This is a genomic window from Amycolatopsis sp. MEPSY49, assembly GCF_051337345.1.
Taxonomy (GTDB): Bacteria; Actinomycetota; Actinomycetes; order Mycobacteriales; family Pseudonocardiaceae; genus Amycolatopsis.
The window spans coordinates 1-110686 of the sequence record NZ_JBDLYJ010000001.1 but is presented as its reverse complement, the minus strand read 5'-3'; the positions used below and the strand labels follow the sequence as shown (position 1 = coordinate 110686).

Annotated in this window: 117 protein-coding genes, 3 tRNA genes and 2 pseudogenes; 68 read left to right on the top strand and 54 right to left on the bottom strand. The window is 70.5% G+C overall.

Features of this window, described 5'->3' with window-relative positions; translation table 11 throughout:
* The first annotated feature begins 330 nt into the window (after positions 1-330).
* Positions 331-681 (top strand): hypothetical protein, encoded by a 351-nt coding sequence (locus tag ABFJ78_RS00610; RefSeq protein WP_436383523.1) that lies wholly within the window; start codon positions 331-333, stop codon positions 679-681.
* 476 nt (positions 682-1157) lie between these two features.
* Positions 1158-1889, top strand: a complete 732-nt coding sequence (locus ABFJ78_RS00605; protein WP_436383522.1) for a type 1 glutamine amidotransferase — start codon at positions 1158-1160, stop codon at positions 1887-1889.
* Here ABFJ78_RS00605 and ABFJ78_RS00600 read toward each other — a convergent pair.
* The gene (locus ABFJ78_RS00600) at positions 1886-3097 is read right to left on the bottom strand and encodes a hypothetical protein (protein WP_436383521.1); all 1212 of its coding nucleotides are present in this window, start codon (positions 3095-3097) and stop codon (positions 1886-1888) included. The genes ABFJ78_RS00605 and ABFJ78_RS00600 overlap by 4 nt on opposite strands.
* A gap of 646 nt (positions 3098-3743) precedes the next feature.
* Here ABFJ78_RS00600 and ABFJ78_RS00595 point away from each other — a divergent pair.
* The 3 genes and pseudogenes from ABFJ78_RS00595 to ABFJ78_RS00585 all read left to right on the top strand — a co-directional run bounded on the left by ABFJ78_RS00595 (position 3744) and on the right by ABFJ78_RS00585 (position 5632).
* On the top strand, positions 3744-4322 hold the full coding sequence (locus ABFJ78_RS00595; RefSeq protein ID WP_436383520.1) for an STAS domain-containing protein: 579 nt from the start codon (positions 3744-3746) through the stop codon (positions 4320-4322).
* A pseudogene (locus tag ABFJ78_RS00590) lies at positions 4319-5295 on the top strand (acyl-CoA desaturase). Before ABFJ78_RS00595 ends, ABFJ78_RS00590 begins: the two are co-directional and overlap by 4 nt.
* A 25-nt stretch (positions 5296-5320) precedes the next feature.
* A complete protein-coding gene (locus tag ABFJ78_RS00585; RefSeq protein WP_436383519.1) occupies positions 5321-5632 on the top strand; it encodes an iron-sulfur cluster biosynthesis protein in 312 nt (103 codons plus the stop codon).
* A 177-nt stretch (positions 5633-5809) separates the two neighbouring features.
* On the opposite strand, the gene ABFJ78_RS00580 is transcribed toward ABFJ78_RS00585, so the two are convergent.
* The 4 genes from ABFJ78_RS00580 to ABFJ78_RS00565 form a co-directional block, all read right to left on the bottom strand.
* Positions 5810-6781, bottom strand: coding sequence for a magnesium transporter CorA family protein (locus ABFJ78_RS00580; RefSeq protein ID WP_436383517.1), 972 nt, complete (start codon positions 6779-6781; stop codon positions 5810-5812).
* A gap of 31 nt (positions 6782-6812) precedes the next feature.
* Complete coding sequence (locus ABFJ78_RS00575; protein ID WP_436383515.1) at positions 6813-7610, bottom strand: GAF and ANTAR domain-containing protein; 798 nt, start codon at positions 7608-7610, stop codon at positions 6813-6815.
* A 5-nt stretch (positions 7611-7615) separates the two neighbouring features.
* Positions 7616-8314, bottom strand: coding sequence for a GAF and ANTAR domain-containing protein (locus ABFJ78_RS00570; RefSeq protein ID WP_436383513.1), 699 nt, complete (start codon positions 8312-8314; stop codon positions 7616-7618).
* 568 nt (positions 8315-8882) lie between these two features.
* Positions 8883-9050, bottom strand: coding sequence for a hypothetical protein (locus tag ABFJ78_RS00565; RefSeq protein WP_436383512.1), 168 nt, complete (start codon positions 9048-9050; stop codon positions 8883-8885).
* A 511-nt stretch (positions 9051-9561) separates the two neighbouring features.
* Here ABFJ78_RS00565 and ABFJ78_RS00560 point away from each other — a divergent pair.
* The gene (locus ABFJ78_RS00560) at positions 9562-10611 is read left to right on the top strand and encodes a fatty acid desaturase family protein (protein ID WP_436383511.1); all 1050 of its coding nucleotides are present in this window, start codon (positions 9562-9564) and stop codon (positions 10609-10611) included.
* On the opposite strand, the gene ABFJ78_RS00555 is transcribed toward ABFJ78_RS00560, so the two are convergent.
* Complete coding sequence (locus tag ABFJ78_RS00555) at positions 10608-11120, bottom strand: STAS domain-containing protein (protein WP_436383508.1); 513 nt, start codon at positions 11118-11120, stop codon at positions 10608-10610. The genes ABFJ78_RS00560 and ABFJ78_RS00555 overlap by 4 nt on opposite strands.
* Positions 11121-12020: 900 nt before the next feature.
* A complete protein-coding gene (locus ABFJ78_RS00550) occupies positions 12021-12980 on the bottom strand; it encodes a tyrosine-type recombinase/integrase (RefSeq protein ID WP_436383507.1) in 960 nt (319 codons plus the stop codon).
* 1019 nt (positions 12981-13999) lie between these two features.
* Between ABFJ78_RS00550 and ABFJ78_RS00545 the strand changes: the two genes are divergently transcribed.
* The 3 genes from ABFJ78_RS00545 to ABFJ78_RS00535 all read left to right on the top strand — a co-directional run bounded on the left by ABFJ78_RS00545 (position 14000) and on the right by ABFJ78_RS00535 (position 16471).
* Positions 14000-14254 (top strand): hypothetical protein, encoded by a 255-nt coding sequence (locus ABFJ78_RS00545; RefSeq protein WP_436383505.1) that lies wholly within the window; start codon positions 14000-14002, stop codon positions 14252-14254.
* Between the two features lie 331 nt (positions 14255-14585).
* A complete protein-coding gene (locus ABFJ78_RS00540; RefSeq protein WP_436383504.1) occupies positions 14586-15086 on the top strand; it encodes a SixA phosphatase family protein in 501 nt (166 codons plus the stop codon).
* Between the two features lie 89 nt (positions 15087-15175).
* Positions 15176-16471, top strand: coding sequence for an alginate lyase family protein (locus ABFJ78_RS00535; RefSeq protein WP_436383501.1), 1296 nt, complete (start codon positions 15176-15178; stop codon positions 16469-16471).
* A 46-nt stretch (positions 16472-16517) separates the two neighbouring features.
* Here ABFJ78_RS00535 and ABFJ78_RS00530 read toward each other — a convergent pair whose 3' ends face one another.
* The 3 genes from ABFJ78_RS00530 to ABFJ78_RS00520 all read right to left on the bottom strand — a co-directional run bounded on the left by ABFJ78_RS00530 (position 16518) and on the right by ABFJ78_RS00520 (position 18463).
* Positions 16518-17234, bottom strand: a complete 717-nt coding sequence (locus tag ABFJ78_RS00530) for a S1 family peptidase (RefSeq protein ID WP_436383500.1) — start codon at positions 17232-17234, stop codon at positions 16518-16520.
* Positions 17235-17703: 469 nt separating this feature from the next.
* Positions 17704-18075 (bottom strand): hypothetical protein, encoded by a 372-nt coding sequence (locus ABFJ78_RS00525; RefSeq protein WP_436385348.1) that lies wholly within the window; start codon positions 18073-18075, stop codon positions 17704-17706.
* 22 nt (positions 18076-18097) lie between these two features.
* Complete coding sequence (locus ABFJ78_RS00520) at positions 18098-18463, bottom strand: hypothetical protein (RefSeq protein ID WP_372671513.1); 366 nt, start codon at positions 18461-18463, stop codon at positions 18098-18100.
* Positions 18464-18912: 449 nt separating this feature from the next.
* On the opposite strand from ABFJ78_RS00520, the gene lanKC reads away from it, so the two are divergent.
* The 4 genes from lanKC (at position 18913) to ABFJ78_RS00500 (ending at position 25509) form a co-directional block, all read left to right on the top strand.
* Positions 18913-21483 (top strand): class III lanthionine synthetase LanKC, encoded by a 2571-nt coding sequence (gene lanKC, locus ABFJ78_RS00515; RefSeq protein WP_436383498.1) that lies wholly within the window; start codon positions 18913-18915, stop codon positions 21481-21483.
* A gap of 37 nt (positions 21484-21520) precedes the next feature.
* Complete coding sequence (locus ABFJ78_RS00510) at positions 21521-21664, top strand: SapB/AmfS family lanthipeptide (protein WP_086673630.1); 144 nt, start codon at positions 21521-21523, stop codon at positions 21662-21664.
* A 129-nt stretch (positions 21665-21793) separates the two neighbouring features.
* Complete coding sequence (locus ABFJ78_RS00505) at positions 21794-23461, top strand: ABC transporter ATP-binding protein (RefSeq protein ID WP_436383497.1); 1668 nt, start codon at positions 21794-21796, stop codon at positions 23459-23461.
* Positions 23458-25509, top strand: coding sequence for an ATP-binding cassette domain-containing protein (locus ABFJ78_RS00500; RefSeq protein WP_436383494.1), 2052 nt, complete (start codon positions 23458-23460; stop codon positions 25507-25509). The genes ABFJ78_RS00505 and ABFJ78_RS00500 overlap by 4 nt, the downstream gene beginning before the upstream one ends.
* A 233-nt stretch (positions 25510-25742) precedes the next feature.
* On the opposite strand, the gene ABFJ78_RS00495 is transcribed toward ABFJ78_RS00500, so the two are convergent.
* Both ABFJ78_RS00495 and ABFJ78_RS00490 read right to left on the bottom strand, forming a co-directional pair.
* Entirely contained in the window at positions 25743-26156 is a 414-nt protein-coding gene (locus ABFJ78_RS00495) for an acyl-CoA thioesterase (RefSeq protein ID WP_436383493.1), read from the bottom strand.
* Positions 26150-27430, bottom strand: coding sequence for a hydroxyacid-oxoacid transhydrogenase (locus ABFJ78_RS00490; RefSeq protein ID WP_372671508.1), 1281 nt, complete (start codon positions 27428-27430; stop codon positions 26150-26152). Before ABFJ78_RS00490 ends, ABFJ78_RS00495 begins: the two co-directional genes overlap by 7 nt.
* Before the next feature lie 135 nt (positions 27431-27565).
* Here ABFJ78_RS00490 and ABFJ78_RS00485 point away from each other — a divergent pair, with 135 nt between their 5' ends.
* The 11 genes from ABFJ78_RS00485 (at position 27566) to ABFJ78_RS00435 (ending at position 39619) form a co-directional block, all read left to right on the top strand.
* Positions 27566-29224, top strand: a complete 1659-nt coding sequence (locus ABFJ78_RS00485; RefSeq protein ID WP_436385347.1) for a thiamine pyrophosphate-binding protein — start codon at positions 27566-27568, stop codon at positions 29222-29224.
* 214 nt (positions 29225-29438) lie between these two features.
* On the top strand, positions 29439-29612 hold the full coding sequence (locus tag ABFJ78_RS00480) for a hypothetical protein (RefSeq protein ID WP_436383492.1): 174 nt from the start codon (positions 29439-29441) through the stop codon (positions 29610-29612).
* 206 nt (positions 29613-29818) lie between these two features.
* Positions 29819-30022, top strand: a complete 204-nt coding sequence (locus tag ABFJ78_RS00475) for a cold-shock protein (protein WP_013222289.1) — start codon at positions 29819-29821, stop codon at positions 30020-30022.
* Between the two features lie 64 nt (positions 30023-30086).
* Complete coding sequence (locus ABFJ78_RS00470) at positions 30087-30311, top strand: heavy-metal-associated domain-containing protein (protein WP_436383490.1); 225 nt, start codon at positions 30087-30089, stop codon at positions 30309-30311.
* A 361-nt stretch (positions 30312-30672) separates the two neighbouring features.
* Positions 30673-31707 (top strand): ATP-NAD kinase family protein, encoded by a 1035-nt coding sequence (locus ABFJ78_RS00465; RefSeq protein WP_436383488.1) that lies wholly within the window; start codon positions 30673-30675, stop codon positions 31705-31707.
* Between the two features lie 81 nt (positions 31708-31788).
* Complete coding sequence (locus tag ABFJ78_RS00460; RefSeq protein WP_436383486.1) at positions 31789-31917, top strand: hypothetical protein; 129 nt, start codon at positions 31789-31791, stop codon at positions 31915-31917.
* An 83-nt stretch (positions 31918-32000) separates the two neighbouring features.
* Positions 32001-33263 carry a GAF domain-containing protein gene (locus ABFJ78_RS00455; RefSeq protein WP_436383483.1) on the top strand — a complete coding sequence of 421 codons (1263 nt, stop codon included), beginning with the start codon at positions 32001-32003 and terminating at the stop codon, positions 33261-33263.
* A 22-nt stretch (positions 33264-33285) separates the two neighbouring features.
* Positions 33286-34413 carry a sensor histidine kinase gene (locus ABFJ78_RS00450; RefSeq protein ID WP_436383481.1) on the top strand — a complete coding sequence of 376 codons (1128 nt, stop codon included), beginning with the start codon at positions 33286-33288 and terminating at the stop codon, positions 34411-34413.
* 96 nt (positions 34414-34509) lie between these two features.
* On the top strand, positions 34510-35928 hold the full coding sequence (locus tag ABFJ78_RS00445) for a hypothetical protein (RefSeq protein ID WP_436383479.1): 1419 nt from the start codon (positions 34510-34512) through the stop codon (positions 35926-35928).
* Positions 35925-36893 (top strand): glutamate ABC transporter substrate-binding protein, encoded by a 969-nt coding sequence (locus tag ABFJ78_RS00440; RefSeq protein WP_436383477.1) that lies wholly within the window; start codon positions 35925-35927, stop codon positions 36891-36893. The genes ABFJ78_RS00445 and ABFJ78_RS00440 overlap by 4 nt, the downstream gene beginning before the upstream one ends.
* A gap of 53 nt (positions 36894-36946) precedes the next feature.
* Entirely contained in the window at positions 36947-39619 is a 2673-nt protein-coding gene (locus ABFJ78_RS00435; RefSeq protein ID WP_436383475.1) for a tetratricopeptide repeat protein, read from the top strand.
* A gap of 26 nt (positions 39620-39645) precedes the next feature.
* On the opposite strand, the gene ABFJ78_RS00430 is transcribed toward ABFJ78_RS00435, so the two are convergent.
* On the bottom strand, positions 39646-40236 hold the full coding sequence (locus ABFJ78_RS00430; RefSeq protein ID WP_372671496.1) for a PaaI family thioesterase: 591 nt from the start codon (positions 40234-40236) through the stop codon (positions 39646-39648).
* A 237-nt stretch (positions 40237-40473) separates the two neighbouring features.
* Between ABFJ78_RS00430 and ABFJ78_RS00425 the strand changes: the two genes are divergently transcribed.
* Positions 40474-41808 (top strand): MFS transporter, encoded by a 1335-nt coding sequence (locus ABFJ78_RS00425; RefSeq protein WP_436383474.1) that lies wholly within the window; start codon positions 40474-40476, stop codon positions 41806-41808.
* 340 nt (positions 41809-42148) lie between these two features.
* On the opposite strand, the gene ABFJ78_RS00420 is transcribed toward ABFJ78_RS00425, so the two are convergent.
* From ABFJ78_RS00420 to ABFJ78_RS00405, 4 genes are all read right to left on the bottom strand, one after another.
* Positions 42149-42619: a hypothetical protein gene (locus ABFJ78_RS00420; protein ID WP_436383473.1), complete on the bottom strand. Its 471-nt coding sequence runs from the start codon at positions 42617-42619 to the stop codon at positions 42149-42151.
* A gap of 5 nt (positions 42620-42624) precedes the next feature.
* Positions 42625-43179, bottom strand: coding sequence for a SigE family RNA polymerase sigma factor (locus tag ABFJ78_RS00415; protein WP_436383471.1), 555 nt, complete (start codon positions 43177-43179; stop codon positions 42625-42627).
* Between the two features lie 4 nt (positions 43180-43183).
* Positions 43184-43480, bottom strand: a complete 297-nt coding sequence (locus ABFJ78_RS00410; protein ID WP_436383470.1) for a hypothetical protein — start codon at positions 43478-43480, stop codon at positions 43184-43186.
* A gap of 166 nt (positions 43481-43646) precedes the next feature.
* On the bottom strand, positions 43647-44858 hold the full coding sequence (locus ABFJ78_RS00405) for a L,D-transpeptidase (protein WP_436383468.1): 1212 nt from the start codon (positions 44856-44858) through the stop codon (positions 43647-43649).
* Positions 44859-45314: 456 nt separating this feature from the next.
* Here ABFJ78_RS00405 and ABFJ78_RS00400 point away from each other — a divergent pair, with 456 nt between their 5' ends.
* Positions 45315-45518, top strand: a complete 204-nt coding sequence (locus ABFJ78_RS00400) for a cold-shock protein (RefSeq protein WP_003097368.1) — start codon at positions 45315-45317, stop codon at positions 45516-45518.
* Positions 45519-45601: 83 nt separating this feature from the next.
* On the opposite strand, the gene ABFJ78_RS00395 is transcribed toward ABFJ78_RS00400, so the two are convergent.
* Positions 45602-46039 carry a hypothetical protein gene (locus ABFJ78_RS00395; protein WP_436383466.1) on the bottom strand — a complete coding sequence of 146 codons (438 nt, stop codon included), beginning with the start codon at positions 46037-46039 and terminating at the stop codon, positions 45602-45604.
* Between the two features lie 773 nt (positions 46040-46812).
* Between ABFJ78_RS00395 and ABFJ78_RS00390 the strand changes: the two genes are divergently transcribed.
* From ABFJ78_RS00390 to ABFJ78_RS00370, 5 genes are all read left to right on the top strand, one after another.
* On the top strand, positions 46813-47067 hold the full coding sequence (locus tag ABFJ78_RS00390) for a hypothetical protein (protein ID WP_364461157.1): 255 nt from the start codon (positions 46813-46815) through the stop codon (positions 47065-47067).
* Positions 47068-47218: 151 nt separating this feature from the next.
* Complete coding sequence (locus ABFJ78_RS00385) at positions 47219-48007, top strand: SCO6745 family protein (protein ID WP_436383465.1); 789 nt, start codon at positions 47219-47221, stop codon at positions 48005-48007.
* Positions 48008-48106: 99 nt separating this feature from the next.
* Positions 48107-48179 (top strand) — tRNA-Glu (locus ABFJ78_RS00380).
* A 37-nt stretch (positions 48180-48216) separates the two neighbouring features.
* Positions 48217-48290, top strand: a tRNA-Asp gene (locus ABFJ78_RS00375).
* Between the two features lie 31 nt (positions 48291-48321).
* Positions 48322-48395, top strand: a tRNA-Phe gene (locus ABFJ78_RS00370).
* A gap of 51 nt (positions 48396-48446) precedes the next feature.
* Here ABFJ78_RS00370 and ABFJ78_RS00365 read toward each other — a convergent pair.
* The gene (locus ABFJ78_RS00365; RefSeq protein WP_436383464.1) at positions 48447-48824 is read right to left on the bottom strand and encodes a hypothetical protein; all 378 of its coding nucleotides are present in this window, start codon (positions 48822-48824) and stop codon (positions 48447-48449) included.
* Positions 48825-49132: 308 nt separating this feature from the next.
* On the opposite strand from ABFJ78_RS00365, the gene ABFJ78_RS00360 reads away from it, so the two are divergent.
* The 3 genes from ABFJ78_RS00360 to ABFJ78_RS00350 all read left to right on the top strand — a co-directional run bounded on the left by ABFJ78_RS00360 (position 49133) and on the right by ABFJ78_RS00350 (position 50982).
* The gene (locus ABFJ78_RS00360) at positions 49133-49705 is read left to right on the top strand and encodes a class I SAM-dependent methyltransferase (RefSeq protein WP_436383463.1); all 573 of its coding nucleotides are present in this window, start codon (positions 49133-49135) and stop codon (positions 49703-49705) included.
* 107 nt (positions 49706-49812) lie between these two features.
* Positions 49813-50163 (top strand): YciI family protein, encoded by a 351-nt coding sequence (locus tag ABFJ78_RS00355; protein WP_436383461.1) that lies wholly within the window; start codon positions 49813-49815, stop codon positions 50161-50163.
* A 33-nt stretch (positions 50164-50196) separates the two neighbouring features.
* Positions 50197-50982 (top strand): arylamine N-acetyltransferase family protein, encoded by a 786-nt coding sequence (locus ABFJ78_RS00350; RefSeq protein ID WP_436383459.1) that lies wholly within the window; start codon positions 50197-50199, stop codon positions 50980-50982.
* On the opposite strand, the gene ABFJ78_RS00345 is transcribed toward ABFJ78_RS00350, so the two are convergent.
* Both ABFJ78_RS00345 and ABFJ78_RS00340 read right to left on the bottom strand, forming a co-directional pair.
* On the bottom strand, positions 50976-53288 hold the full coding sequence (locus tag ABFJ78_RS00345) for a sensor domain-containing protein (RefSeq protein ID WP_436383457.1): 2313 nt from the start codon (positions 53286-53288) through the stop codon (positions 50976-50978). The two genes, ABFJ78_RS00350 and ABFJ78_RS00345, sit on opposite strands and share 7 nt — an antisense overlap.
* A gap of 41 nt (positions 53289-53329) precedes the next feature.
* The gene (locus ABFJ78_RS00340) at positions 53330-54070 is read right to left on the bottom strand and encodes a rhomboid-like protein (RefSeq protein WP_436383456.1); all 741 of its coding nucleotides are present in this window, start codon (positions 54068-54070) and stop codon (positions 53330-53332) included.
* Positions 54071-54240: 170 nt separating this feature from the next.
* Here ABFJ78_RS00340 and ABFJ78_RS00335 point away from each other — a divergent pair, with 170 nt between their 5' ends.
* A complete protein-coding gene (locus ABFJ78_RS00335; RefSeq protein ID WP_436383453.1) occupies positions 54241-54753 on the top strand; it encodes a hypothetical protein in 513 nt (170 codons plus the stop codon).
* On the opposite strand, the gene ABFJ78_RS00330 is transcribed toward ABFJ78_RS00335, so the two are convergent.
* Entirely contained in the window at positions 54754-55200 is a 447-nt protein-coding gene (locus ABFJ78_RS00330) for a pyridoxamine 5'-phosphate oxidase family protein (protein ID WP_436383451.1), read from the bottom strand.
* Between the two features lie 87 nt (positions 55201-55287).
* Between ABFJ78_RS00330 and ABFJ78_RS00325 the strand changes: the two genes are divergently transcribed.
* A complete protein-coding gene (locus ABFJ78_RS00325) occupies positions 55288-55863 on the top strand; it encodes a TetR/AcrR family transcriptional regulator (RefSeq protein ID WP_436383450.1) in 576 nt (191 codons plus the stop codon).
* On the opposite strand, the gene ABFJ78_RS00320 is transcribed toward ABFJ78_RS00325, so the two are convergent.
* On the bottom strand, positions 55814-57136 hold the full coding sequence (locus ABFJ78_RS00320; protein WP_436383449.1) for a nucleobase:cation symporter-2 family protein: 1323 nt from the start codon (positions 57134-57136) through the stop codon (positions 55814-55816). The two genes, ABFJ78_RS00325 and ABFJ78_RS00320, sit on opposite strands and share 50 nt — an antisense overlap.
* A gap of 120 nt (positions 57137-57256) precedes the next feature.
* On the opposite strand from ABFJ78_RS00320, the gene ABFJ78_RS00315 reads away from it, so the two are divergent.
* From ABFJ78_RS00315 to ABFJ78_RS00290, 6 genes are read left to right on the top strand one after another with little or no spacing between them, the layout of a single operon-like run.
* Positions 57257-58396 carry a 5-methyltetrahydropteroyltriglutamate--homocysteine S-methyltransferase gene (locus tag ABFJ78_RS00315; protein ID WP_436383447.1) on the top strand — a complete coding sequence of 380 codons (1140 nt, stop codon included), beginning with the start codon at positions 57257-57259 and terminating at the stop codon, positions 58394-58396.
* Positions 58393-58710, top strand: a complete 318-nt coding sequence (locus ABFJ78_RS00310; RefSeq protein ID WP_436383446.1) for an NIPSNAP family protein — start codon at positions 58393-58395, stop codon at positions 58708-58710. The genes ABFJ78_RS00315 and ABFJ78_RS00310 overlap by 4 nt, the downstream gene beginning before the upstream one ends.
* Positions 58707-59498: an IclR family transcriptional regulator gene (locus tag ABFJ78_RS00305; RefSeq protein ID WP_436383445.1), complete on the top strand. Its 792-nt coding sequence runs from the start codon at positions 58707-58709 to the stop codon at positions 59496-59498. Before ABFJ78_RS00310 ends, ABFJ78_RS00305 begins: the two co-directional genes overlap by 4 nt.
* A gap of 24 nt (positions 59499-59522) precedes the next feature.
* Positions 59523-60746: an NAD(P)/FAD-dependent oxidoreductase gene (locus ABFJ78_RS00300; RefSeq protein WP_436383444.1), complete on the top strand. Its 1224-nt coding sequence runs from the start codon at positions 59523-59525 to the stop codon at positions 60744-60746.
* Entirely contained in the window at positions 60746-61915 is a 1170-nt protein-coding gene (locus tag ABFJ78_RS00295) for a 4-hydroxybenzoate 3-monooxygenase (RefSeq protein ID WP_436383442.1), read from the top strand. Before ABFJ78_RS00300 ends, ABFJ78_RS00295 begins: the two co-directional genes overlap by 1 nt.
* A 52-nt stretch (positions 61916-61967) precedes the next feature.
* Positions 61968-62705, top strand: coding sequence for a Clp protease N-terminal domain-containing protein (locus ABFJ78_RS00290; protein WP_436383440.1), 738 nt, complete (start codon positions 61968-61970; stop codon positions 62703-62705).
* 96 nt (positions 62706-62801) lie between these two features.
* Here the strand turns inward: ABFJ78_RS00290 and gndA are convergent, their stop codons facing one another.
* Both gndA and ABFJ78_RS00280 read right to left on the bottom strand, forming a co-directional pair.
* Positions 62802-64241 (bottom strand): NADP-dependent phosphogluconate dehydrogenase, encoded by a 1440-nt coding sequence (gndA, locus tag ABFJ78_RS00285; protein ID WP_436383439.1) that lies wholly within the window; start codon positions 64239-64241, stop codon positions 62802-62804.
* A gap of 85 nt (positions 64242-64326) precedes the next feature.
* The gene (locus ABFJ78_RS00280) at positions 64327-65247 is read right to left on the bottom strand and encodes an MBL fold metallo-hydrolase (RefSeq protein WP_436383437.1); all 921 of its coding nucleotides are present in this window, start codon (positions 65245-65247) and stop codon (positions 64327-64329) included.
* 235 nt (positions 65248-65482) lie between these two features.
* Here ABFJ78_RS00280 and ABFJ78_RS00275 point away from each other — a divergent pair, with 235 nt between their 5' ends.
* From ABFJ78_RS00275 to ABFJ78_RS00260, 4 genes are all read left to right on the top strand, one after another.
* Positions 65483-66346, top strand: coding sequence for a helix-turn-helix domain-containing protein (locus tag ABFJ78_RS00275; protein ID WP_013222333.1), 864 nt, complete (start codon positions 65483-65485; stop codon positions 66344-66346).
* Positions 66347-66446: 100 nt separating this feature from the next.
* Positions 66447-67274: an SAM-dependent methyltransferase gene (locus tag ABFJ78_RS00270; RefSeq protein WP_436383435.1), complete on the top strand. Its 828-nt coding sequence runs from the start codon at positions 66447-66449 to the stop codon at positions 67272-67274.
* The gene (locus ABFJ78_RS00265; RefSeq protein WP_436383433.1) at positions 67271-68119 is read left to right on the top strand and encodes an SAM-dependent methyltransferase; all 849 of its coding nucleotides are present in this window, start codon (positions 67271-67273) and stop codon (positions 68117-68119) included. The genes ABFJ78_RS00270 and ABFJ78_RS00265 overlap by 4 nt, the downstream gene beginning before the upstream one ends.
* The gene (locus ABFJ78_RS00260) at positions 68116-68715 is read left to right on the top strand and encodes a class I SAM-dependent methyltransferase (RefSeq protein WP_436383431.1); all 600 of its coding nucleotides are present in this window, start codon (positions 68116-68118) and stop codon (positions 68713-68715) included. The genes ABFJ78_RS00265 and ABFJ78_RS00260 overlap by 4 nt, the downstream gene beginning before the upstream one ends.
* 181 nt (positions 68716-68896) lie before the next feature.
* Here the strand turns inward: ABFJ78_RS00260 and ABFJ78_RS00255 are convergent, their stop codons facing one another.
* Positions 68897-69148 carry a hypothetical protein gene (locus ABFJ78_RS00255; RefSeq protein ID WP_436383429.1) on the bottom strand — a complete coding sequence of 84 codons (252 nt, stop codon included), beginning with the start codon at positions 69146-69148 and terminating at the stop codon, positions 68897-68899.
* A gap of 431 nt (positions 69149-69579) precedes the next feature.
* Here ABFJ78_RS00255 and ABFJ78_RS00250 point away from each other — a divergent pair, with 431 nt between their 5' ends.
* Complete coding sequence (locus ABFJ78_RS00250; protein WP_364461084.1) at positions 69580-69834, top strand: DUF397 domain-containing protein; 255 nt, start codon at positions 69580-69582, stop codon at positions 69832-69834.
* Between the two features lie 133 nt (positions 69835-69967).
* On the opposite strand, the gene ABFJ78_RS00245 is transcribed toward ABFJ78_RS00250, so the two are convergent.
* The 5 genes from ABFJ78_RS00245 to ABFJ78_RS00225 form a co-directional block, all read right to left on the bottom strand.
* Positions 69968-70513 carry a hypothetical protein gene (locus ABFJ78_RS00245; RefSeq protein ID WP_436385346.1) on the bottom strand — a complete coding sequence of 182 codons (546 nt, stop codon included), beginning with the start codon at positions 70511-70513 and terminating at the stop codon, positions 69968-69970.
* Positions 70514-70568: 55 nt separating this feature from the next.
* Positions 70569-71711, bottom strand: a complete 1143-nt coding sequence (locus tag ABFJ78_RS00240) for a hypothetical protein (RefSeq protein ID WP_436383428.1) — start codon at positions 71709-71711, stop codon at positions 70569-70571.
* Between the two features lie 14 nt (positions 71712-71725).
* Positions 71726-72118 (bottom strand): FixH family protein, encoded by a 393-nt coding sequence (locus ABFJ78_RS00235; protein WP_436383426.1) that lies wholly within the window; start codon positions 72116-72118, stop codon positions 71726-71728.
* Complete coding sequence (locus ABFJ78_RS00230) at positions 72115-73512, bottom strand: hypothetical protein (RefSeq protein ID WP_436383425.1); 1398 nt, start codon at positions 73510-73512, stop codon at positions 72115-72117. The genes ABFJ78_RS00235 and ABFJ78_RS00230 overlap by 4 nt, the downstream gene beginning before the upstream one ends.
* Positions 73513-73608: 96 nt before the next feature.
* Positions 73609-74463, bottom strand: a complete 855-nt coding sequence (locus ABFJ78_RS00225) for an alpha/beta fold hydrolase (RefSeq protein WP_436383423.1) — start codon at positions 74461-74463, stop codon at positions 73609-73611.
* Between the two features lie 53 nt (positions 74464-74516).
* On the opposite strand from ABFJ78_RS00225, the gene ABFJ78_RS00220 reads away from it, so the two are divergent.
* Positions 74517-75071: a CGNR zinc finger domain-containing protein gene (locus tag ABFJ78_RS00220; protein ID WP_436383422.1), complete on the top strand. Its 555-nt coding sequence runs from the start codon at positions 74517-74519 to the stop codon at positions 75069-75071.
* A gap of 199 nt (positions 75072-75270) precedes the next feature.
* Positions 75271-76287, top strand: coding sequence for a helix-turn-helix transcriptional regulator (locus ABFJ78_RS00215; RefSeq protein ID WP_436383421.1), 1017 nt, complete (start codon positions 75271-75273; stop codon positions 76285-76287).
* Here ABFJ78_RS00215 and ABFJ78_RS00210 read toward each other — a convergent pair.
* The 4 genes from ABFJ78_RS00210 to ABFJ78_RS00195 all read right to left on the bottom strand — a co-directional run bounded on the left by ABFJ78_RS00210 (position 76279) and on the right by ABFJ78_RS00195 (position 79609).
* A complete protein-coding gene (locus ABFJ78_RS00210) occupies positions 76279-76731 on the bottom strand; it encodes a VOC family protein (RefSeq protein ID WP_436383419.1) in 453 nt (150 codons plus the stop codon). The genes ABFJ78_RS00215 and ABFJ78_RS00210 overlap by 9 nt on opposite strands.
* A gap of 78 nt (positions 76732-76809) precedes the next feature.
* A complete protein-coding gene (locus tag ABFJ78_RS00205; RefSeq protein ID WP_436383417.1) occupies positions 76810-77691 on the bottom strand; it encodes an oxygenase MpaB family protein in 882 nt (293 codons plus the stop codon).
* The gene (locus ABFJ78_RS00200) at positions 77691-78266 is read right to left on the bottom strand and encodes a TetR/AcrR family transcriptional regulator (protein WP_436383416.1); all 576 of its coding nucleotides are present in this window, start codon (positions 78264-78266) and stop codon (positions 77691-77693) included. Before ABFJ78_RS00200 ends, ABFJ78_RS00205 begins: the two co-directional genes overlap by 1 nt.
* Complete coding sequence (locus tag ABFJ78_RS00195) at positions 78233-79609, bottom strand: amidase (RefSeq protein ID WP_436383415.1); 1377 nt, start codon at positions 79607-79609, stop codon at positions 78233-78235. The genes ABFJ78_RS00200 and ABFJ78_RS00195 overlap by 34 nt, the downstream gene beginning before the upstream one ends.
* An 86-nt stretch (positions 79610-79695) precedes the next feature.
* Between ABFJ78_RS00195 and ABFJ78_RS00190 the strand changes: the two genes are divergently transcribed.
* Positions 79696-80724: a D-cysteine desulfhydrase family protein gene (locus ABFJ78_RS00190; protein WP_436383414.1), complete on the top strand. Its 1029-nt coding sequence runs from the start codon at positions 79696-79698 to the stop codon at positions 80722-80724.
* 81 nt (positions 80725-80805) lie between these two features.
* Here the strand turns inward: ABFJ78_RS00190 and ABFJ78_RS00185 are convergent.
* Both ABFJ78_RS00185 and ABFJ78_RS00180 read right to left on the bottom strand, forming a co-directional pair.
* Positions 80806-81369, bottom strand: a pseudogene (locus tag ABFJ78_RS00185) (DUF998 domain-containing protein); the annotation flags it as partial.
* 35 nt (positions 81370-81404) lie between these two features.
* Positions 81405-82190, bottom strand: coding sequence for a protein phosphatase 2C domain-containing protein (locus ABFJ78_RS00180; protein WP_436383412.1), 786 nt, complete (start codon positions 82188-82190; stop codon positions 81405-81407).
* Positions 82191-82284: 94 nt separating this feature from the next.
* Between ABFJ78_RS00180 and ABFJ78_RS00175 the strand changes: the two genes are divergently transcribed.
* Positions 82285-82494: a sigma factor-like helix-turn-helix DNA-binding protein gene (locus ABFJ78_RS00175; protein ID WP_086675674.1), complete on the top strand. Its 210-nt coding sequence runs from the start codon at positions 82285-82287 to the stop codon at positions 82492-82494.
* On the top strand, positions 82494-83021 hold the full coding sequence (locus ABFJ78_RS00170; protein WP_436383410.1) for a Clp protease N-terminal domain-containing protein: 528 nt from the start codon (positions 82494-82496) through the stop codon (positions 83019-83021). Before ABFJ78_RS00175 ends, ABFJ78_RS00170 begins: the two co-directional genes overlap by 1 nt.
* A gap of 8 nt (positions 83022-83029) precedes the next feature.
* On the opposite strand, the gene ABFJ78_RS00165 is transcribed toward ABFJ78_RS00170, so the two are convergent.
* Positions 83030-83659: a YczE/YyaS/YitT family protein gene (locus ABFJ78_RS00165; protein WP_436383408.1), complete on the bottom strand. Its 630-nt coding sequence runs from the start codon at positions 83657-83659 to the stop codon at positions 83030-83032.
* 61 nt (positions 83660-83720) lie between these two features.
* On the opposite strand from ABFJ78_RS00165, the gene ABFJ78_RS00160 reads away from it, so the two are divergent.
* The gene (locus ABFJ78_RS00160) at positions 83721-85166 is read left to right on the top strand and encodes a PLP-dependent aminotransferase family protein (protein ID WP_436383407.1); all 1446 of its coding nucleotides are present in this window, start codon (positions 83721-83723) and stop codon (positions 85164-85166) included.
* Between the two features lie 501 nt (positions 85167-85667).
* Here the strand turns inward: ABFJ78_RS00160 and ABFJ78_RS00155 are convergent.
* Both ABFJ78_RS00155 and ABFJ78_RS00150 read right to left on the bottom strand, forming a co-directional pair.
* Positions 85668-87080: a hypothetical protein gene (locus ABFJ78_RS00155; protein WP_436383405.1), complete on the bottom strand. Its 1413-nt coding sequence runs from the start codon at positions 87078-87080 to the stop codon at positions 85668-85670.
* 537 nt (positions 87081-87617) lie between these two features.
* Complete coding sequence (locus ABFJ78_RS00150) at positions 87618-88784, bottom strand: pyridoxal phosphate-dependent aminotransferase (RefSeq protein ID WP_436383404.1); 1167 nt, start codon at positions 88782-88784, stop codon at positions 87618-87620.
* Between the two features lie 29 nt (positions 88785-88813).
* On the opposite strand from ABFJ78_RS00150, the gene ABFJ78_RS00145 reads away from it, so the two are divergent.
* Entirely contained in the window at positions 88814-90112 is a 1299-nt protein-coding gene (locus ABFJ78_RS00145) for a DUF445 domain-containing protein (RefSeq protein ID WP_436383403.1), read from the top strand.
* A 336-nt stretch (positions 90113-90448) separates the two neighbouring features.
* Here the strand turns inward: ABFJ78_RS00145 and ABFJ78_RS00140 are convergent, their stop codons facing one another.
* Positions 90449-90919 (bottom strand): CGNR zinc finger domain-containing protein, encoded by a 471-nt coding sequence (locus ABFJ78_RS00140; protein WP_364461034.1) that lies wholly within the window; start codon positions 90917-90919, stop codon positions 90449-90451.
* A 90-nt stretch (positions 90920-91009) separates the two neighbouring features.
* Here ABFJ78_RS00140 and ABFJ78_RS00135 point away from each other — a divergent pair, with 90 nt between their 5' ends.
* Genes ABFJ78_RS00135 through ABFJ78_RS00125 form a run of 3 tightly spaced genes read left to right on the top strand, consistent with a single transcriptional unit; the run spans position 91010 to position 92364 of the window.
* Positions 91010-91378, top strand: a complete 369-nt coding sequence (locus ABFJ78_RS00135) for a VOC family protein (RefSeq protein ID WP_436383401.1) — start codon at positions 91010-91012, stop codon at positions 91376-91378.
* A 28-nt stretch (positions 91379-91406) separates the two neighbouring features.
* Positions 91407-91751: a zf-TFIIB domain-containing protein gene (locus tag ABFJ78_RS00130; protein WP_436385345.1), complete on the top strand. Its 345-nt coding sequence runs from the start codon at positions 91407-91409 to the stop codon at positions 91749-91751.
* A 1-nt stretch (position 91752) separates the two neighbouring features.
* Complete coding sequence (locus ABFJ78_RS00125) at positions 91753-92364, top strand: AAA family ATPase (RefSeq protein WP_436383400.1); 612 nt, start codon at positions 91753-91755, stop codon at positions 92362-92364.
* A gap of 26 nt (positions 92365-92390) precedes the next feature.
* Here ABFJ78_RS00125 and ABFJ78_RS00120 read toward each other — a convergent pair whose 3' ends face one another.
* The gene (locus tag ABFJ78_RS00120) at positions 92391-93563 is read right to left on the bottom strand and encodes a methyltransferase domain-containing protein (protein ID WP_436383399.1); all 1173 of its coding nucleotides are present in this window, start codon (positions 93561-93563) and stop codon (positions 92391-92393) included.
* A 147-nt stretch (positions 93564-93710) separates the two neighbouring features.
* On the opposite strand from ABFJ78_RS00120, the gene ABFJ78_RS00115 reads away from it, so the two are divergent.
* The 7 genes from ABFJ78_RS00115 (at position 93711) to ABFJ78_RS00085 (ending at position 98848) form a co-directional block, all read left to right on the top strand.
* Positions 93711-94136, top strand: a complete 426-nt coding sequence (locus tag ABFJ78_RS00115) for a helix-turn-helix domain-containing protein (protein ID WP_436385344.1) — start codon at positions 93711-93713, stop codon at positions 94134-94136.
* Positions 94133-94813, top strand: coding sequence for a hypothetical protein (locus ABFJ78_RS00110; RefSeq protein WP_436383396.1), 681 nt, complete (start codon positions 94133-94135; stop codon positions 94811-94813). Before ABFJ78_RS00115 ends, ABFJ78_RS00110 begins: the two co-directional genes overlap by 4 nt.
* 84 nt (positions 94814-94897) lie before the next feature.
* Positions 94898-95191 carry a DUF2516 family protein gene (locus ABFJ78_RS00105; RefSeq protein WP_364461015.1) on the top strand — a complete coding sequence of 98 codons (294 nt, stop codon included), beginning with the start codon at positions 94898-94900 and terminating at the stop codon, positions 95189-95191.
* 45 nt (positions 95192-95236) lie between these two features.
* Complete coding sequence (locus ABFJ78_RS00100; protein WP_436383395.1) at positions 95237-95779, top strand: YbaK/EbsC family protein; 543 nt, start codon at positions 95237-95239, stop codon at positions 95777-95779.
* Positions 95776-96783 carry an ornithine cyclodeaminase family protein gene (locus tag ABFJ78_RS00095; protein ID WP_436383393.1) on the top strand — a complete coding sequence of 336 codons (1008 nt, stop codon included), beginning with the start codon at positions 95776-95778 and terminating at the stop codon, positions 96781-96783. Before ABFJ78_RS00100 ends, ABFJ78_RS00095 begins: the two co-directional genes overlap by 4 nt.
* A complete protein-coding gene (locus tag ABFJ78_RS00090) occupies positions 96780-98213 on the top strand; it encodes an aromatic amino acid lyase (RefSeq protein WP_436383389.1) in 1434 nt (477 codons plus the stop codon). The genes ABFJ78_RS00095 and ABFJ78_RS00090 overlap by 4 nt, the downstream gene beginning before the upstream one ends.
* Positions 98214-98296: 83 nt before the next feature.
* Positions 98297-98848 carry a cadmium resistance transporter gene (locus tag ABFJ78_RS00085; protein ID WP_436383388.1) on the top strand — a complete coding sequence of 184 codons (552 nt, stop codon included), beginning with the start codon at positions 98297-98299 and terminating at the stop codon, positions 98846-98848.
* Here ABFJ78_RS00085 and ABFJ78_RS00080 read toward each other — a convergent pair.
* From ABFJ78_RS00080 to ABFJ78_RS00065, 4 genes are read right to left on the bottom strand one after another with little or no spacing between them, the layout of a single operon-like run.
* Positions 98845-99024: a DUF397 domain-containing protein gene (locus ABFJ78_RS00080; protein WP_400901096.1), complete on the bottom strand. Its 180-nt coding sequence runs from the start codon at positions 99022-99024 to the stop codon at positions 98845-98847. The two genes, ABFJ78_RS00085 and ABFJ78_RS00080, sit on opposite strands and share 4 nt — an antisense overlap.
* Positions 99025-99040: 16 nt before the next feature.
* Complete coding sequence (locus tag ABFJ78_RS00075) at positions 99041-99877, bottom strand: helix-turn-helix domain-containing protein (protein ID WP_436383386.1); 837 nt, start codon at positions 99875-99877, stop codon at positions 99041-99043.
* A gap of 38 nt (positions 99878-99915) precedes the next feature.
* On the bottom strand, positions 99916-100629 hold the full coding sequence (locus ABFJ78_RS00070) for an ABC transporter permease (RefSeq protein WP_436383385.1): 714 nt from the start codon (positions 100627-100629) through the stop codon (positions 99916-99918).
* Positions 100626-101333 (bottom strand): ABC transporter permease, encoded by a 708-nt coding sequence (locus tag ABFJ78_RS00065; RefSeq protein ID WP_436383384.1) that lies wholly within the window; start codon positions 101331-101333, stop codon positions 100626-100628. The genes ABFJ78_RS00070 and ABFJ78_RS00065 overlap by 4 nt, the downstream gene beginning before the upstream one ends.
* A gap of 139 nt (positions 101334-101472) precedes the next feature.
* On the opposite strand from ABFJ78_RS00065, the gene ABFJ78_RS00060 reads away from it, so the two are divergent.
* Positions 101473-102396, top strand: coding sequence for an ABC transporter substrate-binding protein (locus ABFJ78_RS00060; protein WP_436383382.1), 924 nt, complete (start codon positions 101473-101475; stop codon positions 102394-102396).
* On the opposite strand, the gene ABFJ78_RS00055 is transcribed toward ABFJ78_RS00060, so the two are convergent.
* Both ABFJ78_RS00055 and ABFJ78_RS00050 read right to left on the bottom strand, forming a co-directional pair.
* Positions 102393-103169, bottom strand: a complete 777-nt coding sequence (locus tag ABFJ78_RS00055; RefSeq protein WP_436383380.1) for a class I SAM-dependent methyltransferase — start codon at positions 103167-103169, stop codon at positions 102393-102395. The two genes, ABFJ78_RS00060 and ABFJ78_RS00055, sit on opposite strands and share 4 nt — an antisense overlap.
* Before the next feature lie 30 nt (positions 103170-103199).
* Positions 103200-103682: a MarR family transcriptional regulator gene (locus tag ABFJ78_RS00050; RefSeq protein ID WP_436383378.1), complete on the bottom strand. Its 483-nt coding sequence runs from the start codon at positions 103680-103682 to the stop codon at positions 103200-103202.
* Positions 103683-103731: 49 nt separating this feature from the next.
* Here ABFJ78_RS00050 and ABFJ78_RS00045 point away from each other — a divergent pair, with 49 nt between their 5' ends.
* Together ABFJ78_RS00045 and ABFJ78_RS00040 are read left to right on the top strand one after the other, a co-directional pair.
* Entirely contained in the window at positions 103732-104166 is a 435-nt protein-coding gene (locus ABFJ78_RS00045; RefSeq protein ID WP_436383376.1) for an SRPBCC family protein, read from the top strand.
* Positions 104167-104262: 96 nt separating this feature from the next.
* On the top strand, positions 104263-105270 hold the full coding sequence (locus ABFJ78_RS00040; RefSeq protein WP_436383374.1) for an NADP-dependent oxidoreductase: 1008 nt from the start codon (positions 104263-104265) through the stop codon (positions 105268-105270).
* On the opposite strand, the gene ABFJ78_RS00035 is transcribed toward ABFJ78_RS00040, so the two are convergent.
* The 3 genes from ABFJ78_RS00035 to ABFJ78_RS00025 form a co-directional block, all read right to left on the bottom strand.
* Positions 105267-105890, bottom strand: coding sequence for a haloacid dehalogenase type II (locus ABFJ78_RS00035; RefSeq protein WP_436383372.1), 624 nt, complete (start codon positions 105888-105890; stop codon positions 105267-105269). The two genes, ABFJ78_RS00040 and ABFJ78_RS00035, sit on opposite strands and share 4 nt — an antisense overlap.
* Positions 105891-106214: 324 nt before the next feature.
* Entirely contained in the window at positions 106215-106829 is a 615-nt protein-coding gene (locus ABFJ78_RS00030) for a pyridoxamine 5'-phosphate oxidase family protein (RefSeq protein WP_436383370.1), read from the bottom strand.
* Positions 106830-106838: 9 nt separating this feature from the next.
* Positions 106839-107450 (bottom strand): TetR/AcrR family transcriptional regulator, encoded by a 612-nt coding sequence (locus ABFJ78_RS00025; protein ID WP_436383368.1) that lies wholly within the window; start codon positions 107448-107450, stop codon positions 106839-106841.
* A gap of 90 nt (positions 107451-107540) precedes the next feature.
* On the opposite strand from ABFJ78_RS00025, the gene ABFJ78_RS00020 reads away from it, so the two are divergent.
* Entirely contained in the window at positions 107541-108590 is a 1050-nt protein-coding gene (locus tag ABFJ78_RS00020; protein WP_436383366.1) for an NAD(P)-dependent alcohol dehydrogenase, read from the top strand.
* A 20-nt stretch (positions 108591-108610) separates the two neighbouring features.
* Here the strand turns inward: ABFJ78_RS00020 and purU are convergent, their stop codons facing one another.
* From purU to ABFJ78_RS00005, 3 genes are read right to left on the bottom strand one after another with little or no spacing between them, the layout of a single operon-like run.
* Positions 108611-109477 carry a formyltetrahydrofolate deformylase gene (purU, locus tag ABFJ78_RS00015; protein ID WP_436383364.1) on the bottom strand — a complete coding sequence of 289 codons (867 nt, stop codon included), beginning with the start codon at positions 109475-109477 and terminating at the stop codon, positions 108611-108613.
* 23 nt (positions 109478-109500) lie between these two features.
* Entirely contained in the window at positions 109501-109956 is a 456-nt protein-coding gene (locus ABFJ78_RS00010; RefSeq protein ID WP_436383362.1) for a maleylpyruvate isomerase N-terminal domain-containing protein, read from the bottom strand.
* Positions 109853-110554 (bottom strand): DedA family protein, encoded by a 702-nt coding sequence (locus ABFJ78_RS00005; RefSeq protein ID WP_436383361.1) that lies wholly within the window; start codon positions 110552-110554, stop codon positions 109853-109855. Before ABFJ78_RS00005 ends, ABFJ78_RS00010 begins: the two co-directional genes overlap by 104 nt.
* Positions 110555-110686: the final 132 nt, after the last annotated feature.

Sequence of the window (110686 nt, the reverse complement as noted above, 5' to 3'; positions counted from 1 at the left end):
TCCCGTGCCCTTCCCGGGCTGTATCGGGACACGACGCGCCCAATGGTCGGCCGGTCTGCCTGCTCCGACACCCGCACCGCTTGAACACACCCGCCGACGAATCCACTTCCACGTCCGTTCCAAAGATCAATAGAACCCGGCTCGGCCATCCTCGCGTCTATGGCGCAAGTCCAGCTGCGCGACCTCAAATCCGGTGCAGCGATTGGCTGGGGTGGATGAATGACCCGCGTGCCGCACGTCAGCGGACGGAGTTTCGCTACGACGAGGCCGACGCTTGAGCCATGCCTGGCTCCCTCGCCGTGCCGATACCGCGGCGGTGGCAAGGGAGCCATGCATGGTCCCGCGCAGGGCGCCTTCGCCGAACTGGGCACGTGGGGAGTCTGCGGATGCTGGCTGAGCAAGCCGGCCGACCAGGTCAGCGCGGCCATGGTTCGCACTGCGGCGGCGAGGCCGTCGATCCCGCGTCACCGCGTGTCGCCGTCCGAACTGATTTCCTCGCTTACGGGCTTCGATGGTTGCCTCCAGCGGGAGCCAGCACGTCAGCGTCTCACGGCGGCCGAAGCGCGATCCGACGTCGAACCCGATGCGCGGCGACGAGAGTTCCCGGTACTTCGGACTCGCGAGATCGAACTCGGCCACGGTGACCAGATCGATGTGCGCGCACCAGTGGTCCTGTGGTGAACCGCTGCGCTGTTTCCAGAAGCATGGCTGCCGGTGGGGGCGCGTGCGTCTGTGGACGATGCCCGCCTCGCGCAGCGCGTCGCACCAGAGGCAAGACTTGTAGCAAGGCTCGTTGTCGGTCAGTACCCGCGCGACGGGTGACCCCGGCGGCGGTGAAGAACGCGTGCGCCCGGCTGGGCCGGCTCCAGCCTGCCACTTCCGGCGTACGGCAACCGTCGACGTCGAGTGACACGGTCAGCACACGTCAAAGCGGCGGACAAGTGGTAGCGTGACTGGCATCCGGCAAGAGGGATTCCGGGGCCACGTTTCTGCTTCGCAACAGTCCGGCCCCCGGTGGAGATCCGCCTGATGTTCGCTGCAGTGCTGCCCCGGCTGGCGAGTATCGGGCTGGCCCGGTGACGTACCGAGGATGCGCGGCAACTTCATCAACGGCGTCAAACGACGCCCCTCCGTGTGACCACGTCTTAGGGAGGCGTATGCGCGCACTGTTTGTGCTGCACGACGCGGCATCGGAAACCGGGCTCATCGGCGCGGCGCTCCGCGAGCGTGGATGGCAGGTCGACGAACTGGTTGTCGTGCCCCAGGAACGTCACAACCAGCCTAATGTGACAAGGTCGTTTCCGGACAGCGCAGATTATGATCTACTCGTGCCGATGGGCGCGCCCTGGAACGCCAACGACGACCAGCACATCGGTAACTGGTTACGACCTGAGCTACGTTGGCTGGCCGACACTGTTGCCGATGGTGGCGCAGTGTTCGGAATCTGTTTCGGCGCTCAAATCATGGCCAGGGCGCTGAGTGGCTCCGTGCACAGGGCGCCGGCGCCGGAGATCGGCTGGTGCACCATCGACTCCGACGAACTGGCCGCCGGACCGTGGTTCCAGTGGCACTTCGACCGCCTCACCGCGCCGGATGGCGCGACGGTCCTGGCCAGCAACCAGGCTGGTACACAGGCATTCCGGATCGGCCGCAGTCTCGGCGTGCAGTTTCATCCCGAAGTGACGACGGCCTGCATCACACGATGGAGCGAAAACGCCGGTTCCCGGCACCTGCGGAACCTCGGCATGACAGTAGAAGCAATGATCGCCGACGCGGACCAGCACGCCGACGCGGCACCAGGACGTGCGAGTGCCTTGGTCTCGTACTATCTGAATCGAGTCTTTCCGCCCAAGGCTGGATCCACCGGCAGACTCGCTGACGTGTCCTAGGATTGGCCTGGCTGGAGGCGCAGACCGGTGAGCAGGGTCGCGTCGGCGTTTGACATTCCGTCGATGTGCTCGCCGTCCCAGTTCATGTCGCCGACGACGGCGACGATGTGGCCTATGTGCTCGCGGAAGCTCTGCCCGACGGAGTGACACATGGCCAGCGCCGAGTACAGCGTGGGAAGCGGGTCGTTCCAGCCGCTGCCCGCGTCGCGGACCTGCGCGAGGTCGTCGATGGACTGGGGCAGGCGTTCCAGCTGGTCGGCGAAGCCGTCGGCCAGCACGGCGAGCGAGAGCTGTACTTGGCTGCCGGGCTCGAGCACGAAGGTCTCCGGCCGCGGGGCGAGCAGCCCCGCCGCCAGCTCCTCTCGGGGCATCAGCAGCAGGCCGTCGGTGGCGCGGGGATTGCACTCCACGAAGGTGAGGCCGTCATCGGTGATCAGGAAGTCGAAAGAGATCTGGCCGGTGTAGCCGAGCTCGGCCACGATCGGTTCGATCAGCTTCAAGGACTCGGCGGCGTCGATCGCCTCGAACTGGATGCCGGTGCTGTGCCTGCGCTGCCGGGGGATCCGGTACATCAGATGGGAGCTCACCCGGCCCTGGTGGGCGGTGCTGTAGGTGCAGACCGTCTCGCCGTCCAGGAAGGGCTGCACCAGCCACGGGGATGCTGCCGTGGGGTGGACGTCGTCGATCTCGAGTGCATCGGCCAGCGGGCCGGTGTTGGTCAGGCAGCAGACCCCGCCACGTGAGAAGACGCCGCGGGCGAAGTACCTGTCGAAGCGACCGGTAGTCTCGCGCAGCTCCTCGTCGGAGGTCACCACGACCGTCTCGGGGATCGGAAGCCCGAGTTGGGTGACCAACCGAGCGAAGGCTCCCTTGTCATGCAGCCGGGCGAGCGTCCTGAAGGGTGAGGCGAACACTTTGGTGGCCTGGCTGAACCGCTCGATCTGGGTCGAGATGTAGAAGGCCTCCTCGTAGGCCGGCACGATCACGTCGATCTCCTGCTCCCGGACGATCCGCTCCAGCTCGGCGAGGAAGCCCGCGGTGTCGCTGCGCGGCGAGGGATAGACGAAATGACCCGCGAGGTACTTCGAGTGGTTACCCGGCGACAGTACGTGATCATCAGCGGCGTAGAGCTCGCGGCCTTCGGCCGCGAGCTTGCGCACCATGCCCAGCGCGAATGGCATCCGCGAGCTCGTGATCAGCACCTTCACAGGTCCACCTCCGCTAGCGAAAGACCGAGACGAAGGACTGAGCGAGCACGAGCAGCCCGCCCAGCGTCACCGGGCGCGTCCTGGCGACCGCTCGCAGCCAGCTTCGCACGTTTGGCCGGGTTGCCGTCAGCGCCAGACAGAGCAGAGCAGATGATCGCCGGCTGACGCGAGTCGGTCTACCGGTCGCGGACGCTCAGCGCGGATCCACGCTGGAACTGTTGTGTAGCAAGCGAAATTGCCCTCCTGGCTAGTGAGGATCAGAATTGCTGAAGCCCTGATACCACGCAGAACGGAAGGCGCTTCCGGTGAGATTGTTGCATGCGTGGACGCGCGCGACAACGTGCGCCGATGACCCGAAACCACGTGTCGTGCGCAGGACTGATACCTGTGATGACACTGGCCGAACAGGCGGGTCTGTCCGAATCAGCCACCGTGGCTGTGCCCGGCCATTGACAGGCAGAAACCGGCCCGGAAACGCCGCTGCGGCCTCGGCATCGCGGTATGATCCAGGTGACAGCGCCGGAGCGCCCAGTCCCTGCCCTCGCGACGATCGACCGCCAACGACGGCCGCATCTGTCCATCGGCCGCGCGCTCGTCATCACAGCGGTGAGGATCAGTAGCGGTCGGTAAGCTGAGGAGCCCGATCGTGAAACTCAAGAAACTCGATCTTCGCCGTCGGCGATCACCGGCAGCCGTACCGCCGGCGATCCCCATCGCACACAGTCGCAGCGGCGGTAGGACAGAGCTCGGTGTCGTTCGTGCGGTCATCGAGATGCCGGCCGGCGGGCGTGAGCCCCCGATACCCCGGCACCCGCCGCTGACCGTGGCGACCGAGCAATGCGGACGGGCGCTCGTGCTCCTCGTGGACGGCGACATGGACCTGCACACCGCCCCCGCGGTGCACCAGGCGCTCGAATCGGCGTTGACCAAGAGGCCGCAGCGGCTGGTCGTGGACCTGTCCCTCGTGCAGTTCCTGAACTCGGCGGGCCTGGAGGTCCTGCTGGCCGCACACCGGCAGGCCGCGCCGCGCACGGATCTGCGGGTGGTCGCCACCACCCGCGCGACCTGGCGCCCCATTCAGATCACCCGGCTGCACGAACAACTGGCCATCCACACCTCGCGGGCCGAAGCCATCGCCGCGCCCGCCCGACGCGGAAATGAAGACCGCCCTCCCCGAGGGGAAACCCACCAATCCGTCCCATCGCTCGAATCGACACCGTCATGACCACTACCGAACACACCTCGCCGTCACAACTCTTCCCGTCCGGACCGAAACCCATCGTCGACGGGGAGCATTCCCGCGGTGAGCTGGTCACCATCCGGGCCTTCCTGCTGGCCCCGTTCCTCGCCTTGATCTCGGTGGTGGTCCTGGTGTGGGGCTGGGGGCTGAGCTGGCTCGACATCGGGATCGCGACGGGGTTCTACGTCGTGACGACCTTGGGCGTGACCGTCGGCTACCACCGCTACTTCACCCACGGCGCGTTCACCGCCACCCGCCCGCTGCGGATCGCACTCGCGGTCGCCGGAGGGCTCGCCGCGCAGGGCCCGGTGATCAGCTGGGTCGCCGACCACCGCCGGCACCACGCCTTCTCCGACCGCGAAGGCGACCCGCATTCCCCCTGGCTCTACGGCACCTCACCGCTCGCCTTGGCCCACGGATTCTGGCACGCCCACCTGGGCTGGCTCTTCGGCCGCGACAAGACCAACATCGCCCGCTTCGCCCCCGACCTGGCCGCGACCCCGACATCCGCACCGTCGACCGGCTCTTCCCGCTGTGGGTCGCCGCCACCGTGCTGGTCCCGGCTGCTCTCGGCGGCCTGATCGGCGGTTCCTGGTGGGCCGCGCTGACCGCGTTCCTCTGGGCCGGGCTGGCGCGGGTGTCCCTGCAGCACCACGTCACCTGGTCGGTCAACTCGATCTGCCACATGATCGGCAGCCGCCCGTTCACCAACCGCGACCGCTCCGCCAACTTCTGGCCGCTGGCGATCCTGTCGATGGGCGAGTCCTGGCACAACTCCCACCACGCCGACCCCACCTGCGCCCGCCACGGCGTGCTCCGCGGCCAGATCGACATCTCCGCCCGCGTCATCCGGATCTTCGAACAACTCGGCTGGGCCACCAAGGTCCGCTGGCCCACCCCGCAACGCCTCGCCAGGATGACCGCCCCACGGAGCGACAACGGGAAGCCTGCCGGGTGAACCACACCAGTTCCGCGATCACCGGATGCAGAAGGCGAGACCGTCGATGTTCACCATGACCGAATCGGCCACCGAAGCGATCAACCAGCTCACCGCGGCCCAGAACGTCCACACCGAAGGCGGCCTGCGCCTGACCCTCGACGGCCCTCCCGAGGAGGGCGCCGAGCTGAAGGTCGAGGTCGCCGCGCACCCGATGGCCGGCGACCGCGTCATCACCACCGCGAACACTCAGGTGTTCCTCGGCCGCGAGACCCGGGTCCACCTTGCCGACAAGGTCCTCGACGTCCGCAAAGACATCGACGGGCACTACACATTCCTGATCACGACCCCGCACTGACGCACGATCCGGAGACCGACATGCCTGCGAGGGCCCGAGAGGACGAGAGCTGGCGACGGAGCACTCTGATCACCCCTCACCTGGATCACCCGCCGCAGGTCAAGGCCATCGTCGACGAGTTGTACGCGACGCTGTCCGAGCCAGGGCGCCGCGGTCGGAAGGCGGCGCCGGCGGAGTTCAGAGCCAGCCGCGGCGTTTGAAGACGGTGTAGAGGGCGCCGGAGAGAGCGAGGATGGCGATGGTCGAGGTCCGGAATCCCCAGGGTTGCTGGAACCCGGGGTAGGGGATGTTCTGGCCGTAGAAGCCGGTGACGGCGGTGGGTACCGCGATGATCGCGGCCCAGCTGGTCACTTGTTTCATGATGGTGTTGAGCCGGTTTCCCTGGATGTTGAGCTGGGTGTCGCGAATGGTGGCGACGAGGTCGCGCAGGGACTCGGTCCATTCCGAGGCGCGCAGGACGTGGTCGTAGACGTCTTGGTAGTAGGGCATCAGCGCGTCGTCGGTGACGTGGTGATCGGGCCGCATGAGGGTGTTGACGACTTCCCGCATCGGGAGCACGACCCGTCGCAGGGTCACCAGGCTCTTGCGCAGCCGCAGCGAACGTCGTTGCAGGTCGGTATGGCTGACCCGGTCGGCGAACACGACGTCTTCGAGGGCTTCGATCTGCTCGTCCAGGGACTGGACGGCGTCGAAGTGGCTGTCCACCACGTAGTCCAGCAGGCCGTGCACCAGGTATCCGACGCCGCTGCCGGCGAGATCTTCGGCGTCGTCCCAGCGCTGCACCACGGCATCGATGTCGAAGTCGTCGCTCTTGCGGACGGTCACGAATGCCTGTTCGGTGATGAACGCTGACACTTCGATGGTCTGTAGTTCACCCGAAGGGGTGTCGAGGTGAACGGCGTAGGCGTTGAGGAACCCGTGGGTGTCGTAGCGGTCGACCTTGGGCCGCTGCTGGGCGTGCAGGGCATCCTCCACCGCCAGCCGGTGCAGGCCGAGTTCCTCACCGATGGCCGCGAAGTCGTCTTCGGTGGGAGCCACCATGTCCAGCCACACCACGGCGGTGGGATCGGCGAGGTGATCGGAGATGTCGGCGACCGGGAAGTCTTCGGCCTCCAGGACGCCGGTGCGGTAGAGCCGGGTTCGTGCCATGGCGGGTAACGGTAGTCCCGCGCGGGAGCCGTCAGGGGCGTGACCGGGCAGCGTACGCGATGATCGCCTGGACGTCGGCAGTACCGTCGGCGACGTCGCGGGACAGGTCGGCGAGTCGCCGGTTGTGTGCGCGGGCGTAGCCGCGCAGTGCGCTGAAGGCGTGCTCCATATCGGGGTCTCCGCTTTGCGCGGAAAGCGCGCCCTTGGCCTGCTCGATGATCACACGGCTGTTGAGAGCGGTCTGGAGCTGCTCGGTGAGGATGTCGCCGCGGTCGATGGCGCGGTGCTGCAGCAGCCCGATGGTCGCGATGTCGGCCAGCGCCTGGGCCAGGGCGGTGCGGTCCGGGTCTTCGGGCACGGGTTCGGTGTTGAACAAGGTCAGCGCGCCGATGACCTGGCGGCGCAGCCGCATCGGAATCGCTTGTGCAGCACGGAATCCGGCCGCGTCGGCTGCTGCTGTGAAGCGCGGCCACCTGCCGGCGTCGCGGAGGAGGTCGGTGCTGAGCACGGGACGTCCGCTGCGGACGCATTCGATACACGGCCCGTCGTCGGCCTGCACCGCGAGGGTTTCCAGTAGCCCGGCCCGTTCGGAGGACGCCGCGGCCATGCGCAGCCGGCCGTCGGGGTCGGTCAGGACGACACCGGCGGCGGAGACTTCCATCAGGTGCAGGCACTGCTCGACGAGGGTGCGCAGGAAGTCGGCGACGTCGAAGTCGTCGACGAGGGTGTCCGCGAGTTCCACGAAGGTGCGCGCGAGGAGCCGTTCACGGTGTGCGGCCGTGGTGGTGCCGACCGGTGCGGACGCGGCGTCATGCGGGATTCCTGGCATGTCTGTCACTCTTCCGTCTGTAGGTGCAGCTCGTGGCCGACGATTCGCCTGCCCACCTCGTTGAGGGTCAGCTGGTGGGCGTAGGCGTGGGCACGGATCCGCAACAGGGCGTCGTGCACGCTCACGCCCAGTTGGATCGTGAGGATGCCGGTGGCCTGATGGACCGCGTTGTGCACGTCGCCCTGCCCTCGCAGCCTCGTGCTGCCCGGCGCCTCGACATCGTCCAGCAGAGCCACCGTGGCTGCCTCGGCCAGCGTGAACGCGCCGGAAAGCTGCTGTCCGGTCAGCGGTCCCGAAGTGGTGCGATGCAGGTTCAGCACACCGAAGCGGGCCGCACCGACCTGCAACGGGAGTGAGCAGACCGCCGCCACGCCGAACCCGGCAGCGCCGGGAACGAACACCGGCCACCGGCGATGTTCGAGCTCGAGATCCGGCACGATCACGGGCCCCCCGGAATTGTAGGCGTCCACGCTGGGGCCTTCACCCACGGTGAGCTGCAGGTCCTCCAGCTTCACCCCGGCGTCGTCGGTGGCGTGCAGCAAGACCTGGGAACCGTCGGTCAGGGGGCCGCCCATCACGCTCACAGCGGCTCCGGACACAGCCAGTTCGGTGACACACAGCTCACAGATGCGCCGGACCACCTCAAGGCCGCCGCCCGAGTCGCCGAGAAGCGCCAGGAGCCGTTCAGAGCCGCTACCGGCCATGGCAGGCCTCGTTCCAGCGGCGGCTGAGGCGAGTACATCCGACCTTGATCACGTTTGCGCGGCCCACACCGCCTGGGGACGCGTGGTGTTCCTCGCCGCACTCACCGGTCATCATGATTCGGGCCCTCGGCTCGCCGTACTCGGACGTCAGCACCAGGGACCGGGGTGCCACCACGATGCATTCTACTCATCGCCGGTCACAACGCAGTCAGAAGTGCGACGGTCCGGTAGCTCTTCGGTTCGGGCACGGTTCGGATCTTGTGGAAGTCAGTCGGCTTGCCTCCCGGTCGAGACCGCGTTCGCCGGGCCGGACCCCGGCGCGGTTGACTGGTCCAGCACCGGGCATCGCCTGTACACGGCTTCGGCCTTGACGTCGCGGCGGGCGCGAGGCGCCCGCCTTCTCCGCCGGGGTGGAAGAACAGGTCTCCGGCCGGCCGGTCACGAGCTGAACATGGCGACCCGAGTGGAACCCGCAAACAGCCGGCGCAGCAGCGCGGGGGATGCGGCTTCCGCAGTTCGACGTTACGCCGACTGCTCGGCGCCCTCCCATGGGGCGGCCGGAACGCCGTCAGCTTTGGTAGGGGTGCTTCTCCCGTGCCTCGCGGAGGGCCGTTCCCCGCCAGGCCAGCTGGTCGAGCATGGTCTTCGCGGCGGCGTTGCAGCCGGTGGTGTCCTTCGGCTGGCCGTCCTTGCCGAACAGTTCCCAGACGTTGTGGAAGCTGACGGTGTCGCGCACGCTGACCGCGCGCGGTTTCGGCCATTCCCTGCCCGCGGTCGCGGTCAACCTTGTCGCCGAAGTGGGGCAGCTGCGGGATCAGGGGGCAGTTCCCGGAGCACGTTTCCATGGGCGTCGAGGTGGACTCAGGCCCTCACCTCCTCGACGTCCGGGTCCACGGCCTGTCACCGGCGCGCGATCTTGACCGCACGGAGACGATGTAGAGCCGCCTGCATCCGCCGACGACGGTTCTCCACCATCGGTCCTCCAGGCGCTCGACCTTCGTGCGACTACCCGCAGCTGTCGGCCGGTCTCCGTGATCGAGCGGTTGGTCACGGGGCAGCGTCCCTCGTCACCACAGGGCGTTATCCGGACGGTCAAGGCACACCGCCACAAAAGTCGTCGCGTCGCGCGCTCGGAGAAACGACACCCGATGTGATCTTGTTTACCGCCGAGCAGGTCCGGGAACCCGAACCGGGTAAAGAGTGGGTGCCCCAGTCCCCGGCGCCGCAGGACTTGGGGAAGGACATACATGACTGCGTCTCCGATGAGCGCCGAGGCTGGCGCGCGCGCGACGTCGCGCAACGACTTCGGTGAGCTCGGTCGCCTCGTGCGAGGCGAAGGATTGCTCGACCGGCGTTATGGTTACTACGCGGTGAAGATCAGCCTCACGCTGCTCGCCCTGGCCGGCGGTTGCGTGGCGTTCGTGCTGCTGGGCGACTCGTGGTGGCAGCTGGCGACCGCGGTGTTCTTCGCGGTGATGTTCGCCCAGATCGCGTTCCTCGGCCACGACGCGGGCCACAATCAGATCTTCCGCACCGGCCGAGCCAACGACCGCCTCGGCTACGCTCTCGGCGGGGTCATCGGCATGAGCTACGGCTGGTGGATGGGCAAGCACACCCGGCACCACGCCAGTCCCAACCACGAGGACGACGATCCCGACATCGACATCCCGCTGCTCGCCTTCACCCGCGGGCAGACCGGCGACAAGCGCGGGCTCGTGCGCTGGACGTCGAAGCACCAGGCGTTCCTGTTCTTCCCGCTGTTGCTGCTGGAAGGGCTGAGTCTGCACTGGTCCGGCATCCAGGCCGTACGAGACGACAAGGTCAAGCACCGCCGGCTCGAAGCGGTGCTGCTGTTCGCCCACATCGGTATCTACCTCGGCGCGGTGTTCGTGGTGCTGTCCCCGCCGGTGGCGCTGGCGTTCATCGCCGTCCACCAGGGACTGTGGGGCGTGTACATGGGCTGCTCGTTCGCGCCGGGCCACAAGGGCATGCCCACCTACACCGACAAGACGAAGCTCGACTTCCTGCGCAAGCAGGTGCTCACCAGCCGCAACGTCCGCGGTGGCCCGTGGGTCGACTTCACCCTCGGCGGCCTGAACTACCAGATCGAGCACCACCTGTTCCCCAGCATGCCGCGCGTCAACCTGCGCCGCGCGCAGCCCCTGGTGCAGAAATTCTGCGCCGACCACGGGATCGACTACGCCCAGTGCGGGCTGTTCAAGACCTACTACTACGTCCTGCGGCACCTGCACGAGGTCAGCGCACCGCTGCGCGCCGGGAGCGCACCGGCCCGCTAGCCGCGGAGTCGAGCGCGCTCAGCGCTATCGGCTGCGGCCCGCCGAATCGCCTGACCTACGGTGAGATCGGTACCGACGGGAGCGGTCAGCGCCGCGTCGAGGGAGTCGTACACCGCTAGGTACTGGTCCAGCTCCGTGAGGCTCAGCGGCCGCCGGGTGACCCTGCCGGTGGCCACCACCCGCAGCCAGGTCCGCTGCTCGGCTCGCCGACGTGCCTCGACCAGGGCGGTCAGTCCGGCGCACCCCAGGAACCGGACCTGCGACAGATCCACCACCACCAGGCGCGTACGCGCCGCTAACGCGTGCTCGAGAACGTGGTGCATCTCGGGCGCGGTATAGGCGTCCACCTCCCCTGCCACCTGTACGACCAGAGACCGCGGATGGCGCAGCGCAGTAGCCGTCAGCGGTGCCGGGTACCGATCGTCGTCGCTGGGACTCCTCGCAGGCGCTGGGGCCTCCGCGGGGACGACGCGAAGATGACGGTTGACGTTCTGTCCAGGGTTTGTCACGACCAGCTCCAGATCTGGCCGACCGCTACTCGCCTGCCGCACCCACGGGTACGGGCCTACGAGACAAGTGCAGCCTGCTCACGAACGATGTTCGTCGTGAGAGCGAGGTCCAGGCACTCCCGGCGGGAGTTACCACCTTACCGCCTTTCGAATCTCGCAGCGACTGGTCGTGAACCCGATCGCGCAGCCGCGCAATTCCAGGCTTGTGACCCCAGCGCACAGGGCATGTCCAGCAGCGATGAGGGAACAGGCGCTCGGAGTTCGGGACCACCGTGGACGCCGGCGCCGCGCCGCTTCCACCCACCGTGCCGCTCTGCCGACCAGACATCACGTACCGCCTGGTCGGCCTGCGCCGTCGCGTGACGACCACACCCGACCTCGTCGAATCCCAGCCGCAGAGTGCAGGGATGCTGGCCTGGACGGTAGGTGAACCTTCAACCTCGGCGAGGTGGCGCGGGGCGAAGAGTCTGCTGATCGATCATCGGGATACTTGGGGCTTACATGCGCTGCCCCAGCCCCCGGCGGCACGAATCCGTGCGTCGACCTGGGAGCGGCAGTGGTGACCGACCGCGACAACTCCAGGCTCTGCCGGACGCTGCTGCAGCGGGCTGGGCAGGCCACACCACCGCGTTCGCCGAACTGTACGACCGCACCGCACCAGAGGTGTTCGAGCCGCTCTGCGGCATCCTGGAGGACGTGAACCAGGCCGAAGACACCACCCTCGAGGACCGACGTTGGTGACCCCGAGCATCGCCATGTCCGGGCAGGTCTGGACCTCCTCGGTGTGGACGAACCCGCCGTGGGTGAGCGGGGTGTAGCCGCGGCCGGTGCCGCCGCTGGCCTGCTGGATGGTGTGCAGCGAGGTGCGGGTCTCGGACATCGGCTGCAACGTCCACCCGGTCACCGCGCCGGAGCCGTAGAGGTGCCGCAGCTGCTCGGCCATCTCGCTGGTGCCGATGACGTGCAGCACCCGGCCCGGCACACCCGCGCGGTGCCGAACGGGGAGTCCTTGGCCAGCCGGTCGCCGGCGGTTTCCCAGTGCCCGGGCTGGTCGTGGAAGTCGAACGCCTCCGTGATCCGGCCCGCTTCCTGCTCCGGCGCCCGGACCGCCCGCTCGCTCCGGGTGTGGCGGTGTAGAACGAGATCGCTGGCGCACGTAGGCGCGGCCAGGGGAGGAGCGACGGGATGGCCCTGCAGGAGGGCGGCTGTCGTGTGGTCCAGGGCGATCACCCGGTTACTGGAGGCGCTTTTTGGCGCGGCCAGTTCCAGATGCTTGCCGATCTGGCGGACTTGGCGGACCACGGTCACGGTTCTCGCCTGGAGGTCGACGTCGGCCCATTGCAGCCCGGCCGCTTCGCCTCGGCGCAGCCCGAGCAGCGCGACGAGGTGGAACAACACGTACAGCGGCTGCTCGCGGAGGCGGAGCCAGGCCAGGAACTCTGCCGTCTGATCGGCGGTCCACACCGCCACCGCCGGCCGGATCCCGCTCGCCTGCCGCAGGGCGATCCGGGTCGGGGTCCACACCACCGGATGCGGCTTCGACCCGGACGGTAGTTCCACGACGTGGGCCGGGTTGGAGGCTAGGAGGCCGCGGCGGACTGCGGCGTTGAGTGCGGTGCGCAGGGTGGCGTGGATGCGTTGCAGCGTGGCCGGCGACAACGGCTGGCCGGAGGCCGCGTGGGTGCGGATCAGGGAGATGAGCATCGTTTGCACCCGGGCCGGGGTCAGCTCGGCGACCCGTTCACGCCCCATTTGCGGCATGAGGTGGCGTCGTGCGTGCATGGCGTAGCTGCGCATCGTGGATGGCGCGAGGTTCTCCCGGCTTTCCAGCCACAACCGCAACCACTGCTGCACTGTCACCTCCGACCCCGAACTGCCGTCGAGGGTGGTGGGATTGGACAGGAAGTCCCGCGCCGTGCCCGCTGTTTTCCGTGAGGCGAACCCGCCACGGCGTAGCTGCCGTCGTTCCCGTTTTTGCCCGGCGGTAGCTCCAGCCGGAAGTAGCAGGTCCCATGTCCGCGCACGGCAAGTTGCGGGCACTGGCTTCCCGAGCTGCGGCCGGTCATGGGGTCGCGACACCCGCATCGTTTGAACAATCCGTCACCTGATGTCATGGCCATGCACCTCATTCACAACGACGGCCCGTGACCACTGCTGTGTCACAGGGGGTGCGGTGGCGGGTGTCTGCTGTGATCACGGCGGATCGTCACCGGACTTGATCGTGAACCGGTATCTGTCAAGTGTCCACAAGAGACGGTCTATTTGTTGCAAGACAGCGCGAAGAGGAGCGGAATTCGGCCGTGTGGCAGCATCCTCGGTAGCCGCCGTCATGGTAGATCACAAAGGACAGATGTGTGGTGGCGTTGATGCCCGGGCGGGACGGGATGCGATCTCCAGTCACGATCTTCGAACTGGTGCGGGCTGTGGCGGCAACGGGGATGTTCTCTCAGCACGGCTCGGCCCGTGCAGCCGGGCAATAAGGATGTCGACTGCCAGGGAAACGAATCGACCGAGCATGGCGTACACAGTGCTCACCGAGGCGCGTCGCTGGGCGATCCGGCCGACTGCAGGCATCCGTCATGTTCGCTTCCGGATGGCGCTGCCACGGCCTGCGGGTGCGGCTGCCCTTGGCGACATTCGAGGATGGGGTTCACTTCTGGGTGATCTTGCCGTGTTCGACGGGCGCGGGCCCGGCTGCCTGTTCAAGACTTGCTGGTGATCTTGCGGATCCAGCCCGGCGGGACTCGGGAAGAGTTCATCGCTCGCGTCGTGCAGTCTGCGCCCCCGCTCTCCGACGCTGCGATGTCCCAGATCCGACGTCTCTTGCCGCCGGTCCGGGCCGATCGGGGCCAGGCCGGCCCGGTCCGTCAGGAGAAGTCGTGACACCGGAGCAGCGATCGATGGCGGCACGCGTAGCCAGCTACACGCGATGGGCGATGTGCGACGACCGGACCAATGCAACCGCGCCGGCTCGACGTGGTTTCGACGACCGGTGGACCAAGCAGGTTGATCCGGATGGCACGTTGCCGCACGAGGAACGGGTGAAACGAGCGGAGGCGCTGCGGAAGGCGCATTTTGTGCGGATGGCGCTCTTGTCTTCGCAAGCACGCGCTCGCAAGCGCAGGACTTCGTGACCCCTGTATCCGCAGCGGCAGTCAGTGAGGCTGCAGCAGTCCAACATGTCGCCTTTGAATTATTGACGGCGGGTCCGCAATGGCCCAGAATCATGGGCACTGCGTCTCCGATGGGGCTCCGTTGCCGAAGTAGTGCCCGACGCTGGGCGACACTTCGCGACACTGAAGAGCGGCAAAGATGTTGGCTGACCTGCATTTATTGGCAGTAAACGACATTTGATGGTACTCGTCGACATTGTTTTCCCGTAGACTTTAATCCGTAGGTTCTGGGTTCGAGCCCCAGGCGGCCCACCATTCCCGGCCTCACCGACCGGGGCGACAGGCGGTGAACATGGACGCGACGAGGCGGCTGATCGTCCTCCGGCACGCGAAATCGGACTGGTCCGACGACCTCCCCGACCACAAACGTCCCCTCGCCCCGCGCGGGATCCGAGACGCGCCCAAGCTCGGCCGCTGGCTCGCCGACAACGGCTACCTCCCCGAGCAAGTCCTCTGCTCCACCGCCCGCCGCACGAGGGAAACCTGGGAGCGGGTCAGCGACGCGCTGCCGACGAAGCCGCCAGTCGAGTACGACGATGACCTCTACGGTGCCGGCCCCGAAGAGTTCCTCAAAGCCGCCCGCCGGGTTGCGCCCGAAGTCATCACGCTCGCCCTCGTCGGGCACGAGCCGGGCGTCAGCGAACTGACCCTCGACCTCGCCGGCTACGGAGACGACACCCGGTTGGTCCAAACCAAGTTCCCCACCGGCGCCGCGGCCGTGCTCGTCACCGCCGACACCTGGGCGAACCTCGGTGCCGCGAAGCTCGAGGCCTTCTTCCGCCCGCGCGACTGAACCCGCCGAGGCATTGCCCCAGTGGAGTTCACATGCGTACCCTCCATTCACTCACGGGTTTGATGTTCATATTTGTGAATGGAGCGGACATGGTTCTCCGCCACACCGTCGTGGCCGCGCTCGCCGTAGCGGGCATCGTCACCTCGACAACGACGCCCGCCGAGGCAGCGACGACGTCTCATGGCTGCACCGTCCCGGTCATCGGGGCGATCTGCGCGCCGCAAACCGTCGTCCTCGACGGCAACCAGTTGCTACGCACCAAGTTCGCCGCCCTCGTCGGGGAAAAGACCTCCAAGACCGCCCTCGGCAACCTGCTCCGGCAGGCCAAGGCCGACCTCACCACCGGGCCCTGGAGCGTCACCGCCAAGAAGCAAGTCCCGCCCAGCGGCGACAAGCACGACTACCTCAGCCTCGCGCCCTACTGGTGGCCCACGACCCAGCCGACCGCCGAAAACCCCTGGGGCTGCCCGTTCGTGCAGAAGGACGGCCAGCGCAACCCCATCGTCGACGAGATCACCGACCACGCCTACCGCGGCGACGCCTTCGCCGCGATCTACCGGCTCGCCCTCGCCTGGTACTACACCGGCGACGCGCGCTACGCGCAGCGCGCGGCCCTCGACCTGCGTACGTGGTTCCTCGACGCGGCCACGAAGATGAACCCGAACATGAACTACGCCCAGGGCATCCCGTGCAAGGTGGACGGCCGCGGCATCGGCATCATCGAGTTCTCCTACACGCTCACCCAGGTCGTCGACGCCACCGCGATCCTTGCCACCGGCGCCCCCGGCTGGACGAACACCGACCAGGCCGGCATGACCGGCTGGTACACGCAGTTCCTGACCTGGCTGCGCACCAGCAAGAACGGCACCGACGAGGCCAAGGCCCAGAACAACCACGGCAGCTTCTACGACATGCTCGCCGCGGCGCTCGCGCTCGGCACCGGGCAGCGCGACCTGGCGAAGACGATCACCCAGGACGCCGGCCCGAACCGGATCGCGCCGCAGATCAACGCCGACGGCTACCAGCCCGCGGAAGCGAGCCGGACGCGCAGCTGGCACTACTCCAACTTCAACCTCGTCGCGCTGACCCGGCTCGCGCAGATCGGCAAGCACGTCGGCGTCGACCTGTGGCACTACACCGCACCCAGCGGCGCGACGCTCTTCAAGGCGGTCGACTTCCTGATCCCGGGTGCGACGACTGGGCAGTGGCCCTACCCCGAGCTGGACTTCCGGCAGTACGCCGCGCTCGACGTCCTGCACGCGGCGGCCGACGCCGGCGACAAGGCGGCGCGGACGGCGTTGCCGCGCGTGCCCGTCCAACCCGGCGGTGACCTCTACCCGGTCCGGCCCGCCGCGGAACAGCTCGACGACATTTCGACGTCCTGAGCAGAAAGGGCCCGGCCAGCCGGCCGGGCCCTTTCCCGCGGGAAATTCAGACGCCCGCGACCTGCGAAATCCAGCTGCGATAACGCGTGATGTTCGTGTACGCCGTGTTGTTCGACCGGTCGCTGGTCGACGCGACGCCGACCTGACGGCCGGAAGCGAACATCGGGCCGCCCGAGTCGCCGCCGGCGGTGATGCCGTTGACGCGGTTCGCGCACACCGCGACGCCGCCGGTGTAGTCGCTGCAGCCGATCGAATTCACGCGCACCGTCGCGACCTTCAGGTACCGCGACTGGCAGTTGATCTCGGAGCCGCACTGGCTGGTCGCGCCCCAGCCGTAGACCGAGACGTTCTGGCCGACCGAGACGTCGCCGACGCTGCCGAGCGGCGAGTAGGTGGCGTTCACCGAGGTCGTGAGCCGGACGATCGCCAGGTCGGCGCTGCCCGGGTACCGCGTGATGGTGGAGCCGGTGGCCATCGTCCCGCCGCTGGACTGGTCGAGACTGCCGATCCGGAACGTGTACGTCCCGGAGCTGCTGACGCAGTGCTTCGCGGTCAGGATGTACTGCGGCGCGATGATCGTCGCGGTGCAGTTCTGCTGGCCGTTGACGAACAGCCGGGCCGCCCAGGGACCGCTCGTGGCGGTGCTGCCACCGATGATCGACGGCTGGGCCTGCGGGGTGGTCTGGGCCGCCGCCGGGCCGCCGAGGCCGACGACGGCCAGCGCGGTACTCGCGGCCAGCAGCACGAACTTGCCGAACTTCACGCTCACTCCTTTGTGTGCGGAGAAACTCGCACGGGAAAGCCGGTGGGGACCGAACGAGAAGAGTGTCCGAGTTTTCGGGGAATGTCCGGAACCGACGAAAGTCCGGTCACATCCGTATTTATTTCGCCGAATGGACTACGTGCTGTTCCCGTACTGTTCCGCGCTCAACCCACGGGGGACGCCCATTTGAATCCGGAGCTTGGGGATGCCGGCAACTGGTCGCCACGGCGGCCCCGGGTCCGCTGCGGTTGTTCGACGCCGAGTTCGGCGAGCAGGGCGCGTGGCTGCTGCCGCTCGCGCTGGTGCGCCTGGTCGTCGCCGCGTGCCGCGCTCGGGGTGCCGCGCCGCGTGTGTGCGAGCCGGCGAGCTCACCCGTCGGACCGGGTGGGAGGCGAAGAACTGCCGTCCGGTGCCGCCGGCGCTGATCAGCCCGGACGCCGCCGGCGCGGGCTGTTGTTCGACTGCGGGGTCAGGCGGTGACCTTGGCCGGGGCGGTGCGGCGCAGCCAGTACAGGCCGACGACCGGCAGTACCAGCGGGATGAACAGGTAGCCCTCGCCGTAGACCGACCAGACGGTCGGGTGCCGGAACGCGGCCGCGTCGACCAGGCTGAGCGTGCCGATGGTCAGCACGCCGAGCAGCTCGATGGAGCAGGCGATGAGCGCGACGCGCCACCAGGCGTCGCCGCGCTTGGCCAGCGCGATCGTCGCGACGATGTAGACGACAGCGGCGAACGCCGAGAGCAGGTAGGCCAGCGGCGCTTCGTGGAACTTCGTGCCGATCTGGACGCCGGCGCGCGACGTCGCGGCCAGCGCGAAGATCGCGTACACGGCGACGAGCACCCGTCCGGGGCCGGAGGCCGTCCTACGCTGTTGCTCCACTCCACACCTCGTTCAGTCGCAGCACCATCACCGGGATGGCCAGGCAGGCGATGCCGAGCACGACGGTGCTCGACCGGCTCCGCTCGGCCAGCGCCCAGGCGGCGCCGACGGGCAGCACGACCAGGCAGCCGATCAGGTAGGCCAGGTAGGTCGCCAGGCTGCCCGGCCGGTCGCCGCCGGCGAGCAGCACGATCCCGATCACCAGCTGGACGACCAGCAGCGCCTCGACGACCGCGACCCCGATCAGGAGCGGATTGTCCGGCAGCCGGTTGCGGGCCGACTGGACGAAGCTCCAGAGCGCGACGAGCGTGGCCGCCCCGGCGACCGTCACGGCGAATCCGAAGATCACCCGTTCCTCCTTTCGGTCCGCCGGCCGCCAACTTACTCCGTGGTACCGGCGGGTCCGTCGGCCGAGGTGCCCGGGGCGTGGCCTGGGCCACCTGCGCCGCTCCACAATGGACAAGCGCGCCGACGAGGTGTGCCCGTGCCTCGAAAGTTGATCACTGGAAGGCCTTGATGGCATTCTGCCAATTCGGTGGTTTATTCCCGGTAATCCTTGTGTGGACCTGGGGGAATCTCGCAAAAAGCTTCGTGTTACACCCCGACAGGGTGGTTGGCGATCAGCCAAGAATCACGCTGGGTTCGGCTACCGACTGGTAAGTGACCGTTTTGCCTACCTCGGATAGCCCAGTTGAACCGCCGGGTTGGCGGATAGGCGCGAGGCCGTCCGGCATGGGGGAATATTCCTCGTCCCGGAGCCGCGGCGCCCCGGGAGAACGTACGAAGGGGAATCTTCCGATGGACCTGCGCTACGAAGCTTATTGCTTCGCCGACCCGTTGTTCTACGACGAACAACAGGAAATCGGTGCGCCGGTCGACGATTTCGCCCAGGCGCTGCCGGCGCCGGCAGGCTGGATCACCGCCGATCGCGGGGTCTGGCGGGCACTGCGTCCCGAAGATCGCCGGCTTCCCGGTCAAGGGTGGAAAATCCACGTTTCCGCTGGTCTGGACAATGCGCGGCGCGTGCTCGTGCAGGTGCACGAGTACTGTGTCGAGCACCGGATCTCCTACAAGCACCTCCGCTCGCCGATGATCCTGCTCGCCCGGAATTCGAAATACGCTCCCCGTGACGGCAGCGCCAAGCTGATCACCATTTACCCGGCTGACGAGGACGAGCTGGAGCGTGTTCTGGAAGATCTGGCGGCCCGGCTCGAAGGCGAGCACGGCGCCTATATCCTCAGCGACCTCAGATACGGCGCCGGCCCGCTCTACGTCCGATACGGCGGATTCGCCGAACAGTGGGTGGAGCACGACGGCAACCGCGTCCTGGCGATCCGCAAGCCGGACGGCAGGCTCGTGCCCGACAAGCGGGAACCGACGTTCTCCGTCCCCGACTGGGTGAAGATTCCGGCCTGTCTGCAGAGCAGCGTCGCCGCGCGCAAGGGCGGCGACCCGGCCCAGTTCCCCTATCGGGTGACGCGCTCCCTGCACTTCTCGAACGGCGGCGGCGTGTACCTCGCCGACCCCAAAGCGGGCGGCGACGAGGTCGTCCTCAAGGAAGCCCGGCCGCACGCCGGCCTGGACAAAGCGCGCATCGACGCCGTCGAACGCCTGCGACGCGAGCACGAGGTGCTCGACCGGCTGGCCGACGTCCCCGGCGTGCCGCGGGTGTTCGAGCACTTCACGGTCTGGGAGCACCACTACCTGGCCATGGAGTACATGCCGGGCAACTCGCTGGGCAACTGGCTGGCCCGCAACTACCCGCTGACCAGGCGCGGCACGACGGATGCCGACCTCGCCGCGTACACCCAACGCGCGTTGGACGTGGTCGCCCGAGTCGAGCGGACGGTCGAAGCGATCCATGCCCGCGGCATCGTCTTCGGCGACCTGCACCCGCTGAACATCCTCATCGACGAGGACGACGACGGCCGCATCTCGCAAATCTCGCTGATCGACTTCGAGATGGCCTTCGACGTCGAGTCCGGCGACCGTCCGGCGCTGGGCGCGCCGGGGTTCCGCGCGCCGGCCGATCGCACCGGTTTCGAGATCGACGAGCACGCGATCGCGGCGCTGCGGTTGTGGCTGTTCCTGCCGCTCTCGCAGCTGATGGAGCTCGCGCCGTCGAAGCTGCGCGGCATCGCCGACTTCGCCGAACGACGGTTCGCGCTGCCCGCGGGGTACGCGGACGCCGCAGTCGCGGTGCTGGCCCCGCGTGACGTCCCCGCGGAGCCGGCACCGATCCACACGGAGCTCGACCAGGCGAAACCCGACTGGCCGCTGGTCCGCAAGCAGATCGCCGAAGCGATCCTGGCCAGCGCGACACCCGAGCGTCAGGACCGGCTGTTCCCCGGCGACATCGAGCAGTTCCGGGTCGGCGGCGCCTGCTTCGGCGTCGGCGCCGCGGGCGTCCTGCACGCCCTCGACGTCATCGGCGCCGGCCGGTTCCCCGAACACGAGCGCTGGCTGATCGATTCGGTCCGCCGTGAACCGCCGACCCGGCCCGGCTTCTTCGACGGCAGCTACGGCATCGCGTACGTGCTGGAGAACTTCGGCCACCACGCCGAGGCGACGAAGCTGCTGGCGTCGTCCGCGGGGCTCGTCGAGCAGACGACCGATCATGCCCTGGAGGGCGGCCTCGCCGGCATCGGGCTGGCGATGCTGCACTTCGCGACGGTCCGCCAGGACAACGAGTTCGGCCGCCAGGCGCTGACCACGGCCGTCCGGCTGGCCGAGGCGCTGGAAACGGCGGCGCCGCCGGGAAACTTCGCCCGCGCCGGCCTGCTGTCCGGCTGGTCCGGACCCGCGCTGCTGTTCGTCCGGCTCTTCGAGCGCACGGGCGAGCCGGCGTGGCTGTCCTTCGCCGACCAGGCGCTGACCCGCGACCTCGAAGAATGCGTCGAGTCCGACGACGGCTCACTGCAGGTCCGCGACGGCGCGGCCCGGACGTTGCCCTACGCCGGCATCGGCAGCAGCGGAATCCTGCTGGTCGCCGAGCAGCTGGCCCGCCACCGCCCGGACGCCGAAGCCTGCGAGAGCCTCCCCGGCCTGCGCGAATCGTGCCGCGGCGAGTTCGTCATCCACCCCGGCCTGCTGTTCGGCCGGTGCGGGCTGGCGGTCGCGCTGGGCATGGACCCGGACCCGTCGCCGTCGATCCGCGCGGCGATCGACCTGCACCTGGCGCGGCTGGCCTGGTACGCGGTGCCGTTCAAGGGCGGCCTCGCCTTCCCCGGCAACCAGCTGCTGCGCCTGTCGATGGACGTCAAGACCGGCAGCGCGGGGATCCTCCTCGCGCTCGCCGCCCTCCTGGACGGCAAGGAGGTGCTGCCCTTCCTGGGCCGCACGCCGTCCCCCCAGACCACCGGTCGCTGACCGGCGGACCCCGAAGGAAACGAAGGAAGGAACACCGATGGAACTCGTTCTGGACCTGCAGGCCATGGAGACCCCCGAGGTGCTCGACGGCGGCCACGGTGGCGGTGGCGGCGGCACGTCGAACCTCAGCCTGCTGGCCTCCTGCGCCGACAGCACCATCAGCCTGCTGACCTGCCACTGACCCTGGCGGATCGCCGGCAAGTAGTGCCGAGGTGAAGGGTGCGGGAGCGGCACAGGCCAAGTGCGCCGCTCCCGCCTCTTCATTCTGGCCCCGGTACCGCCCCGGCGGTACCTCGTCCGAAGGAGTGAGATGCGCGGCCCCGCCGATCGGTTGCTGGCCAGGGTGGCCGGACTCGATCGCCCCCGGCTGGCCGCCGTCGTGGGTACCGCGCTGGTCGCCACCGCGGCCGGCCTGCTCCTTCCCGGCGCGCTCGCGGCAGCGGTCGACAGCGTTGTCGCGGGCCGCCGGAGCTGGCCCGAGGTCTCCTGGCTGCTGCTCGTCGGCGGCGCGGAGATCGCGGCCGACGTCGTGGGCGGCATCCTGACCACGCGCCTCACGGCGACGGCGTCCGCGTGGCTGCGCCGCACGGTGTCCGACAAGCTCTTCGCGCTCGGCGCCCGTTCCCGTTTCGCCGAGGGCGACGCGATCAGCCGCCTAACCGGCGACTGCGTCGGCGCCGGCGGAATCGTCACGATCGTCGTCCAGTGCGGCTCGATGCTGGTCATCTCCACCGGCGCCGTCGTGCTGCTCGCCCTCCTGGACTGGCGGCTCGCACTCGTCTTCTTGGGCAGCATCCCGTTCGCGTTGCTGCTGGCCCGCAGCCACCTCCGCCGCACCGCCGACGACGTCCTCACCTACCAGCGGGTCTCCGGCGAACTTGCGGCCCGGATGGTCGACGCGGTCGCCGGCCTCCGCACCATCGCCGCGTCCGGAACCGCCGACCGTGAAGCCGAGCGGGTCCTGCGCCCGTTGCCGAAGCTGACGCTCGCCGGCCAGGGCCTCTGGCGCACCCAGGCCCGGATGGTTTGGCGCGCCGGCTTGCTGACACCGGCGGTGGAGCTGTCCGTGCTGGCCGCGGCCGGCTTCGGCGTCCTCGCGGGTCGGCTCAGTATCGGCGACGTCGTGGCCACCCTCGGCTACGTCGCCCTCGGTCTGGGTCTGGTCACCCAAATTCCGTTGCTCACCATGCTGTCCCGGGCGCGCGGCTGCGCCGAGCGGCTCGTCGAGGTGCTTGACGAACCCGAACCCGTGCCCGGCAAGCTCCCGCTCCTGCCCGGCGACGGCACCGTTGACCTCCGCCACGTAGGCGTCTCGGGCGCGCTGGCGGAGATCGACCTCCGCATCGACGGCGGCACGTTCGTCGCGGTCGTCGGCCGTTCGGGCGCCGGTAAGTCCGCATTGGCCGCCGTGCTCGGCGGGCTGATCACACCCGACGAAGGCCAGGTACTCCTCGACGGCCGCCCGCTCGAGCGCCTCCGACGCGAGGAACTGCGCGCGGTCGTCGGCTACGCCTTCGAACGGCCCGCACTGCTCGGCGCCACGGTCGCCGACGCGGTCGGCTACGGCTCCTGGGCCGGCGAGTCCGCCATTCGAACCGCGTGTCGGATCGCGCAGGTCGACGAGGTCGTCGTCCGCCTGCCCAACGGCTATCACACGCCATTGACCGAGACGCCGCTTTCGGGCGGCGAAGCCCAACGGCTCGGGCTGGCCCGCGCGATCGTGCACAACCCGCGCGTCCTGATCTTCGACGACGCCACAGCTAGCCTCGACACGGTCACCGAGGCCGCGGTCGAGCGCGCCGTGGCCGACGCGTTGCCCGGCCGTACGCGTGTCGTCGTTACCCATCGCGCCGGCACCGCTGCCCGCGCCGACCTGGTGGTGTGGCTCGAGGAGGGCCGGATCCGCGCGGTGGCCCCGCACGCGGCGCTCTGGCAGGAGCCCGGATACCGCGGCGTCTTCACGGAGGACGACGAGTGAGCCTGCGCCGGTTGTACTGGTCCGCTCTCGCCGGGCAGTGGCGTGGCGGGGTCGTGCTGCTCGTGTGTTCTCTGCTCGAAGGCGTGCCTGCTTTCTTTTCGGGGCGACTGGTCGAGCTGTCCGTGGACCGGGGTTTCTCGGTCGGCGACCCGGCCGCCGGTCTCGGCTGGCTGGCGTTGTTCGGGCTGGCCGCCGTACTCGGCGCGTTCGGCGCGCGGATGGTGTGGCACCAGCTCGGCAAGGTGGTCGAGCCGCTGCGCGATGCCCTGGTGACCGCCGTCGTCCGCGGCGTGCTGCATGACGAGTCCCCGCCGCGCAACCAGCCGGACTCCAGCGGCGTCGCCCGCATCACCCAGCACGTCGAGGTGGTCCGCGACGCGACCGCCGGCTTGCTGGTCCAGGCTCGCGGCATGCTGGTGACGACAGCCTCCGCGCTAGCCGGGCTCGTGACGGTCGCCGGCGCATTGGTCGTCCCGGTCGCGGTGCCGGTGGTCGCGTCGCTGGTCGCGTTCGTCTGTCTCCTTCCTTCTCTTGCCCGTCGGCAGCGCGCGCTGGCGCTGGCCGACGAGCACACTGCCGCGGCGGCCGGTGCGTCCCTGGCCGGCATGCGCGATATCGTGGCCTGCGGCGCCGAGCCGATCGCCGCGCTGGCGATGTACGACGCGGTCGACAAACAGGCGAATGCTGCGATCCGGGTGGCGCGGTCGAGTGCCCTCCGCGCGTTGGTGATCTCCCTCGGCGGGTTCGTCCCGTTGCTGCTCGCGCTCGCGTTGGCGCCAGGACTGGTGGCTCGAGGTGAACTGACCGCGGGCGCGGCTCTGGGCGCGCTGGTCTACCTGGCCACGACGATGCAGCCCGCCCTTCGAGGACTCGCAGCCACTGCAGGCACCGTTGTCCTCCGGTTGCTTGTGGCGCTCCGCAGGCTTGCCGAGACGGCCGAGTTGCCTGAGGTGTTCGACGGCACGGCTACCCCGCGCGGCACCGACGTCCAGGTCCACGGCCTGACGTTCGGCTGGGGCGCGGCGGCCGAGCCCGTGGTCCGTGGGTTGGACCTGAGCCTGCAGCCGGGGGAACACCTCGCCGTCGTCGGGCCGAGCGGCATCGGCAAGTCGACATTGGCAGGCTTGCTGACGGGGATGCTGACGCCGCAGGAGGGCCGGGTGCTGCTGGGCGGCGTACTGGTCCGGGACGTGCCCGCGGCACTCCGCCACGAGATCGTGGCGCTGATCCCGCAGGAGGCTTACGTCTTCGCAGGGACCGTGCGGGACAACGTCGGCCTCTTTGCTTTGTCCGGTTCGGACGACACTCTGTCGTCAGCTTTGGACGCGGTGGGCGCGGGCGCGTTGGTGCAGCGCCTTGGCGGCCTCGACGCCGAGATCGGTCACGGCGGCGAAGGAATCTCCGCAGGCGAAGCACAGATGCTCGCGCTGGCCAGGGTCTACGCCAGTTCGGCGGAGTTCGTGATCCTCGATGAAGCCACCTCCCATCTCGATCCCGTGTCGGAAGCCCGCGCGGAACGGGCCTTCGCCGCGCGGGGTGGTGTTCTGGTGGTGATCGCGCACCGGCTTTCCTCGGCTCTGCGTGCGGATCGCGTGCTCGTCATGGACGGCCGCGAGACCGTTTTGGGCCGTCACGCCGACCTGATGACCAGGTCGGCGCGGTACGCGGAACTCATGCAGGCTTGGACGACACCGGTGGCTGGGGATTCAGCCACCGGTGCCGGTCCGGAGGGGGACGCAGACCGCCGACCGGCCCCCGGTACCGGGGGCCGGCGGCCTGCAGACAGAGGCGGGTCCGTTGGCGGGGCGCCTACCGGCAACGGACCCTCGACCAGTGCGCCTCCGTCACTGGGCACGGCAACTGCGGCCGCCGCCGGGGCGCCTTCCGGCGACGGAGCTGCAGCTGCGGTTGGTCCTCGGGTTGGCACAGAGTCCGTGGCCGACATGCCTGCCGGCGACGGGTCCGCGCCCGGGTCGTCCTCTCACAACGGTGCCACCGGATCGACGCCTAGGTCGCCATCCGTGTCGCGAGCCGCTCGAGTGAGCTGACCACCCGTCCACTGTGGACCGATCTCATGCGCTTCCCAGCTTATCGCCGGCGCGGGGGTGCGGAAGCCCTCGATGCGAATCTGTGGACAACTCGCCGATCTGAGGACTACTTGTGGATAACTCGCGGCGATCGACCGGTTCTGTCGGTGCCGTCGTGCATGATCGGAAGCGCGGGAAGAACCCGCCCGGAAACCGGCACCGTCAATGAGGAGGTGAATCGCCGGCGGTGGAAGTCATCCGGGCTGGAGGGCTTCCAAAGCCTCCCGCAGCTTGCCGGAGACCGGTGTCGGCCGGCGGGACTCGCGGTCCACGAAGACGTGCACGAAGTGCCCTTCCGCGACCAGGGACTCGTCGGCGGCGTACATGCCGATCTCGTAGCGCACGCTGGACTTCCCGAGATGCGCCACGCGCAAACCCACCCGCAACGCTCCAGGAAAGGAAACCGATGAGTGATACCCGCAGTGCGACTCGACGCACAGCCCGATCACCTCCCCGGCTTCGATGTCGAGACCGCCTTGCTCGATCAGCCACGTGTTGATCACGGTGTCCATCAGCGAGTAGTGCACCACGTTGTTGACGTGCCCGTAGACGTCGTTGTCCTTCCAACGCAACGGAACCGTCTGCCAGTGCGGGTACCCCGTCACCACAGCGACACCGACTCGCGGAGGATGCCCGACAGATCGTCCGCGGACGCCTCGCGGGGTGCTGTCGCCAGCAACCGTTGCTGCTTCAGCGTTCCCTCGACCAGCGAGTCCACATCGGACTCGGTGTAGCCGACGGCGCCGATGCCGTCCGGGATGCCGATCTGCCGCATCAGGTCGATCAGCACCGCGGGCAGGTGGTCGGCGAAGTCGCCGGGCCACTCGAAGTCGGGCGCCAGCAGGCGGGCGACGCGCAGGTGGCGGTCCGGTGCCGCGTCGAAGGTGAAGCGGAACGCGGCGGGTGCGGTCAGTGACACGGCCATGCCGTGGGGCACCATGGGCTCTTCGCCCGGATAACCGTCCGGGTGGAAATCGCGGACCTGGCCGGCGATCGGGTACGCGTTGGCGTGCGGGATGTGCACGCCGGCGTTGCCGAAGCCGAGCCCGGCGAACGTCGCGGCCAAGGCCATGGCTTCGCGCGCCTTGAGGTCTTCGCCGTCGCGCACCGCCGCGGGGAGGGCCCACGACAGCAGCCGCAGCGACTGCTCCGCGAACATGTCGGCCAGCGGGTTCGAGCCGCAGTACGGCACGCGCTGCTCCGGGCGCTTGCGCTCGAACTCGGTGTACGGCTTCGCGGTGTAGCTCTCCGCGGCGTGGCAGAGGATGTCCATGCCGCTGGCGGCGGTCACCCCGGCCGGCTGGCTGACGGTGAGGCGCGGGTCGACGACGGCGAGAGTGGGGCGCAGCCGCAAATGGCTGATCCCGCTCTTGACGCGCAGGGAAAGCACGTCCAGGACGCAGACCGTGGTGCTCTCCGAACCGGTGCCGGTGGTGGTGGGGACCGCGACCAGCGGCTTCAGCGGACGATCAGGCGCGCGGCCGCCGCCGACCGGCGCGTTGACGTAGTCCATCAGCTCACCGTCGTTGCTGGTCAGCAAGTTCGCGGCTTTCGCGGTGTCGATGGCCGATCCGCCACCGACAGCGACGAAGGCGTCGTACGGACCGGTTCCGCGCGCGAAGTCAACCGCCTTCTGCATGCTGACATCGGTGGGTTCGACGTGTACGCCGTCGAAGATCTCGGTCTCGATGCCGTAACCCGCGATGCCGTCGGCGATGCGGCGCGGCCAGCCGGTCGCGGCGACCTGTGGATCCGTCACGACGAGCACGCGGTGCGCGCCGTACTGGGTCAGGTCGTAGCCGATCTCGTCGCTGGCGCCGGTGCCGTACTTCAACGCCGGTGCGCCATAAGTAAAAACGGTTTCATGTTCGGTCGCGGTCAAGACTGCGGTCCTCGCTCCCTTGATCGGCTAGCAGTCGGTCAAAGCGGACATTCAGTCCATCCTTACCGGGTTTCGGCGAAGATCACTTGACTGCACTGAACGGTGCCCGCCTAAGCTCTCCTCATTAGATACCAACTGGGAGCGACCGTCGCCCAGACGGCCGTGCGGATCCTGACCGAGGCGCGTGTCCGCCGTGTGTACGCGGTGGTCGGTGAGTCCTTCCTCGAGCTGCTCGACGCCTTGCAGCGCGAGCGGGAGATCACCGTGGTCTCGGCGCGTCACGACGCGGGCGCGGCCTTCATGGCGGAGGCCGAAGGCAAGCTCACCGAACGGCCGGCCGTGCTGCTCGCCAGCCGGGGGCCGAGCGCGGCGAGCCTGGCGATCGGCGTCCAAACGGCGTACCAGGACGAGACGCCGATGGTCGTGCTGCTGGAGACGCCGGCGAGCGAACCGGTGCCGTCGTCGTCGGGGGAGCTGCCGACCTCGGATCTGACGGCCATGTTCGAGTCGATCGCCAAATCGACTCTGCGGGTGACCGACCCGGACAGCCTGCCGAGCCTGCTCGCGCACGCGCTGACGACGTCGCAGGAGGGCAGGCCGGGGCCGGTCGTGCTCGGCGTGCCCTGCGACGTCTGGGGCATGCCCTACGACGCGGCGAAGCCGATGGCGCGGGTCCGGCCACCGGCGTCGGGCACGCTGGGCCGTTCGGCGGACGCCGTCGCGCAACTGGTGGACGAGGCGAAGTACCCCGTGGTCATCGTCGGCGGGCGGGCGCGGTCCGCGCGTGACGAGCTGATCGCGGTCGCGGACGAGCTTGCGCTGCCCGTCTACAACGCCTTCCGGCGGCAGGACGCCTTCCCCGAGAACCACGCGCGGTACGCCGGCCACCTCGGGCTCGGCATCCCCGCGCGGCAGCTGGACGCCTTGGAACGTGCCGACCTGGTACTCGCGCTCGGCACGCAGCTCGACGAGGTGACCACGCAGGCCTACCGGTACCCGACCGCCCAGCAGACGTTGGTGATGGTCGGCACCGGGATCGACGTCAGCCCGAAGCGGCGCGGACTCACCTTCCGGGTCGACTCGGAGGTCGAGCCGTTCCTGCGAGAGCTGCGCGAGGTCGCTTCGCCGCGGACACGGCGGGCGTCGGCGGCCAACGCCGCGGTCCACACCTTCATGACGCCGCCGGACACCAGCGGCAACACGCGGGTGCACCCCGTCGACGTCGTCCGCGCGCTGCGGAAGCTCGCGCCCGAGGACACCATCGTGACCAGCGACGCGGGCAACTTCGCGCAGTTCATGCACCGGTACTGGTGCTTCACCGCGCCGCGCAGCCAGCTCGGGCCGAGCAACGCCGCGATGGGCTACGCCGTGCCGGCCGCGGTGGCGGCGAAGCTGGCCGAGCCGCGGCGGACCGTCGTCGCCATGGTCGGCGATGCCGGTACGTTGATGACGGGGCAGGAGATCGAAACGGCCGTCCGGTACCGGGCGCCGGTGATGGTCGTCGTCTTCCAGAACGGCGTGCACGGTGCGCTCGCCATGCACCAGGCCCGCACGCACGGGCGGCTGTCCGGGGTGTCCATCCCGCTGACCGATTTCGCGTCGTGGGCGCGTGGACTCGGCGCGGCCGGGTACACGGTGGACGACCGGGAGGAGCTCGAGCCGATCATCGCCAGCGCGCTGGTGCGGCAGCGGCCGTGCGTCATCGACGTGCGCACGGACCCGGATGTCGTGACCCCTGACGTGCGGCTTTCGGCCCTGCTCGGGCAGGCCCGTCCGCAACCTCCCGCCCAGTAAGGGTTTTGCTCGGTTTCGCTTCGGGAAACGCCGGGAAAGTTGTGTGGTAGCACAGCGATGGCTCGGGTAATCTGACGGTGTTCCGGTGGTGGTTCGCCGCTGAACGTTCCCGGCCGGGTCCCGGCGGGAGACAACCGGTTTCTGTCGGTGCCGCATGGCACCATCGCGGTCATCACCCGCAGGGAAGCGGGTAGGGAACGAGGGGAGTTTCGACGTGACCGAACACCAGCACGCATCCGAACCAGCGCGGAAGTCCTCCGGCGTCGTGCCGGTGCTGTTCAGCGCCAGTGCCGAGGCCCACGACGACGCCGTGGTCGCCGCGGAGCACGACACCGCCTGGCGCTCGCCGTTCGGCGGGGAAGGGCTGCGTCCGGCGAGTGGCGAATAGCTCACCCCGCACGGGTGAAGACAGCTTGTCCGCCCTGCTCAAGGTGTGCTTTACTGCTCATGGTCTCGATTTTTGTGTTCGTGTTGAGTCACGCTCGCAGAACTCAGCGGGCGTAGTGTCTCCTCGCCGAGGAAGCAAACCGTCCGGGTGTTGACCCGGGTCGCCGAAGTGGCTTCCTGTTTTTGTGTTGCATATGGAGATTTTTGATGACTCAGGGCACTGTGAAGTGGTTCAACTCCGAGAAGGGGTTCGGCTTCATCACCCCCGACAACGGTGGCGGCGACGTCTTCGTTCACTACAGCGAGATCCAGGGTAACGGCTTCAAGAGCCTCGAAGAGAACGCTCGCGTCGAGTTCGAGATCGGCCAGGGCCAGAAGGGCCCGCAGGCCACGTCGGTCACCGTGATCTGACTTTGATCTTGGGAAAGGGCCGTCACCCGTTCGAGGTGGCGGCCCTTTTCGTATGCTGCGCACCATGATCGAGCACGGTTACACCGTCTCCGGGATGAGCTGCGGACACTGCGCCCAGTCGGTCACCGAAGAACTCACCGGCCTGCCGGGAGTGACCGAAGTGGACGTCGACGTCGCGACCGGCCGGGTGGTCGTTCGCGCCGAGACGGCGTTGGCGGAGGACGACGTGCGGTGTGCGGTCGAAGAGGCCGGCTTCACCTATGAGGGCACGGCGAGTCTCGTCTCGTAAGCCTTTCTCCGGGGCTCGGCCTCGGTTGGTTCTTCTCCGGTGGACGGGTCTCCAGGTTGGACAGTCCATTGGAGATCGAAACGCCGGTGTGACGTTCGGCTCATTCGAGCTGTGTGGACGCGCCTGGCTTCGTGGCGCGCGGTGCCCACTATTGCGCGGCTGACCGGCACTCGGCCCGGTAGTCGCCGGGATGGAGTGGCCGGATTCGGTGCGGTAGTCGCTGGACCGGCACCACGCCGGCAGCGGTGCCGTAAGCGCGGCGGCGACGTCCTCGTCCTGCACACTGCAACGCCCTGCAACCCTTCCGCTACCACCCGGTTTCGGGATCTCCTGTCCTCCGGTGGCAGTCGCAGGAGGTCAGGTGGGCGAAACGGTGGCGGGGATCGTCGCGAATCCGGCTTCGGGACGGGACATCCGCCGGCTGGTTGCGCAGGCTTCCGTGTTCCCCACCGCGGAAAAGGCGAACATGGTGCAGCGGCTGCTGGCCGCCTTCGCCGTCACCGGGCTCGACCGGGCCCTCGTCTCCACCGATCTCGGGGGCATCTCCGCCTCCGTTCTCAAGGCTCTCGGACGAGGTGGGACCTGGCCCAAAGTCGACTTCTGTGACGACTATCCGCTCACGGGCACCGCTGCCGATACGACCAATGCCGTGCGGCGCATGGTCGATGCCGGGGCTGGGGTCATCGTTGTCCTCGGTGGGGATGGCACCGCCCGCGTTGCCGCCGCTGCCTGCGAGGACGTTCCGATCCTCGCCCTCTCCACCGGGACCAACAACGCCTTCCCGCAGATGCGGGAGGCGACCGTCGCCGGGTTGGCGGCCGGCCTCATCGCCTCCGGGGACGTCGACCCCGATCTCGTCACCCACCGCGTCAGCGTGCTCGAAGTCGTCACCAAAGCGCGGCGGGAGATCGCGCTCGTCGATGTCTGCGTCTCGCTCAGCCGGCACATCGGGGCCCGGGCTCTGTGGGATCCATCCTCACTCACCGAGCTCTACTGCACCTTCGCCGAACCCGACGGCATCGGCCTCTCCAGCGTTCCTGGGCAGCTTTGCCCGAGCCCACGCTCCAGCCCAACAGGCGTTGCGTTGCAGCTCGGGCCCGTCGGGGAGACGCCGTACGTCGTGCACGCCCCCATCGCGCCCGGGCTCGTGCGGCCCGTCGGGGTTCGCGGGTGGGGCGTTCTCGAACCCGGCGTGCGCGTCGAGCTCGCCGCGGCCGGGGGCGTCATCGCCCTCGACGGCGAGCGCGAACTCGAACTGAAGACCGGCGAAAGCGCCTTCGTCGAGCTCAAGCCGGATGGCCCGTGGGTCGTGGACGTCCGGGCGGCGATGGCGGAGGCGGCGCGAAAAGGGCTGTTGCGCACGGAAGCCGAGCCGGGGAAGGAGCGTCGAAGATGACGGACACCTGCGGGAGGCGTACCGCGTGATGCGCACCATCCGGGCCTTCGAAGGGCGCGTGCACGGGCCCCGATCGAGATGGTGACGCCGCCGCACACGCCCGTCCCGTTCTCCGACGCGCTCGAGGACCTCTACCTCCCCGACGCCCAAAAGGTCGTCAACGCGGCGAAGGCGGTCGTGGAAGCCCCGGGCGCCGCGATCACGCGCTGACCCACCCTGTCGCAGAGATAGTCGCCACCTTCCGATCAGCGGACCGAAAAGGCAGACTGTGGCGGAGCGCAAGGAGTGGCGGTTTGGGGCAGCGAGACCTCGAGGCAGCGTTGCCGGCCGGGGCCGACCCCCGGCGGCACGCCCGTGTCCTCGCCCAGGTGCACGAAGCGGCCCTGTCGGGCAAGGAACTGCCCAGCAGGCCGCGGCCGGTCGTCGACGCCTCCTGGCAGCGGATGCGCCGCCTCGGCATGGATCCCGACAGCCGCGCCGCCGCGCCCGTCCTGACCGTCGAACAGCTCGAAGCGCGCCGTCGCACCAGTGGGCTCGCCGAGGCGCTGCCGACGTTGCGCGGGGGCCTGACCAGCGTCGCCGAGCAGGCCGCGCACATCATGGTGATCGTCGACGCGGGCGGCAAGGTCCTCTGGCGCGACGGCAGCGCCGCGGTCCGCCGCCGCGCCGACCGCCTCGGGTTCGTCGAAGGTGTCGACTGGCAGGAAGAAGCCGTCGGCACCAACGCGATCGGCACTGCCCTCGTCGCGCGCCGCCCGGTCCAGATGTACGCCGCCGAGCACTACGTCCGCTCGCACCACTCCTGGACGTGTGCCGCCGCGCCGCTGCACGACCCGCGCGACGGCAGGCTGCTCGGCGTCGTCGACCTCTCCGGCCCGGCCTCGACCGTCCACGCGACGACGTTGGCGCTGGTCGACGCCGTGACGCGGCTCGCGGAGTCCCAGCTGCGCACCACCCACCTCACCGAACTGGAACGCCTGCGCGGCTTCGCCGTCCCCGTGCTCGCGAAGGTCGGCGGGCGCGCCGTCGTCGCCGACGAACACGGCTGGGTCGCCGCGGCCGCCGGGCTCGCCCCGGTCGACCGGATCGCCCTGCCGGCGAACCTCGCGCCGGGCGGGGTCTGGCTGCCGGCGTACGGCCATTGCGCGGTCGAGCCCGTCCCCGGCGGCTGGCTGATCCGCCCCACCGAGACCGACGCCGCCCCGCCGACCCGCGTCGTCCTCGACGTCCGGTCGCCGCGCGCCCCCGAGCTCACCGTGGCCGGCGCGGCCGGGACCTGGACGCACCGGCTCAGCCCCCGCCACGCCGAGATGCTGTACGTCCTGGCCAGCCACCGCGCCGGCCGCTCGGCCTCCGAGCTGTCCTCGGACCTCTTCGGCGACGCCAGCCGCGCGGTCACCGTCCGCGCCGAGATGTCCCGGCTGCGCCGCCACTTCGGCGGCATCCTCGGCGCGAAGCCCTACCGCTTCGCCGACGACGTCGAAGTGCTGGTCCGGCGGCCGCCGAGCCCCGAAGCCGTGCTGCCGCATTCGCTCGCCCCGGCCATCCGCGGCTGACCCCGCCCGGGAAGATGGGGCCGTGCCGAACCGCCCCCTGCTGCCCGACACCATCGCGCCGAGCTGGCTCGTGGTGCAGGTGCTCGGCACCCTCTTCGTCGCGGGGACGCTGCTCACCGCGCGGGAGCCGAACCCGTGGATCTGGGCCGCGTACGGCGTCTCGAGCGCCTGCTGGCTCGGCTTCGTCGTGCTCGCGTCCCGGCGGCCGAAGACGGCGGCCGCGCTGCTCGCCGTGGCCGGCGCGCTGCCCGCGGCGCTCGTCGGCCGGGCCGCGGACTCCTCGGCGATCCTGATGGCCGTCATCCCGCTCGGCCGGCTCGCGGCGCTCACCACGGTCAGCGTCGGCGCGATCGTCGGCGTGGGTCTGCTGGAGATGGCCCTCGCGGTGACGGCGCACCTGGTCTCCGGGCACTCCGCGGGTGCCGCGATCGCCGACGCCGCCGTGATGCTGCTGCTCGTCCTGGTCGGGCTCAACCGCCGCCAGTACGAGGTCCAGGCCGGCCAGGCCGAGGCGCTGCTCGACCAGACCCGGCTCGCGCAGGCCGAACACGCGCGCGCCGCCGCGCTCGACGAACGCACCCGCATCGCCCGCGAGATCCACGACGTCTTGGCGCACTCCCTGGGCGCACTGGGGGTCCAGCTCGAACTCGCCGAAGCCCTGCTGACCGAACGGTCCGATGTGGACGGTGCGCTGCGGTCGGTCCGGCGCTCGCGGCGCCTGGCCGCCGACGGTCTCGCCGAAGCGCGCAACGCCGTGGCCGCGCTACGCCGGGACGTCCCGCCGCTGACCGACGCCCTCGCCGCGATCGCCGCTGAGCACGCCGGCAACCACGGCGTCGAAGTCGACTTCGAAACCGAAGGCGAACCTCGGCCGCTGCCGTCCGCCGCGGTCGTCGCGCTGGTCGGCGTGGCGCGAGAAGCGCTGACGAACGCGGGCAAGCACGCGCCCGGCGAGGACGTCCGGATGCGGCTGGAGTACGCCCCGGAAGAGGTCCGGCTCGAGGTCCGCAACCCGCGAAGCGAATTCACTCGGACGAGTGAAGGTTTCGGGCTCGCCGGGATGCGCGAGCGGCTCGCCCTCGCCGGTGGCACGCTGGAATCGGGTGCCGAGGACGGTTACTGGCGCGTACTCGCGGCGATCAAGGGCTGAGAGATCACGTGCTGGTGACGGCGGGCGGTGCCCGTGCCCACGTGCGCGGCCACTCGGCTACCTTCTGCGGGTAATGCTTTCGGGGAGGAATCGGGGATGACCAGCACTGCGACGGCCCCGGGTCCCACGGCGCCCGCGCCGGGACCCCCGCCGCCGCCACCGGACGGCCGGGACCGCCCCGGGGGCCGCAGCGGCCTCCTCGGGCTGCTGGACCTGCCCGGCCAGGCGGTCCGCGCGATCATCCGGTCCGCCGCGACCACCCCCGGCCGGCTCACCGTGATCGCCGTCGCGCTGGTGCTGCTCGCGCTGGTCGCGGGCACGGTCGCGACGCTGTCGGTGCAGGACCGCGACGACACGATCAGCGGCGTCATCGACCACCGCGAACCCCTGGCCGCCGCCGCGCAGCAGGTCTACAAGTCGCTCTCGGACGCCGACGCGACCGCGGCCAGCGCGTTCCTCTCCATCGGCACCGAGCCGCCCGAGCTGCGCTCCCGCTACGAGCGCGACATCGCCGAAGCCGGCGCCGCCCTCGCGAAGGCCGCCTCCGACTCCTCCGACGTCGCCGCCGCGGCCGCCCCGGTCGACGTCCTCAACCAGTCGCTGCCCGTCTACACCGGGCTCGTCGAGACCGCCCGCGCGAACAACCGCCTCGGCTACCCCGTCGGCGCGTCCTACCTGCGGGAAGCCTCCGAGCTGATGCGCGCGAAGATCCTGCCCGCCGCGCAGGACCTCTACCGCGTCGACACCGAGCGGCTGATCGAGGAGCAGGACACCTCCACCGGCTTCCCCTGGCCCGCCACGATCCTGATGGTCGCGCTGCTGGCCGCGCTCGTCGTCGCGCAGGTCTACCTGACCCGGCGGACCAACCGGGTGCTCAACGTCGGGCTGGTCGTCGCGACGGCCGCCGTCGTCGTGTCGCTGCTGTGGGGCTCGGTCGCGCTGATCGTGCAGGGCAGCCTGGTCGGCAGCGGCCAGGACGACGGCTCGCACCGCGTCGACGTGCTCGTCCGCGCGCGGATCGCCGCGCTGCAGGCCCGTGCCGACGAGACGCTGACGCTGGTCGCCCGCGGTGACGGCGCGGCGTACGAGAAGGACTTCGGCGTCAACGCCGCCCAGCTCGTCGGCCCCGACGGCCAGGGCGGCCTCCTCGGCGAGGCCCGCGGCCTGATCACGGACGGCGAAGGTGCCGCGAAGGTCGCCGACGCGACCAGGGCCGCGCAGGACTGGCTGGCCGCGCACAAGCAGGTCCGCACCCAGGACGACTCCGGTCAGTACCAGGAAGCCGTCGACACCGCCGTGCTCGAGGACCGCAAGACCGGCTCGGCCCCGGCGTTCCGGCGGCTCGACGACAGCCTCCAGTCGGCGATCGACGTCGGCAGGCAGCAGTTCCTCGACGACACCCACGACGGCGACGCGGCCCTGACGCTGCTGGCGCCCGGCCTCGCCGTGCTCGCGGTGGTCGCCGCGGCGGGTGTCACCATGGGAATCCGGGAGCGACTGAGGGAGTACCGGTGAGCAGGCGGGGGAACACGGTCCGGGCGGGCGTGCTGGCGGTCGTCGCGCTGCTCGCGGCGTCCTGCGGCAGTCCCGGGAAGCCGGTCGACCCGGCCCCGGTGAGCAACGCGGCCTGGCCGCAGCCCGCGCACGTCGGCGGCCCGGACGCGACCGCCGGCGGCGGCGCCGACACCAGCTGCGACCCGCTGGCCAGCCTCCCGCCGAACGGCACCATCGGCAGCGGCTCGACCATGGCGAAGATCAAGGAACGCGGGAAGCTGATCGCCGGCGTCGACCAGACCACCTACCTCTTCGGGTTCCGCAACCCGACCTCGGGCAACCTCGAGGGCTTCGACATCGACATGGTCAACGCGATCGCCCGCGCCCTGTTCGGCACCTCCGAGGGGCACGTCCAGTTCCGCGCGATCCCGTCGTCGCAGCGCGAGGACGTCCTGCAGGCGCACCAGGTCGACGTCGTGGTCCGGACCTACAGCATCACCTGCGACCGGCGGAAGAAGGTCCAGTTCTCCTCGGTCTACTACGTGTCCGGGCAGCGGATCCTGGTCGCCAAGGAGTCGAAGGCCGAGAAGCTCTCCGACCTGAGCGGCAAGCGCGTGTGCGCGGCCAAGAAGTCGACGTCGCTGGCGAAGATCGCGACCGACCCGGCGAAGGTGGTGCCGGTCTCGGTGGACAACTGGTCCGACTGCCTGGTGATGCTCCAGCAGGGCCAGGTCGCCGCGGTGTCGACCGACGACACGATCCTCGCCGGGATGGCCGCGCAGGACCCGACGCTCAAGGTCGTCGGCGAGCAGTTCACCAAGGAGAACTACGGCATCGGCATCCCGAAGGACAACGAGGACATGGTCCGCTACGTCAACGCGGTCCTCGAGGAGATCCGCGGCACCGGCGTCTGGCAGGACAGCTACAACAAATGGCTGGCGCCGTCGCTCGACGCGGCCTCGCCTCCCGCGCCGCAGTACCGGTGAGCGCGTCGCGACTAGGATTGGTTCCCGCAGGCCGGGGATCTGGGAGGTAAGCAGTGTCGGAGGAGCCGCGCCGTCCTCGGCACGCCGCGCCGGACGACGAGCCGAAGCCGGCCGCGCCGAGCTGGCAGCCGCCGCCACCGGTGCGGTGGGAGACGCCGGAGCCGTCGATCTCGGGCCGCCTCGACGACGGTGCGCCGCCCGCGGGCTCCCGCGGCGAAGAGACCGTCATCCACGCGCCCGTCCGCCGTCCGCCGACCCCGCCGGGCGGCCAGCCCGCCGCCGTCCGCGGGACGATCCCGGGCGCCGAAGACCCGACCCGGCCGCCGGGCAGCATCAACCCCGTCCTGCCGCCGGTCCAGGCCACGCAGGCGGTGGCGCCCCCGACGCAGGCCGTCCGCCCGGACCCGAACGCGCCGCAGCCGACGAGCGTGCTCGCCGCGCCGGCGCCGGAGACCCAGAGCATCATGCCGCCGGCGCCGCGGCCGGACACCGGCCCGGACACGCCGCTGCCCGACCCGGGCACCGAAAGCGTGCTGCCCGAACGCAGCAGCGAAGGCAGGCACACCGGCACCGGAACGGGCAGTGGTTCGGGCTCGGTGTCCGGCTCCGGCTCGTTCCCCGGTACCTCGCGGCGGACGTCGTCGCGGACGTCACGCTCCCGCCGCGGCCGCCTCGGCGCCGGGCTGGTCGAGGTCCCGCCGGTGCCCGCGCGCGACCCGGCGTCGGCGGTGCTGACGAACCCGGTGGTGTCGGAGGAAAAGCGCTTCTGCGGCAACTGCAGCGCGAAGGTCGGCCGCGGCAAGGACGGGAAACCCGGTTCGCCGGAAGGGAAGTGCGAGAACTGCGGCACGCCGTTCTCGTTCGTCCCGAAGCTGCAGCCGCACGAACTCGTCGGCGGTCAATACGAGGTCCTCGGCGCGATCGCCTACGGCGGCCTGGGCTGGATCTACCTGGCGCAGGACCACAACGTCAGCGACCGCTGGGTCGTCCTCAAAGGACTGATCGACACCGGTGACCAGACGGCGATGGCGGCCGCGGCCAACGAGCAGCGGTTCCTCGCCGAAGTCGAGCACCCCAACATCGTCAAGATCCACAACTTCGTGCAGCACCCGGACGCGCACAGCGGCACGACCGTCGGCTACATCGTCATGGAGTACGTCGGCGGCCAGTCGCTGCGGCAGCTCGCGCTGGCCCACCACCGCGAAAGCCGCCGCCCGGAGCCGCTGCCGATCGGCCAGGTCATCGCGTACGGGCTGGAGATCCTGCCCGCGCTGGGCTACCTGCACAGCCAGAACCTGCTGTACTGCGACCTCAAGCCGGACAACGTGATCCAGACCAACGAGCAGCTCAAGCTGATCGACCTGGGCGCGGTCCGGCGGATGGACGACTACGAGAGCCCGCTGTTCTTCACCACCGGCTACAGCGCGCCGGAACTGGCGAAGCAGGGCGCGTCGGTGGCGTCGGACCTGTTCACCGTCGGGCGCACGCTCGCCGTGCTGAGCTTCGAGTTCACCGGCTACACCAGCAAGTTCAAGACGACCCTGCCCGGCCCGGACGCGGTCCCGCTGTTCGCGCTCTTCGGCTCCTACTACCGGTTCCTGCGCCGCGCGACGCACGCCGACCCGGACCGCCGGTTCCTCTCCGCCGAGGAGATGGGCGACCAGCTGACCGGTGTGCTGCGCGAGATCATGGCGCTCGGCACCGGCAAACCGCGGCCCGGCGCGTCGACGGTGTTCGGCCCGGAGAGCCGCACCTTCGGCGTGCAGCTGGTGGTGCCGGAGGCCGGCCAGAGCGTGCCGCTGCCCGGCTCCGACGAGGTCGTCGCCGGCCTGCCCATCCCGCAGGTCGACACCGACGACCCGGCGGCGGGCGTGCTCGCCACGACGACCGCGCTCGACCCGCGCGGCGCCATCGAGGCGCTGGCCGGCGCGCCGCGGGAGTCGATCGAGGTGCGGCTGCGGATCGTGCGCGCCCGGATCGAGCTGGGCGAACTCGCCGAAGCGCAGCGGCAGCTGCAGGCGGCGCAGTACCTGGCGATCAAGAACGGCTTCCCGCACGACTGGCGGATCGACTGGTACCGCGGCCTGATCGAGCTGGCCGGCGGCCGCTCGCGGGTCGCGCAGGTCGCGTTCGAATCGGTCTACGACGACCTGCCGGGCGAGATCGCGCCGAAGCTCGCGCTGGGCATCAGCGCCGAAGGCGTCGGCGACTACTTCGCCGCGGCGCGCTTCTACGAGCTGGTCTGGCGGACCGACCGCACGTACGTGAGCGCGGCGTTCGGCCTCGCGCGGGTGTACCTCGCGCAGGGCGCGCGCAACAGCGCGGTCGAGGTGCTCGAGACGGTCCCGCCGTCCTCGACCCACTACGTCGACGCGCAGGTCGCCGCCATCAAGATCAAGACGACGGCGACCAAGGCCAACGGCCGCGAGACCCCGGTGACCGAGCACGACCTGCTGGACGCGTCCTCCCGCCTGGAACGGCTCCGGCTCGACCTCGAGCGCCAGACGCGGCTGTCCGCGGTCGTGCTCGAGGCCGCGCACGACTGGCTCAAGCAGGGCAAACCGTCCCCGGGCGCGCGGGTGCTGGGCTGCTCGCTGGAGGAGCGGGAGCTGCGGTTCGGGCTGGAACGCTGCTACCGCGCGCTGGCCCGGCTGGCGAGCACGGTCGACGAGCGCGTCAAGCTCGTGGACCGCGCCAACGCCATCCGGCCGCGGACCCTGACCTGACCATAGCTTTCACGTGAAAGCTACGGTCAGGGGTTGATCTCCCAGTCGCGTTCCTGACGCTGCCGGTTCTTCTCGTGCTGCGCCGCCAGCTTCTCCAGCGCCTCCGGGTCGCCGTGCGTGCTGAAGTGCTCGAACCCGACCACGATGAACAGCGCCCGGGCGCTCACCGCGATCGGGCCGTCCTCGGCGTCCAGGCGGCCGTCGGCGCTCACGTAGATCTTGCGGCCCGCGATGCCGTCCAAGCGCGCCTCGATGAACAGCGTCGAGCCCACCGGGACCGGACGGCGGAAGTCCGTCTCGAGCTTGCCCGTGACCGCCGGGCGGCGCATCAGGTTGCCGACCGTCGAGCCGAGCGCCTCGTCGAACGCGCAGGCCAGCAGCCCGCCGTGGGCCAGCCCGGGCGCGCCCTGGTGCGCCGCCGTCACGGTGAACCGCGAGTGGATCACCTGGCCCTCGCCGACCGTCGACCGCAGGTGCAGGCCCGCGTCGGCCTCGTCGCCGCAGCCGAAGCACTCGCCGAAGTGCACGCCGAGCTCGGTGCCCGGCGCCGGCGCCTTCGGGTGCGGGACGGCCGGCTCCACCGGTACCGGCGGCCAGGGTTGAGAAACACGACTCATGCGCTGACGTTAACTCGCCGGTAGCGGGCCGCCGCGCGCGACCCACGACGTGAGCACGCAACGTATATCTCTCAGTAGCCGGAAAGTTCCCCACCGTAGAAGATTCGCGGCTCAGGCTGCCGAGCCCGGAGGGCCGGTTAAGACTGGGCTGATGAGCTCGAACGGCCCAATGGGCACTGCACGGAGGAGGTCGTCGCCGGCATGAGCGAACCAGCAGCAACGACGGGCAAACCGTCAGTGGACGAGAGAACCGTCAAGCGCGCCGTGTGGGCGTCCGCCATGGGCAACGCCACCGAGTGGTACGACTACGGCGTCTTCACCTCGGGAGCGATCGCCACCAGCATCGGGACGCTCTTCTTCCCCGGTGAGGGCAACGCCGTCCTGAAGTCGCTCGCGCTGCTCGCGGTGGGGTTCATCGTGCGGCCGTTCGGCGGGGCGTTCTTCGGGCCGCTCGGCGACAAGATCGGCCGCAAGCGCGTCCTCGCCATCACGATCCTGCTGATGTCCGGCTGCACGTTCCTCGTCGGCGTCCTGCCGACGTACGCCGGCGGCTACAGCATGGGCATCGCGGCGCCGATCGCGATCCTGCTGCTCCGGATCATCCAGGGCTTCTCCACCGGCGGTGAGTACGGCGGAGCGGCGACGTTCATCGCCGAGTACTCGCCGACGAAACGCCGTGGCTTCTTCGGCAGCTTCCTCGAGCTCGGCACGCTCGCCGGGTACGTCCTCGGCAACCTCGTGGTGCTGTCGGTGACGCTGTCCCTGACGGCCGACCAAGTCGACGCCTGGGGCTGGCGGATCCCCTTCTTCGTCGCACTGCCGCTCGGCCTGATCGGGCTCTACCTGCGGAACAAGCTCGAGGACACCCCCGAGTTCCGCCGGATGGAAGCCGCCGGCGAGGCCCCGAAGAAGGCGCCGCTCAAGGAGATCTTCGTCCGCAACTGGCGGATGATCCTCAACCTGATCGGCATCGTGCTGCTGCTGAACGTCGCGGACTACCTGCTGCTGACCACGATGCCGACGTACTTCACCGACACGCTGAAGATCAACGACAACACCTCGACGTTGATCATCATCGCGGTCGAGGTCATCCAGATGGCGATCATCATCCCGCTCGGCGCGCTGTCCGACCGGATCGGGCGAAAACCCCTGCTGCTCACCGCGGCCATCGGGTTCCTGGTGCTGAGCTGGCCGTGCCTGAAGCTGATGCAGTCCGGCAGCATCCTGTGGCTGTTCGTCGGGTTCCTGATCGTGGCGATCCTGCTGGTCCTGATCCTGGCGGTGATCGGCTCGACGTTCCCGGCGATGTTCCCGACGCGGGTGCGCTACGGCTCGTTCGCGATCGGCTACAACATCTCGACGTCGCTGTTCGGCGGCACCGCCGGGGTCGTCGTGACGGCGCTGATCAAGAGCACCGGCAACGAGGACTGGCCGGCGTACTACCTGATGGCGGCGGCGCTGATCGCGATCATCCCGATCATCAAGATCCCGGAGACGTCGCAGGTGCCGATGGAACAGATCGACAGCGAGGACAGCGGCGGCAAGCTGACCTCCGCGACCGCCCAGCGCTGAGCGGTCACCGGATAGCCGGGTGCCCCGTCCGGATCACCGGACGGGGCACCCGTGCGCCGTGGGTCAGTTCGCTTCGCCGCGAGGAGTGAAGCGCTTGCGGGACCAAGCGGCGAGCGCACCCGCAGCCACGACAGCGATTCCGGTTTCGACGATCAGTGCGGCGAGCACCATGTGCTTCCTCCTCGGGTTCTCGGGCCGGCGGCGAAGCGCCCGGCTGAGCAGTTCCTGCGGTGTCCGATCGGAACACCACGGGTCATATCGCCCCGACCCCGGCCGGTATTTCGTCAAAAACCCACGTCGCGCCGGTGATCTGCGGCACATGGCCTGAGCTGCGGAAACGTCAGTGGGACCTGGTCGCCGACGGCGCGTCCGTCTCGGTCGGCCCCGAGGAAGGCCGACTGGTGACCGGCGCGGACCGCGGCGTGGTCCGGCCCGCCGCCGACGGCGGCTGTGGGATCCGCGTGGCGCGCGACGGCGTACGGCTCGGCTCGGCCGCCGGCGGCGCGACCGACGTCGGCGGCGCGACTTCCGGCGACGGCGGCACCGCGGGGGCGCTGGTGCCGATCGTGGACAGCACGGGACCGGCGGGTTCCACCGGCTCCGGCGGCCCGGCGCGGTGACCGGCCAGGAAACCGGCCACCGCCAGGACGACCGCCGTCGCGGCCGAGGTGCCCGCCACGGCGAAGCGCTTGCGTCGTCGCCGGACCCGGCCGCCGCGCTCGATCACGTCGGCGGCCTTCAGGCGCATCGGCGGCGTCGGGCCACCGGCCGCGCCGGTCAGGAACGCGCGGACGTCGTCTTCGGAGTCCATGTTCGTCACCTCCCCTCCGTGGTCGCGCTGAACGTCAGCGCACCGTAGTGCGGGCCGAGCCGGTTGCGCAGCGTCGCCAGGCCGCGGGAGGCCTGGCTCTTGACCGTGCCGGTGCTGCAGCCGAGGGCCTTCGCCGTCTCCTCGACGCTCAGGTCCTCGAAGTACCGCAGCACCAGCACGGCGCGTTGCTTGGGGGCCAGTACGGCCAGAGCCTGCCGGACCAGTTCGTCCTGGTCGCCGGCGGCCGGTTCCACCGGGAGCTCCGGCGGGGTGTCGGTGAGCCGCTCCCGCTTCCACCTGCTGCGCCGGTGCTCGGCGAGGAACGTGCGCAGCACGACCTTGCGGGCGTAGGCGTCCAAGGCGTCGTGGCGCGACAGCCTCGGCCAGGCGAGGTAGAGCTTGAGCAGCGCGGCCTGCGTGAGGTCCTCCGCCTGGTGCCAATCCCCGCAGAGCAGGAAGGCGGTGGACCGCAGGCTGTGCGCGCGCTCGCCGAAGTACCGGGCGAACTCGCCGTCCCACGGCGAGCCCGGCCCGGTCGACGGACGGGAGCGGGAGATCACCTGGCTACCGGGACACCCCGATGGCCGGCAGGTGCAGGTCGCCGGTCGGGCCGGCGGGCACGGCGCGGGGGACGCGCGGGGCCGGCCCGGTGCGGGCGGGCCGGGTCGTCTCCGCCGGGGCGGGCGCGGCGGACGGCGGCTGCGGAGCGCGGGTGGCCGTCGGGACCGCGGACGGCGCCTCGGTGGGCCGGGCGGTGGTCGGCGGCGCGGGTTGCGCCTGGCCGGCCAGGGCGATGCCACCGGACAGGGCGCCACCGGCGAGCACGAGCGCGCCGAGGGTCAGGGCGATGCGGATACGCAAGACAACTCCTCATTCTCGCGGGCACGACCGGGATCGCGTCGCGCCTCTGCCCGTAGTCATGCGGCGGGTGATCGCCGGGGTTGCATCGAGTTTTTCCGGCTGTGGAACGCGAACGGCCGGGAAGTCCGCGATGGACTCCCCGCCCGCCCGGTCTTCGTCAGTGGTCTCAGCCCGCGAGAGCCGACAGCTTCTGCCAGCTCGCCCAGTCGTACGTCCAGTCGCTGTAGTCGCCGTCCTTCGCGGTCAGCGTCTGCGTGCTGCCGGTGATCTCCACCGGGTCGCCGGTGAGCACGCCGTCGTAGTACTCCTTCGCCCGCGCCGGCGAGAGGTTCAGGCAGCCGTGCGAGACGTTCTTCTTGCCCTGCGCCCAGACCGAGGCCGCCAGGCCGTGGATGAACTCGCCGTTGTTGGAGATCCGGACCGCCCACGGCACCACGACGTTCTCGTAGTGGTACTTCGGGTTGCTCATCGCGTACGTCGCCTGCTTGCCCATCACCACGTGCACACCGCTGTGGGTGACGCGGCCGGGGTCGGAGTCGAGGCCGTAGCTGACCGGGTAGTCGGCGATCTGCTGGCCGTCGCGGATCACCTGCATCGTGTGCTGCTGGGTGTTGCCCTTGACGATCTGCGAGCGGCCGATGGTGAAGCTGGCCGACACGTCCTGCTTGCCGTACACGCCGTCACCGACCTTGACGCCGTAGATCTTGGCGTTGACCTTCACCGTGGTGCCCGGCTTGTAGTACTCCTTGGGCCGCCAGTGCACCGAGGTGTCGCCGTTCATCCAGCCCCACGAGCCTTCGGTCTTCGGCGTGGTCTCGACCGACAGCGCCTTCTCGACCGACGCCTTGTCGGTGACGCGGCTCGGGAAGGTCAGCGCGATCGGCATCGCGATGCCGTACGTCTGCCCGTCGCCGACGTTCAGGCTGGCCGACATCTGCCGCTTCGGCTTCACCGTGGTGAAGGCGCCACCGATCGGCACGTTCTTGCCGTCGGAGCCGCTGACCTGGCCGGACCATGTGTAGGTCTTGCCGTAGCCGAGCTGCTCGGTGGTGTTCCAGCTCTTCTTGTCCGCCGACGTCTGGCCCTGGACCTGCTTGCCGTCCGGGTTGGTCAGCGTGACCGAGACGATCGTGCCGTCGGTGACCTGCACGCCGACCGGTTCGCCCGGCGCCACGTCCTGGGCGCCGCCCGCGGGCGTCACCGTCAGCTTGGCCGGCTGCGCGGTGGGCGCCGGCGACTGGGTCGGGCCCCCGCCCGAAGTCCCGCTCGCCGACACGGTCGGTTCGCTGCTGCACGCCCCCAACGTGAGTACCGCGACCAAGCCCAGTGCCACAGCCGCGCCCCGGCGCCGCGTGGAAGTCCTCACCGTCACACCCATTCCCCTTTGCCCCTTTGGTGCTTCCCCTCATCGAGACGTCCCGCCTACCGGCGACGTTGAGCAACATCGGCGTGACGAAGGTCACAAAAGTCCGGAAGGGCTTTCACTGAGGGGGCACGGGCGACTCCGAGCCGTATCCGGTGATCACGGAGTCGCTGTGCTGCGCAAGACTATCCGGTGGGTCCGGCGGAACGTGCCGGGAGCCCTACGACGTTCCGGTGACCTTGGCCCGGACAGGCGGTTTTCGCCTCGATCACGGGGTTCAACTTTGGCCAGATCCCGGTAGTCTGCTCTCAGGCCGTCGTTTTGCGTGTTAGTGGCTTCACACTCGCGGAACTTCTGACGCGAGCCATGGAGCCGACCCGCTCTTGACTCGACTCGTTGGAACCGCCCGGGACGGTCGGGGTGCCGCTTCGGTGGCATTCGAAGCGGATCTGTGTAACGAGGAGTACAGCGGTGGCGCAAGGCACTGTGAAGTGGTTCAACGCGGAGAAGGGCTTCGGCTTCATCGCGCAGGACGGCGGCGAAGGCGACGTGTTCGTTCACTACTCGGAGATCGAGGGCCGCGGCTTCCGCACCCTCGAGGAGAACCAGCGGGTGGAGTTCGAGGTCGGCCAGGGTCAGAAGGGTCCGCAGGCCCAGAAGGTCCGCGCGATCTGACAAACAGGCCCTCTGCGTTTCTTAAGGCCTGAGCGAAGGGCCCCCGGCGATCCGATCGCCGGGGGCCCTTTCTCGTGTCCGTGTCAGCGCCGTCCGAGGGCCGGCGCGTCGAAGGCGTCGGCGGGGAAATGGAACTCGTCGGTGAGGTCGCTGAGGTCGCCGGTCTGCTGCTGCCGCTGGTCCTGCAGCGACGAGGCCTGGCCTTCCCAGTTGAGCCGCTCGAGGATCCATTCCTGGGCGAGCGCCTGGGGCGAGATCTCCCGCTCGGCGGCGATGTCCTTCAGCTGCTGGTTGGCGATGAGGCTCATCCGCAGCTGGATGACCTGCGCCTCGCCGAAGCGCTTGCCGGAGCCAGTGCTCTCGTTGTCGGCATCGGGCGCGAGTGCGGCGAGGTAGGAGGTGAGTTCCTTGTCCTCGACAACGCCATCGTCCGCAGGCTTCGCGGCACCACGATGGCGTCCGGAGGACGCGGCTTTGAGGTTCGTCCGGCTGCTCAAGCGGCCAAGGGAGGGAAGAGGCACGCCAGCCACGGTAACGGTTAGATCTCGCCAGACAAACCACTGTGAGCCACAACACGCCAAGCGGTCGCCCCGATCAGCCCAGCGGCTACCCGGATGGACTAGTGCGCACTGAACGCAGTGCAACAGGGTGTTAACGCACCGAGTCGATCACGCCAAGACCTGGCCAAAGGCAAAGAGCGGGCGACGGGACCGAGGCGATGAGCGGTCGATCGATGGGGCCGAGGGGTCCCGAGACACCGGGAGCGGCCGCTGCAAACCGGTCGAACGCAGTGGTGCGAAGGAGGTGCGCGAAGCGACGACAGAGCTCGCCAGGGCGCACAGCGCCCGAGGCGAAGAAAACCAGCCACCCCGAAAAGCCGCAAGGGACGCACCGTGGGGGGTCCGGGGGGCTCGGCCCCCCGGGTCAGCACCCCGAAATGAATCGGGCCGCCGAAGGGCGAAGCCCGAGAAAGCCCGAGAAATGGAGGACCCCCGCGCCAGGGGGAGGAACGCGGGGGTCGGAGGGGATCTCCACAGGCGCTGACCGGGGGTGTGTCAGCACTTCGATTGTTGCACGAGTTCCCCGCTTGGGCGAGTGGAGAGCGGGAAATTTCCGCGTGCGGTGTCACTTCCGGCCCAGGTGACCGTCGTTCGGGTGGCAGGCTTCTTCCGCTGTGCCGATTGCGCTGCGTTGAGCGGAGCGTGGCCTCAGGTTCACTCTCCGGGGGGCTGTGTGTGGCGGCCGGCGCTGGTTAGCCTCGCGGCCAAGCTGTTGTGAGCCGTGTGGAGGGGCTATGAGCGGGTCTGTTGAAGTGCGGCAGTTCCTCCTTCGGTACGAAGGTGCCGATGGGGGGAGTGCTCCGTTCGCCGGGGGGTTGCCGGCTCAGCGGAGTGGTGCCGCGGATGCGCAGCGGGTGTCGGACGATCAGGTTCGGCGGGCGCGGCTGGCCGTGGCGAACGGTGCGTTGGGGGTTGAGGACTGTGCGCAGCTGCTGGAGATGCTGGGGCTGAACCTGGACGAGGACGGGCAGGCGCCCGTCCAGCGCTGAGGCCGGGGGCCTGGCGGGGTGCCGCCGGGCCTGTCCGGTGATGTTCCTGCTGGTTGTCGCCGTTTCCGGTGAGTGATTCGCGAGGTCGCCGACGTTCCTTGACGCAGGTTTCGTAACAGTGTTACGTTTGCCGTGTCGAAAGGGGAGGGACATGACGACGATCGAAGGCGCGGCCGGGCTGGCGAACCGGATCCGGCCGGTCGTGCAGGTGCTGGGCGGCAAGTTCATGACGTCGCCGGAGCTGGCGGCGGTCGAGGCGGAGGCCGGGCTGCCGCCGCGCTCGCTCTACGTGCGGGGGCGGTCGGCCATGCTCGGAGACGTCCCGCCGAAGGTCGCCGCGGAGCTGTTCGGGATCTTCCCGCACTGGTTGTTCGAGTTCGTCCTGCCGCCCGCGACGGCGGCCTTGGACGCGCCTGCGTCCGTCCGTGCCTACGCGGAGTCATCGGCTCGGTGGTCGCGCGTCAACCTTTCGGCCGTATCGGAGCCCGGCCGTCTGGCGGAGCTGCTGTTCCGCGTCGTCGACGCCGCGGACGCCGGCGGGCTGGCGCTGTTCGCCGGGTGGCAGAACGCCGAGCGTCCGGAAGGGGACGTCGAACGGCTCGGGTTCGCCCTGACGCTCTTCCGCGAACTGCGCGGCGGCCTGCACTTCGCGGCGCTGCGGGCGGTCGGCCTGACGGTGCCGGAGGCGGTGATCGCGGACCCGGAGGGCGGCCGCGAGCGGCTGCTGCGCACGGCGTGGCCGGCGGAGGCCGCCGACGAGCTCGTGACGGCGGCCGAGCGCAAGCCCGATCTGCGCGACCGCTGGCGTCGCGCGGAGTCCCTGACCGACGACCGGATCGGCGAGCTCGTCGGCTCGACGCTGACCGATGGGGAGCAGTCCGAGCTGGATCGCCGGCTGGCGGAGCTGTTTGCGCAGGTCGTGGCTCCGTCGGGGGCTTAAGGAACCCCCGCTGCAAAGCGGTGGTGGCGTGCCCTATGCTTGTAATCGCTCCCGGGGGGACCTGAGAGCGCGGTCGGTCGGTCACCCGAAACCGGCCGGGCTCCCATCGTCCAGCGGCCTAGGACTCCGCCCTTTCAAGGCGGCAACGCGGGTTCGAATCCCGTTGGGAGTACGCAGTATCGTAGTAGGCAGTACCTATCTAGATGCAAGGCCCTGTGGCGCAGTTGGTTAGCGCGTCGCCCTGTCACGGCGAAGGTCGCGGGTTCGAGTCCCGTCAGGGTCGCAAGATCGTTCGGCTCCTTGCCGGCGTTCCCGGCCAGGTAGCTCAGTTGGTACGAGCGTCCGCCTGAAAAGCGGAAGGTCGCCGGTTCGACCCCGGCCCTGGCCACCGCAACGAAAACCGCCCCGAAGGCTCGGGGCGGTTTTTTCGTGTGCGGACTCACTTCGGGACGACGACGATCTGGTCGGCGTCCTCGTAGATGATCCGGCCCGGCGCCTCGTGCGCCACCAGCTTCGTGCAGCCGATGCCGTGGGCTTCGAGGATTTCGAGGTAGCCGCCGGCCCGGGCGACGAGGTCTCCGGCGGATTCCTTGAACCAGGCGGTCGCACCCGGGTTGACCGCCGAGTCGTAGACGGCCGGGTCGACCTCGGCCGGGTTCGTGTAGTGCGCTTCGTACCAGGCGTGGTTGGCCCGGCGGAACTCCTCCTGCGCCGGGGTCAGCCGGCCGGACCGGCTGAGGTTGTTGATCAACCCGAAGAAGCCGGGGTGCCGCCCGTCGGGGTTGGGCTCGGTGCTCTGGAACCTGACGTACGCCATGGCCAACCAATAGCGGATCCGGCGAGAATGCGGGGCGTGTACTGCCTTGAAGCGGTCGTCGCCGGCGAAGGAGTGCTTCGGCGGGCGGGACCACGCTCGACGGGTTCTGGAAGGCGCCGCTGGGGTTCGGTGCTCCTCGGCCCCCTACGGCCGGCCGAGGACGAGCGGCCGGGACCCGCCGGAAGCCCGATCTCGCAGGCACTCCGCGCGCTCGGCGTGGAGCGGGGCGCACACTTCGACGAGTTCGACGCCGCCGGGCTCGGGCGGCACCGGGCAACAAGCGCCTGGGTGACCACGAAAGACTTGCCGTGACGCCGAACCCCTGGGACGCCGAAGCCGCGACCTTCGACGAGCAACCCGACCACGGCCTCAAGGACCCCGCCGTCCGCCGAGCCTGGGCTGACCTCCTCCTCCCGCTGATGCCCGCCCCCAACAGCAAGGTCGTCGACGTCGGGTGCGGGACCGGGAGCCTCTCCCTTCTCCTCGCCGAGGCCGGCCACGACGTCCGCGGCATCGACTCCTCCGCCGCGATGCTCGACGTGGCACGAGAAAAGGCCAAGGGTGCCGTCGACTTTCGCCAGGGCGACGCCGCCGACCCGCCCATCGGGGAGACCTACGACGTCGTCCTCTCAAGGCACGTCCTCTGGGCCATGCCCGATCCGGGAGCCGCCCTCGAAAAGTGGGTCAAGCTCCTCGACCCCGACGGACGCCTGATCCTCATCGAAGGACGCTGGTTCACCGGCGCCGGACTCACCCCGGCTGACTGCCGAGCCCTCGTCGAAGCGTACCGGCGCGAGGCTGACCTGCGGATGCTCGACGATCCCGCCCTCTGGGGCCGGGAAATCGACGACGAACGGTACCTGCTCCTCAGCCGCCACTAGGCCGAACGAGTGAACTCGAAACTCCCGTGTCCGGTCCACGCGCACCGCACCGACCACCCGGCGAAAGGCAGCCCACCCCGGGCCGCCACCCACACCGGGGAGCCGACGTGCGATACCTCCTTACCCTCCACATGAACCCGACCCTCTGGGACACCCTCACCGACGACCAGAAGAGCGCCGTCTACGAAGGACACGGCGACTTCACCAAGCTCATCACCGACACCGGCGAAATGGTCGGGACCAAGGCGCTCGCCGAGCCGGCCGAGACCAAGACCGTGCGCGTCAAGGACGGGGCCACCAACGTCCAGGACGGTGCCTTCATCGAGACCGAAGCCTTCTTCTGCGGCTACTACATCGTCGACGTCGAGACCGAGGAGCGCGCCGTCGAGCTGGCCGCCATGATTCCCGATGCCCAGTACACCGCCGTCGAGGTGCGGAAGATCGTGCACGAGGGTTGACCTCGATCAAGGTCGAGGGTGCACGCTGACCCCATGACCACCGAGTGGGGCACCGACGCCGTCGATCTGGACGCCTACCTGACGCGCGTCGGAGAAAAACGACGCCCGCCGTCCGAACAAGCGCTCAACGACCTCGTGCGCGCCCACGTCCAGGCCATCCCGTTCGAGAACGTCGACGTCGTTCTCGGGCAGCACCAAGGGATTTCGCTCGACGTCGTGCACGCGAAGCTCGTCGGACGGCGGCGGGGCGGCTACTGCTACGAGCAGAGCGGCCTCTTCGCCGCCGTCCTCGAGCAGCTCGGCTACCGCGTCCACCGGCTCGCCGCGCGCGTGCAGCCGCGGCGGCCCGGGCCCTACACCCACATGACGCTCGTCGTGGAAGCGGAAAACCGGAGATTCCACGCCGACGTCGGGTTCGGTGCCGGGATCCTCGCCCCGATGCCGCTCGTCGACGGCCAGGAAACCGACCAGGCCGGCTGGCCGCACCGGCTGACCGAGAAAAACGGCTGGTGGACCCTCAAAAAGGGCGACGAAGACCTGCTCGACTTCCGGCTCGACGGCATGCACCCCATCGACTACGAGGTCTACCACCACTACACCTCGACGCACCCGAAGTCGCCGTTCACCGGCCGGCTGGTGATCATGACGCTCGAACCGGGCGTCAGCCGGAAGCTGCTCGGCCGCGAGCTCACCGTCGAAAAACCCGACGGCAGCAGCGAAACCACCACGATCGGCCCCGAGGAGCTCGACGCCACCCTCAAGGACTTCGGCATCGAACTGACCGCGGACGAACTGGCGCGCCTGAAAGCCGTCTACTGACCGAAAAGTTCGGCCGCCGCCACCGGGCGGCCGAGGTGGTAGCCCTGGGCCTGGTCGCACCCCAACGCGCGGAGCAGGTCCAGCTGCTCCGCCGATTCGACGCCCTCCGCGATCACCGTCAGGTCGACCGCGTGCGCCATGGCGATGATGCTCGTGACGATCGCCTCGGCGTCCCGCGACTCCGCGATCCCGGTGATGAACGAACGGTCGATCTTCAGCGTGTCCAGCGTCAGCCGGCGCAGCTGCGCGAGCGACGAATAGCCGGTGCCGAAGTCGTCGATCGCCAGCAGCACGCCCAGCGAGCGCAGGGACGCGAGCACCTCCGCGGCCGCCTCCTGATCGCGCATCAACGCGCTCTCGGTGACCTCCAGGCACAGCGCGCCGGCCGGCAACCCCGTGCCGGCCAGCGCGTCCTGCACCGCGGGCACCAGGTGCGGGTCGTCGAGCTGGCGCGTCGACAAGTTGACCTTCAGCGTCAGGTCCAGGCCCTGCTCGCGGCGCCGCGTGGCGAGCTCGCGAGTGGTCGCGCGCAGCATCTCCTTGCCGATCACGTTGATCAGGTCGCTCTCTTCGGCCAGCGGGATGAACTCCGCGGGCGAGATCGCGCCGTGGCGGGGGTGCGTCCAGCGCAGCAGCGCCTCGACCGCGACCATCTCGCCGGTCCGCAGGTCGACGACCGGCTGGTAGGCCGGCCAGAGCTGGCCGTCGTGCACCGCGTCGCGCAGGTCCTGCTCCATCCGCAGGCGCCGCTGCATCCGCTCGCGCAGGCCGACGTCGAAGAAGTGGTGCCGGCCGCGCCCGAGCGTCTTCGCCTGGTACATCGCGACGTCGGCGTCGCGCAGCAGGTCCTCGGCGCTGCGGCGGTCCGCGGTCGGCACGAGCACGACGCCGATGCTCGCGTCGAGGTGCAGCTGCCGGCCGAGCACGCCGATCGGTTCGGCCAGCGCGGCCCGCAGGTGCTCGGCCAGCGCCCGCACTTCGCCCGGCTCGGTGACTTCGCCGGTGACGACGACGAACTCGTCGCCGCCGAGCCGCCCGACCAGGTCGTCGCGGCCGGAGGAGCGGCGCAGGCGCTCGCCGACGATCCGCAGCACCTGGTCGCCGACCGAGTGCCCGAGCGAGTCGTTGATGACCTTGAACTTGTCCAGGTCGAGGAACAGCACGGTGACCGCGCCGCGCCGGTCGGCGGCGAGCCGGTCGAGCACCAGGGTCCGGTTGCCCAGCCGGGTCAACGGGTCGTGGGTGGCGTCGTGCGCGAGCTGCGCGCTGATCGCGCGGGTCTCGGTGATGTCGGTGAACGACGTCACCACGGCCAGCGCCGCCGGGTCGTCCGGGTTGAGCAGCCGCGAGGTCAGCGACACCCAGACGTCGCGGCCGTCGGGCCGGCGCAGCCGCACCACCAGGCCGTTGTGCGTGACGCCGGTCCGCCGCGTCTGCACCGACGGCGTCTCGTCCGGCGGGATCCAGTGCCCGGACTCGGTGAACAGCACCAGCGTGTGGCAGGGGACGCCGATCAGGTCGGCTTCGGGGACGCCGATGATCCGGCACGCGGCCGGGTTCGCGGCCTCGATCAGCCCGCCGGCCCCCATCACCAGGACGCCTTCGTCGAGCGACGCGACGACCGTGCGGTAGTTCTGCTCGGCCCGCCGCCGCGCGGTTTCGTCCGCGCAGACCAGCACGTACCCGTCGTTCATCTCAGCTGCCGAAACGCGGACCGCCAGGGGCGCGCCGTCCCGTCGCCGGTGCACTGCTTCGGTGACCCCGCCGCCGGACAGGTCCAGCGGCGCGCCGACCAGCTCGCTCGCCCGCCGTCCGACGGCTTCGGCCGCGGTCCAGCCGTACACCGCCTCGGCGGCCGGGTTCCAGCTGGTCACGACGCCTTCGCCGGTGGTCGCGATCAGCGCGTCGCTGACGTGCGACACCAGCGCGGCCTGGTAGCGCAGGGCGTCCGCGGCCGCCTTCTTCGCCGTGATGTCCCGCATGACGACCTGGTAGGCGAGCCCGCCGCCGAGGCGCACCGACACCGCCTCCACGGCGAACTTGCTCCCGTCCAGCCGTGACATCAGCGCCTCGACCGGCTCGCTCGCCTGCCCCGGTTCGGTCAGCCTCGCCAGCTTCTCGACCACGGCCGCCCGCGACTCCTCGGCGACGAAGTCGGTGAACCGGCGGCCGACCACCTCGTCGGCCGAGCGCGCGGCGAACGTCTCGAGCGCGGCGCGGTTGGCGTAGGTGAGGACGCCGTTCTCGTGGACGCAGATCGCGTCCGGGCTCAGCTCGACCAGTTCGGCGAGGGCGTCTGCCTGCATGAGCGTCCGTCCCCCCGGCAGTCGGCGTGTGGCTCGGTCGATTACACCACCGACTCCGGCGCCTGCCTACCCGCCGGAATCCCGGCCCGGCCTGCGGAAGCGCCGCGCAGCCGCGGCCCCCAGAACAGCAGGCCGAAGTGCGCGGCGAACGCGTGGCCGAGCAGCGTGACGACCGAGTCGAGGCCCAGCGGGTCGTCGCTCAGCCAGACCACCGCGATGAACGCCTCCATGACGGCCAGCGCCACCAGCCGGGCGCGGCCGCGCAGCAGGAAGACGAGCGCGCCGGCGGTGGTGAAGAAGCCGTAGCTGACGCCGATGTCGAGCCAGTGCCCGGCCGAGTTCGGCAGCACGTGCGCGCTGATCAGGGCCATCACCGGCAGCTCGGTGACGAGCGTGGCCAGCACGTGGCCGGAGAAGAACACGGTCGCCGCGCGGCGGGCGCCGAACCGGCGTTCCAGCGGCGCGACGGCGATCGCGAAGATCACGACGTAGGCGAGCCAGCCTTCGTCGGACAGCCAGAGCGCGCTGGTCAGCAGTGAGGTCAGCGGCCGCCGCCACAGGTTGTGGGCGTCGGTGCTGGACAGCTGGAGCAGCCGGGTGGTCAGCTCCGGGTCGGCGAACTTCAGCAGCAGCGTCGTGCCGAGCAGGAGGACCAGGTAGCCGAACGTGAACGGGGTCGACTTCGGGTTCGGGACGAGCTGCCGCACGCCGCGGCGCGGGACGGCGATCCGGGGGACCGGCCGATCGGCTTTCAGCAGCATGGACTGAGCTTCGCCGGTCATGCTGGGAGCATGCCGAACCGCAGCTGTGAATCCGCTGTGGAATGTCACCCACAGTCAAGGTTTTCGTTACGTGACGAGTTTTTGCCAGAATCTCACCCGTTCGGGGGTCTTGTGCGGTAAAAATACGGCCACGATGTCGGCCGAAAGGCCTCTCGGGAAGGTCTGTCGGGGTGAACGACGAGGTATCGGTCGCCGAGCTGCTCGTGCGCGAGGGCTGGGGTGAGCGTTCAGGACCGGGGCAGTCGCGGTGGCGGGTGCTCGCGGTGATGCTCGCCGTCGTCATCGGCTGCGGCGCCGCGGCGGTGCTGGTCGGCCTCGGCGGCAAAGGCACCCAGGACGCATCCCCGGTCGACCAGATCCAGGTCATCCCCTTCCCGCAGCGCACCACCGGGCTCGGCGGTGCCGACCAGGCCACGGACTCCCCGCCCGAGGGCGGCACCGGCGGCGGCGACGTCGTCCCCGGCGCCGGCGTGCCCCGCGAGACCGTCACCGAGGTGCCGGGCACCGACCCGACCACCGCGAGCAGCGCGGATCCCACGACGACGTCCACCACGCCGACCAGCGGCGACCCGTCGAGCACGGTCCCCACGACCACGACGCCCCCGTCCGGTGGTCACCAGCCGCCCCCGCCTTCGAGCCCCGCCCCGCCGCGGCCGTCGTGCATCCTGATCATCTGCTGGTGATCAGGCCAGCTGCTCCGCGACGTCGCTGAAGTCCGACGTGTTCCAGCGTTCCGGGCGCATCACGATCGCGATGTTGTTCCCGTGGGCGCCGTCCATCGCGTCGGTGTAGGCCCCGCTGACGCCCGGGGGCAGGTAGCGGGCCGCGATCTCGTGCCGCTCGGCCTTCGTCATCGGCCACGTCTTCACCACCGGGCCCTCGACCGAGACGTACTTGTAGACGCCGTCCTGCTGCTGGACGCACAGCGCGAACCGGCCGGCCGCCTCGATCAGCCGGGTCTTGCGCAGGCCCGGTGACGTCATCACGACGACGTCGCCGCCCGGCTCGTAGCGGTACCAGATCGGCGTGGTCAGCGGAGCCCGGCCGGGTTCGGCGGCGACGCTGAGCACGCCGACCTGCGGCTGGGCCAGGAACTCTTCACGCTCTTCGACTGTCATCTTGCGGGCCACCGGAATCTCCTTAAAGCCAACTTGTTTGCTTTAACGCTAGCCCTGCCGGCAGCACAAAAGCAAGCACGTTTGCTTTAAGGTGTGGTCATGACCCGACCCGGCGGCCGCAGCGCCCGCGTCCGAGACGCCGTGCACGACGCTGTCGTCGAGCTGCTCGCCGCCGGCGAGATCGACGCGACCATCCCGCGGATCGCCGAACGCGCGGGCGTCAACCCGACGAGCATCTACCGGCGCTGGGGCAGCCGTGACCACCTGCTGCTCGACGCCGCCGTGACGCGCCTGCGCGAGACGTCGCCCATCCCGGACACCGGCACGCTGCGCGGTGACCTGGAGGGCTGGGCCGACGGCGTCGAACACGCGATGCGCGACCGGCACGGCCAGATCCTGCTGCGCGCGCTCGTCGCCACCATGGCCCCGGACCAGGAGCCGATCGAGTACCTCAGAGCCCGCGGCGAAGACCTGCAGGCGACGCTCGACAAGGCCGCAGCGCGCGGCGAGCGGGTGCCGACGGTCGACGAGGTCCTCGACTTCGTCCTGGCCCCGCTCTACCTGCGTGTGCTGTTCCGGCGCCCGGTCGAGCCGGGCACGGGGGCCCGGCTCGTCGAGCGGCTGCTCACGGCGCTTCCAGCAGATCCGGCTCCGAACGCCGGCCGAGGTGGTTGAACAGCAGGTTCAACGCGAACGCCAGCACCGCCGCCACCGTGATCGAGCTGCCGCAGATCGTCTGCAGCCACGCGGGGAAGTGCTGGAAGATCTTCGGCGCGAACGCCGGCAGCAGGCCGACGCCGAGGGCGACCGCGACGATGAAAGTGTTGTGGTTGCCGGAGAACTCGACCTTGCGAAGGTTCTGCGCGCCCACCGCCGCGACCATCGCGAACATGACCACCGCGACCCCGCCGACCACCGGCTGCGGGATCGCCGCGATGAACGCGCCGATCTTCGGCACCAGGCCCATCAGCACCAGGATCCCGCCGGTCACCGCGACCACCCAGCGGCTGCGCACGCCGGTCATCCGCACCAGCCCGACGTTCTGCGCGAACGCCGTGTCGGGGAAGGAGTTCATGACACCGCCCAGCACGGCCGAGAAGCCGTCGGTGGCCAGGCCACGCGCGAGGTCGGAGTCGGTCGGCGGGCGACCGGTGATCTCGCCGACGGCGATCATGTCGGCGGTCGACTCGGTGAACGTCACCAGCATGACCACGCACATCGACAGCACCGCGGCGACCGGGAACGTCGGCGCCCCGAAGTGGAACGGCGACGCGAGCCCGAACCAGCTCGCCGCGCCCAGCCCGTCCCAGTGCACCAGCCCCATCGGGATCGCGATCACCAGCCCGATCGCCAGGGCCAGCAGCGGGCCGATCTGGTTGGCGAACCCGCGCAGCACCCGCGTGAACAGCACCAGCAGCGCGAGCACGCCGAACGCGAGCAGGATGTGCGACAGGGCCGCGTAGTCGGACGCCGTGGGATCGTTGCCCGCGATCAGCCCCGCGCCCGGGCCGAGCAGCGAGACGCCGATGACGAGCAGCAGCGTCCCGGTGACCAGCGGCGGGAAGAACCGGATCAGTCGCGCAAAGGGTCTGGCGATGAGCAGCCCAAAAACACCGGATGCCAGCATCGCGCCGTACACCGCGGGCAGGCCGTACTGGGACGCGATCAGGATCATCGGGTTCACGACGCTGAACGTCGCGCCCGCCACCACCGGCAGCCGGATGCCCAGCAGCTTGCCGACGCCGACCGCCTGGATCAGCGTCGCGACGCCCGCCACCAGCAGGTCCGCGTTGACCAGCAGCCCGATCGTCGCCGGGTCCAGCTTCAGCGCGCTGCCGACGATCAGCGGGACCGCGACCGAACCGGCGTACATGATCGACATGTGCTGCAGGCCGAGCAGCGCCAGCCGCCCGGCGGGCAGGACTTCGTCGACCGGGTGTTTCGTCATGCACAGGCCCCTTTCACCGGGGGACAGCCAACGCTCCGCGCGTGACGGTAGCAAGTCTCGCGGGTCATGATCTTGTTTCCGGGGGCGGCGGAACGGTCCCGGATGTGTGACCATCGGTGCATGACTTCGGGCGGTATTTCCCAGGTGGGCCCGCCGTTTCGCGCCGATCACGTCGGGAGCCTCCTGCGGCCCCCGGTACTGCGTGACGCGCGGCGGCGGCGCGAAAGCGGCGAGATCGGTGCGGAGCAGCTCCGCGCGGTCGAGGACGACGCGATCCGCGACGTCATCAAGATGCAGAAGGCGGCCGGGCTGAGCTCGGCCACCGACGGCGAGTTCCGGCGTGCCTCCTGGCACATGGACTTCATCTACGCGCTCGGCGGCGTCTCGAAGAGCGACGAGCGGCTGCACGTCAAGTTCCACAACCTGGCGGGCGACCTCGAGTTCAGCCCGCCGGGCCTGCAGGTCGACGGGAAGGTGCGGCTCGACGAGCCGATCTTCGCCGAGCACTTCAAGTTCCTGCAGTCCCATGTGGACCCCGGTGTGACGCCGAAGCTGACCATCCCGTCGCCGAGCATGGTCTACTACCGCGGCGGCCGGGCGGCGGTCAGCGAGACCGTCTACCCGGACCTCGAGGAGTTCTACACCGACCTGAGCGCGGCCTACAAAGCGCAGATCGCCGCGATGGCCGGCCTCGGCTGCCGGTACCTGCAGCTCGACGACACCAGCCTCGCCTACCTCAACGACCCGGCGCAGCGGGAGCTCGTCGCGCGGATGGGCGGCGACCCGGACCGCCAGCACCTGCGCAACATCGCGACGCTGAACGCGGCGCTGGAGGGCCGTCCCGAGGGGCTGGCGGTGACGACCCACCTGTGCCGCGGCAACTTCCGGTCGTCGTGGGTCGCGTCCGGCAGCTACGAATTCGTCGCCGAGGCGCTGTTCGGCGACCTGGCCGTCGACGGGTTCTTCCTGGAGTTCGACGACGAACGCTCCGGCGGCTTCGAACCGCTGCGGTTCGTGCCCAAGGACAAGAAGGTCGTCCTCGGCCTGGTCACGACCAAGCGGCCGGAGCTGGAGGACCCGGACGTCCTGGTGCGGCGCATCGAGGAGGCTTCGCAGTACGTCGACGTCGACCAGCTCTGCCTGTCGCCGCAGTGCGGGTTCTCCTCGACCGAGGAGGGCAACGACCTCACCCCGGACGACCAGCTGCGCAAGCTCGAGCTGATCGTGGCCACGGCCGACCGCGTCTGGGGCGGCAAGTGATCACCTGCGTCGTCGACTACGTCATCGACCCCGCCAAGATCGCCGACTTCGAACGCTTCGCCGCCGCGTGGATGCGGCTGGTGCAGCGCGAAGGCGGGATCCACCACGGCTACTTCCTGCCGTCGGAGGGGGCGAGCGACGAAGCCCGCGCGCTGTTCAGCTTCGAGAGCCTCGCCGCGTACGAGCGCTACCGGACGCTGTTCGGCGTCGACCCGGACTTCATCGAGGCCGACAAGATCCGCGAAGAAAGCGGGTGCGTGGTGCGGTACCGGCGGTCGTTCATGCGCCCCTTGCTGCCGGACGACGAAGTGTGAGACACAGCGCGAAGCGGCCGCCGTCGGTCGTGGACCGCGTCCTCGACCTGCTGGGCGCGTTCACGGCCGAGCGGCCGCGGCTCACACTGTCCGAGCTCAGCCGCCGCGCCGGGCTCCCGCTGTCGACGACCCACCGGATCGCCGGCGAGCTGACCAAGCGCGGCGCGCTCGTCCGCGACGAGGCCGGCGTCTACCGCGTCGGGCTCTGGCTGTGGGAAGTCGCGTCGCTCGCCCCGCACGGCGCCGAGCTGCGGGAGAGCGCGATGCCGTTCCTCGAGGACCTCTACGAGGCCACGCACCAGAACGTGCAGCTCGCCGTCCTCGACGGGCCGGAGGTCGTCTACGTCGAGCGCATCTCCGGCCGCGGCGCGGTCAACGTCCTGACCCGCGTCGGCGGCCGGCTGCCCGCGCACGCCACCGGCGTCGGCCAGGTCCTGCTCGCGCACGCCGCCGCCGAGGCGCAGGAGGAGGTCCTGGCCGGGCCGCTCAAGACGTTCACGCCGAAGACGATCACCGCGACCGGGCAGCTGCGGCGGGTCCTGGCCGACGTCCGCCGCGACGGCTACGCGATCAGCGACGGCCAGATCGAGCTGATCTCCCTGTCCGTGGCGGCCCCGGTCTACGACTCGACCGACGAGGTCGTGGCGGCGATCTCGGTGGTCGTCCCGGCCGAGGGGACGGACCCGCGGACGCTGGTCCCGGCCGTCCGGGCCGCGGCGCGCGGCATCTCGCGGGTGCTCGGGGCGCCGCGGGCCCTGCGGTCCTCGGGCGACTCCTCGACGGCTTGAGGCTCGTGTGATCGGATGGCAGGCATGGGTGCACAGAACACGGTCCTCGTCGTCGGAGCGGGGCAGAGCGGGTTCCAGGCCGTCGCGTCGCTGCGGGACCGCGGCTTCGCCGGCCGGGTCGTGCTGGTCGGGGACGAGCCGGGCGTGCCGTACCAGCGGCCGCCGCTGTCGAAGGCCTACCTGGCCGGGACCGCCGGGCTCGAACAGCTGCACCTGCGTGGCGAGGACTTCTTCGCGGAGAAGGACATCGAGCTGGTCGCCGGGCGGGTCGCGGCGATCGACCGGCCCGCGTCGAAGGTCCGTCTCGAAGACGGCACCGAGCTGGCCTACGACCACCTGGTCCTCGCCACCGGCGCGCGCAACCGGACGCTGCCCGTGCCCGGCGCGGACCTGCCGGGCGTGCTGACCCTGCGCACGCGCGACGACGCCGACCGGCTACGGGAGTCCCTGGCCGGTGCCGAGAACGTGGTCGTGGTCGGCGGCGGGTTCATCGGGCTGGAATTCGCCTCGCACGCCGGCCGCCCGGTGACGATCGTCGAGGCGCAAGACCGGCTGCTCAACCGCGTCGCGACGCCGGAGATCTCCGCCTACTTCGCCGCGCTGCACCGAGATGCCGGGCACACGGTCCTGCTCGGCCAGGGCGTCTCGGCGCTGCACGGCGACTCGCGCGTGCGTGAGGTCGAGCTGTCCGACGGCACCCGGCTGCCCGCCGACCTCGTCGTGGTCGCCGTCGGGGTCGTGCCGGAGACGACGCTGGCCGCCGAAGCGGGCCTCCCCGTGGACAACGGCGTCGTCGTCGACGCCCACCTGCGGACCGCCGACGAGCGGATCTTCGCGATCGGCGACTGCGCCAACTTCCCGTGCGTGCAGGCGGGCGCGGCGACCCGGCTGGAGTCCGTGCAGAACGCCGTCGACCAGGCCCGGTGCGTGGCCGCGGCGATCACCGGCGCACCCGAGCCGTACGCGAGCCTGCCGTGGTTCTGGACCGACCAGTCGGGCGCGAAGCTGCAGATCGCCGGGATCCTGTCCGGCGCCGACAAGACGGTGGTCGCGGGCGACCGGGCCGCGGGCAAGTTCTCGGTGCTGTCCTTCCGCGACGACGTCCTCATCGCCGTCGAGTCGGTGAACCGGCCGGCCGACCACATCGCCGCGCGGCGCCTGTTCACCGCCGACCCGCACCCGGCGTACGCGGACCTCGAAGCGAGCGCGTTCGACCTGAAGGCGCACCTGAAGTCGCGAGCGGCGTGATGCGTACCCAGGTCGCGGTCATCGGCGCGGGCCCGGCCGGGCTGCTGCTGTCGTTCCTGCTGCACGAAGCCGGGATCGACTGCGTGGTCCTGGAAGCCCGCGACCGCGAGTACGTCCGGCAGCGCGTGCGCGCCGGGGTGTGCGAGCAGCCGACCGTCGAGCTGCTGACGTCGCTGGGGCTCGGCGACCGGCTGGCCGCGGAGGGCATGCCGCACGAGGGGCTGTCACTGCGGTTCGACCGCGCCGACCACCGGATCGCGCTGACCGAGCTGACCGGCCGGCGCATCACCGTGTACGGGCAGCAGGAGATCGTCAAGGACCTGATCGACGCGCACGAGGCACGCGGCCGGCCGATCTCGTACGAGGTTTCGGACGTCACTCTGTCCGATGTGGACACTGAGCGGCCGGTCGTGCGCTACCGCGACTCAGACGGTGTTTCGCAGACCATCGAATGCGACGCCGTGGCGGGCTGCGACGGCTTCCACGGCATCTCACGTCCGTCCATTGCGGACAGTCTGACGGTGTACGAGCGCGAATACCCGTTCGCCTGGCTGGGTGTCCTGGCGCAGACCCCGCCGTCGCACCACGAGCTGATCTACGTCCACCACGAGCGCGGGTTCGCGCTGCACAGCATGCGGACGCCGGAGATCACCCGGCTGTACCTGCAGGTCGACCCGGCCGAGTCCCTCGACGCCTGGTCCGACGACCGGATCTGGGAGGAACTGACCGCCCGCCTGGACGTCGAAGGCGACTTCACGCTCCGGGAGGGGCCGATCCTCGACAAGGGCATCACGCCGATGCGCAGCTTCGTCGCGGAACCCTTGCGCCACGGCCGGCTGTTCCTGGCCGGCGACGCGGCGCACATCGTCCCGCCGACGGGCGCGAAGGGCATGAACCTGGCGATCGCCGACGTCCGGGTGCTGTCCCGGGCCCTCGAAGCGTTGCTGCGCGGGGACGAATCCCTGGCCGCGGCCTACTCGGACACCTGCCTGCGGCGGGTCTGGCGGGCCGAGCACTTCTCCTGGTTCATGACGACGATGCTGCACACCGACCCGCGCGCCGACGGCTTCGCCCGGCAGTTGCAGCTGTCGCAATTGCGCTACACGACGTCGTCGCGCGCGGCGGCGACCAGCCTGGCCGAGAACTACGTCGGGCTGCCGTTCGCCTGAGATCGTCAACCGGCGGTTGACGCGTGCTGCGCGTCAACCTACAGTTGACGGCATGACCCTACCGACCAACATCAAGCTCGACGACCTCATCAGCGCGATCAAGAGCAACAACGAGAAGGACGCCCTCGCCCAGCTCACCGACGCCGTCTACGTGGGTCAGCACCTCGGCGAGGTCGCCGACCACCTGATCGGCCACTTCGTGGACCAGGCCCGGCGGTCCGGGGCCTCCTGGACCGACATCGGCGCCAGCATGGGCGTGACCAAGCAGGCCGCGCAGAAGCGGTTCGTACCCAAGGTCGATCCGGGCGGCGACCCGTCGGGGACGATCGAGCGCGTCTACGGCCGCTACACGGACCGGGCGCGGCACGTCGTCGTCGAGGCCCAGAAGGCCGCCGTCGAGCACGCCAGCCCGGAGATCGACACCGTGCACATCGTGCTGGGCCTGCTGACCGAGCCCGCGGCGCTGGCGGCCGGGGCGATCCTGGCCCAGGGCGTGCAGCTCGACGCCGTCCGCGAAGCCGCCGAAGCGCGGTTGCCGGAGCCGGTCGACCCGGTGCCGAACGTGGTGCCGTTCTCCGGGGCCGCCAAGAAGGCCCTCGAACTCACCATGCGCGAGGGGCTGCGGCTCGGGCACAACTACATCGGCACCGAGCACATGCTCCTGGCGCTGCTGGAACAGCGCGAGGGCACCGGCTTCGAGGTGCTCGACGGCCTGGGCGTCAAGAAGGACAAGGCCGAGGCGAAGATCCTGGAGGTGCTGGCGGAGATCCTCGCCGCACGGGGGCAGTGAGACTCCTGGTGGCGGCCGCGCTGCTCGCGCTGCTGCTGGTGACGCTGCTCTGACCGGGCGGGACCAGGGGGTCTTCCCGGTCAGAGCAGCGGCCGATCAGGCGTCGGACTCCGGGCGGCCGTCGGCGGCCCAGGCCGTGTGGAACGAACCTTCGCGATCGACGCGGCGGTACGTGTGCGCACCGAAGAAGTCGCGCTGGCCCTGCACGAGCGCCGCCGGCAGGCGGTCGGCGCGGAGGCCGTCGTAGTACGCCAGCGCCGTCGAGAAGCCCGGCGTCGGGATGCCCAGCTGGACCGCCGTCGAGATCACCGACCGCCACGAGTCCTGCGCGTCCTCGACGGCCTTGCGGAAGCCGCCCGAGGTGAGCAGCGTCGGCAGCTCCGGCTCGTCGGCATAGGCCGAAGTGATGTCGTTCAGGAACTTCGCGCGGATGATGCAGCCACCGCGCCAGATCGAGGCGACCTTGCCCAGGTCGATGTCCCAGCCGTACTCGGTCGCGCCGGCCTGGATCTGGTTGAAGCCCTGCGCGTACGCGACGACCTTCGACGCGTACAGCGCCTGTTCGACGTCGTCGGCGAAGCGGTCCAGCGCCGAGCCCGACAGCGGCGACGCCGACGGGCCGCCGAGCCCGCGGGCGGCCGCGCGCAGCGGCTTCGAGCCGGACAGCGAACGCGCGAAGACGGCTTCGGCGATACCCGAGATCGGCACGCCCAGGTCGAGGCCGATCTGCACCGTCCAGCGGCCGGTGCCCTTCTGCTCCGCGGCGTCCTCGACGATGTCCACGAACGGCTTGCCGGACGCCTGGTCGACGTGCGCCAGCACCTCGGCGGTGATCTCGATCAGGTAGGAGTCGAGCCGCCCGGTGTTCCACGTGCGGAACACGTCGGCGATCTCGGCGGGGGAGTAGCCGCCCGCGTGCCGCAGCAGGTCGAACGACTCCGCGATCAGCTGCATGTCGGCGTACTCGATGCCGTTGTGCACCATCTTGACGAAGTGGCCGGCGCCGTCCGCGCCGATGTGCGTGCAGCACGGCTCGCCGTCGACCTTCGCCGAGATGTCCTCGAACAGCGGGCCAAGCGACTCGTACGACTCCTTCGAGCCGCCGGGCATGATGCTCGGCCCGTGCAGCGCGCCTTCCTCGCCGCCGGAGACGCCGCTGCCGACGAAGTGCAGCCCACGCTCGCGCAGCGCCTTCTCGCGGCGGCGCGTGTCGGCGAAGTGCGCGTTGCCGGCGTCGATGATGACGTCGCCCTCTTCGAGCAGCGGCGCGAACTCCTCGATGACGGCGTCGGTCGGGCCGCCCGCCTTGACCATGATCACGACCTGCCGGGGCCGCTCCAGCGCGTCGACGAACGCCTGCGCGGAGTACGCCGGGATGAAGTCGCCCTCGTCGCCGAACTGCTCCACCAGCGCGCGGGTCCGCTCCTCGGACCGGTTGTGCAGGGCCACCGTGTGCCCGTGCCGGGCCAGGTTGCGGGCCAGGTTGCGGCCCATGACCGCCAGGCCGGTGACCCCGATGCTCGCCTTCTTGCTCATCCGAATCCTCTCGAAGTCTCTCTCGATTCAGACAGTAGTCCGATCGACGCCTCTAGGGAGGCCACGAGGGAGCAGCTCACTCAGTTCAGGAGAAGCAGCGGATCGGGCCCTTGTTGTAGGCGAGCATGTCGGTGATCGCCGCGACGAGGTCGATCTGCGCGCCCCACTCGGCGCCCTCCAGCTCGGCGTACGCGCGGTGGAGGTTGCCCGGCAGCCGCTCCTGCTCGCTCAGCGACGCGAACTCGCCGAGGTCCGTCTCCTTCGCCACCTCGAGCGGCGACAGCCCGGCGGCCTTCCCGCGCTCGGCCGTCTTCTGGACGAACCCGAGGTATTCGTCCACTTTGTCCACGACGTCGAGCCCACAGGGGCCGCCGTGACCGGGCAAGATCACTTCGGGCGACAGCTCCCGGATGACGTCGAGGCCCCGGCGCCAGCCCGCCACCGAGCCCATCAGCGCGAACGGGCTGCCGCCGTTGAACACCAGGTCACCGGCGTAGAGCACGCGCTGCTCGGGCAGCCAGACCAGGACGTCGTTGGTCGTGTGGGCCGCGTGGCCGGGGTGGATCAGCTCGAGGGTGACGTCGCCGGCGTACACGGTCAGCCGGTCGTCGAACACGACCTCCGGCGGCCGCGACCGCAGCTCGCCCCAGTCGCTGCCGACGAAGACGCCCTCGAACGTCTGGATGCCCTCGGCGACCATCAGCTCGCGGGTCTTGCGGTGGCCGATCACCGTCGCGCCCTCGACCAGGTAGTTGCCGTTGGTGTGGTCGCCGTGGTGGTGGGTGTTGACCAGCGTCGTCACCGGGCTGCCGGTGGCGGCCTCGACCGCGGCGAGCAGCGCCCGCGTCCGGCGCTCGGTCGAGCAGGTGTCGATGAGGACGGTGTGGTCACCGGCGTCGACGACACCGCAGTTGTTGATGTACCAGGAGCCGTCCGGCTGTACGTAGCCGTGGACCCGGTCGGCCAGCCGGGTGACGGCGGCGGCGGAGGGCGAACGATCGGTCACGGGGCCACTATGCCCGAGACGCGGCTCCGCCGGTTGGCGGAATAATTCGGAATTTCACTGGTCCAGGCGAGTGATAGCGCAGGTGACTGGCATTCCGCGGCGTTTCCTGGAACGCTGCGCGATGTCATCATCGAGATCCGCAAGGTGAAGCACTAACCTGGGTGGGTTCGATAGTTCGCGTGCGACGGCGGCCGGTGGCCGTCGTCGCTTGGTAGTGGTCCGGGAGAGCAGGGCGATGGCCAGCACCGTCACCTCGCGCCGGAAGCAGCTCGGCAACGAGCTCCGGCATGCCCGCACCGCGGCGCGGATGACACAGCAGCAGGTCGCCGAGGTTCTCGGCTGCACCCAGGGCAAGGTCAACAAGATCGAGTCCGGTGCCGTCGGGGTGAAGCTCGGGGATGTGCGATCGATGCTGAACGCGTTCGGGATCAACGGCGAAGAGGCCGACACGCTGATGAACCTGGCGCGGGCCGCCGCCGGGCAGCGCGGCCACTGGTCCGGCTACCGCTCGGTGGTGCCGCACTGGTTCCGCACCTTCACCGACCTGGAGCCCGCGGCCGCGGAGATCCTCACCTGGCACGGCGAGCGCATCCCGGGCCCGCTGCAGTCCGAGCACTACATGCTCAAGCAGTTCACCGAGGCGGGCGCGACCGACGTGACCTCGCTGGTGCGCAACCGGCTCGACCGCAAGGCGGTGTTCGAGCAGCAGCAGCCGCCCTACTACCGGTTCATCATCAGCGAGGGCGCGCTGCGCCGGGCACCCGGCGGGTACGCGCCCGCGGTGATGCTCGACCAGGTCGAGCACCTGCTCTCGCTCGAGAAGCACCCGCGCGTCTACGTGCACGTGCTGCCGTTCGGCGCGCGGCTGGCCGCGGTGCCCAACGATTTCACGATCATGCGCTTCCCGGACCGCACCCGGGACTTCGTCTACATCGAGCACTCCGCCGGCGGGCTGTACCTCGACGACGTCAAGGACTTCAACATCTTCGTCGACTCGTGGGACCGGCTGCGTGGAGCCGCGCTGGAGCGGCAGGAGACCCGGCAGTTCCTCAAGGAGCTCGCGGAGGGTTACCGCGCCCAGATGCAGCAGCTCCAATAGGGCGAACGGCCGCCTGAGGTATCCCGGCCGGTGAACAACTTTCGGTAGAGTCGGTCTGTTGCGCTGGAATCCACCGGAAGTTTCGCCCGAAGGGGACATCGTGGACCCCGACTTCCTCCCCGACGCCGTCGACCTCGACCGGCCGAACGTGGCGAGGATCTACGACTGGGCCCTCGGCGGTACCGCGAACTGGGCGATCGACCGGCAGTTCGGCGAGCTGGCCGTGAAAGCGTTTCCGCTGGCGAAGACCCTGGCCCGGGGCAACCGCGACTTCCTCGGCCGGGCCGTGCGCTACTGCCTGTCCGAAGGCATCACGCAGTTCCTCGACCTCGGCTCCGGCATCCCGACCGCCGGCAACGTCCACGAGGTGGCCGACGAGTACGCCGACGACAGCCGCTGCGTCTACGTCGACAACGAGCCGGTGGCCGTCGCGCACGGCCGGATGCTGCTCGACGAGGAAGGCGACCCGGAGCGGCACGCCGTCCTGCACGCCGACCTGCGCGACGCCGAGGAGGTCTGGACCGCCGCGCTGGCCACCGGCGTGCTCGACCCGGACCGGCCGATCTGCCTGCTCAGCGTGGCCGTGCTGCACTTCCTGCCGGACGTCACCGGCGTCCGCGAAGCCATCCGCGACTACCGGACGCTGCTGGCGCCGGGGTCGGCGTACGTCCTTTCGCACGCGACCGAGTCCGGCGTCGAGGGCGACGAGCTCGAGCAGATCCGGAAGCTCGTGAAGCTGTCCGAGCGGTCGAGTTCGCCCGCGGTGTCCCGGACGCTCGACGAGATCGCCGCGTTCTTCGGTAACTTCGAGGTGGTCGAGCCGGGAATCGTGCCTGTGGGAGAGTGGCGTCCCGAGCCCGGCGCCGCCACGGTCCCCCTCGCGAGCGTGGTCGGCGGTGTCGGCCGCAAGCCTGGAGGATGGACATGACCACGCAGGATCCCGAGGCCCCCGAAGGCGTCGACCTCGAGCGGCCCAACGCGGCCCGCATCTACGACTGGTTCCTCGGCGGCGACGCCAACTGGGCCATCGACCGCCAGTTCGGCGAGCAGGCGGTCAAGACGTTCCCGATGATCAAGACCGTGGCCCGGGTCGGCCGCGACTTCCTCGGCCGCGGCGTCCGGTACCTGGCCCGCAACGGCATCGACCAGTTCCTCGACCTCGGGTCGGGCGTGCCGACGGTCGGGAACGTCCACGAGGTCGCGGCGGCGGTGAACCCGAACGCGCGGTGCGTGTACGTCGACAACGAGCCGGTCGCGGTGGCGCACTCGCAGATCCTGCTGGAGAAGGAAGGCGTGGCGGACCGGCACGCGGTGCTGCAGGGCGACCTGCGCGACCCGGCCGACATCTGGAAGCGCGCGCTCGACACCGGCGTCCTCGACCCGAACCGCCCGATCGGCCTGATCATCGTCGGCGTCCTGTACTTCCTCGGCAAGGACGAGCCGGTGGCCCAGACCATTCAGAAGTACCTGTCGCTGCTGCCGTCCGGCTCGTACTTCCTGTCCTCGCACCTCACGAGCGACGGCCTCGAGAACATGGCCGACTCCGAGAGCCGCGAGTCGATCATGGCGCAGTACAACAAGTCGAGCACGCCGCTGCACCTGCGCTCGCGCGAGGAGTTCACGACGTTCTTCGACGGCTTGGAGCTCGTCGAGCCGGGCATCGTGTACCTGCCGGAGTGGCACCCGGAGGAGATGGAGTCCCGGGCGACGAAGAAGCTGGCGAACGATCCCGCGTTCGTCGGCCACATCTGCGGCCTCGGCCGCAAACCGTGACGGCTGCCTACGACGCGGTCGCGGAACAGTACGCCGAGTTCGTCCGCGACATCTGGGATGGCGACCCCCTGGACCGCGCCGCGTGGACGGCGTTCGCCGACTACGTGCGCGGCCGGGGACCGGTCGCGGATCTCGGCTGCGGGCCGGGGCACCTGACGGCGCACTTGAGTTCCCTGGGGGTCGACGCGTTCGGGATCGACGTGTCCCCGGCGATGGTTTCCCTGGCGCGCGCGGCTCGTCCTTCGCTGCGGTTCGTCGTCGGTTCGATGGCGGCGCTGGACGTGCCCGACGCGTCGCTCGCGGGGATCCTGTCGTGGTACTCGGTGATCCACACGCCGCCGGCGGAGCTGCCAAGGTATTTCGCCGAATTCACCCGGACGTTGGCGCCCGGTGGTCACGTTCTGTTGGGGTGCTTCGAAGCCGGAGAGATCTCGCCGTTCGACCACAAGGTGACGACGGCGTACGTGTGGCCGCTGGACGCGCTGGCTTCGATGGCGTCCGCGGCGGGGCTCGCCGAGGTGGGCCGGATGTACCGGGAGCACGTCGAGGGGGAGCGGCCGTACCGCCAGGGGCGGTTGTTCCTGCGGAAACCGTAGCCTCGGCCCGGTCCCGGACGTCATGAACGACTCTTTCCTGGCGTCGGATGACATGAAAGAGTCGTTCATGTCATGCGCAAGCGGCGCGGGGCGGCCGCGGAAACCGTAGCCCGCAATGGCAAGAGCCCCGGTCCCATCAGGGAACCGGGGCTCTTCTGTGGTGGTGCGGCAGTTCAGGCTTTCAAGCCCGCGACCCGATCCGGCCGCGCAGCAGCGGGGTCAGGTCGATCGCGGTCTCCAGCGGGCGCGTGGTCCGGACCCCGTCCGAGTAGCGCTGCAGCGGGAGGTCCTGGTCCGTCGCCCAGGTCGTCGTCTTGCGCAGTGGTGCCTGGATCAAGCTGAAACCGAAGCGGTTCCGCAGCTCGTTCCCGATCCCCCGGCGGCCACGGCGCTCATCCTCGCGGCGGAACAGCGAGTTCATTCGGACGGCCATCGGTTACACCCCCAGCTCTCGTCGCGGTGGCAGTGCCGGGGAAAGCGCTTCCCGGCATCGGCTTCGGACCAGCTCGTTCGTGCTGCGGGCGGCGCCCGATCGGCGGGCGTGGCCCGCGGTCGGTGGCGCGCTGTCCTCGACGATCACGCTGATCCTCCCCCATGAGGTCCTGCGGTGGTGGGTTGTCGGTCGTCAGCCAGTGGCCTGCGTTCGGGGACCGCCCGTCGCATGCAGGCAGTCATTCACCGACGCCAGCGCCCCGGCCGATGCGATTAATCCTACTCCTGGAATAATCTTCATGTCGAGGCCGGACCTAGTTGATCACCCGCTTGGCCGTGCGGCGTACTCCATTGAGACACTGAGTAGCCGGACGCGGGCACGTTCGACCAGGTCGCGACCGCGCCCCCCATCGATCCTCGGAGGTACGACCCATGGCGGATTATCCGTCGTTCGCGGATTACGATCCGAACACGGCCGTGTCCCTGTTCGAAGAGGCCGCCTGGGAAAAGTCGTTCGCCAGCGAGCCCAACGGCGGCAGCTGCGTCGAGGTCAACCTCGGCCGGGAAGGCCTGATCGGCGTCCGCGACACCAAGCTCGCCACCAGCCCCGTGTTCGTGTTCGACACCGCCGAGTGGGAAGCGTTCCTGGTCGCCGTGAAAGCCGGGCAGTTCGACCTGCCCGCCTGATCCCTCCCCTGCGCGGGTGATCATGATCACCCGCCTGTGCCCTGAAATCGCGAAGGCCCCCTTCCCGTTCTCACGGTGAAGGAGGCCTTCGCGACGGCGCGGATACGCCTGAGCGCCCGATGTGAGCGGAATCTCACCCGATTGCCGGAAGCTCGCCCCCGCGCAGCCGGCTCCGCGTCCGGCGCCAGGCCACCACGACCAGCACCACGAGCCCGATCAACGGCAGCGTGCTGATCGCCCAGCTCAAGCCCATCGGTGGCCCCGGCTGCTCCAGCACCGGCAGCGCCTTCAGGTCGCCGGCGCCGGAGCCCGCCGGGCCGTTGACGGTGAAGCGGAACGTCCATTCGCCCGGCCGCGGCATCGAGCGGACGTCCAGGCCCCAGACGTCGCGCTTGCGCGGGTGCCGGACCAGCGGCTGCTTCCGGTTCTGGCCGCCCTCGGGGTTGATCATCGTGAGCGTGCCGGACTTGTCCTCGATCCCGCCGTCGGGGATGAACGTGAAGTCCAGTGACTGCATGGCCTTCAGCGGCCAAGTGCTGAACCCGACCGTCAGCCCGTACGGCCCGGCCTGCACGTGCTCGGTGTGCACGATGTTGACCGGCTCGTAGGCGTTGGCCGGCGCCGCGGTCGCGAACAGCAGCCCGGCGACCGCCGCCAGGGCGAGGACAGTCCGCTTTATGGGGGTTCCGGGTGGCGTAGCCCCCGGCCGGGGCGAAGCCCCGAAGGACACTGTCTTACGCATCAGCGGTTTCCCCCTTCTTCGCGGGCGCCAGCAGGCAGAGCATCCCGCCGAACCGCCACCCGGCGAACCCGCCGAGCAGCCCGAACAGGCCGCTGACCACGGCCGTCGTCGTCAGGTACCAGGCCGGCGGCAGGTGCGCGCCGGTGTAGAGCAGGGTGCGCTGGACCGGCAGGCTCAGCCCGATCAGCAGCCCGGCGATCCCGCCGACGACCACGGACACGCGGCCCGCGCGCCACCCCCGGCGCCGGCCGGCGAGGTAGCCCAGTTCCATCAGCGCGGCCACCGGCAGCAGCGCCAGCGGCGTCAGCGACGGCATCTCCGGCACGCCGGAAATCGCGTCCCGCAGCGGCAGGTCGACCAGATCCGCGTACGCCTTCGCCGCCCACGGCGAGAACCACCAGAAGACGCCTTGCACGGCCAGGACCATCGCCGCGGTTCCGGCCGCGCCCCCGGGCCGCCGCACGAACCCCGCGCCGACGGCCACCAGCAGCACCGCCATCATCGAGCAGCCGATCGAGACGGCGTCGGCGTAGTCGTCCGGCACCTGCTGCAGCCCGAGCGCGAGCACCGGGCCGAAGGTGAGCAGCACGGTCAGCGACGCCAGCGTGCCGAGCCGGCCCCAGCGGTGCTCCCGCGCCGCGGCGAACACCGCGGTCGTGCCGATCAGCGACACCGTGATCGCCAGCAGCAGCCCGATGTGCGGCGGCGAGTCGATGACGGCGTCGAAGCCGTAGAGCCCGTGCCACCACTGGTCCCACAGGCCGTACAGCAGGAACGTGGCCGCGCCGACGCCCGAGACCAGGTAGCCCAGCGGCGCCGCGAACGTCTTGCCGAAGACGTTGACCACGCGCCCGCCGACCCGCGGGTCGACCGGACGGCCCGCGCGCCGCGCCGCCGTCGTCAGCAGCACGACGGCGAGGCTCGCCAGCCCGACGACCGCGCTGCCCGCGTACAGGAACAGGTGCGGCAGCGTGAAGAACGTGTCCGGCCCGACGTCGCTGTGCCACTGGATGTCCCAGGTCAGCCCGACCAGTGACAACAGCGACCCGCCGAGCACGACGTTCGCCGGCAGCAACCCCGTTCGCGCCTGTTTCGCCACCGGCGTGGTGCGCACGCCGGATGCGGTGAGATCCATTCCCCCGAACCTTTCTACTTGACCAGCAACGGAAAAACGACTTGGGCGGGCCCGCCGGGACCGCGCAGCGACACGGTGATCTCCCACTGCCCGGACATCGGCAGCCCGACGCCGGTGGCCCGGAAGTGCCCGGGCCCGTCCGGCGCCGCGGGGACCGCCGGGAACGCGTGCCCCATCTGCGCCATGACCGGCGCGACCGTGACGGCGTCGGGCGCGGGCCCGGTGACCGACACCGCGAACGTGTTGCCGCCGATGCGGGGCTCGTCCGCGGAGAACTGCACGGTGTACGGCCCGGAAACCGCTTGCTGCGTCGAGGCTTTCGCGCCTCCGCTCGGCCAGAGCAACCAGGTGGCGCCGGCCGCGACGAGCAGCGCGACCACGGCGATCAGCAACGTCGGGCGCTTCATCGGCCGGCTCCGGTCGCCGGGACGTCCACCACGGCGGGGATCGTCAGCACGCGGTAGCCGCGTTCGGCCTGCAGCCAGATCCGGTACCGGCCGGGCGCGGTGAAGGTGTAGGTGAAGCTGACGTCCGGGCCGTACGCGGCGACGGTCTCGTCCGGGCGGTCGAGCTGGCCCGCGACCGGCGGGATCATCGCGTGGACGTGCGCCCACGTCGGCGCCTTCGCGGCGCTTTCCCCGACGGGACCCGTGATCGGCCCGGCGATGATGAGGTGGCCGAGCATGCCCAGCCACGGCTGGAGGTCCTGGGTCTTGAAGTGCGCGGTGACGGTGGTCGGCGTGCCGGGCGTGACGGTGAGGTCGACCGGGGTGCCGTCGACGGTCCGCGGCCCGGCGCCGGGTGGTTCGGGCGCGGGCGCGGCGGTACCGGCAAGGTCCACAGTGGACCGGACGAGCTGGACCCCGCCGCCGCGCCGCACCAGTTCGGCGGCGACCGCGTACGTGCCGGCCTCCGGATCGGCGACGCGGACGCGGTAGTCGCCGGGGCCGACGCGCACCGGGTGCAGGTGGCTCATCCGGCCGGACGGCGAGACCAGGACCAGGTGCACGAGTGCGTTGTCGTGGATCAGCAGGTCGTCGACCGGACGGCCGGTGGCGCCGTCGGTGAGGTTCAGCTTGAGCCCGCCGGGTTCCGCCTGCACCGCGAGGTTCACCGGCGGGCGCGAGTAGTCCACTGTGGACAACAGTGCGTTGGCGTACGGGTCGGTGACGTTGTCGTAAGTCGGATCGAGCTGGCTGCCGGGCGCGGGCGGCGGGGGAGTGCTCGCCGACAGCAGCGCGCCGGTGACCGCGACGGCGATCGCGGCTACCGCGCCACCGGCCGGGACCAGCGCGAACGCCGTCCGCCTCGCCTTGACGCCGACGACCAGCGCGAGCAGCAGGAACACCCCCGCCGCGACGAAGCCGCCGTAGGTCGCCTTCTCCCACGGCGGGACGACCCGGGCGGGCACGATGAACGGGATCGTCGCCGCCGGGCCGGTGCCGTCGCTCAGCCACAGTTCCCACGGCCCCGGTTTGTCGACTTGGAGATTTCCCGCGTAGACGCCCGGTTCGGCGCCGAGCACGACGTCGGTGCGCGCGCTCGTGACGCCGTCGGCCGCGACGGCCAGGTGCAGCGTGCCGGGCGGCGAGCCCTGGTGCGTCACGACGTCGACCCGCAGCGGCGACGGCGTGACGTCGACCCGGCGGATGATCACGGTCAGTTCGCGCGCGCCGAGGGTCTGCGCGACTTGGACGTCGGTGCCGGCCGGCGCGCCGTCGGCGTGCGCGGTCCCGCCGCCGGCCGCGATCCCCAGCACGGCCAGCAGCATCAGCAACGCGAATTTCGGTTTGGTCCCCATCGTGGGTCCGAACCTAGCGACGGCCGAGGGTGGCGGGCGTCACGGCGGGGAGGGAACTCCGGTCCCCAGCGCGGGGGACCGGGGCCCCCGGGGGTCTCAGGGGTTCAGGAATTTCCGCAGGTGGGAGACCACTTCGTCCGGCTGTTCTTCGGGCAGGAAGTGGCCGCACTCGGCGATCGCCTCACCGGTGACGTCGGTGGCGTACTCCCGCCAGATCTCGAGCGTCGGCAGGGTGCCGAGCAGGCCGTTCGCGCCCCAGAGGGCGAGAAGTGGCTGGGTGACGCGCTTGCCGGCGTCGAAGTCGGCGTCGTCGAGTTCGGCGTCGTCCGGGAAGGAGGCGCGGTAGTCGTCGAAGCCGGCCCGCAGGGCGCCGGGCTGGGAGAAGGCGCGGACGTACTCGGCCTGTGCTTCGGCGTCGAGGGCGTGGCGCTGGTAGGTCCAGCGTTCGAAGAAGTAGCCGAGGTAGGCGGCGATGTCCTGGCCGGCGAGGAGTTCGGGCAGGTCGGGCTGGAGGTGGAAGAGCCAGTGCCAGTAGGCCTTCGCGATGCCGGTGTCGAGGCGCTGCCACATCGCGCGGGTCGGGGCGATGTCGAGGACGGCCAGGCGGTCGACCTGGTCGGGACGGTCGAGGGCCCAGCGGTGCGCGACGCGGCCGCCGCGGTCGTGCCCGACGACGGCGGTTTTCGTGAACCCGAGGTGCTCGGCGAGGGCGGCGACGTCGGTGGCCATCGTGCGCTTGTCGTAGCCGGTCTTGGGTTTGTCGGTGCGGCCGTAGCCACGCAGGTCGGGGGCGATGACGGTGTGCGTCTCGGCGAGCGGCGCCAGGATCTTGTGCCAGCAGTGCGACGTCTGCGGCCAGCCGTGGAGGAGGAACAGCGGCGGGCCGTCGCCGGCGCGCTGGTAGTGCATCCGGAGTCCGTTGACCGTGGCCATGTTTTCTAACCGGTTCATGGGGTTAGACGGTAGCCGACGTTCTAACTGTCGGCAACGGTTAGAGTGGCGGAATGGAGTGGGCATTCGACGGCGGACGGCCGTGCCTCGACCTGGTCAACACACTGCGCGCGCGGTACGCGGACGGCGTGGAGCTGCTGACGGGACCGGACGCGCTGGCGGAGTGGCTTTCGCTGGCGGGCTTCACGACGGGCCCGGTGCCGGTGACGGCCGGGAACGTACTGGCGGCGAAGGCACTGCGCGAGGCGATCGACCGGGTCCTGCTGCCGCCCGAGGTGCCGGACAAGATGGACATCGAGCTGGTGAACAACGCGGCGGCGTCGGCTCCGGTCCCACCGCCGCGGTTGGTACTGGTGGGCGGCCGGCTGCGCCGCGAGGTCCCAGCCCCGAAGGACCCGGTGGCGACAGCGTTCGCGGCGCTGGCGGCGGACGCGATCGACCTGGCGACGAGCGACGCCGAAGTGCGGGTGTGCGCGGCGGACGATTGCGGGATCCGGTTCTGTGACGCGTCCCCGCGGCGGAACCGGCAGTGGTGCTCGATGTCCCGGTGCGGGAACCGGGCCAAGGCCCGGGCCCACTACGCGCGAACCACCGGCCGCGACGACTGACCGGCGAAGTGCCGGTCGGCGACTGTGCGAGTTGCCGGGAGTGTTCAGGGAGTGTCTCCTGATTATTCGACCTTTCGGGCCGAGGATGGGCAAATGGTGTTCTCCGATGAGTTGCAGGCGTTGATCGGCTCCGCGGGAACCCCGCCCGGTGTGGGCGCGTCGGCGGGTCTGCGTCAGCCCGATCATGGTGTGGGGTGACGTGGCACGGCCGACGGCTCGGGTATTGACGTTGCTCGAGTTGTTGCAGTCCGGTGGCACCCGTACCGCTGCTGAGCTGGCCGAGCGCCTGAACGTGGATGGCCGCACGGTGCGCCGCTACGTGGAGCACCTGCGTGAGCTCGGCATTCCGGTGGATTCCGCGCGTGGTCGTTACGGCGGTTACCGACTGGCGCGCCACTACCGGATGCCTCCGTTGATGCTCACCGACGAGGAAGCACTGGCGGTCGTCTGGGGACTTCTGCTGACGGGCCGGTCGGGGTCCGGTCCGGCCTCGATCGGTGACGTGGAGGCCGCCACCTCGAAGGTGCGCCGGGTACTGCCCCCGGCCCTGGCGCGGCAGATCGACGCGGTGGTCGAAACCGTGAACTTCACCGGCGGCCGGATCGGCGAGGCAGAGCGCGCCGGGGGTAGCGAGGAGGCCGGCGCGAGAGTGCTTCTCGGACTGGCGCAGGCGGCGGGGGACCGGCGTCCGATCGCCTTCGACTACCTGCCGCGGCACGGACGTGCACAGTCACGCACCGTTCATCCGCACGGCATCGTCGCCGTGCGCGGGCGGCTCTACCTCACCGGCCACGACGTCGGGCGCCAGGCGGAGCGGACCTTCCGCCTGGACCGCATCGCCGGCCTGCGCCTGCTGGAGGGCACGTTCGAGGTCCCGGACGACCTGAACCCGGTGCAGCGGGTCGTGGGCCCGCTCGCGGCGGGTCCCGGGCGACATGAGGTGTCAGTGCTCGTCGACGCGGACGCGGTGCATGTGCGAGCGCTGTTCCCGGAGACGCTGGCGTCGGTCGAACCGGTAGCCGGCGTCTCCGGAAATGGTCAATGGCTGAGAGTTTTCGTACGTGCGGAACGGTTGGAATGGGTCGCGGGAAGATTGGCGGCTCTCGATCAGCCGTTCGTCATCGAGCGGCCGCAAGCTCTGCGCGGGGTCATTGCCGCGCTGGGGCAGAAGCTGATCGCCGCGGCGATCGTCGATCCCGGCGGCGACTCAGGGTAGGACCGGTGGCATCTTGGGTGTCCGGTTCCGCTGCAGTTGCCGCGCCTGCGGCGTGACCGGCGTGTAGAGGTTGACGAGTGACCCTTCGGGGTCGCGGAGCAGTACGGACATGTTGCCCCAGGGCATCATCGTCGGCGCCTGCACGATGTCGAGGTCATCGCCGAGTTCGGTCTTCATGGAGGCGAGCAGGGATTCGACGTCCGCCACGACGAACTCGACGATGGCGGTGCGGTTGGCGGCCGCTCGCGGCGGGTTGTCCGTGATGAAAGCGACCCGCTCCGGCGCGCTGAGCGCGAACGTCGCGGACGGTGTCACCAGCTCGACGAAGTCGTCGGTCAGGTACTGCGGGGTGGCGCCGGTGAGGACCTCGTAGAAGCGGACGAGTCGCGGTAGGTCGTCGGTGATCACGCGGACGGAGGCCAGCTGGACGGTGTTCGTTGTCATGATCACGACGCTATCCCGGATACCGGACACAACCTGTCCGGTTCAGGAGCGTCTCCCCATCAGAACCCGACCCCACACTCACGACCCTTGCGCCGTCGAGCCGGGGCCGTGGCCGCCCACCAGGCGCTGGTAGGCCTTCGGGTGCGCGCGGAGCCACACGTTCAGCTTGCCGATCCAGCGCATGTGCGCCGTCCGGAAGCCCGGTGGGATGGGGGTCGCGACAAGCCGCACGACGCGGGCGAACCGCGCGAACCGGCGCTGGTCACGGGGAGTCCACTGTAGACCCAGCCGCTCCCGTAACACCGGTGGCAAGGTCGCCCGGATCAAGAACATCTGCCCGCGAGCCTGCAGATCCCGGACCGGCCGCCACCACGAATCACGCAACCACGAGACCGGCTTCGGCACCGTCCGGATCGTCTCGAAGAGCTGCTCGATCGCCGCGTTCGTCGCGAAACCGGCCACCATCGAGTCGTAGTACCGCTCGAACCCCGCCCAGTCCGGCGGCAGATCCCGCGCCCGCACCCCGAGCATCCGCCCGACGTCGCACATCTGCGCGTAGTACTCCTCAAGCTCCGAAGTGGACAGTGGCTGTCCGAAGAACCGTTGTGCGTCAACCGGAACCATCACCAGCGTCGCGTGCACCCACCCATAAGCCAACGGATCCAGCGCGCTGTACCGGCGTCCGTCCGAAGTGCCCGTGAACGACCGGTGCAAGGACCGCAACCGGGCCGCCTCCACCCGGGCGCCGGCCGCACCGCCGTAGACGTAGATCGACAGCGAGGCACCAGTCCGCATCAGCCGCGTCCACGGGTCCGACGTGTAGTCCGAGTGGTCCCGGACCCCCGCCGCGACGACCGGGTGCGCCACCTGCAGCACCAGCACCTGGCCCGCCAGCAGCACGTCGCGGAAGTCGCCGAAGTACTTCCACGCCGCCGTGCCGCGGACGATCGGCCGGGCCATCAAGCCCCGCGGAGCAGCATCATCAGGGGCTCGGCCACCGGTGTGTCCGTCTCGCCCGTCGCCAAGCGCCGCAGCTGCAGGCCCGCGATCAGCGCGACCACCGGGCCCGCCAGCCGGCCGGGATCGGGGACGCCGAGGGCCGACAGGATCGTCACGGCCAGCTCGTCGTACGCCGCGAAGCACCGCGAAGACGCTTCGTGCAGTTCAGGATCCCGGGCGGACTGCAAGTACAGCTCGTGCGCGCCCAGCTCGTCGGCGCCGAAGGGCAGCTGCGCGATCACCTGCTCGACCACCGACGCCGCCTGCTCGACGCTCAACCCCTCCGCGCGGTAGCCGTCGACGATCGCGCCGAGCTTCGCCGTCTCCTCCTCGACGAACAGCAGCATCGCTTCGCGCAGCAACGCCGTCTGGCTGGGGAAGTGGTAGGTCAACGTGCCGAGCGAAACGCCGGCCGCGGCGACGATCCGGCGATTCGTCAGCCCGCCGACACCGTGCTCGCCGACGACGGTCAGCGCGCCGCGCAGGATGGCGTCCCGGGTGCTTACCAGCTTGTCTCGGGATGCCGCTCCGGCCACCGTTCGACCTCTTCCAGTTGCGCGGCGAGCGAAACCAGCCGCTCCTCGGCGTGCGACGGGCCGAGCAGCTGGGCCCCGAGCGGGAGCCCGTCGGCCGTGAGCCCGGCCGGGACGTTGACCCCCGGCCAGCCCAGCACGTTCCACGGCCAAGCGTACGGGCAGGCGGCGATCATGGCCTGGTCGGTCTCCCAGCCGGACAGCCCGTCGAACGTGCCGATCGGCGGCGGCGGGGTCGCGGTGGTCGGGGTCAGCAGGACGTCGACGCGGCCGAACACCGAGCCGATCCGCCGGTGCAGCCCGGGCTCGAGCGCGCGGGCGAGCCGCAGCGCGGGCCCGGCCAGGAGCCGGCCGTGGCCGGCGTTGCTGCGCGTGCGCGGGTCGAGCCCGGCGCGGTCGGGCACCCGCAGCGTCCAGTCGCGGACGCCGGTGAGCGAGCGCGGCAGGAACGTCAGGCCGATCAGCCCGTAGTCCGGCTCGACCTCGACGATCTCGTGGCCCAGCCCGGCGAGCGTTTCGGCGAGGCGGCGCACGGAAGCTTCGACGACCGGGTCGAGCCGGGTCTTGGTGGCGGTGAAGGGAATCCGCGTCGACAGCCCGATCCGCAGCCGGCCCGGTTCGCGCGCGGCGGCGGTCCGGAACGTGCTGCCGGTGTCCGCGACGACGTCCAGCAGCAGGGCGGCGTCCTCGACGGTCCGGGCGAGCGGGCCGAGCACGGTCAGGCCGTGGAACAGCTCGCTTTCGGTCGGGATCCGGCCGCGCTGGGTCTTGATGCCGACGAGCCCGGTCCACGCGGCCGGGATGCGCACCGAGCCGGCGCCGTCGGAACCGAGCGCGGCCGCGATGGCCCCCGACGCCACCGCGGCCGCGCTCCCGCCCGAAGAACCCCCGGGGGTGTGGCCGGGGTGCCACGGGTTGCGCGTCACGCCGAAGGCGGGGCCCTCGGTGAACGGCCACTGGCCCAGCTCGGGGGTGTTCGTCTTGCCGATGATGATCGCGCCGGCCGCGCGCAGCAGCGCGACGGCGGGCGCGTCGGTGGTGGCGCACGGGAACTCGCCGGCGCAGCCGAACGACGTGGGCAGGCCGGTGAGGTCGACGTCGTCCTTGATCGCGACCGGCACGCCGAGCAGCGGCTTCCGGTCGCCGGCCCGCAGCCGCTCGTCCGCCTCGGCCGCTTCGGCGAGCGCGGCTTCGTCACGCAGGTGCTTGAAGGCGTTGAGTGTCGGCTGGCTCGCGTGCGCACGTCCGAGCGCGGTCGCGGTCAGCTCGGCGGAGGTGACTTCACCGGCGGCGAGCTGCGCGGCCTGCGCGGTGAGACCGGTGAAGTCCAGGCTCGTGGCGGTCATGGCACCTCCCGGGCGCTCTCGTTCGTTCGAACGAACGTTACCGGATACCGCTGGTCTTCGGCCACCCTTGCGGCAGACTGGGGCGCATGACGTTCGACTTCGCCGGCTTCCCCGACGCCGCACTCGCCGCGATCCCCCGCGTCGACCTGGGCGGCTGGCCGACGCCGCTGCACCAGGCGCCACGGCTCGGCGAAGCCCTCGGCCTGCGGAACCTCTGGCTCAAGCGCGACGACGTCCATCCGCTCGGCGCCGGCGGCAACAAGCTCCGCAAGCTCGAATACCACCTCGGCGCGGCCCAGGCGGCCGGCGCCGACACCGTCATCACGTTCGGCGCGCTGCAGACCAACCACGGCCGCCAGACCGCTGCCGCGTGCGCGAAGCTCGGCCTGCGCTGCGAACTCGTCCTCACCGCGAAGGTCCCGCGCGACGGCGAAGCCTACGAACGCAGCGGCAACCTCCCGCTCGACAGGCTCTTCGGCGCGACCGTCCACGTCTGCGCGGACGGCGACGAAACCGGCCGCACGTACGACCGCCTCGTCGCCGAAGCCGCCGCCGAAGGCCGGAAGGTCTTCACCGTCCCGGTCGGCGGCTCCAACGACCTCGGCGCCCTCGGTTACGTCCGCGCCACCTACGAACTCGCGAAGCAGCTCGAAGAACGGGGCATCGAGCGCGCCCACCTCGTCGTCCCGCACGCCAGTGGCGGCACCGCGGCCGGAGTGACCTTGGCCGCCGGGCTCCTGGGAGGCCTCGGCGTCGGCATCGCCTGCGTCAGCCACCCGCTCGACGAGGCCACCGAGAACCTGCACGACCTCGTCGCGGGCGCGGCCAAGCTCCTCGGCGTCGACCCGCCGTCGCTCGACCACGCGAAGCTGGGCGACTCCACGCTCGGCCCCGGCTACGGCATCCCGACCGACGCCGTCTGGGCCGCGCTACGGCTTTTCGGCCGCACCGAGGGCGTCGTGCTCGATCCCGTTTACACCGGGAAGGTGGCCGCCGCGCTGGTCGAATGGGCCGGCCACTTCGCCCCGGACGACCACGTGGTGTTCCTGCACACCGGCGGCATGCCCGGCCTGTACGGCTACGCGCCCGAATTCGCGGCGGCCGTCGAAGGCTGACTCCAGCCGGGTCGCCACCCGCAGCAGCGTGAGCAGCAGGACGACGTCGGCGAGCAGCAGCAGCCGCTGCATGACGCCGATCGGGAACGCGTCGGAGATCTGCCGGAACGGCTCGACCCCGGCCTCGCTCAGCCGCACGAACACGAAGCTGAGCGCGAACAGCCCGAACGCGCCCGCGCTCAGCCGGAGCGCCTTCACGACGGTGGCGCGTTCGGGGCGTCCCCGCAGCGACTCCAGCAGGGAGATCGCGGCGCCGGGCAGGCTGAGGAACGCGACCAGGCACGCGTAGAGGTGGATTTCACCGCTCACCGGGTCGGGTGCCTCCGGGTAGCTCGCCGGGAACACCGCGGCCGCGGCCATCCCGAGCGACCACAATGCGAGCAGCAACCGGGTCGTGCGCGACAGTGGCACCCCTGCCGCGTGCAGCGCGCCGAGCACCGCCAGCGAGCCGATGGCCAGCGACAACACGCTCGCGGCGAGCATGCCGTCGCCCCGGTCGGTCACCGTGTAGCTCGACAGCGTGTCGTACACCGGGTCGCGTGAGCTGATGATGTGCAGCACGACGGCCGTGAACAGCCCCCAGCCGATCGCGCCCAGCGCCACCAGCCGCCACGGTCTCGTGCGCTTCCCCTGTTCCGTCCCCATGCTCTCCAGGTTCTCGGAGAACGGGACGGCCGTGATCAGGGAAGACCCTGAATTCCCCCGGATGCGAAGTCGATCAGCACCAGGGCCTGGTCGTCGTGACGCTTCGGCCGCGGCCAGCGCTCGCCGTCCGGGTCCTGCTTTTCGGCGGTCCGGACGGCGTCGAGCACGGCGTCCGGACCGTCGGCGCGCGTGATCGCGAGGACTTCGCGCCAGTCGAAGAGTTCGTACTGGTCGACGCCGATGGAGACACCGTCGCTGGCGAGCAGGACGGCGTCGACGTTCGCCCGCGGCCAGCTGCGGCGCACGGCGTGCGCGGCCGCGCCCGGGTCGGCTTCGGCGACCCAGAAGCCGTCGTGGGCATTGCGTCTTCGCCGGACGTCGGCGCCGGTTTGCAGCATGCCGCGCCGGCGCAGCCGCGCGAGCCGGTCGTCCGAGACGACGTCGACGCCGAAGCCGCCGAAGCCGACCACCGGGCTGTCGGCGAGCACGAGCGCGTCCACCTGGTCGCCGAGCCAGCGCACGGCGGCGACCGTGCTCGACGGCGATTGCTGCGGGCGCAACGCGTTCTCGTCGGTCACGGCGGCGATCGCGCTGGTCAGGGTGTCCGTCAGGTCGGCTTCCGGGGCCGCGCGGAGGTCGTCGGCCAAGCGCTGGGCCAGGCGTTCGGCGTACCAGCCGCCCGGGGGTTGCGAGGGGTCGGACGAGGTGGCGCCGTCGAGCACCAGGACCGCGTTGTCCAGCACGACGACGTGGTCTTCGGTCGGGCGGGGGTGGCCGTCGGCGCCCACCCCGGCCCGCTCGGCGATCACGATCTCGGGCATCACCCGACTGTACGTCGAGCCCCGGAGACCTTCGCGCTGACGCGTCTGTCAACTCAGGTTGACAACCCGCCGATGTCAACGTAGGTTGACAGGCATGACGGAAGCGACGGACCTGGCCGCCCGGGCCGGCGACCGCGATCCCCGGGTGGGACTGCGTGCGGTCGCCGCGCTCCGGCGGCTGGTGGAACAACTGGAGGCCGTGCAGGTCCGCAGCGCGCGGATCGACGGCTGGTCGTGGCAGGAGATCGCCGCCGAGCTGGGGGTCAGCCGGCAGGCCGTGCACAAGAAGTACGGGAGGCACTGATGTTCGAGCGGTTCACGGCGGACGCGCGGCTCGCGGTCGTCGAAGCGCAGATGACGGCGCGGCAGTCCGGCTCGGTGGAGGTCGGGCCGGTGGACCTGCTGGCCGGGTTGCTCAAGACCGGGGTCCCGCTGCTCACCGAGCTGGGCGTCGCCACCGACGACCTGGCCGCGGAGCTGGAGCGGACGAGACGGCGGGGCGGGGTCAGCGACGCCGACGCCGAGGCGCTCACCGAGTTCGGCATCGATGTCGAGCAGATCGTGGAAAGCGTCGAGCGGACCCACGGGGAGGGCGCGCTCGCCGGCCGGCTGGGCCCGGCCAAGCGCGGGCACGTCCCGTTCACGTCCCAGTCGAAGAAGACCCTGGAGCTGAGCCTCAAGGAAGCCGTCCGGCTGGGCGACAAGCACCTCGGGCAGGAGCACATCCTGCTCGCGCTGGCCCGGCAGCGCGGCACCGACGACGTCCTCGCCCGGCGCGGCGCCGACTACCTGACGCTGCGCCGGGCCGTCCAGCAGCGGAAGGCGGGTTGACGACCCTGTCAGGGCTGCTGCTTTTCGCGCCACGTGGTCAGCGGGAGCAGCGCCTGGGTGAGCGGGCCGATGGCGAGCGCGTAGAGCACGGTGCCGACCCCGACGGTCCCGCCGAGCAGGAAGCCGGCGGCGACCACGGTGACCTCGATGCCGGTGCGCACCAGCCGGACCGACCAGCCGGTGCGCCCGGCGAGCCCGGTCATCAGGCCGTCGCGCGGGCCCGGGCCGAGGCGGGCGCCGACGTAGGTGGCGGTCGCGACGCCGTTGAGCGCGACGCCGCCGGCGAGCAGCACGATCTGCCACGCCAGGTCGTGCTGGTCCGGGACGAACGCCCGGACGACGTCGACCATCACCGAGATGACCACGACGTTCGCGATGGTGCCGATCCCGGGCCGCTGGCGCAGCGGGATCCACAGCAGCAGCACGACCACCGAGATCAGGCCGGTGACCGTGCCGAACGTCAGGCCGGTGTGCTTCAGGACGCCCTCGGCCAGCACGCTCCACGGCTCGAGACCGAGGCCGGCGCGGGTGACGAGGGCGACGCTGGTGCCGTAGAGGGCGAGGCCGCCGAGCAACTGGACGCTGCGGCGGACGGGGTCGCGGGAGATCCGGACGGGCCGGAGGTCGATCTGAGCCACACCGGCACTATCCGTCAGAAGTGGCCTTGTAAACCATAGCCAATTCCAGGATATTGGCCTTATGGAAGCCGCTGTCCCACTGGGTGGACGTATCTCCGGGCCGCGATTGGCCGTCATGCTGGGCTCGTGGCGGCAGGGTTCCCGGCAGGGGGCGGCCGACCTGGCCGCGGCCATCGAGCTGCAGGTGCTGGACGGCCAGCTCCCGCTCGGCACCCGGCTGCCCGCCGAGCGCGAGCTGGCCGACGCGCTCGGCGTCAGCCGGACGCTGATCGGCGCCGCGCTGGACCGGTTGCGGGAGAGCGGGTTCGTCGCGAGCCGCCGCGGCGCGGGCTCGTGGATCGCCGCGCCCGGACGGCGTCGCCGCGGCCCGCTCGCCCCGGTGGGCGACGGCTCGATCGACTTCACCCACGCCTCCTCGCCCGCCATCCCGGGCACGGCCGCGGCGGTCGACGCGGCCCGCGTCCGGCTCGCCGACCACCTGGGCGACCACGGCTACCAGGAGCGCGGCCTGCTCGGCCTGCGCGAGAAGATCGCGCGGCGCTACACCGAACGCGGGCTGCCGACTACCCCCGCGCAGGTCATGGTCACCAACGGCGCGCACCACGCGTTCGTCCTGGTCCTGCGGATGCTCGCCGGCCCCGGCGACCGCGTGCTGGTCGAGCAGCCGACGTACCCGAACGCCCTGGAGGCGATCCGGGCCGCGCACGCCATCCCGGTGCCGGTGGCGCTCGACCCGAGCGGCGAGCGCGGCTGGGACATCGCGGGCGTCGACGCCGCGCTGCGCCAGGCTTCCCCGCGGTTCGCCTACCTCGTCGTCGACTTCCAGAACCCGACCGGCCTGCGCCTGGACGCCGAAGGCCGCGCCCGGCTCGGCACCGTGCTGGCCCGCGCGCGGACGCCGGTCGTGGTCGACGAGACGCTCGTCGAGCTTGATCTGGAAGGCGACCCGCTGGCCGGGCCGCCGCCGCTGGCCGCCTTCGCCGGCGACCTGGCGATCTGCGTCGGCTCGGCGTCGAAGACGCATTGGGGCGGGCTGCGGCTCGGCTGGATCCGCGCGTCGGAGGACCTGCTCGGGCGGCTGGTTTCGGCGCGTTACGCGGTCGACCTGGGCTCACCGGTGTTCGAGCAGATCGTGCTCGGCGAGCTGCTGGACGACGACGCCGCGCTGGGCCGTCGTCGCGAGGAGCTGCGCGGCTACCGCGACGCGCTGGCCGGCGCGGTGCACCGGTACCTGCCGGACTGGACGTTCACGCTGCCGAAGGGCGGCCTGTCGCTGTGGTGCCGGATGCCGGAGCCGGTCAGCTCGCGCCTGGCGGTGGCGGCGGCGAGCCACGGCGTCCAGGTCGCGCCGGGCTCGCGCTTCGGCGTCCACGGCGGGCTGGAGCGCTGGATCCGGCTGCCGTTCTCGCTGCCGCCGGACCGGATCGAGGAGGCGGTGCGGCGGCTCAGTGCGGCGGAGGCGTCGGTCCGCGGCACGCCGGAGTCGCTGGCGGCGCCGATCGCCTAGAAAGACGAACCGGTGCGCTGGATGCGAGCCTGCTCCCAGGGATGGGCGGCGTTCATGTGCATCCAGCGCACCGGTTCGTTGATTCACACCCCCACTCGCGGACGTGACCCCGCTCGCGGGTAACCGCTGGCTTCCCGGCACAGCCCCTCGACGTGCCGGGAAGCCCGCGGTTCAGGCGCGCTCTCGGTACTGCGAATCCTCGTTCGGCGCGGTGAGCGAGGACTCCCGGAGCGCGCCCGGTGTGGGTCCCGGCGCCACGGGGGCAGCGCGGCGCCGGGACCGGGATCCGACCCGGCCGGGCGCGGTCGGCCGGTCGGAAAGACAGTGGTTTCGCATGGGTTTCAGCCCCTGGGGTACGTCGGACGCGCTGCGGCGTCACGAGACGTGAAAGAGTCACGAATTTCGTACTGGAGCAGGGGAAACGTCACGCCTCGACGGCGTGCGGAAGCGTCCTGATGATCTTGATTTGGACGCAGTTGTCCCCGGCTGCCCGGTTCGGGGTCAGTCGGGGGAGGTGGTGGGCAGGGCGGCTTCCCTGCCGGCGCCGTCGACCTCGTGGTCGCGGCTGGTGCCGATGAGCTTCAGCTGGGTGGTGGTGACGTCGTCGGTGTGGACGGCGAAGGCGTGGCGGGCGCCGCCCTGGCCGTCGTGGCCGGGCGCCGCGGTCGGGGCCGGCGCGCTCGGGGCGCTGGTGCCGCCGGGCAGGCCCGGGGTGGTGTCGCCGCCGTTGCGAGCGTGGACACCGGAGTCGCGCGGCTGCTCCTGCTTGGCGGGCAGCGTGTTCTGGCGCTCGACGAGGTGCACGACCGTGACCCGGGACGTCTGCTGAGTCGTCGTCGTGGTTTCGGCGGGCACGGTCTCGACGACGACGGCGGCGGCGGTGGTGGCCGGCTGGGTGGCGGTGTCGGTGGTGACGCCGGGCACGGTGACCGTGACGCCGCCGGAGTTCGAGCTGCCGCCGAGGATCGGGTTCAGGACGTCGTCGAGGGGGAGCAGGACGGGCGCGTCGGGGTTGTCCGCGGGCGGCTGGGTGAGCGGCGCGAGGACGGTGTGGGACAGCGTGTTCGTCAGCGTGCTGACGGTGTCCAGCGTGCCGGACACCGTGGTGGTGACCGTGTTCAGCGTCCCGCCGACCACGTTGACGACGCCGCCGACGAGCCCGCCGAGCAGGCCGCTGTCGCCTTCGGGGGTAGCGGTCTTCGTGACGGGTTCGGTCACCGACTGGACGGTGCCGACGAGGCCGTTCAGCAGGCCGCCGCCGGACGAGGTCGCCTTCGTGGCCGGTTCCGTCGCCGGCTCTCCGGCCGGCTGGGTGTCCTTCGTGGACTGCTCCACGACGGACTCGGTGCCGGTCTTCGCCGTGTCGGCCGAGGTCTCGTCGGTCTTCGCCGCGTCGGTCTCGGTCTCGGCCGCGTCGGTGCCGGTCTTGCTCGCGTCGGCCGGCTGCTGCGCGCAGGTGGCGGTTTCGCGGTGGTTCTTGCGGTGGTGGCCGTGCAGCAGGCCGCCGTGCTCCACAGTGGACGCGACGGCGTGCGGGCAGCCGGCGGTTTCGGCCGCGGTGGCGGTGCTGCCGGAAAGCGCTCCGGTGAGCAGCCACCCGGCCAGGGTCAGGCCCCCGGCGACGAGGATCTTGGCGGCGGGCCGCTGCAGCGCGGCGGCCCAGGGGCGCGGCGTGCGCCCGCGCGCGCGAAGGGACTTCCGGGTGGGGAACGAGTCCTGACCTGCGAAAACCAGGTTGGCTGGGCGGTGCACCTCGCCCGCGGCGAGGAGGTTGGCCCCTTGGCGCAACTCAGCCGTGGAGAGTGAGCCGCCGGCCCCTTGAGGCACCTCGCCCGCGGCGAGCGGGCCGACGTGGCGCACTTCACCCGCGGTGAGCGCGGAGGCGCTGCGGCGCGCGTTCGCCGTGCTGCTCACCGCCACCACCACCGTCCGCGCCTGTGGCTCCAACGCTTCGCGCTCGAGTCCGTTCTTGCTGGGGTCTTTCTCCGGCCAGGTCGCAGTTCCCCCGGGGCTGCACTCTTTCTAGCACCGCTCGGGAGTCTTTCATCTCTCCCGCGTTCGATCCAGCCCACAAGGCGGAACGGCCTGGCCTGGCAAGGCAACTGCGGCCGACGAGTTGATCACTCTCAGTGCCGTTCGGGGGTTTCGTTGCGGCCATTCGGACGATTTCTGCAACTTGCACATTTGCGCGTTGACCTGATGTTTCGCCAATGTCCATCGCGACCGGTGTTTGTTCGGTGGCGGTCAGTGTTCGTGAAGGAGTTTTTGGCCGGGTGTCGGAAATCGGTCCGCGGAGTGGGACGGGGCACACCCGTTCCGCGTGCGGTCGGTGACCAACCGACCGTCGAGCTGTGCGGCCGCGGCTCCGGAGCGTGACGGTCCGTCCTGGCGCTCGCCTCGCGAAACCGGCTCGGCGACGCGGACGGCCGCCACCGAGCCGGACCGCGGTCGTCAGACCAGTTTGCGCAATCGGGTGACGCCCTCGTCGATGACGTCGTTGCGCTTGCAGAACGCGAAACGCAGGAGGTGTTTCCACTCGTCCGGGTGATCGGTGAACACCTTCACGGGCACCGCGGCGACCCCGACGCGGCCGGGCAGCTCCCACGCCAGGTCGGCGGCGTCGGTGAAGCCGAGCGGCCGCACGTCGACGCAGACGAAGTACGTGCCCGCCGTCGGCCGGACCGTGAAGCCGGCCTCGGCGAGCCCGGCCGAAAGCCGGTCGCGCTTCTCCTGCAGCGACGCGCGCAGGCTGTCGACCCAGGCCAGCTCGTGGTCTAGCGCGTGCGCGACGGCCGGCTGCAGCGGCCCGCCGGAGACGAACGTGATGAACTGCTTCGCCGCCTTCACCGCCGCGACCAGCTCCGGCGTCGAGCAGACCCAGCCGATCTTCCAGCCGGTGCAGTTGAACGTCTTCCCGGCGCTGGAGATGCTCACCGTCCGCGGCCGCATCCCGGGCAGCGTGACCAGCGGGATGTGCTCCGCGTCGTCGAACACCAGGTGCTCGTAGACCTCGTCGCAGATCGCGATCAGGTCGTGCTCGACGCACAGCGCGGCGAGCGCCTCCAGCTCGGCGCGGGTGAACACCGTGCCGGTCGGGTTGTGCGGCGAGTTGACCAGGATCGCCCTGGTCCGCGGCGTGACGGCGGCGCGCAGGCCCGCGACGTCGAGCCCGAACCGGCCGTCCGGGCCTTCGACGAGCCCGACGACCCGGCGCTCGGCGCCCGCCATCGCGACCGCGGCGGCGTAGGAGTCGTAGTACGGCTCGATGACGATGACCTCGTCGCCGGGCTCGGTCAGGGCGATCAGCGTCGCGGTGATGGCCTCGGTCGCGCCCGCGGTGACCAGGATCTCCGTGTCCGGGTCGTACTCGGTGCCGTAGCGCAGCCGGTGCCGCGCGATCGCGGCCCGCAGCTCGGGCCGTCCCGGCCCCGGTGGGTACTGGTTGGCCCCGCCGAACAGCGCGTTCTTGGCCGCGTCGAGCATGCCGGCCGGGCCGTCGGTGTCCGGGAAGCCCTGGCCGAGGTTGACGGCGTCGTGCTTGACGGCCAGCGCGGTCATCTCGGCGAAGATGGTCGAGGTGAACGGCCGGAGGCGGGGGACGAGAGCAGGTTCGCGCACGATCAGCCATCCTCACGGACAATGGTGATGTGGAGCAACTGACCCCCGCCAAGGTGACGCCCGCCGACCCGCCGGGCGGCCTCGCCGGCGAAGAGGAAAAGCGGCGCGCGCTGCGCAAGATGAAGCTGGTCGCGCTGTCGTTCCTGCTCGGCGCCACCGTCGTGTTCCTGCTGACCAGCTGGGCGCAGTCGGCCGGCTGGCCGGGCTGGGTCGGCTACGTGCGCGCCGCGGCCGAAGCCGGCATGGTCGGCGCGCTGGCCGACTGGTTCGCCGTCACCGCGCTGTTCCGCCACCCGCTCGGGCTGAAGATCCCGCACACGGCGATCATCCCGAACAAGAAGGACGCGCTGGGCAACAGCCTCGGCGACTTCGTCGGGTCGAACTTCCTGTCCGAGGAGGTCGTCCGCGACAAGCTCAAGCGCGTCGAGATCGCCAAGCGGCTCGGCGGCTGGCTCGCGCAGGAGGAGAACGCCGAGCGCGTGACGTCCGAGCTGGCCACGGTGGTCCGGGCGGCCGTGAAAGTGCTCCGTGACGAGGACGTCCAGGCGATCATGGAGCAGGCGGTCGCGCGGCGGATCATCGACAAGCCGTGGGGCCCGCCGCTGGGCAAGATCCTGCAGGGCGTCTTCGCCGACGGCGCGCACCACAAGCTCGTGGACCTGATGTGCGACCGCGCGTACGAGTGGGTCCGCGACAGCCACACGACGATGCTGCGCGTGGTGTCCGACCGGGCGCCGAGCTGGTCGCCGAAGTTCGTCGACGAGATGCTCGCGGACAAGGTCTACGGCGAGGTGTTGTCGTTCGCGTGGGCGGTCAAGACCGACGTCAACCACCCGATGCGGCTGGCGCTGGACAAGTTCCTCGGCGAGTTCGCCCAGGACCTGCAGACCGACCCGGACGTGATGGCCCGCGCCGAGCAGGTCAAGGGCCAGATCGTGCACCACGAGGAGGTCCAGCGCCTGATCGGCTCGGCGTGGAGCACGGCGAAGGAGATGCTGCTGACGGCGGCGGAGGACCCGTCGAGCGAACTGCGCCGCCGGGTGCGCCTGGGGCTGACGTCGCTGGGCACGCGGCTGGTGTCCGACGACCAGCTGCGCTCGAAGGCGGACGGCTGGGTCGAGGGCGCGGCGGCGTACCTGGTGAAGAACTACTCGCGCGAGATCACGACGATCATCACGGACACGGTCGAGCGGTGGGACGCGGAGGAGACGTCGCGGAAGATCGAGCTCCAGGTGGGGCGAGACCTGCAGTTCATCCGGATCAACGGCACGGTGGTCGGTGCATTGGCTGGGCTCGTCATCTACGCCGTGGCGGAGCTGCTGTTCTGATGAGCCGGTTCGTATACCACATCTGAGGGACCTTCAAACCAGTTGTCCACAGGAAGCTGAGTTATCCCCGGGGTTATCCACAGGTTTTCACGGTGATGGCCTAATGGGTGTCCACAACGTGTGGGGGTCTCGGTGGTGGGGGCGTGGATATGTGGGGGGTTGCGGTCGAGTTGTCCACAGCCTTTCGAGGGTCCGCCGCTCGGATGAGACCTCGGGTGGGTGGCTCGCGAACGACGTGAATGACTCATTCATGTCGCCAGACGACATGAATGAGTCATTCACTACGTCCGTCCGGGCGGGGGATGCCGGCTGCGGGGTGGCGGCGGGCCCGGAACCTCAGCCGGCCGCGGTCTCCGCGGCTCGCGCTCGCCAGCCGCGCGCCTTCTCGCGGTTGCCGCACACCCGCATCGAGCACCACGTCCGCGAGCGGTTGCGGGACTCGTCGTAGAACGCCCACAGGCACGTGTCGGCCGGGCAGATCTTCAACCGGATCCAGTCGCCGCGGACGACCAGCCGGGCGCAGGCCGCGAACACCGCGCCCACGACGTCGTCCGCCACCAACGCCGGCCCCGCGTCGGTCAAGGAGATCCGCGTGCCGACGTCCAGGCTCCCGCCCGGCAGCCGCGGGTCGCCGATCGCGGCGCGCAGGGCGTCCCGCGCCGCGCGTGCCTCGGCGGCCGGGTTGGCCGTCAGCGCGCGCCCGGCCGCCCACTCCCGCCACTGCCCGGGATCTTCGAGCAGGTCAGTGCCCTCTTCGACGTTGACCGTGTTGAGGAACTCCACGACGAGGGAGGCGTCGGTGTGCACCGAACCAGTGTACGGCGACCGGTGGTTGCCCCCGCGTGCGCTAACCCTCATACTCCAATAGCTGGTTACTCACGATCGAAGGGAGCGACGATGAGCGCGGTACCGACGCTGGGTGTGGTGGCCCTCGACTGCCCCGACCCGGTGGCGCTGGCCGGCTTCTACCGGGCCGTGCTGGAGTGGGACGAGCCGGAAGTCGCCGAGGACGGCCACTGGGTCACCCTCGCCAACCCGGCCGGCGGCGCCGGGATCGCGTTCCAGCGGGTGGCCGACTACCGGCCGCCGTCGTGGCCGTCCGCGGAGAACCCGCAGCAGCTGCACCTGGACCTGAACGTCACGGACCTGGAAGCGGCGCACGAGCGCGTGCTCGGCCTGGGCGCGAAACTGCTGGACGACGCGCCGAAGACGTTCCGCGTCTACGCCGATCCGGTGGGCCACCCCTTCTGCCTGTGCGCCTGCTGACCGATTTGTGCGTAGGCTCGCATGTGTGATTTGTCCGAAGTGTCAGAACCAGATGCGGACCGTGGACAAGAACGGCGTCCACATCGAGCAGTGCGAGGGCTGCCGCGGGATCTTCCTGGACCGCGGTGAGCTCGAAGCGATCGCCGGTGCGGAGAGTTCCTTCTACGGCCACCAGCCCCCGTCGTACCAGGGCGGTCACGGCCGTCCCGACTCCCCGCGCCCGTACCGCGGCGGCTACCCGGATTCGCCCAAGGCGTACCGCGGCGGGTACGGGGACTCGCCCCGGCCGCACCGCGGGTATTCGGATTCGCCGCGGCCGTACGGCCACGGCGGCCACCGCAAGCGCGGCTTCCTCGAGAACCTCTTCGACTGAGGTGGGTCTCGACCTGCGGATCTGCCCGGCGTGCGGCGACCGGGCAGACCGCCCGCTCGTCGCCGGGCCGGTCCTCACGTGCCGGAAGTGCGGGCACGAGTGGCCGTTCCGGAAGCTGCCGCTGTTCGCGCTGACCGGCCCGAGCGGCGCCGGGAAGTCGACGATGGGGCCGCTGCTGGCCGCGCGCATGGCCGGTGACGTCGTCGTGCTGGAGCAGGACATCCTCTGGGTCGACGCCCTGCGCGACGACGTCGCGGCGTTCCGCGCGGTCTGGCTGCGGATGGCGGCGGTGCTGCACCAGAGCGGCCGCCCGGTCGTGCTGTGCGGCACGGTCGCGCCCCCGGAGTTCGAGCCGCTGCCGGAGCGCGCGTTCTTCAGCGACATCCACTATCTGGCGCTGGTGAGCACCCCGGAGTCGCTGGGTCGCCGCCTGCGGGCCCGCCCGGCGTGGCGCGAGTGGGACGAGCCGCGGATCGAGGAGATGCTGGAGTTCAACGACTGGCTCCGGAAGTCGGCGCCCGAGCTGGGCGTGGACCTCTTCGACACCACGGACGTCTCGACGGAGGCGACGGCCGACCACGTCGAGAAGTGGATCCGCGACCGGTTGCCCTGACCGGAGCTTTCACGTGAAAGCTCCGGTCAGCCGAGGGGCCAGGTGCGGCCGTCCGGTTCGTCGAGCCAGAACTCCTGGCGCTCGCCGGTGACCGTCACGCCGAAGCGGTCGCGTTCCGGCTTGCCCAGCTCGCACCACTCGACGAACGCCGCCTCCGCGATCTCCCACAGCGCTCGCGGGCCGCCCTGCGCCACCTCGTCGGCGCCGCCGCGCTTGCGGTGGCGGACCCACGAGCCGTCGGGGTGGACGAGCGCGACTCCGCTCTCGCCCGGCCCGCCCGTCGCGTGCGGATCCGTGCCGTCGTGGTCGCGCACCGCCCGGACGCCGGGCAGCGCCAGCCCGGCGAAGAACTCGAACTGCTTGCGCGGCTGGAGCACCATCGACATCGGCAGGCGCGTCTGCTCCCAGTCGTCCCGCGACGGCATCGGCAGCCGGTCGGCCTCCGGCAGCCGATGCGCGCGAAGCGGCATGAAACGGCCGTCGCGCGCGAGGACGTGGCCCTGCCCGGTGCCGCCCTCGCCGGCGACGAGGCGGATCAGCCCGGCGCCGATCGGCCGGTTCAGCGTCGTCACGATCAGGCCGCCCGGCACGGTCTGCGAGAGCCACGCGGGCGGGACCGAGGACACCGACGCCGTGCACAGCACCCGGTCGAACACGGTGCCGGCCGGGAACCCGAGCGCGCCGTCGCCCACCGCGCACGCCGGCCGGTAGCCCGCCTGCGCCAGCCGCTCGCGCGCCTCGTCGACGAGCACCGGGTCGATGTCCACAGTGGACACCTGGCCGGCGCCGCAGCGGTGGCTCAGCAGCGCGGCGTTGTAGCCGGTGCCGGTGCCGATCTCGAGCACGCGCTGGCCGTCCCGCACCCGCAGCTCCTCGAGCATGATCGCCATGATCGACGGCATGCTCGACGAGCTCGTCGGCGTCCCCGGCACCGGCCCGGTGCGCCGGGCGAGCTCCCAGCGCTCCGGGTCGTCGTCGAGCTGCGTGACCAGCACGTCCCGCGAGTAGACGGTCTCCAGCCAGCCCGGGTCGTCCCGGTCGACGGCCACCCACAGCCCGCCCGCCGGAGCGAAGAACCGCGGCAGGAAGACGTGGCGCGGCACCGTGCGGAAGGCGGAAATCCATTCGGGAGCGTGCAGGACGTCCTCGTCGAGCAGGTGCTCGACGAGCCGCCGCCGCAGCCGGGCCGAGCGCGTCATCCCCTCACCGTAGCGGTGAGCGTCACACCCGATGGTTGCAAGCAGAGTGCTTGCAATAGCTAGCACTCGCGCGTACCGTCGAAGGTGTCGCGAGGAGGTGACCGGATGGCAGAAACCGGTGGGACCCAGCCCGGATCCGGCGGTCCCATGGAGAAGGTCGCGGACATCGCTTCCGACATCGGCGAGTACATCCGCCAGCAGCGCAACACCGCGAAGATCTCGTTGCGCCAGCTGTCGAAGCTCGCCGGCGTGTCCAACCCGTACCTGAGCCAGATCGAGCGCGGGGTCCGCAAGCCCAGCGCGGAGATCCTGCAGCAGATCGCCAAGGGCCTGCGCATTTCGGCGGAAGCGCTGTACGTGCAGGCCGGGATCCTCGATCTGCCGACGGGTGGGCCGGTGGGCGACGCGATCCGCGCCGACGCCGAGCTGACCGAACGGCAGAAGCAGGTCCTGCTCGACGTCTACGAGTCCTTCCGCCGGGAGAACGCCGCGGCACGGCCGGCCGCCGCGCCCGCTCCCACCCCAGACACCACAGACACCGCGCAAGCCGCAGACACCAAGGAGTCAGCATGACCACCCCCAAGACCACCGAAGACGTCAAGAAGGCCGTCAACACCGCCCTCGACCAGGTCCGCACCCCGCTGCTCGCCGCGCTCGGCGCCGGCAACCTGGCCACCCACGCCGTCACCGACGCCGTGGCGAAGGCCAAGGAGAACGTGACCAAGAGCGGCGAGGCGGCCCGCAAGAACCTGCAGGAGCTGCCGACCGACGTCGAGAGCCTCCGCGAGAAGCTGGACCCGGCCGAGCTGCGCAAGGTCATCGACGAGTACACCGAGGCCGCGCTCAAGCTGTACAACAAGCTGGCCGAGTCGGGCGAGCAGGCGTGGGACAAGTTCGCCGCGCAGCCGCAGGTCAAGAAGGCCATCGAGCAGCTCGAGGAGGCCGTGGCCACCGCGCAGGGCCAGGTTGAGGGCGTCACCAGCGAGGTCCGCGAGCGCGTCGACGGCGTGCTGGGCACCTTCACCAAGCGCACCCGCTCGGCCGGCGAGAAGACCGCCCGCAAGGTGACCGAGGTCGCCGGCGAGGCCGCGGACGCCATCGAGGAGCTGGGTGACGACGTCGCCCACGAGACCCGCTCCGCGAGCCGCAAGGTCGCCAACAAGACGGCCCCGAAGACGGCCACCCCGGCCCGTCGCACGACCACCAGCGCCGCCGCGAAGAAGCCGGCCGCGCCGAAGACCGACAAGTAAAGACGCCGTGAACCCTTCGGCCCCGCCACCGGACCCCGGTGGCGGGGCCGGGGTCGTTCGGGCGGTTTGCCGTAAGCTGTCGCTGTGCTGGTTGCCTACTGGATCCTCGAAGTCATCCACTGGGGCAGCGCGCTGGTCGGGCTCTTCGCCTTCGTGCACGCGCTGCTTCAGCGCGCCGACGCCTACTCCGCGGCGGACCGCAAGACCAAGCCCGTGTGGATGCTCATCACCGGCGGCGCGACCCTCGCCATGGTGCTGTTCCCCGTGATGGGCCCCGGGATGATCTTCTACGTGCCCGCCATGGCCGCGGCCCTGGTCTACATAGTGGACGTCCGGCCGAAGCTGATCGAGGTCCAGCGCGGCGGCTCCAGCTGGTAGTTGCCGGTCCCGATTGGCAACAATCGGCACAGCTAGGCTGGCGGGGTGACCTGGACCATCGCCGGGAGCCTCACCGTCGTTCCCGCCCCCACACGTACTGACCTGCTCGCCGAGCCCGTCGCCAAGGCGCTGGCCGCGCTCGCCGACCCGGACGCCGTCGGCGTCGCGGAGATCGACCCGGCGCTGGCCGACACCGCCGCCTTCTGCGAGACGTACGGTTCGCCGCTCGAAGCGTCCGCCAACTGCGTCGTCGTCGCCGGCAAGCGCGCCGGCGAAGTCCGGTTCGCGGCCGCGCTCGTGCTCGCCACCACCCGCGCCGACGTCAACGGCGTCATCAAGCGCCGCCTCGACGTCCGCAAGGCCTCCTTCGCGCCGATGGACGAAGCCGTTTCCCTCACCGGCATGGAGTACGGCGGCATCACGCCCGTCGGCCTGCCCGCCGACTGGCCGATCCTGATCGACAAGGCGGTCGCCGACGCGCCCGAGCTCGTCATCGGCAGCGGGATCCGCGGCAGCAAGCTGCTGATCTCCGGCACCGCGCTCGCCTCGCTGCCCGGCGCCGAGGTCATCGAGGACCTCGCCAAGTGACGTCCGTCTGGCTCCGGTACCTCACCGGTGCCGACATCGACTCGCTCGGCGTCACCGAAGCGGACATCGTCGGCGCGGTCGAGGACGTCCTCGCCGACCACGGCCGCGGTCAGGTCGTCTTCGAGCCGCGTACGCACCTCGTGCCGGACAACGGCGGCAAGGGCCACTTCAACATCCTCCGCGGCCACCTGTCCGCGAAGCAGGTCAGTGGCGTGAAGGTCGTCGGTGACTTCGTGGGGAACTTCGAACGGGGCCTCCCTTCGGAAATGGCGTTGATCCTGCTGCTGGACCCGGACACCGGCATGCCGCGGGCCATCGTCGACGGCACGATGATCACCGAGGCCCGCACCGGCGCGATGACCGCCGTCGGCGCGAAGTACCTCGCCCGCCCGGACTCCCGGGTGCTCGGGCACATCGGTGCTCGCGGCACCGCGTGGTGGAACGTCGTCCTCCTCGACTCGTTGTTCGACTTCGCCGAAATCCGCGTGACCAGCAAGCGCCCGGAGTCCCGCGAGGACTTCGGCCGCCGGCTGTCCGAACGGCTCGGCAAGGACGTCCGCGTCTGCGCCACGGCCGAGGAGACCCTGGACGGCGCGGACATCCAGGTCGAGGCCTCCCGGCTGGTCGAACCCGAACCGCTGGTGCGGCGCGAGTTCCTCCGGCCGGGCACCTTCCTGGTGCCCTACGGCACGATCAGCGCGCTGGAGCTCACGCTGCTCGACGACGTCGACAAGGTCGTCGTCGACGACTGGCGCGAATCGCAGTCCGGCAACCCGCGGTTCGGCGCCCTGCGCCCGCAGCTCAACGCCGGCCTGCTCACCGCGGACGGGGTCCACGCCGAGATCGGCGACGTCGTGGCCGGGAAGAAGCCGGGCCGCGAGCACGACGCCGAACGGATCCTGTTCTGGCACCGCGGACTGTCCACAACGGACGTAGCGGTGGCGGACATGATCCTCGCCCGTGCCGAGGCTTCCGGCGTCGGCACCATGCTGCCGTACCGATGATCATCGACGGAAGCCAGTTCGCCGACAGTGAACGGTTGATTCTGGACAAAGCGCTGGTCACAGCGCTGAAGGAGCGCCGGAACGCGCTCTTGACGGCGCTCGAAAGCCGCGAAAAGCCCGTCTACGGCGTCAACACCGGCATGGGCCGCCTCGCGGGTGTCGCCCTCGACACGCGGCAGCAGGCGGAGCACCAGCGCAACCTGCTGATCGGCCGCGCGGTCGGCGGCCCGCCGTGGCTCCCGCCGGAGGACGCCCGCGCGCTGCTTCTGGTGCGGCTGCGCGACTTCCTGCAGCCGTGGTCGGGTGTCAGCGCCGAGCTGGTGCAGTTCCTGGTGGACCGCTTGAACGACGGGTTCACCCCCGCCGTGCCGCGCGGCGGGCTCGGCAGCTCGGGCGAGATCATCCCGCTCTCGCACGCCTTCCAGACGTTCCTCGGCATCGGCACCGTCCTCGAAGACGGCGTCGAGACCCCGGCGGCGGACGCGCTCGCTCGCCGAGCTGCCAAGCCGTACGTGTTGGGGCCCAAGGAAGGTGCTTCGCTGCTTCAGGGTTCTCCGCTGGCCGTGATGCACGCGCAACGCGGGTGGAGCGAAGCGCGGCAGCTCATCCAGTTGCAGACGCTCACCGAAGCGATGGCGATCGACGTCCTCGGTGCGCCGCGCGAGGTGTTCGCCCCGGTCATGGCGGGCGGCGACGACCACCTGCGGCGGCTGCTGGAGGCGCTGACCGGGATGGTGGGCGCGGGTCCCGTGCGCGCCGAAGTCGTGCAGGCGCCGCTTTCGGTGCGGGTCGCGCCGCGGGCGCTGGCGCACGCTTCCCGCGTGAACACCGAGCTGCACGAGACGATCGCGCGCTGGCAGACGATGCCGGGGGACTCGCCGTCGTTCGTCGACGGGGAATTCCTGCCGGGGACGGCGTACCACGCGGTGGACCTCGGGCTGCGCATGGACGCGGTGACGGCGGCGCTGGCCCACCTCGGCGAGATCTCGGTGCAGCGGACGCACCGCCTGCTCGACGAGCGCTTCAGCGGCCTCCCGGCGCAGCTCACGGCCGATCCGGGGCCCCGGGCGGGGTTGGTGCCGCTGCACAAGCGGGCGGTCGGCGAGCTGCACGCGTTGCGCCGGCTCGCGGCGCCCGCGACGCTCGGGTCGATCGACACCTCGGCCGGTCAGGAGGACGTGCAAGCGTTTGCGTGGGCCGCGGGGGAGCAGCTGCGGGCGGCCGCGACGCACCTGTTCGCGATCACGGCGTGCGAGCTGGTCACCGGGTCGCAGGCGCGGTACCTGGCGCCGGACGGGGTGCCGGGGTTGGGCGCGGCTTACGAGTGGGTGCGGTCGGTGGTGCCGCCGGTCGAGGAGGACCGGCCGCTGGGGCCCGAGGTGGAGCGGTTGATCGCCGCTTGCCGCGAGGGCGGCCTCGCCGGCGCATGAGCCTTGGGCTGGTCGGGCCGGTGGTGGGGTTCGTGGTGACGGATGTCGGGTGTCCGCGAGGTTCGTCGCGATGACGTCGGCGCATGAGCCTCGGGCTGATCGGGCAGGCGGCCGCGATGTTCGCCGTGACGAACGTCGACGACCTCGTGCTGCTGGCCGTCTTCTTCGGGCAGGCCACCGCGCTGACCGTCGTGGCCGGGCAGTTCCTCGGGTTCGGCGCGGTCCTGGCCGTCTCGGTCGCCGGGGCGCTCGGGGCCGGGTTGCTGCCCGACGGTGCCGTCCGCTGGCTCGGCGTGCTGCCGATCCTGCTCGGCATCCGGGCGGCTTGGCAGGCGTGGCGCCGCGACGACGACGAACCGGCGCCGGCCACCGGAGTGCTCGGCATCGCGACCGTGTGCTTCGCGAACGGTGGGGACAACGTCGGCGTCTACGTGCCCGCCTTCGCCGCCACCGGGCCCGGTGGCCTGGTCGGCTACAGCGTGGTTTTCCTGGTGGGCGTGGCCGTGTGGTGCGTCGCCGGGCGGTTCCTCGCGACGCGGCCGTCGGTCGCGCGGGTGCTCGCGCGGTGGGGGCACGTCGTGCTGCCCGTGGTGCTGGTCGCGCTCGGCGTGCTGATCCTGCTCGGGGCGTTCTAGCGGGCGATTTCGCCGATGTGGCGCCAGGTTTCGGGCGACACGGTCAGCGTGCCCGACGTCGGCGCCTTCGAGTCGCGGACCGCAACCGCGCCGGGCGTGAACGCGACCTCGACGCAGGCGCCCTGGGAGCCTTCGCCGGACGAGTAGCTGCTCTTGCGCCAGCTGAGGTCGGACACGATCGTTCACCTCGAGTCAGGTCTCGGTGATCACCTGCCGGATCAGCCGGATCGAGTCCGGTTCGTCGTACGCGAGATCGGCGAGGTGGCGGAAAGCCAGCCTAGCATTGTTGACGTGCTTGGCTTTCTCGAACTGAAGCGAGCCGAAACCGTGCTCGATGTAGGCGATGTCCGGCTCCCGCAGGCGCGGATAGCTGAGGATGATGAAGCTGCCGTTCCGCCCGGAGTGGATGCCGTGGTTGATCGGCACGACCTGCACCGTGACGTTGGGCAGCTCCGCGCGCTCGATGATCTGCTCGAGCTGTGCGCACTGGTCGCCGGGGAGGAGATCGGGGCGCCGGAGCACGGCTTCGTCGATGATGGCGTGGTACTCCAGCGGCGGGTCTTCGGTCAGCCTGGCCTGGCGACGCAGGCGGACTGCGATCTCGTTCTCCAGCCTGCGACCGGACAACGGGTCCCGCGCGCCGGCGAACGCGGCGCGCATCCCGGCCTCGGTCTGCAAAAGCCCGGGCACGAAGCCGAGCTGGTACTCGCGGACCTCATCTGCGTCGGCTTCCAGCGCGACATAGCCCTGGTCATTGAGGCCGTAGGCGTGCCACCAGCCCTTCTCCCACGCACGGTCGTACTGGCGGACCCAGTCGTCGTAGTCCGAGACGATCACGCCGTAGCGGTCGAGCAGCGCCAGGAAGCCGTTGTAGTCGGGAAGGTGCCCCAGCTCGATGCGGCTCATCTTGTTCTTGTTGAACCGCATGGGCTCGCCGGCTTCGACCTGCGTGAGGCCGGCGTCCTCGCGCAGCCGTCTGAGCTTGTTCGCGAGCAGGCGCTTGCGGGCGTTGGGCTTCGGCCGGTCCATGCACGGATCGTAAGGCGTGACTGCGCAGGGTGAGATTCCTACGACTCGCGGCGGGCGTTCTGCAGGGCCAGACCTCGGGGTGTGGCCAAACGGGTGATGAGCGCGAAGAGGCCGTCGCACGCGAGCGCCAGGACGACCGCGGCCACGCCGCCCGCGAAGATCTCGCCGTAGCCCGACGCGCCGAGCGCGAAACCGTCGACGATGTAGCGGCCGAGGCCGCCGCCGTCGTTGACGATCGCGCCGATCGCCACCGTGGCGATCAGCTGCAGGAACGACACCCGCGCACCGGCCAGGATCACCGGGGACGCCAGCGGCAGCTCGAGCCGGAGCATGATCTGCCACTCACGGTAGCCCGTGCCGCGGGCCGCGTCGACCGTCTCCTGCTCCAGGGACACCACACCGGCGTAGGTGTTCGTGAACAGCGGCGGCATCGCCAGCGCCACCAGAGCCAGCAGCAGCGGCCAGAACGTCGTGTCGAACTCCCAGCGGCTGGCCAGGAACCAGAACAGGATGATCAGGCCGAAGCTGGGGATCGCCCGGCCGATGTTCACCGCGCTGCTCGCGAGGAACGCGCCGCGGCGGTAGTGGGCGAGCCACAACGCCGCCGGGATCGTCAGGACGGCCGCGATCACCAGCGCCAGCAACGAAAACCTGAGGTGCTCGACCGTCCGGTACGGGATGCCGGCCTTGTCCGTCCAGCTCCAGCGGTTCGGGTCCGCGAGCCACGCGTTCAGCTGGTCGAGGAAGCTCATCGCGCCCGCACCTTCCGCGTCCACGGCGCCAGCAGGCGCTCGCTGAACCACAGCAGGAGGTCGACGACCACCGCCAGTACCACCGAAAGCACCACGCCGACGATGATCTCGGTCGGGTTGGGCGTCGCCGTCTGGATGCCCGCGCGGATGAAGTAGCCCAGGCCGCCGAGGCCGAGCATGGACGTCACCGTGACCAGGCCGATCGTCGTCACGGCGGCGACGCGCAGCCCGGCGATCACCACCGGCAGCGCGAGCGGGAGCTCGATCTGCCAGAGCAGCCGGCCGCGCGTGTACCCCATGCCGACCGCGGCTTCACGCACTTCGTTCGGCACCTGGTCGACGCCCGTGACGATGTTGCGGACCAGGATCAGCAGCGTGTACGTCGCGAGCGGGATCATCGCGGTGAGGAACGTCAGCCCGAAGAACGGCACCAGCACGGCGAACGCGCCCAAGCTGGGGATCACGTACAGCGCGCCGGCCGCGCTCAGGATGAAGCCGTACGACCAGCGGTACCGCAGCGAAAGCACCGCGAGCGCGATCGAGACGACCAGCCCGACGCCGAGCGCGGCGGCGGTCAGCGAGATGTGTTCGCCGAGGCGCTGGACGATGTCGTCCGCGTTGCGGTCCACCCACTTCCACTGGAAGATCGGGGGCCCGACATCGCCACTGTCGGCGGCCAGCGGGGTCACCGCGGTCACGTGCACCTGGCGACCCTACCCCGTTTGGCGGGGACTCATTCCGGAGTCTGGGAATTCGCGTGCCTTTCTCCCAATATGTGGGCGCTTGTCGGTGGGCGGCGCTAGGGTCCTTTCGTCTGTTCGAGTGACGAAGGAGTGGGGATTCGTGCGCTGGTTCCGGAACGCGTCCGTGGTGGCGGTGGCCGTCGCGGCGACGCTCGGCTTGGCCGCCTGTGGTGGTGGCAGCGACAGCGGTGACAAGCCCGCCGCGCAGAGCAAGGGCGGGGCGCCGATCGTCGTCGCGTCCTTCAACTTCACCGACAGCCAGATCCTCGCCGAGATCTACGCCCAGGCCCTGGAGGCCAAGGGGTATCCGGTGACGCGCAAGCTGAACCTCGGTTCGCGGGAGCTGATCTACCCGTCGCTGAAGTCCGGCGAGCTGCAGTTCATCCCCGAGTACCAGGGCGCGGCGATCACGACCGGCTTCGGCAAGGAAGCGGGCAAGACCGCGCAGGAGGAGCACGAGCAGCTGGCCAAGCTGTTCGAGCCGAGCGGCGTCGGCCTGCTGAACTTCGCCGCGGCCGAGGACAAGAACACCTACATCGTCAAGTCCGACCTGGCCAAGGAAAAGGGCATCGCGTCGATCAGCGACCTGAAGAAGCTGGACAAGGTCGTGATGGCGGGCCCGCCGGAGTGCGAGAAGCGGCTGCCGTGCTTCCTGGGCTTCAAGGACGTCTACAAGCTCACCAACGCGACCTTCCAGACGATCCAGGAGGCCGGGCCGCGGGTCGAGCAGCTGAAGTCCGGCGCCGTGACGGTGATCCCGGTCGACTCGGTCAGCCCGCTGACCGGTGACTCGAACTACACCGTGCTCAAGGACGACCTGAACATCGTGCCGACGGAGAACGTGGTGCCGGCGGTGAACAAGAAGGTGCTCGACGAGCGCGGCGCCGACTTCGCGAACGCGGTCAACGCCGTGAGCGCGAAACTGACGACGGACGTGATGCGCGACCTGAACAAGCGCGTCGACTCGGACGGCGAGAAGGCGGCCGACGTCGCGAAGGACTGGCTGGCGCAGGCCGGTCTCTAAGCGGTACCGCGCACGACCCAGGCGCTCGCCGAAAGCGGGATCGAGCCGTCGGGGTTCGTCGGCAGGCGGCTGCGCAGGAGTTCCCGGATCTGGTTCCGGCGTGCCTCGGGCAGGGTGGCGAGGTACGCCGGGGCCGGGCCCTGCGCACCGAGGAACGGCCGCCAGTAGTCGTCGAAGTCCTGGAACACCGTCGGGATCTTGATCTCTCCCACGGAAACCCCGGTGAACCCCGCCTCCGTCCACAAGCGACCCATCGGCTCCGGGCGGCACAGCGGGAACTGGCGGCCCTCGTGCCTTTCCACGGCTGCCGGGTCCAGCTCCGCCGCCGCGTCCCAGAAGACGCGGATCAGTTCCATCCCCTCCGCGAGGTCCCACAGGTACGCCGCCGCCAGTCCACCCGGGACGGTCACCCGGGCGATCTCCGCCGCCGCGGCGGCCGGGTCCGGGACGAAGTTCAAGACCAGGCCCGACACCGTCACGTCGAACCGGTCGTCGGGGAACGGCAGCTCGCGCGCGTCGGCGAGGGTGAACGACGCTCGCGGATCGGTTACGTTCGCGCGGGCCGTCTTCAGGAAGCCGTCCGACGGGTCGACGCCCGCCACCTCCGCCGGGTCGGCCGCCGTCAGGACCGCCGACGTGAGCGCTCCCGTGCCGCAGCCGACGTCGAGCCAGCGGCGGCTCGCCGGGACGTCGAGCCGCCGGACGAACGTCTCCGCGATCCGGCGGCTCCACCGTCCGATGTAGGCCTCGTACGCGTCGCCTGACTGCCACATGCGATGCAGTACAGCACAGAAAACCGCTGGTCAGCCGTTAGCGAGATCACCCGTCGCCGTGTTGCCCGCTGACGTCGCGCGCTGGAGGAACCCGGCGATCAACGCCAGTTCCTCTTCGCTGTAGTCCGCGCAGAGCTCGTCCATCGCGGTGTTCATCCCCGCGTAGAGCCGGAACAGCTCGCCGTTGCGGCCGCGGACCGCGCGGACCGCCACCGCGCGCCGGTCGGCCGCCTCCGGGTCGCGTTCACGGACGATCCAGCCGCCCTTCTGCAGGCGGTCGAGGATGCCGGTCATCGTCGCCGGGTGCAGCCCCGCCCGGCGGGCCAGCGCGCTCGGGCTCAGCGGGCCGTGGCGGGCGATCAGCTCGAGGCAGTCCAGGTCGACGTCCTTGAGCGCCAGGTGGGCGCTGACCTGGTGGTTCAGCAAGGAAAGCTGGTTGCGCAGCTCGCGCAGCGACTCCTTGAGCGCCACGGTGGCGCGCCGCCGGCGGGCGGCGTCCGGGGTGACACTCATGGGGCCAGCCTACTGTGGTCACGATCGGTACCCCGGGCAAAGGAGTGAAATGGGAAAGGTCACGGCCACCGCGGAGCGCACCATCGACGCCCCGGCCGACAAGGTGCGCGCACTCGTCGCCGACTACGCCGAAACGCGCCCGAAGCTGCTCACCGAGCACTACCGCGACTACCAGGTGACCGAGGGCGGTGTCGGTGCCGGGACCAAGGCGAGCTGGAAGCTGCAGGCGACCTCCAAGCGGGTGCGGGACGTGGCCGCGACCGTCACCGAGCCGAAGCCGGGCACCCTCGTCGAGACCGACGCCAACTCCAGCATGGTCACCACCTGGACGGTCACCGAGGCCGGTTCGAAGAGCCTGGTGAAGATCGAGACCACCTGGGACGGCGCTGGTGGGATCGGGGGCTTCTTCGAGAAGACCTTCGCGCCCGGCGGCCTGAAGAAGATCTACGACGGCGTGCTCGGGAAGCTCGCCGAGATCGTGTAGCGCGTCACAGACGGAATGTGCGCCCCGGTTAGTAGGTTGCACCGGGAGGAATCCGGGGCGCCTGCCCCGCTTCGACCGACTTGAGGAGTTTCGACGGTGACCGCAGCGACCGAAATCAGGCTGGCTTCCCGCCCGCACGGCGTCCCGACGCACGACAACTTCGAGATCGTGGACACCGAGGTCCCGACCGCGGGCGATGGCCAGATCCTGGTGCGCAACCTGATCATGAGCGTCGACCCGGCCATGCGCGGCCGCATGCGGGACGTGAAGTCCTACGCGCCGCCGTTCGAGGTCGGCGAGGTCATGTCCGGCGGGGCGGTCGGCGAGGTCGTCGAGTCCCATGTGGACGGTGTCGAACCGGGTGACCACGTGCTGCACCAGGCCGGCTGGCGCACGCACGCCGTCCTCGACGACAAGCGGTTCGTCAAGGTGGACGCTTCCGCCGCGCCGCTCTCGACGTACCTCGGTGTGCTCGGCATGCCGGGTCTGACCGCTTACGCGGGCCTGCTGGAGTCGGCGGAGTTCAAGCCGGGCGACACGGTGTTCGTCTCGGGCGCGGCCGGCGCGGTCGGCTCGCTCGTCGGGCAGCTCGCGAAGCTGAAGGGCGCCAAGCGCGTCATCGGCTCGGCGGGTTCGCCGGAGAAGGTGCGGCACCTGGTCGACGACCTCGGCTTCGACGCCGCCTTCAACTACAAGGACGGCCCGGTCGCCGCGCAGCTCGACGAAGCGGCGCCGGAGGGCATCGACGTCTACTTCGACAACGTCGGCGGCGAGCACCTCGAAGCCGCGATCGACGCGATCAACCTGCACGGCCGGATCGCCGTCTGCGGCATGATCTCGCAGTACAACGCCACCGAAGCGACGCCGGCGCCGCGCAACCTGTCGCAGATCATCGCCAAGCGGTTCACCATGCGGGGCCTGCTGGTGCTCGACCACTGGGGCCTGCAGCAGCAGTTCGTCAGCGAGGTCGCGCCGCTGGTGAACTCGGGACAGATCAAGTACTCGGAGACGTTCGTCGACGGCATCCGCAACGCGCCGGACGCCTTCCTCGGCCTGCTGTCCGGGGCCAACACCGGCAAGATGCTGGTCCGCATCGCCGACTAGAGCAGTCCGGCCAGCTCCGGCAGGGTCGACGCGGTGTACGTGGGCGCGGGCGAGCCGGGCAGCGGGTGGACGCCGGGACGGGTGAGCAACGCCGTCTCCAACCCCGCCGCCTGGGCGCCCGCGATGTCCCAGTCGTGCGCCGCGACCATCACGGCCCGTTCGCCGGGGTAGGCGGCCAGGACCTGGTGGTACGGCTCGGGCGCGGGCTTGAGCCGGCCGACCTGCTCGGCCGAGAAGATCCGGTCGAGCAGGGGTGCCAGCCCGGCGTTCTGCAGCTGAGCTTCGGCGGTGGCGAGCGGCGAGTTCGTCAAAGCTACGAGGGTGTGGCCGTTTTCGCGCAGCTTCGCCAGGCCGGGTTCGACGTCCGGGTGCGCCGGCAGCGACCGCAGTCCCGCGGCGACCTTGGCGAGGTCCACTTCCCGCCCGTGCCGGGCCGCGGCCTCGACGGCGGCCGCGCCCGCGATGCCCGCGAAGTCCTGGTAGCCGCCGGTGGCCGTGACGGTCAGGACGGTGTGGATGGCGAGGCCGAACCACTCGCGCCGCAGCTCGGGGCCGCCGACCAGGGGATCCATGGCGGCGAGGTCGAGCAGGGTCTCGTTGACGTCGAAGACGCACAGCATGGCTTCAGTATCCGCCTGATCACCCCGCCGCGTTCCGGCCCGCGATCGCGGCGGCGGCGCGGCGAAGGTCGCGCACTTCGTCGGCTTCGGCGCGAACTACCGCGGCACCACGCTCGGCGGCCTCGACGCGCTCGCCAAGGCGCTGCTGACGACCGTGCCCGGGCACGGCGCGGTTGTCCGGACGGCCTGCGGGGCCTGTACGGAGTACCTGGCGCCGCGACCCGCGAGGCCGCGAAGTGCCGGGGCTCACGGCCCGGCTGGTGAACCGCCTTCGCCGGGGCGAGTCCGGCACACGGTCCGGCCTGCTCGACGTCGTCGCCGGGATCAGTACTGCTGGGTCAGCGCCCGTTCGGTGAGGTCCGCGTCCAGCTCGTCCGCCGAAATCGGCAGCGACATCTGGTCGCGCAGGATCGTGCCCAGGGTCGGCAGGGTCGAGCGGTCCGGCCACGTCGACGGGTCCCACAGCGATGAGCGCAGGAACGCCTTCGCGCAGTGCATGTACAGCTCTTCGACCTCGACGACCACCGCGAGCTTCGGCCGCTTCCCCTTGACGACCAGGTCGTCGAAGAACGGCGCGTCCGACACCAACGTCGCGCGGCCGTTGACCCGCAGCGTTTCGTTCATCCCCGGCACGAGGAACAACAGGCCCGCGTGCGGGTTGTCGACGATGTTGCGGAAGCTGTCGATCAGCTTGTTGCCCGGCCGGTCCGCGAGCACCAGCGTCTTCTCGTCGAGCACCAGGACCGAGCCCGCCGGGTCGCCGCGCGGCGAGACGTCGCAGCTGCCGTCCGGCGCCGCCGTCGCCAGCAGCACGAACGGCGAATGCTCGATCAGCGTGCGCGCGTGCTCGTCGATCCGGTCGATGACCTTCTTCTTCGTCCGCTCGGCGACCTCGCCGACGACTTCGCGCAACGCTTCGTGTGAGTCGATGATCCCCATGCACCCAAGCTAGCGCCCACCACCGACATTCCGGCCCGCGATCGCGGCCCGCGCGGCCTCCGACGACTTCTTCACCACCAAATCGACCGAGTACCCGTGCTTCACGAAGACGCCGTCGAGCTGGAACGTGCCGTAGCCGTGGGCCTGGGTGAACAGCTGCTCCATCAGCTCCAGCGCCGTCGCCGGGTCCGGCGCGACCACCAGGCAGCGCAGGAGGAACTCGTCCGTCAGCCGCCGGGTCTGCTCGTGCAGCCCGAGGTGCTCCGGGCCGTGCAGGCCCTCCGCGTAGATGACGTTCATCCCGGCCCGGCGCTCGATCAGGTAGCGCGTATACGCGCCCGCCGCCGCGGCCAGGGCGTCCACCGGGTCTTCGTGCTCGCCGGCCGCCGCGGCGACGCGCTCGGCCAGCTGGCACGCGATGTTCGCCGCGACCTCGGCCAGCAGGCTCTCCCGGGTGGGGAAGTGCCGGTAGGGCGCGCCCGGGCTGACCTTCGCGCGCCGCGCGACCTCCGCGACCGAGAAGCCGGCCAGGCCCTGCTCCGCGATCAGGTCCAGGGATACGCGCACGAGCTCGCCGCGGAGGTCGCCGTGGTGGTACTTGCCGCCCATGACCTGGATCACATCTCTCGTTCGAAATATGTAAGAGGGCTCTTACGTAGACCATGTAAGAGGCCTCTTACGAGGCAACGGTACTTGAAGTTGGAGGGTTCCATGAGCACCACCACGCACGCCATCGCCGCTCCGGCGCCCGGCGCGCCGCTGGCGCCGACCACGATCGAGCGCCGTGACCTGCGTCCGGACGACGTGCTGATCGACATCGCCTACGCCGGCATCTGCCACAGCGACATCCACCAGGCCAAGGAAGACTGGGGCCAGGCCATCTTCCCGATGGTCCCGGGCCACGAGATCGCCGGCGTCGTCGCCGCCGTCGGCTCGGACGTCACCAAGTACCGGGTCGGCGACCGCGTCGGCGTCGGCTGCATGGTCGACTCCTGCGGCGAGTGCGAGTACTGCCTGGCCGGCACCGAGCAGTTCTGCGTCAAGGGCAACGTCCAGACCTACAACGGCGTCGGCTTCGACGGCGAGAACACCTACGGCGGCTACAGCAACCAGATCGTCGTGAAGGACGCCTTCGTCTGCCGCATCCCGGAGGGCATCGACCTCGACGTCGCCGCGCCGCTGCTGTGCGCGGGCATCACCACCTACTCGCCGCTGCACCACTGGGGCGCCGGCCCCGGCAAGAAGGTCGCCGTGATCGGCCTCGGCGGGCTCGGCCACATGGCCGTCAAGATCGCCGCCGCGATGGGCGCCGAGGTGACCGTGCTGAGCCAGAGCCTCAAGAAGCAGGAGGACGGCCTCAAGCTGGGCGCATCGGAGTACTACGCGACCAGCGACGAGTCGACGTTCGACGTCCTGCGCGGCAAGTTCGACATCATCCTCAACACCGTGTCGGCCAAGCTGCCGGTGGACGCCTACCTCGGCCTGCTGCGGGTCGGCGGCGCGATGGTGAACGTCGGCGCGCCCGGCGAGCCGCTGTCCTACAACGCCTTCTCGCTGCTGGGCGGTAACAAGGTGCTGGCCGGCTCGATGATCGGCGGCATCGCCGAGACCCAGGAGATGCTGGACTTCTGCGCGGAGCACGGCATCGGCGCGGAGATCGAGACGATCTCGGCCGACAAGGTCAACGAGGCCTACGAGCGCGTCGAGAACTCCGACGTCCGCTACCGCTTCGTCATCGACGCTTCGACCATCGGCGCGTGATCGAGGGCACGGCAACCGCGTCAGAACACGACGGTGCGGTTGCCGTGCACCAGCACCCGGTTCTCCAGGTGCCAGCGCAGGCCGCGGGCCAGCGTCACCTTCTCGATGTCGCGGCCCTTGCGGACCATGTCCTCGACCGAGTCGCCGTGGTCGACGCGGATGACGTCCTGTTCGATGATCGGGCCCGCGTCGAGGTCCGCCGTCACGTAGTGGCAGGTCGCGCCGACCAGCTTCACGCCGCGCGTGTGGGCCTGGTGGTACGGCTTCGCGCCGATGAACGACGGCAGGAAGCTGTGGTGGATGTTGATCGCCCGGCCGGCCCACTCGCGGCACAGGTCGGCCGGGAGGATCTGCATGAACCGGGCCAGCACCACCGCGTGCGGCTCGTGCTCGCCGACCAGCTTGCGGACGTGCTCGAAGGCCTCGGCCTTGCCGTCGGCCGGGAACGGCACGTGGTGGAACGGGATGCCGTGGGCGCGGGTGATGTCCGCGAGGGACTCGTGGTTGCCGATCACCGCCGCGATGTCGACGTCCAGCTCGCCGGACGCGACGCGGCCGAGCAGGTCGTAGAGGCAGTGCCCGGCCTTGGACACCAGGATCACCGCGCGGCGCCGCTCGCCGGTGTCGCTGACCTGCCAGTTCGACTCCGCGGACAGGTCCGCGGCCACCTCGGCGAACCGGGCGCGCAGCTCCGCCGCGTCGAAGGGCAGCGAGTCGGCCCGGACGACTTGGCGGGTGAAGAACCAGCCGGTGTCCGGGTCGGTGTGGTAGGCCGCTTCGACGATCCAGCCGCCGTGCTCGGCGAGGAACCCGGAGATCCGGGCGATGATGCCGGTGCGGTCGGGGCAGCCGAAGGTGATGACGTAGCGGCGTTCGGGAGCGGTCACCCCGGCATTCTCCCCCGCACTGGTCAGACGGCCGGGAGCCGGGCGGGATACCAGCTGCCGCACCCGGCGGTTCCCGGCAGCACGACGGCACAGACGATTTCGCCGGCATGCTGGGCGAACTCGGGGGAGAGACGGGTCTTCGGAGCTTCTTCGAGGGCGGATTCGGCGTCGACGCGGTGGATCGCCGTGGCGTGGGCCAGCCGGCTGGTCCACGGTGATTCCGGGGTGCGCGCCAGGGCTTCGCGCAGGGCGAGGCGCTGGCCGTCCCACCACCCGAGGACGTCTTCCCAGGCTTCCGGTGGCGCCGGCCGCAGCGGCCGGTCCAGCACCAGGCCGATCGCCGCGCAGTGCACGAGCGCGATGTGCGTCACGAGGTCATGGACAGTCCACTTCGGACAGTTCGGCACCGGTGCCGCCGGGCCGGCCGTCAGCGCCGCCCGCTTCAGCGCGTCGGCGTGGACGTCGATCGCTTCGAGCATGCGCCGACCGTAGCCGTCTTCCCGCTTCGATGGCGAAGACCAGGCCCAGGCCGAGACTGAACGACAGCAGGAGGCCCTTCACCGGCTCGTCGGCGAAAGCGGCGCCGCCGGCCAGGCCGATCAGCACGCTGTACACCGCCCAGATCGCCGCGCCGGCCAGGTCGAGCGGGAGGAACCGGCGCAGCGGGTAGCCGAGGCTGCCGGTCGCGAGCGCGCTGGCGACGCGTCCGCCGGGCAGGTACCGCGCCGCGATGATCAACAGGCCGCCGTTGCGCCGCACCTGGTCACGGGCCCATTCGTAGCGCCGGTGCCCGTCGGCGCCGCGCTGCAGCCGCGCGAGGGCGCGCGGCCCGGCGAGCCGGCCGACGGCGTACCCGAGGCAGTCACCGGCCCACGCGCCGGTCGCGGCGACGGCGGCCAGCAGCGTCAGGTCCGCGAGGTCGGGCCCGAGCAGCACCGCGACGGTGACGACGGTCGTCTCGCTGGGCATGAACGGCAGCAGCGCGTCCAGCCCGGACACGGCGAAGACGAGCACCCACAGCCACGGCGAGCCGAGCGCGCCGCGCAGCAGCTCGGTGACGTGCCCCAGGAGTTCCACGGGTCAATGGTGATCACCGCAGGTCACTTCGGGGTGACGCAGCGGTGAACAAGCGCCCCAATGTGGCCTTGGTTGCGTCTGACGCACCGAAGGCCGCCTTGGGTGCGTCTGACGCACCGAAGGCCACATTGG

Bases quoted from the DNA above. Each gene is read 5' to 3' on its own strand.
- ABFJ78_RS00045 (WP_436383376.1), top strand. From the start codon at position 103,732: ATGGGAAAGGTCACGGCCACCGCGGAGCGCACCATCGACGCCCCGGCC.
- ABFJ78_RS00010 (WP_436383362.1), bottom strand. From the start codon at position 109,956: ATGCTCGAAGCGATCGACGTCCACGCCGACGCGCTGAAGCGGGCGGCG.
- ABFJ78_RS00075 (WP_436383386.1), bottom strand. From the start codon at position 99,877: ATGGACCGGCCGAAGCCCAACGCCCGCAAGCGCCTGCTCGCGAACAAG.
- ABFJ78_RS00325 (WP_436383450.1), top strand. From the start codon at position 55,288: ATGACCCGACCCGGCGGCCGCAGCGCCCGCGTCCGAGACGCCGTGCAC.
- ABFJ78_RS00575 (WP_436383515.1), bottom strand. From the start codon at position 7,610: ATGCCAGGAATCCCGCATGACGCCGCGTCCGCACCGGTCGGCACCACC.
- lanKC (WP_436383498.1), top strand. From the start codon at position 18,913: ATGGACCTGCGCTACGAAGCTTATTGCTTCGCCGACCCGTTGTTCTAC.
- ABFJ78_RS00385 (WP_436383465.1), top strand. From the start codon at position 47,219: ATGACGACGATCGAAGGCGCGGCCGGGCTGGCGAACCGGATCCGGCCG.
- ABFJ78_RS00510 (WP_086673630.1), top strand. From the start codon at position 21,521: ATGGAACTCGTTCTGGACCTGCAGGCCATGGAGACCCCCGAGGTGCTC.
- ABFJ78_RS00365 (WP_436383464.1), bottom strand. From the start codon at position 48,824: ATGGCGTACGTCAGGTTCCAGAGCACCGAGCCCAACCCCGACGGGCGG.
- ABFJ78_RS00240 (WP_436383428.1), bottom strand. From the start codon at position 71,711: ATGGATCTCACCGCATCCGGCGTGCGCACCACGCCGGTGGCGAAACAG.
- ABFJ78_RS00205 (WP_436383417.1), bottom strand. From the start codon at position 77,691: ATGGCCCGGCCGATCGTCCGCGGCACGGCGGCGTGGAAGTACTTCGGC.
- ABFJ78_RS00300 (WP_436383444.1), top strand. From the start codon at position 59,523: ATGGGTGCACAGAACACGGTCCTCGTCGTCGGAGCGGGGCAGAGCGGG.
- ABFJ78_RS00580 (WP_436383517.1), bottom strand. From the start codon at position 6,781: ATGGCACGAACCCGGCTCTACCGCACCGGCGTCCTGGAGGCCGAAGAC.
- ABFJ78_RS00225 (WP_436383423.1), bottom strand. From the start codon at position 74,463: ATGAACCGGTTAGAAAACATGGCCACGGTCAACGGACTCCGGATGCAC.
- ABFJ78_RS00120 (WP_436383399.1), bottom strand. From the start codon at position 93,563: ATGACGCGCTCGGCCCGGCTGCGGCGGCGGCTCGTCGAGCACCTGCTC.
- ABFJ78_RS00445 (WP_436383479.1), top strand. From the start codon at position 34,510: ATGACCAGCACTGCGACGGCCCCGGGTCCCACGGCGCCCGCGCCGGGA.
- ABFJ78_RS00295 (WP_436383442.1), top strand. From the start codon at position 60,746: ATGCGTACCCAGGTCGCGGTCATCGGCGCGGGCCCGGCCGGGCTGCTG.
- ABFJ78_RS00175 (WP_086675674.1), top strand. From the start codon at position 82,285: ATGACGGAAGCGACGGACCTGGCCGCCCGGGCCGGCGACCGCGATCCC.
- ABFJ78_RS00250 (WP_364461084.1), top strand. From the start codon at position 69,580: ATGGCGGATTATCCGTCGTTCGCGGATTACGATCCGAACACGGCCGTG.
- ABFJ78_RS00255 (WP_436383429.1), bottom strand. From the start codon at position 69,148: ATGGCCGTCCGAATGAACTCGCTGTTCCGCCGCGAGGATGAGCGCCGT.
- ABFJ78_RS00190 (WP_436383414.1), top strand. From the start codon at position 79,696: ATGACGTTCGACTTCGCCGGCTTCCCCGACGCCGCACTCGCCGCGATC.
- ABFJ78_RS00235 (WP_436383426.1), bottom strand. From the start codon at position 72,118: ATGAAGCGCCCGACGTTGCTGATCGCCGTGGTCGCGCTGCTCGTCGCG.
- ABFJ78_RS00470 (WP_436383490.1), top strand. From the start codon at position 30,087: ATGATCGAGCACGGTTACACCGTCTCCGGGATGAGCTGCGGACACTGC.
- ABFJ78_RS00210 (WP_436383419.1), bottom strand. From the start codon at position 76,731: ATGACAACGAACACCGTCCAGCTGGCCTCCGTCCGCGTGATCACCGAC.
- ABFJ78_RS00535 (WP_436383501.1), top strand. From the start codon at position 15,176: ATGGTTCTCCGCCACACCGTCGTGGCCGCGCTCGCCGTAGCGGGCATC.
- ABFJ78_RS00220 (WP_436383422.1), top strand. From the start codon at position 74,517: ATGGAGTGGGCATTCGACGGCGGACGGCCGTGCCTCGACCTGGTCAAC.
- ABFJ78_RS00110 (WP_436383396.1), top strand. From the start codon at position 94,133: ATGACCACCCCCAAGACCACCGAAGACGTCAAGAAGGCCGTCAACACC.
- ABFJ78_RS00505 (WP_436383497.1), top strand. From the start codon at position 21,794: ATGCGCGGCCCCGCCGATCGGTTGCTGGCCAGGGTGGCCGGACTCGAT.
- ABFJ78_RS00320 (WP_436383449.1), bottom strand. From the start codon at position 57,136: ATGACGAAACACCCGGTCGACGAAGTCCTGCCCGCCGGGCGGCTGGCG.
- ABFJ78_RS00160 (WP_436383407.1), top strand. From the start codon at position 83,721: ATGGAAGCCGCTGTCCCACTGGGTGGACGTATCTCCGGGCCGCGATTG.
- ABFJ78_RS00035 (WP_436383372.1), bottom strand. From the start codon at position 105,890: ATGCTGTGCGTCTTCGACGTCAACGAGACCCTGCTCGACCTCGCCGCC.
- ABFJ78_RS00315 (WP_436383447.1), top strand. From the start codon at position 57,257: ATGACTTCGGGCGGTATTTCCCAGGTGGGCCCGCCGTTTCGCGCCGAT.
- ABFJ78_RS00390 (WP_364461157.1), top strand. From the start codon at position 46,813: ATGAGCGGGTCTGTTGAAGTGCGGCAGTTCCTCCTTCGGTACGAAGGT.
- ABFJ78_RS00230 (WP_436383425.1), bottom strand. From the start codon at position 73,512: ATGGGGACCAAACCGAAATTCGCGTTGCTGATGCTGCTGGCCGTGCTG.
- ABFJ78_RS00540 (WP_436383504.1), top strand. From the start codon at position 14,586: ATGGACGCGACGAGGCGGCTGATCGTCCTCCGGCACGCGAAATCGGAC.
- ABFJ78_RS00290 (WP_436383440.1), top strand. From the start codon at position 61,968: ATGACCCTACCGACCAACATCAAGCTCGACGACCTCATCAGCGCGATC.
- ABFJ78_RS00405 (WP_436383468.1), bottom strand. From the start codon at position 44,858: ATGGGTGTGACGGTGAGGACTTCCACGCGGCGCCGGGGCGCGGCTGTG.
- ABFJ78_RS00570 (WP_436383513.1), bottom strand. From the start codon at position 8,314: ATGGCCGGTAGCGGCTCTGAACGGCTCCTGGCGCTTCTCGGCGACTCG.
- ABFJ78_RS00070 (WP_436383385.1), bottom strand. From the start codon at position 100,629: ATGAGCTTCCTCGACCAGCTGAACGCGTGGCTCGCGGACCCGAACCGC.
- ABFJ78_RS00085 (WP_436383388.1), top strand. From the start codon at position 98,297: ATGAGCCTCGGGCTGATCGGGCAGGCGGCCGCGATGTTCGCCGTGACG.
- ABFJ78_RS00055 (WP_436383380.1), bottom strand. From the start codon at position 103,169: ATGTGGCAGTCAGGCGACGCGTACGAGGCCTACATCGGACGGTGGAGC.
- ABFJ78_RS00275 (WP_013222333.1), top strand. From the start codon at position 65,483: ATGGCCAGCACCGTCACCTCGCGCCGGAAGCAGCTCGGCAACGAGCTC.
- ABFJ78_RS00180 (WP_436383412.1), bottom strand. From the start codon at position 82,190: ATGCCCGAGATCGTGATCGCCGAGCGGGCCGGGGTGGGCGCCGACGGC.
- ABFJ78_RS00430 (WP_372671496.1), bottom strand. From the start codon at position 40,236: ATGAGTCGTGTTTCTCAACCCTGGCCGCCGGTACCGGTGGAGCCGGCC.
- ABFJ78_RS00135 (WP_436383401.1), top strand. From the start codon at position 91,010: ATGAGCGCGGTACCGACGCTGGGTGTGGTGGCCCTCGACTGCCCCGAC.
- ABFJ78_RS00610 (WP_436383523.1), top strand. From the start codon at position 331: ATGCATGGTCCCGCGCAGGGCGCCTTCGCCGAACTGGGCACGTGGGGA.
- ABFJ78_RS00605 (WP_436383522.1), top strand. From the start codon at position 1,158: ATGCGCGCACTGTTTGTGCTGCACGACGCGGCATCGGAAACCGGGCTC.
- ABFJ78_RS00170 (WP_436383410.1), top strand. From the start codon at position 82,494: ATGTTCGAGCGGTTCACGGCGGACGCGCGGCTCGCGGTCGTCGAAGCG.
- ABFJ78_RS00560 (WP_436383511.1), top strand. From the start codon at position 9,562: ATGACTGCGTCTCCGATGAGCGCCGAGGCTGGCGCGCGCGCGACGTCG.
- ABFJ78_RS00585 (WP_436383519.1), top strand. From the start codon at position 5,321: ATGCAGAAGGCGAGACCGTCGATGTTCACCATGACCGAATCGGCCACC.
- ABFJ78_RS00020 (WP_436383366.1), top strand. From the start codon at position 107,541: ATGAGCACCACCACGCACGCCATCGCCGCTCCGGCGCCCGGCGCGCCG.
- ABFJ78_RS00265 (WP_436383433.1), top strand. From the start codon at position 67,271: ATGACCACGCAGGATCCCGAGGCCCCCGAAGGCGTCGACCTCGAGCGG.
- ABFJ78_RS00050 (WP_436383378.1), bottom strand. From the start codon at position 103,682: ATGAGTGTCACCCCGGACGCCGCCCGCCGGCGGCGCGCCACCGTGGCG.
- ABFJ78_RS00340 (WP_436383456.1), bottom strand. From the start codon at position 54,070: ATGACCGGCGAAGCTCAGTCCATGCTGCTGAAAGCCGATCGGCCGGTC.
- ABFJ78_RS00090 (WP_436383389.1), top strand. From the start codon at position 96,780: ATGATCATCGACGGAAGCCAGTTCGCCGACAGTGAACGGTTGATTCTG.
- ABFJ78_RS00115 (WP_436385344.1), top strand. From the start codon at position 93,711: ATGGAGAAGGTCGCGGACATCGCTTCCGACATCGGCGAGTACATCCGC.
- ABFJ78_RS00475 (WP_013222289.1), top strand. From the start codon at position 29,819: ATGACTCAGGGCACTGTGAAGTGGTTCAACTCCGAGAAGGGGTTCGGC.
- ABFJ78_RS00420 (WP_436383473.1), bottom strand. From the start codon at position 42,619: ATGGACTCCGAAGACGACGTCCGCGCGTTCCTGACCGGCGCGGCCGGT.
- ABFJ78_RS00195 (WP_436383415.1), bottom strand. From the start codon at position 79,609: ATGACCGCCACGAGCCTGGACTTCACCGGTCTCACCGCGCAGGCCGCG.
- ABFJ78_RS00345 (WP_436383457.1), bottom strand. From the start codon at position 53,288: ATGCAGGCAGACGCCCTCGCCGAACTGGTCGAGCTGAGCCCGGACGCG.
- gndA (WP_436383439.1), bottom strand. From the start codon at position 64,241: ATGAGCAAGAAGGCGAGCATCGGGGTCACCGGCCTGGCGGTCATGGGC.
- ABFJ78_RS00030 (WP_436383370.1), bottom strand. From the start codon at position 106,829: ATGGGGATCATCGACTCACACGAAGCGTTGCGCGAAGTCGTCGGCGAG.
- ABFJ78_RS00350 (WP_436383459.1), top strand. From the start codon at position 50,197: ATGACCACCGAGTGGGGCACCGACGCCGTCGATCTGGACGCCTACCTG.